The organism is Bacillus cereus group sp. TH152-1LC (genome assembly GCF_027710505.1).
Lineage (GTDB): Bacteria > Bacillota > Bacilli > Bacillales > Bacillaceae_G > Bacillus_A > Bacillus_A mobilis.
Genome location: NZ_JAQFNK010000019.1, coordinates 1 through 99,777 on the forward strand (window position 1 = coordinate 1; position 99,777 = coordinate 99,777).

A 99,777-nucleotide genomic window follows, 5' to 3' on the forward strand; every position below is an offset into this window, starting at 1 on the left:
AAATGCGAATGTCTCTTCATTTATTACATAGCCATTCGGCGCTATTGTTTCTTTATACGTGTACTTTCCGTATGGTAGTTTAAATTTCGCTACACCTTTTTCATCCGTTTTCCCTTTTACTACTTCTTTCCCTTGTTCGTTGTAGATTGTAAATTCTGCATTTGGCAGTTTCGTATTCCCATCCGCTATATCTACTTTCGTTATTTCTAATTCACCTTCTACTTTCTTATCTTGAACGATATGTTTAATAATTTCTCCATTCTCTTTAATTTCAAATGCGAATGTCTCTTCATTTATTACATAGCCATTCGGCGCTATTGTTTCTTTATACGTGTACTTTCCGTATGGTAATTTGAATTTCGCTATACCTTTTTCATCCGTTTTCCCTTTTACTACTTCTTTCCCTTGTTCGTTGTAGATTGTAAATTCTGCGTTTGGCAGCTTCGTATTTCCATCCGCTATATCTACTTTCGTTATTTCTAATTCACCTTTTATATTTTCATTTTTCCACTCTAAAAGAGCAGTTTCACCAGTTTTCACTTCAATTTTTTTAACACTTTCGTCTAACACATATCCAGCTGGCGCTTGAATTTCTTTGACGTTATATATACCGATTGAAAGATTCCCTAGCTCCGCAATCCCTTTATCATTAGTCGTAACATTTTGTTTAAAGTTTTCATTAGAAACTTCAAACACAGCCCCTTTTAATAATTCCTTTTTTTCTCCTAATTTCATAATCTTTAAAGAGCCTACTGATTCCCAATTTACAACTAAATCTGTACTGATTTTCTCACTATTTCTTTGTAACAATACTGTTGTATTTTGAACTTTTTCCGAGCCTTTAAAAGCTATTGCTTGTAAATTTGTTAGAGTAGACTTCACTTTCATTTTAAAATTACCACTACCCGTATCTTTCGGGACTAAAATTTTGAATTTTTCATTAATTGATAATGTACTTTTCTCTTCTCCATTTTCATTTACAATTCGAAGCCCTTTAGGAGCGTTTTCAGGAAGAATCGTATAAGAGCCAGAAACCGCATTTGTTTGCACTGCATAAAATCCTGTTTCTAAATAATCACCTTTTTGTGTAGCAGTTTGTGGATCTACAGGATTAACTTTAAAAAATACATCTTGTGATCCAGTTTCTTTTTTTGAAGCCTCTACTAAACGCTTCATAAGATTATGTACTCGTTCATTTTTTGCAACTAAATCTTCTACCGTTAATTCATTTGCTGCAATCCATACCGCTAATTGTGTAGCATAATGCGCTTCCTCTACTGTCGCTACACCTAATTCAGATGGACCTTTTTGAGGATATCCATTTAGTAAAACACGATATACGGCATCAGATGTTTTCCCCATTTCAGGCAAATCATCTCCATTTGGAGAACGCAAATCAGGCGTTAAACAATACGCAATACTACCCGAAGCCGTTTTAATTATTTCTGTTTTTATTTCACGATGTTTCGAATTACTATAACTCCAATCCATTTTATATGTTTCTCTGTTCATTACTTCTGCCTTTACTTGCGGCATTGCAATTCCTAATAAAATAATAAGAGCACTTAAAAAACTAAACCATTTCCCTGCCATCTTTCGTTTCATTCTCCCCACCACCATATATAAATTTCTACATGAAGCAATCTTACTGTTTCATTGTACTTATAGTGAAAAAAAGAGAATAGGTGGTTTTTTTGTATTATCTTGTCGAATTGTTGAGAAAGTTTCAAAGTAATAAGCAACATTACAATTGTTTGTTCTCCTCCTGCTATTGACAAATGAATGTTACATATTTAAAATTTTTAAAAATAATAAAAAGGCACTTTATAAGTGCCTTTTTTACTTACCAGAAACAAATTTCAAACAAATACATGTTACTTATCTTTTTCTTTTATCTCCGTCAACAGCTCAATAATTTTCTCATTTTGCTCCACTTGTTTCTCAGAATTTTGATAGATGAAACGAACCCATCTAAGTGCAAGAATAATAAGGAACACCGGAAGCATTGAAATTAGAAAGCCAAAAATCGAAAAATCCGTATACATATACATCACCTCGCTATATACGACTTTCTCCATACATCTACTAAAACATGAAAAATTTTACAAATAAAAGAAGAATCTATCAAACGATAGATTCTTCTTTTTCAAACTGAGTAGAACGTCCTCTCGTAATTGAGAAGATTGCACAAAGCAGCGCTAGTATAATAAAGCCGCCTCCTACCCAAGCGTTATATATAACAGATGATTTTTCAATAACAACTCCGCCCACTGTTGAACCGAGCGCAATTCCTAAGTGAAGCGCAGAGTTATTTAAACTTTGCTGAATACCAGCTGATTCTGGTGCAATTTCAATTAAATAATTTTGTTGTGCTGGCGAAATAGCCCAGCTCAGCATACTCCAAAGTCCCATCATAATAATGAAGAGTGGGAATGAGAATGTCATCATTGGCAACATAAAGATCGCACATGCAAATACGATAATGATGGAAATAATACTTTTCTTCGACCCCCATTTATCAGCAAGCAAGCCCCCAAGGCCGCCTCCAAGTACCGCTGCAATTCCAAAAATGAAGTAAAATACACTAATCCAATTCGCTTCTACGTGCATCACATCTTTTAAAAATGGTGTTAAATATGCATATAGCGTTAAATGACCTGTTAAAAATAAAAATGATGTTAACTGTGCACTGACGATTTTTTTATCTTTTAACGTAGCAATTTGTTCTCTTATTGATAACACTGATGTCGGTGGTACTTTCGTTAAGAATAATGAAATACAAGCGATTGCTATAACTGTTAATACCGAAATTAATACAAACGGTGCACGCCATCCATATGCATTTCCGAGTACAAGGCCGAGCGGTACTCCAAGTACAAGTGAGCCACTAATCCCCATAAAAATGATCCCAATTGCACGCGCACGAAAATGCGGTTCTACAACGCTAGAAGCAAGTGTTACTGACAGTGCAATAATAAGTGAACCACTCGCCGCACAAACAACCCTTGAGAACATTAACATCCCGTAATTCACACTAAATGCTGAAATAATATTTCCGATTAAGAAAATTGACAATGCCCCAATATACAATTTCTTTCTTTCAAACTTCCCTGTTAATGCTAATAAAACCGGACCTGATAAAGCAAATACTACTGAAAATATTGTTATAAGCTGACCAGCTGCACTAATAGATACTCCTAAATCATTGGCAACTAAATCGAGCGTTCCTCCTATAATTAGCTCAACCGTTCCGACTACAAAAGCCGCGATAGCTAAAATATACACACGAAAATTCAAGTCTTTCCCCACGCTTTCTATTTTGGTTACTACGACTATAGTAACTAAAATAGAAATTGAATACAAGTACAATTTTTTTACAATAAAAAACAGGCGTATGATACGCCTGCCTTCTAATTATTAAACACTAGTTTTATTCTTCTTATTTAAATACCAATACACCGGTAGTCCAGTAAAGACAATTCCAATTGATAAGAAACAACTTACTGGATCATTGATAATTGCACTACCAATTACAAAGAACGAACCTAAAATCGCGACGATTGGTACGATTGGGAATAACGGTACACTGTATGCACGCTCTTTATTCTTATTACGCTTTCTTAAAATGAAGACACCAATAAACGTCATTACATAGAAAATATAAATAATGAATACGGAAATCTCAGATAGCTTATTCGGATCACTAATAATCATTAAAATAATTCCTAAAATGATTTCAACAGTAATCGCATTTGCTGGTGTTTTAAATCTTGGGCTTTCCTTTGCAATAAACTTAGCAAACGGAAGTTGTCCACGTTCTGCCATCGACATCGGGATACGCGGGAACGTTAAAATCTTTCCATTTAAACAACCGAAAATAGAAACGATAATACCGATACTAATAATTTTCCCGCCATATTCTCCAAGTAGCATGCCCGCAGCTGTCGCTGTTGCATTTTCTCCAAGGTCTACAATTTTCGCTGCTGGTAATACATTTAATAATGCCAAGTTAATTAATACGTAAGCAGCTGTTACAATTAAAATCCCAACTGTCATTGCTTTCGGTAATAACTTTGTTGGGTTTTTCATTTCTCCGCCAATTGAAGCAAGTAGAATCCAGCCGTCATAAGCAAATAACGTTGCTAAAATTGCCATACCGATACTTTGATTTTCTGATATCGGCACAACTACGTTAAAGATATCGCTATTCCCTTTCCAAAAACCTAACACAACAATTAAAACGATCGGAATCATCTTCCCAATTGTCGTAACCGTTTGGACGATACCTCCATATTTTGTTCCCATACTATTTACAACGCCAAGGAACACAACTGTTCCAATTGCAATTGGTAAATTCCATACTTTATCTAAATAGAAAAAATTAATCATTAAAGAACTAAAGTACAACCCTAATGTTCCAATAATAGCTGGTCCATAAACAATCGTTTGCATCCAGCCTGATAAATATCCCCAAAAACTTCCGTAAATCTCCTCTAAATACGTATACAACCCACCATTTTTCGGGATTTGCGCTCCAATTTCAGCTACTGTTAAACCACTTGCTAGCGTCAACAGACCACCAATTACCCAAGCAAGAATCGCCATATTAGAACTCCCCGAGTAATCTAATACGCTCCCTGGTTTCATAAACACACCAGATCCAATAATCGTTCCTACCACAATAGAAAGTGCTACTGTTAAGCCAATTTTGTTCTTCTCATCATGATGCATGCTGCGTATCCTCCTTCCAATCCTAGTGTGATGCAAAAATGAAATAAAAAAACACTCCTCCCTAAAAAAGGGACGAGTGTTGTATTCGTGGTTCCACCCTTGTTTCAATTAGCAAAGTGACACACTTCACCAATTTCTCAAGTCTAAATAACGGTTTTTGCCGGCAAGCAATTACTAGATGTTCGTTCACTGCTGCAGTTCAGAGGTGGTAATCCATTTTTTCGTATTAGGAAGCTCACAGCCAAAGGCTTCCCTCTCTGAGAATCGTAAAAAATTGATCATGTCCTCATCATCACTTCTTGATGTCGAATTTTGTAGTTATTGTTCATTATATTGAATTGTTAGAAAAAATCAATATATTTTTTTATATAACATACGAAATATTTCTGTTCTTATATTATAACAGAAGTTACAACACTTCTCTAATTCCCTAAAAATGGTATACTCCATATAGGAGGTGCACGAATAATGATTGCTGTTTTTTGTATTATCGCTACATTTCTTTCGGCTCTATTCGCTATCATGTACAGGCACAAATATCCTGGTTATAGCATTTTAGCAGTAGCTCTTATACCAGCTGCTTCCTTCTACGTATTAGGTACATATCAATTTACGGAAGTATTTATCGGTTTTGCAATCTTCTACTGCGTCTTTGGATACATACTAACAATGAAAAAAATTTTATTAAATCATTAAAAGGGACCGATTTCTGCTTACAGAAATCGGTCCTCTCACGTACCTTTCGGTTGCCCACACGAAAGATACGACTTCGCTCAATTATTTCTCATCTTTTTTCATAAAAAACTTATGGTGCGGTAGATCCACATTCAACGCCTCTAATTGTTTCTTTTCATTGTCTAAAATCGCTTTTGCTTTTGTTTTTGTTTCCTCATCTAATCCTGCAAAGATGTCTTCATGTTTCTCTCTCTCTGGAAGTTTCACACCTAGTTTTGTTAATTCTTCTTTTGCTTGCTCATGTGTTAATTTCCCGGATTTCTCTTGCTCTAAAATTGACTTCGCTTTTTCTTTCGCCTGTTCATCTAAGTTAGCAAACATGTCTTTATGCTTACCCTTTTCCGGGAACTTAACGCCTAGTTTTGTTAACTCTTCTTTTGCTTGTTCACGTGTTAATTTCCCAGATTTCTCTTGCTCTAAAATCGATTTCGCTTTTTCTTTCGCCTGTTCATCTAAGTTAGCAAACATGTCTTTATGCTTACCCTTCTCCGGCATTTTCACGCCTAGTTTTGTTAACTCTTCTTTTGCTTGTTCACGTGTTAATTTTCCGGATTTCTCTTGCTCTAAAATCGATTTCGCTTTTTCTTTTGTTACTTCATCTAAGTTAGCAAACATGTCTTTACGCTTTTCTTTCTCTGGAAGGTTTACACCTAGCTCTTTCAACTGTTTCTTTGTATCGTCCATAATCGTTTTTACTTTTTGTTTTGTAGCGTCATCTAAATCTTTTTTCGCCGTTTTTGTAGATTGCTCAGCTGCTGGAGTATTCGTTGCCGCAAATGCTGGTATGCCAGCTCCTCCAATGATTCCGAATGATAAAGCACCTGCAATTGCTAAATACCCAACTGTTTTCTTCTTCATAGGAAATTTCCTCCTTCATATTTCTAAAGCATGTACACTTTCGTATACAATGCCTATAGTAATGTCGGTTTCTTAACATTTCCTTAACGACTTAACAAAAAAAACACCGCTCATCCCGAGCGGCGTTGTTCTAAGCTTTTTGTAATTGTAATTCTTCACGTTCCATTATTCTTCTTAATACAATTGTTTGTGTCATTGTAAATAAGTTACCTGTTATCCAGTACAACACAAGTCCTGATGGCGCCGCAAATCCCATAAATAGAATCATTGCCGGCATCATAATTTGCTGCACCTTCATCATCTGTACTTGTTCTCCAGGTGTAACGTTAGATTGGAAAACTTTCATCTGAATGAATGTCGTTAACGCTGCGATAATCGGTAATATATGATAAGGATCTGCATGTCCTAAGTTCACCCATAAAAATGAAGATGTGCGAATCTCTTCTGTTCGGCTAATCGCATAATACAAAGCAGAAAAAATCGGCATTTGTATAAAGATTGGCCAGCAACCAGCAAGTGGATTCCAACCGCCTGATTTCATTAGTTCTGACATTTCTTTTTGATACTGCTTTTGTTTTTCAAGATCTTTACTTACATCACCGTATTTTTTCTTTAGCTTCTGCAATTCAGGTTGCATTTTTTTCATTTTTGCTTGGCTACGATATTGTGAAACAGCTAATGGAATCATTGCTGAACGAATAACGAGCGTCATAATAATGATAGCAATCCCGAAGCTAGCTCCCGGTATATGATGAGCAACAAATTGAATCATAAACGAGATTGGATATACGAAATAATGATCCCAAATTCCCGTACTATGTGCATCAATTGGGGCCGCATTACTGCAACCAGATAAAACAAAAACAAGTAATAATGATAAACTAACGAGCACAGCTCGGTATGATTTTAACATGTTTATTCCTCCAATGTTTCGTAATTATTTAGCGAAACATTGGTGTATACGGACCGACCTCGTCATTCTCTTCACTTGATTCTTGTCTGCGTACAGAACGAATCATTCCATACTTATAAAAAATTGAAAATAGCGGTACATTTCCCGCACTCTCTTCACATGTATCAGCTAATGCAAAAGCTCTTTGTCTACCATTTGATGCTTGCTGACGCACAAAGCGAGAAACATTAGCAAGGAAGAAAACTTCTAATAAACAAAGTGCTGTCGTTACAAACGATATATATAGAATTGCATCCTGCAATAAAAATTCCATCGCTTCACATCCTTAATAAAGTCATTTTAGCACATTCGCCAAATATTCTCTATTTCCTTTTATCGTCAAAAAAAGTATTTTGCATATTTTCTCAAGAAAACAATAATTAAGAAACGTTGTATTCGCTTTCTTTAGTATATTCACACACATCAATGAATAGGCTTGATTTATTAGAAATTTATAAAATTTTTGCATTATAATAAAACTATTGCCAGTTTTTGAAAAAACCTTTATTCTCTTCTTGTAATCAAAAATGAATATGGAGATGAAACATACTATGGGTCAACTAGGAGACGCCGATTACGTTCCCGACACCGCCTTTTTATCCTTCCCAGCAGCTAAAACATTTCACTTAGAATTCATCATACAGTTGGTTGTTATTTTCATAGCCTCTATTTTGTATGCAATTTCTATGAATATGTTCTTTATCCCACATAACATGATTAGCGGTGGCTTCGCTGGTGTAGGGATGATTATCAGTTATTTAATGCACTACAATATCGGTGCACTTATCTTTTTACTAAACATTCCTCTTCTTATTTTAAGTCACTTTTACTTAGGCAAGAAGACAACCTTTTTAACAGCGTACTTTGTAGCTGTATCATCATTAGCGATGAACATTATCCCTGTACACCAAGTTTCAGATGATATTCTACTATCTTCTGTATTCGGCGGTGTAATCTGCGGAGCAGCTTCTGGAATCATATTCCGATTTGCTTCTTCAACAGGTGGTTTTGATGTCGTTGGATTGATTGTAGCGAAACATCGAGATATTTCGATTGGAGCAATCATCTTTGGATTCAACTTAATCTTACTTGTTGCAGCTGGATTTATTTTCGGATGGGATATTACGCTTTATACGTTAATTAGCCGGTTTGTAGTCAGCAAAGTTATCGATGCTGTGCATACGAAACATATTAAATTAACGATAATGACAGTTACAGAAAAAGGCGAGGAAATAAAAAGCGCACTATTGCATCACGGCATACGCGGGGTGACAATGGTAGATGCTGTCGGCGGCTATACAAACCATAAGAAAAAAATGATTTACACTGTCGTGACTCGCTATGAGTTAGGCGAAATGAAACGTATTATCCGTCAAGTGGATAACAAAGCATTCATGAACATTACTGAAACAGTTGAAATTGTCGGCCGTTTCAAACGCATATAAAAAGGTTAATACATGAAAGGGCATAACATATAATATGTTATGCCCTTTGTTATTCAACTAACGCACCCTTTAGCATAATAAAACCACGAAGTTTATTACTACAAATCGGAGGATAGCATTCCATATACAAAACTATCTGTCCATTCATTTTTATTCCAAAAATCTTGTATGAAATGTGCTTCCTTTCTCATGCCTATGCGTTCACACAATTTTTTTGAAGCTGTATTACGTGCATCAAGATTAGCTTGTATACGATGTACATTACATTCATTAAATAATTTAAATACCAAGCTATTTACTGCTTCTGTTGCCAAACCTCTCCCAGCTACTTCATTTGAAAAACTATAACCAATCTCAACAGTATCTTTCATATTTGTGTACCATACGGATAAATCACCAACTACTTTAGCCTTGTATATAACTGCCAAACTTAATATTGAATCTCTAGTAAGTACATTGTTTGCTAGCTTCTTATTAAATCTTTTCTGCATGTCTTCATGAGTCCACTTATTATGTAATAGGAACTTACATGTATCATCATTATTATAAATAGTAAATACATCCTGTAAATCAGTACTCTTAAAAGGTCTAATTATTAATCTTTCTGTTGTGATCTCCAAGTTAGCTCTCCTCCCTTTCATTCATACTACAAAACATTTTTATAGTATTTAAGTCCCCTTTTTATATCCCACCTTGATTACATATTTGATCATAATAAATTAAAATCCTTCTTCCACTAAGCGGCATTGTTAATGGCATTTCATTGCGATTTTTATTTTTTACACTTATTACAAAATCAGATAATTCTATTATTGTGGCCCTAAATGTGTTATAATGAAAGCAGACTCACAAAAAAAGAGTATATAGACTTGGAAGTTTCTCTTATTTTACAAGCAAAAAGAAACGAGCAGTCGGGTATATTTCAAACACCATACACGTAACGGTTTAAAAAACCGATCATCTTAGTTATTCTTCCATGATCTTTTTATAAAAAAAGATACGTACAACTAAAATTCACTTCAATATACTATACCTACCTTTTTGACTTCCAAATCATCTTATTACATAGGGAGATGAACATATGAATCAATATATCAGATATACAATAGCTGTCCTGTTTGCTATTATCGGCGGAACAATCTGCTTCTGGACAAACACTCAGCTTGGAGAGAATATCATTTTTAATGGAATCGAAACCCTTGTAAGCGCTTCAATTTTAGGTGGATACATTTACTTCCTCTTCAATCCAGAAGAAAATGCACAAAAAACAATGTTATTAACAATGATCGGAATCGTTGGCGGATGTATTTCCTACTCAATGACTAACTATACATTACCACTTCAATTAAGCTCAGCTTTCTTCCACGGTCTATGGACTTGGTTCATTGCATTCTGCCTAGCAGACGTATTCAACCTTTTACAAGACAATGAAGAAGAAAACGGTCGCCAAATTGAAAGTAACTCGTAAGCTGGAAGATATTCTTCCAACTTTTTTTGTTTGTTATTCTTTCCTGCTCATACCCATCATCAAAATAAAAAGAAGCTACCCTCACGGCAACTTCTTTTCTACATACCCCACTTAATATTCACTATAATATATCGATCATTTCTCCACTTATATCAACGTTCCAATACAGGTTATCGATTTACCGAAACCCTAAAAGCACAACATACCCTATCCCCCAAGCAATTTACTGCCGAACTCTACGATTAAAAAGATAACTAATAAGATCGCGAGTATCTTTAATGCTACATATGCTACTTTAAAAACAGCATAAATGAGCAAAACTATTAAAATAATCGTTAAAATTTCCATCTAGAATTCCTCCAAGCTTTGCTCTTCTTATCTTATTTTACTCGCCCCAGACTTTTTATGGAACGGCATAAGACGACATAGAAAAAAGAGGATACCTTATCCATCGTAAGATACCCTCTCTTTCAACTGCTCAAACCATTCTCTCTCTAATTGTAAATATCCCAATTCATTCTTTTCAGCATTCTTTAATTCTTTATCAGCTTTCTTCATATACATACGTGAAGCTTCTAGATCATTCTCTACATATTTCACAATTCCTTGTGTGCGATAATATCCATGTAAGTCTATTTTTGTAATGGCCTTCCCATACTCCTTCGCTTCTTGCAGAGAAAGACTATCCATCTCATAAAGAGCTTTATACAAAAGATACCAACTATGAAAACTGCCAACAAAAAATTTATTTTCCTTTGTTACAGGTAGTTGAACAATTGATTCTATATACGATATTGCTCTTTCCATCCCCTTTTGATCAGCTCGAGCATAAAAAACGAGCATAAGTCCGCTCATTATATCTCTTATACTTTTATCCTCTTTTAATTTTTCCTCGCTAAGTTCTATTAATCTCTTATCCCAATCTCTCGGCCTTTTATAACTAAATAACTCACTCGATACTTGAATATTATATAAATGCTGCTTCGCTTTTTCATCATCTTTAATTAAAATGAGAAATTGCATACCATCACTCAAAAATGTTCCTTTTATCGGTACGACTGTAGCTGCAAAAATCACAAAGTGTAACACAGAAAAATATAAAAGATATTGATAATAACTCACCATGTATATGTAACCAAAAGTCATACCGAATAGTAAACTTGTAATCGGTCCACCTAAAGTCATCCATGCCCACTTTTTCGAAAGGTTCGGTGTCTCTATGGAAGGAGGCACTAACATCGCCACGCCTCCGAAGTACGCCCATAATTTATTTTCTCGAATGCGTACTTTCCCCTTCTCTTTTTGAAAAGTAATTGGTCCTACTGTCATAAATTTAAAATTTAAACCACCTATTAAACCAAACACTACATGTCCTAGCTCATGAATAGCTAGCACTAATAAAAAAATTCCAAATAATGCCCATATATCCAACATTACTTCTAATTTCTTAGTTCGGATTACTACGTATAAAATGGACAAAACTAACGCCGCCGTCATAGAACCAGCTGGCCTTCTTAAAATATCCACCTTTTTCTCCCCTTAATAAATCATTTTTCTCTGCATTTCGTACATGAACTTTCCGAGATGCAATATCCAAATAAATGAGATTAAGCCAATTAATACAAAGTTGATATCACTAATTGCTGTATATATAACGGCAGCCCACCACACATATGCCAATATTGTATTCGTAAATTCATACGCTTTATATCCAGCTTCATGCACAATATGTTTCAAGCCTTCATCTGCGTTTTTAGTCCACATTTTCATAGATTCCATATATGTTACACCTTGTTCAGGATATAGCTTATTATAACGATTTTTTGTTATGAGCCCACTAATCACTACAATAGTTAAACAAACGATAGAAGCTACTAAATTCCACACTGCAAATGAAACATTTATATCCTGCAACAGTGCACGTCTACATGTAATAACTGCATATACAAACCATGCCTGCGTAACTATATCACCTACACGTAAATATATACTTATAATGCCTAATTTTCTGCCTTGTACGCTCTCTTCTTCATCGCGCGCCTCCGCTAACATACGTGTATTCTTCCAAGTGTAGTACATCATTAAGATTCCAAAAATAGTACATACACCTATAAATGTATTAGATGATAATTTTCTCGGTTCATCCGAGAGTAAATTTAAAGCTATATAAGATGTTAAAAAGCCACCAATCATACTTAATGCTATTTTCCCCACAAAATCAAATTGTTTTTTTCGTTTACTCTTCATCATCCTCTTCCCCCTCCACTAACGTAAATATTTCCTCCACTGTTACATTGAAAATGTGTGCGATTTTTAACGACAATACGATAGATGGCGCATAATCCCCGCGCTCAATTAAACTAATCGTTTGCCGTGATGATCCTATTGCTTTCCCTAAATCCCCTTGTGATAAACGATGCTTTGCTCGCAATTCCCTCACTCGATTTTGAAGCTTCATGTCTTCCCTCTTTTTCATTTATTTAAATAGAATTGTAAATAATATCCTTATTTTTATCAATTATAATTGTCATTACGACTATAATAATTGACAAAAATAAAGATGTATTATGATGAAAATAACTTATATAATGAATGTGAAATATTAAACAAAGGAGGTTCCATATGAAAAAAACATCTACCTTTTCTTACATTCTTACTAAGCTTACAGCAGCTTTCTTGTTATTATTACTTATTAGCACGCTTCTCTTAACAACTAGTCAACCAACACTATATAGTTTCTTAACTGGATTACGAGAACTACTATATGTTCCCTTCGTTCCTATTCTTGCTGCATATGCAATTTTTTGTTCTATTTGCATCGATAAATTAAAATTAAAAACACATACAAGACTGAAGACATTATTCCTTTATATTTTTTGCGGCTATTTATTTTTTCTTCCCTTCCTAATATTTAAAGAAGCGGATCTAAGACAGTTCTTGTTCCTTGGATCAATTGGAGCAATATGTTCTCTTTTTTTCTATTTATATACAGTTATAGCAACAAAATTTAAGTGGATACAATATGTCTTGCCAGGCATTATGCTTATTATATTTATCACAATCAACTTAATAGATATAGAGAAGTTTGGAACATCAAAAGAACAATGGGTCGAAACAAAAACAGATAACTCTTTCGAAGCATCTTTTCAACATTTTAGTGGTAAACATAAAGTCCCCATTGAACTAAAACGAGGGGACATATTAGAATTCACGATTGAATCACGAGCTGAAAATCCAAATGGCTACATGGGGGATATCAAAATGGCTAGTGAATTTCAAGAGGAAGAAAATTATTTAGCTTCAAACGGTCCTAATACATACCATTTCGCTGCAATTAAGACCGGAACGTATTACATTATAGTTAGTGGAAACCAGTTAAAAGGAACGTTGAAAATAAATTGGAACATAAAATAAAAAAGGCAGTGCGTCTGCACTGCCTTCCTAAATTTTGACATAGAATGGATTTCATATTAACTTGCGTTTTGTAAAAATACTCGTTTTAACTGTTTACGGAAACGAACTCCTAACGTAATTGCTACAATCACAATCACTCCAAAAATGATTTTACCGATGTGACCTTCTAACGCTCCAAAAATATCATGTAAGTTGCCACCTAACCAGTAACCACCGATTAAGAAGAACGATACCCAAAATAGAGCACCTGAGTAAATTGTAATGGCAAAGCGACGGAATGGTAAGTTAATAATTCCTGCAAAGTATCCTGTAAAATGACGCACACCAGGAATAAAGAAACCGATAAAAATAAGGAAGTATCCATACTTATCAAACCACATTCTTGTTAAGTCGATTTTTTTTTGTGTTAAAAATACGTATTTCCCATACTTTTGAATAAAGGGCATACCTAGTTTATTTCCTAAAAAGTATTGAATTGTCATTCCTACACTTGTCCCAATAAAAGATAGGATAATTAAAATCGGTAAACTTAAATCGCCCTTCTGTGCTAAAAATCCCGCATATGCTAATGTTGGCTCTCCCGGAAACGGAAGTGCAATATATTCTAACAGCAAACCAACGAGTACAACATAGTACCCGTACTGCTGAAATAATTCATGAACCCATTCCATGTCATCTCTCCTTTCAATCACGTACAACTTCTTACTATTATTGTATAAAAAAATTGTCGAAATAACTATCACAATAGCTTACATTTTTATTACATTTTTGTAAGACTCACACTAAAGTTTTCCGTTCATTATTTGCTGCTATCTATTAACATTTTAAAATGAGCTAACAACTATATATCGTACGAAGCAAAGGAATTAATATACATTTTTTATCCAGTTTTTAACACCTAAAAATCACCCTATTTTGTTCTTAATAAAAAACCACTACAAACTCATACAAACTTCATATTAGCTTCATATACGTATTGTAAGATTATATCGGAATTTGTTGAAAAATTTAACCAATAAATGACTAAGCATTAATTTGAATAAATATGAATAGCTTTTCGAAATTGAAAAAAGGGTGAATCAGAAATGGAAGCTTATAAAATGCACGATTTTATTAATACAAATGTTGAATCTCATCAAAATGAAACCGTTTTTAATTTACACATATGTGAAACAAGTGAATTTGACGTAAGTTTAACAAAATCTACTACACTATCTTTTATCGTTTCAAAAAAGAACATTAAAATTGTCACGAAAAAATGGATTAATTCAAATCAAGAAAGCATGATTGGCAAAAGCTATATCATTCCAACGAAAGCTTTTCACTACTTCTTACCGATCATTTCTGAAACTGAAGATGAATTAAATATTCAAGTTCAAAGTTTTGGACTACATGGTGAACTTTTACTAAATGAAAGATTACTTATTGATAAAAACAACAAACAAAATCCAAAGATTACTACCTTCTTTGAAACATTAGATGAAAATGTAAATAAAGTATTACGAGGATTACAAATTCATTGTATGTAAGACTATTACAATAGTAAAAAGGAGAATATAATGAAAAAACTATTATTAAGCGCACTATTATCATTAGGATTTTTAACTATTCCATTCACAAATGCTGAGGCAGCTACAACGAATGATCAACTGATTGTAAACACGCAGTTAAATAAAATGGATTATTATCAAAACGGACAATTTATAAAGAGTTTTACTGTCGCTACTGGAAAAGCAGGTACACCTACACCTAAAGGTACTTTTCAAATCGTTAATAAAATTAAAACCGTCCTTACTATACAGGAAACATTAAAGGCGGCGACCCACGTAATCCACTTGGTGACCGTTGGCTAGGATTAAATATGGCTGGAACTTATGGAACAACTTATGCGATTCATGGTACGAACAATAATCAGGCAATCGGCAAATGGACAACACTAGGTTGTATTCGTATGTATAACAATGATATACACTGGTTATTTGAGCGTATTCCCCAGCAGGCTACTGTCACTGTAAAATAACCTAAGAACACGATTTACGTGTAGCCAAGAATTTTATGTCTTGGCTTATTTTATTTCTTCATTTACAGTAGCTAAACAACTGTATTTACATATATAATGAAAATAGATTGTGTCAAATGACATTAAAACATTGATAAACATGGATATTAAAATTATACAGTTATAATATTTTATAAATTCTACAATACATACTATAATAGAACTACTGTAATTCTGAAATATTCAGTTTCGCTAAACAACTCCCCTTGCTACTTTCATGATTATTTTATAGCGGGGGCTTATTATATGTATAAACAATCTGAGTCATTCAAAAATGATGAATTCGAATATTGCAGTGAAAAGCGTTATTTAGGAGGTGTTACTATGACGCATATACTGGTGATTGAAGACAACCCAGATATACAAGAACTGATTCGTGAATTTCTATTGGCACAAAACTTTACCGTTGATGTCGTTGGCGCTGGAACAGAAGGTATACTTCTTTTCCAAAAAAATTCATACGATCTTGTCCTCCTTGATGTGATGTTACCAGATATAGATGGCTATAGTATTTGTAAAATTATGCGAGGACAATCTGATGTACCAATCATTATGTTGACAGGCTTACATAATGAAGAAAGTGAAATTAAAGGATTTGAATTAGGTATTGATGACTATATTACAAAACCGTTCCATTACACCGTATTTATTAAACGTGTAGAAGCTGTATTAAGAAGAGCAGCAACGAAGGAAGCAGAAACTGCAACTATACTACAATTCCATGAATTAATGTTAAATTCTACAGCATATGCCGCTTATGTTCATGGTAATCAAATTGAATTGACAACAAAGGAATTTGAAATTATTTATACTTTACTGCAAAATCGGGGAAAAGTATTATCAAGAAGTGATTTGCTGAATAAGGTATGGGGCTATGAACATTATGGTGATGTAAGAGTTATAGATACACATATTAAAAACTTAAGAAAAAAATTAGGGATTCCTTATATTAAAACGGTGAAAGGCATTGGCTACAAAATCGAATCGTAGCACCGACAACATCACCAAAAATATTTTCATCAAAACCTTATTATTTTGTATTCTTTTATCACTTTGTCTTTATCAAATTATTTACTTCCTAGCTTCAAATTACGATAAAGAACGTTTTGCGAAAGAAAATGGAGCGCTGACGACAGAACAAGCGGATTCAGACAAACAAAACGACCAAAGTAAAACGAATCAAAGTAAGGCTGTTTCAGAGGGTATAATTCCTAATTTTCAATCTTCTATTATAGATTATAAAACACTCTCTACAGCCATAAATCACCTTTTGCAGCCTAGCCAAACTGCAAAAGCAAAAGAACATACTCAAAATATTACGGAAAAAAATAGTACTTCTGTTCCACCTATAGAAACGGAAAAGCAAGTCGCTACTAATGATGCCTTACATAAACAAAATGCAGCAAGTAAAACAACTGATGCTCAAGATCATCCAAAATTAGCAGATGCACTGCAGCAATTAGCTCCACATATTGGCGCGACAATGCTTGCATTATCTTTACTTGGATCCTTAATTTATACAAAACTAATTGCCAAACCTTTTCAATATATGAGCGATGCTTTAAAAGATATTATGAATATTGATTTCTCAGATAAAAAAGCACTTAACACAAATACAGATCAAACAGATTTTAATTTACAAGTAGCTGCTTCACAGGTCCCAAATATTGTGAAGAATTTACATGCGAGCAATCAAGATTTAAAAAGTGAGCTCAAAAAGGAACAACAGTTAGAACAATCTCGGAAAGAATTTATGTCTATGGTATCCCATGAATTAAAAACCCCCATCGCGGCAGTTATGGGACAACTCGATGGCATGATTCACGGAATTGGTGCTTATAAAGATAGAGATAAATATTTAAAACGCTCCTATGAGATGATGCAAGATATCAACATATTAACGGAAAAGATGTCAGAATTATCCAAAATACAAAACCCTCAATTTAAACCGAATTTAGAAGTTATTTCATTAACTTCTATTATTGAGGATGTTATGAAAAAAGTAGATTACTTTGTATCTGTAAAGCAATTAAATGTTCAATCTAACATTAAACAAGATGTACAAATTTTAGCTGATCCTAAATTTATTCAAACTGCTATTTTTAACATTATTTCAAATGCAATTCATTACACAATTGATCATCAGCATGTCTATATAAAACTTTATGAAAAGCCAAACGGGTACGCATTAGAAGTATTAAATACAGGTTCACAAATCGATGAGGATAAACTTGCCCATTTATTTGAGCCATTCTATCGCGCAAACCCTGGCAAACATGGATTAGTACAAGGTAGCGGCCTTGGGCTATATATTGTAAAGCAAATATTAGATAAACATCAGTTTCCTTATGGAATACAAAACACAGCTCAAGGTGTAAAATGTTCTATTGTATTCCCAAAAGCAATGTAACAACCTACTACAATTTCATACCCCAAATTCATACTTCGTATGAGTGGCGGAATTTTGTAGAGTATCTTACTCTGTTTCGTTCGCCCGTTATCCTAATTTGGATAGCGGGCGTTTTTTATTATGTAAAAGGAGGATTTTCATGGAAAAATTTAAGTATTCATTACTCGTTTTATTCGGAGCTTGTAGCTACGGCGTACTTTCAACTATTTTTAAACTCGGATTTATTGATGGATTTTCAGCACATCAACTATTAGGAGGACAATATGTCTTCGGATGGATTGGGCTTCTTTTGCTCGTTCTTTTCGCTTCACGTCATAAAGTAACAAAAAAGCAATTCTTTTCCTTACTAACAGTTGGCACAACAATGAGTATGACTGGTATTTTCTACGCTATCTCTGTAGAAGAACTACCAGCATCTATCGCTGTCGTCTTACTCTTTCAGTTCACATGGATTGGTGTAGTCATTGAAGCAATTGCAAATCGAACATTTCCAAGCCTTGAGAAAGTTATATCTATCATTATTTTATTTACTGGTACATTGTTTGCAGGCGGTGTCTTTGAAGGACTCGGACAAAGCTTTTCCACGAAAGGTATTATCTTTGGTTTATTAGCCGCTGTCTCTTTTTCATTCTATGTGTTTGCAAGCGGGCGTGTTGCTACAGAAGTACCGCCTTATACGAAAAGTTTTCTTATGACAACAAGCGCTACTCTTATCGTATGCCTATTCTTCCCGCCAACCTTTTTAACAGACGGTGCCCTGCAAGCAGGTCTTTGGAAATACGCTTTCTTCCTCGGATTGTTCGGCGTTGTCGTACCTGTCATTTGTTTTTCAATTGGTGTACCGAAAGTAGGAACAGGACTTAGTACAATACTAGGAGCAGCTGAATTACCAACAGCCATTATCGCTTCTATTACACTTGTACATGAAGTCGTAACCTTCATGCAGTGGATTGGGATACTCTTTATACTACTTGGAATTTTTACTCCTCAGCTGCTTACAGCCAGGAAAGCAAAGAAACATAGAAGCGTGCATAGTGCATGAAAATAATAATTTGTATATAAATGTAAATACAGTTACAATGTGGTATAATTTCAAATCTATTTGGAGGTATAAATGACTATTTTAAGTGTAGCCTTTTTTGCCATTATGTGTATCTTCTTCTTAATAAGATATATGAAAGAAAAGAAATTTTACGATTTGCTCCTCATTCCCATTTACATATATGCTGGGGCAGTCAAAACCCCTTTAGTAGAGTACTTAAACTTTAATACTACTTTCAAAATAACATATGATATTGCAGCTATTATTCTCGTAATCCTTGCTGTACTTTTCTTCTTAAAGGATAAGAAAGAGAATCCTACTGCATAACAAAAAGACCTTTCATGTATTTGAAAGGTCTTTTTCTCTATCTCACTTTACCGCTCCATATAACTTTTCTACCTCATGCTCAATTTGTTTTACATCAATTCGTTCAAATAGCGGCTGCACACTATCAATTCTATTCGGCAACGTGTTTTGAGGCCCCCAATTTCGTTTCACAATCGATAATGTATTTCTAACTCTTTCACTTGAAAATGGTAAAAATGGTTCAAGGAGATTTGCAAAATTAGCGATAAGATACACACAATTATAAATCGTTTCTTCGCATGCAACTGGATCATCTTCTCGTTGTTTCCACGGCTGCCTCTCATCAAAGTATTTATTTGCAAAACGTACTGCCTCAAATATTGTTTCTAGCGCCACCTTAAATGTAGTTTGCTCAATCGCCTCTCCAACATTTTTATATAATCCTTCCACTTTATCTTTCAATTCTCCATCAATACTTCCCTTCGGCACAATACCACCATAATACTTTTCAATAAACTTTAATGTCCGGTTCACAAAGTTCCCGTATGCACCTAGCAATTCACTATTATGACTGTAAATGAATTCACGCCACGAAAAATCAGTATCACGATTTTCTGGTGCGTTTACTGTTAAAAAGTAACGAATAGAATCTGGATTGTAGCGTTCTAATATGTCAGGCACCCATACTGCCCAGTTTTTACTTGTAGATAACTTTCTTTTTTCAACTGTTAAATATTCATTCGAAACGATATGACGAGGAATTGCTCCTTCTCCTATTCCAAGCAATACCGCTGGCCAAATGATGGAATGAAACGGAATATTATCCTTTCCGTGCACATAATATGTTTTCGCTTCTTTATCCCAAAACTGTTGATCATCTTTCCCTGTTTCTTCAGCCCAATGTTTACTCGCTGAATAATAGCCTGTCACTGCTTCAATCCATACGTAAATTTTCTTGTCTTCATACCCTTCTACCGGAATTGATACCCCGATTGGTAAATCACGTGACACAGCCCTATCTAGTAACCCTTCCTTAACATATCTCTCTGTTAATTGAATCGCGTTGTCACGCCATGTTCCTGTTTGTTTTGCGGTTTCTACAGCCGTTTTGATTTGTTCCTGAAATGTATGCAATGCGAAATAGAAATGCTCTGTTTCCTGCACGGATGGTGTACTACCACATAACTTGCATGTCTTTTCTAACAAATCGAGTGGATCTAAAATAGCTGAACATGCATCGCATTGATCTCCTCTTGCTGCTTCATGGCAATGTGGACAAACACCTTCTACATAACGATCAGGTAAAAACTGTGTACACGTTTCACAATACGCTTGTTCCACTGTTTTTTTATAAATATAGCCTTCTTCTAATAAACGTAAAAAGACATTTTGAACAGTTTCATGATGGTGCTCACTATCTGTACGTGTATAGCAATCATAAGTAAAACCGAGGCTACGAAAACATCGCTCAAATTCTTCATGATACTTATCAGCAATTTCCTTCGCCGTCACACCTTCTTGTTTTGCCCTAATTGCAATTGGCGTTCCATTACAATCACTTCCCGAAACATACAACACATTCTCACCCTTTGCCCGGTAATAACGTGCTAATATATCCCCAGGTAACAAACTTGCAATATGCCCAAGATGTAACGAGCCATTTGCATACGGCCAAGCGCCTCCAATAAAAATACTCATCTTACATTCCTCCTTTTAAATATAAAAAAGCCCCGCCCTTATCTTAAAAAAGATAAGGGCGGGGCTGTATAAACAGTCGCGGTACCACCTTATTTCGCCAATTACTCACATAATTAGCCTTAACAAGTACGGAGCTATATGCTCTTATACTGTGGTTTTGATAACGAGTACCAACTCTCGTCGCCGCCTACTATTATCATTGGATAAGTTCAGGACGAAGCTCAAAGGCCATTGTTCAAATGAATATTCTTGCTTCTTCTCAGCTACCGAAGCTCTCTGGACAGAATGATTTCATTCTACTTTTCCTTTTCAACGCTTTTATATATAACATGTATTTTACGACTTACTCACAGAAAAATCAAACTTTTATTCAAAAAGAAAAGGAAATCCCATCTCCCCATAGAATAACTATAGGTTCACAAAAGGAGTGATACGATTGAATCAAAACCAACTAAGCATACGTAATGAAAAAAGTTGGAATGCAGCTGCTTATGAAGCTTGGACGAATCGCCACGGGGCGCCAGCCGATTACGCAAAAAAGCTTATGGCAGATCCCGTGCGCGAGGTAGATCACTATTTACCTTACATACAATCTCCAAAAGGAAAACGTATTATTAATTTACTCGGGTCAAAAGGAAATAAAGCCGTTGCTCTCGCTCTTTTAGGAGCTGACGTAACAGTTGTTGATATTTCAGCAAGTAATGCAAAATATGCAAATGAACTTGCTGAAGCAGCAGGTGTCTCTATCCAGTATGTCGTTTCTGATGTATTACATGTGCAGCTCTCCGAATCATTTGATATCGTATTGCTGGAACTTGGTGTACTCCATTACTTTTTAGATTTAAAACCGCTCTTTCAAAAAATTGCTACCTTACTTAAAGGAGATGGCATGCTTATCCTTCGTGACTATCATCCTGTTTACACGAAATTATTAGGAGTAGACCACCCATCATTTCGGGCCAATGGAAATTACTTCGATGAAGAATTAATTGAAGATAATGTTGCTTATAGCATCCTTCTTACAGAAGCGCAGAAAGAATTGTTACCTAAAACGCTCATCCGTCGCTGGACGCTAGGAGAAATTATTACAACACTTGCAGAAGAACATTTAAAAATTGAAAAACTAGTTGAAGAACACGGGTCTCATCAAAGGTGGGTCTTCCCTTCTACTGCACGGGAAGGAATTGAAGAACAAATACCCGGTTTATATACATTAATTGCGACAGCATGCAAAAAAGGATCCCTTCACGGATAGGATCCTTTTTGCATGCTCACGCATATAAGTTGAGGTTGGAGATTACCATAATTCTGTAGAATAGGACACAAGATATTTCAACATTTCGTCTCTGACTTACGTCGTCAAAAAGGGGTATGACCAACATAACGAAGAGTAATGTTTATAGTTGATAGTGATAATCGTTATCAACTAATTAGAAGTATACATGATGTAATTTCAAATTACAATAGTATTTCTCATTTTTATTTATGAATTTTTTGATATACAAATGTATACATTTTAAGAACATTTACTCATATGAATCTGTCTTCTTCCATTATCTGCTATAATTTTCATTGAACAGATTAATAACTTCATAATAATGTTTTTATTAATGTCGTTCTTAATATTTATAAATCACAATAAATAGTTTTTAAAAGGTAGGGGTAAAGATGAAATATGTTAGTATTCGAAAAAAACTACTGTTCACACTCTTAAGCATTTCTTCTTTATTTAGTATCGCTCTTATTGTTATTCTTTCATTCGCTATGCATCAAGCCAATGAAGTCGAAACATTAAAAAATGATGTGTCAAAAAGAGCAACGATTTTAAAAGAGCGTGGCGATTGGTTCCAAGCACAAGTTGCTGGTTTACAAGAATATTTACTATCACATGATCAAAAAGGACTGGATAAATTCAACCGAGAAGGAAAAAAACTAGCTGATACTAGAGAAAAAGTAACAAGTGATAAAAAACTCCCAGAAGGAATGAAAGAAGCGATTTTAATGGGAGGAAAATGGCGAAGCGTTATAGATAATGAAGTCCTCCCTCTCGCTCGCGAAGGAAAATGGGACGAAGCATCCAAAATTGCTTTAGCTCAAACCAATTATGTAAACGACCTTTTAAGTCGCTTTACTAAATATACAAATGAAGAAAATGATAAACGGGACGCATTAATTGCTGACGTAGAGTCTTCTTCATCTCTTATTCAATATATTATTTTCTTCTCACTCATTACATGCACATTAACGTCTATTTTATTAGCATGGTGGTTCTCTGGTAAACTTGTTAAACCGATACGACAAATTGATGAGAAATTAAAAGAATTAGCTTCTCAAGACGGCGATTTAACTGCTAGATTGCACGTAACGAGTAAAGATGAAATTGGTGATATCGCCAATTCCTTTAATCAAATGCTAGCTAATTTACAACGTATTATAAAACAAGTGCAACAAACATCTACAAGTGTCAAAGAAGCTTCTGAAAATGTATTTATCGAAACAACTATGTCTATGGAAAATACCGCAAAAACCGAAGAAACTATGAATGCCCTTGAACACAATATTCGTTCACAAGTTTCCAGCATCGAAGAGAGTTCAACTGCAATGGATGATATGACAACGAGTGTTCAGCGTATTGCTGAATCTGCCTCTTCTGTTACCAGTCTAGCTGTTACAGCTGCTGAAAAAGCAGATAGTGGGAATAAAGTCATTGAAAAATCTATTACACAAATGCATACCATTAACGAAGCTGTTAACGCTACATCACAAGTAGTAGAACGACTCATTACACATACGAATCATATTGATACTGCACTTCAATCCATTTCTAATATCGCAGAACAAACGAATTTACTCGCTTTAAATGCTTCGATTGAAGCAGCACGTGCTGGCGAACATGGAAAAGGATTCGCTGTTGTTGCCGATGAAGTACGAAAACTTGCTGAACAATCTCAGCTAGCAGCAACTGACATTAACCATTTACTTCATCAAATTCAAGCTGACACAAAAATAGCAAATGAAATGATGACACAAGGTCAGTCAGAAGCTTCTGAAGGAATTACAGTCATTCGTACCGCTGGATCTTCATTCTCGGAAATTGTTAACCACATTAACAACGTCTCTTCACAAATGCAAGAAATGTCTGCAACTGCTGAAGAAATGGCCGCAAGTTCAGAAGAAATGAATGCAGCTTTAAATAACATCGCTTCTATTTCAAATGAAGTTGCCGCCGAAACATCACAAACAGCAACTTCAGCTGGTGACCAAGTAAACAAAATGAGTGTCGTTGCTAAAAAAGCTTCTGAAATGAAAACGACCGTACAAGAACTTGAAGTTCTCGTTTCTCATTTCAAAACAAACATTTAACGCGAAACTTTCATTTATACTTTTATAAGCTTCAAATTATTAAAAAGAGAGATTTACAGTCTCTCTTTTTCCACCTTAAAATATCTCTTTCTATCTCTCATTCCGTCTGCTATAATTCCTAAAGGAAAGAAGAAAGCTTTATTCCCGACGGAGTAAAGCTTTCTTTCAATTTTTTACATTTATTAATTCTAATACTAAGATTTCACAAGGAGGCTTTTTATCATATGAATTTTATTAGCATTCGAAAAAAACTAATGTTCATGATGGGAACGATTTGCGCTTTATTTGGCATCGCCTTAGCTTTTATTTTATTTTTTGCTATCGACCAATCCCGTAAAGCTGAAACATTACAAAAAGAAATTTCCCCTCTGGCAACACAATTAAAAGAGCGTGGGGACGCTTATCAAGTACAGCTCTCTGCTTTAAGAGGTTATTTATTACAACGTGATCAAGTTGAATTAGACAAGTTTAATGAAATGAGTAAACTTCTTGAAGATAAGAAAGGTGAGCTTCTTTCAAATCCTAACATTTCTCAATCTGTGAAAAACACAATGGAATCAGGATCGACTTGGAGAAAATTTATTGAAGAAAAAGTTTTCACTCTTGCAAAAGAACAAAAGTGGGAAGAGGCTTTACAAGTAGCTTATGCGGAAAACGGTACTGTGTATAAAGTAATTGGGGACTTCACAAATTACAGTAATGAACAAGCTAAGTTACGTGATCAATCTATCGAAAAAATTGATCAATCTTCACTACAAATTGAATATGTTGTCTTCTTATCACTTGTTATTTGTATTATCGTAGCTATCATTCTTGCATGGTGGTTCTCTGGTAAACTTGTAAAACCAATTCAACAAATTGATAGTAAACTAAAAGAATTATCATCTCAAGAAGGTGACTTAACAGCCCGCCTACAGGTAAATAGTAATGATGAAATTGGTACGATTGCAACATCATTTAATAAAATGTTAGAAAACCTACAACATATTATCAATCGTGTTCAAAAAACATCCGTAGAAGTACAAAACGCTTCTGAAAATATGCTAGAAAAGACGAATATATCACGCGAGGCAACAATAAGAGTTCAAAGCTCGATGTCTAGCTTAAATGCAAATATTCAATCGCAAGCCTCTAGTATGGAAGAAAGCTCAACTGCAATGGACGATATGACAGTAAGCGTTCAGCGTATTGCTGAATCTGCTTCATCTGTAACTGAACTTGCTGTAACTACATCTGAACAGGCTAACGATGGAAGTTCAGTTATTCAAAAATCCGTTTCACAAATGACAACGATACACGATGCGGTAAATGCTACGTCAGAAGTGGTCGAACGTCTAATCACACACACGAAATATATTGATACAGCTGTACAATCTATTTCTAATATCGCGGAACAAACAAACTTACTTGCTTTAAATGCATCTATCGAAGCGGCTCGTGCTGGCGAACAAGGTAAAGGGTTCGCTGTCGTAGCTGATGAAGTTCGAAAACTTGCTGAACAATCTAAAACAGCGGCAACAGATATTAACCAATTACTACATCAAATTCAACAAGACACTGAAACTGCGAGTTCGATGATGTCACAAGGTCGTTCTGAAGCATTTGAAGGCATTCATGTCATTCGTGAAGCCGGCAATTCTTTCACAACAATTGTAGAACAAGTAAATAAAGTATCTACTCAAATGCAAGATATCTCAGCAACTGCTGAGGAAATGGCTGCAAGCGCTGAAGAAATGAACGCTTCACTGAATAACATCGCTTCTATTTCGACTGAAGTATCTAGTGAAACAGCGGCAACTGCACAATCTGCTGAGAAAAAAGTCATTACGATGAATGAGATGACACAAACTGCTAAACAAATGAAACAAACAGTTGAAGAATTAGATCAACTCGTATCTCATTTCAAAACTGAATAGCTCAAAAAAATATTCCTCTTTCAAGAGGAATATTTTTTTGAGCTCATTCCCTGCATATTATATATATATCCGTTATAATGAGAATCGATATCATTAATATGTAGGGGGTGCTACACATGTCACAACAAGCATTTGAAGAAAAGTTATATGCAAACTTAGAAGCTGTTATTGACCCTGAACTAGGTGTTGATATTATCAATCTTGGATTAGTTTATGACGTTACAGCAGATGAAAATAATAATGCTGTCATTACAATGACGATGACTTCTATCGGTTGTCCAATGGCTGGGCAAATTGTATCAGACGTTAAAAAAGTATTATCAACAAACGTACCTGAAGTCAATGAAATAGAAGTAAATGTCGTTTGGAATCCACCCTGGTCTAAAGAACGCATGTCACGTATGGCGAAAATTGCATTAGGTATTCGCGACTAAATAAAGTGAAACTTTAATCAGTGGGGGGTTCTTCATCCCCCACTGATTATTAGCCCTCACCAATCGGACTTTTATGGGCAGCCCGACCCCCACCTAACTTCTTTGCTTTCGCTGAATTTTGAGGTGGGGTCTTACTGCCCATTAAAGCGGGATAAAGAAAGACCTGACATCCTAGTCAGGTCTTTTTCTCTTATTATTTTACCCCTACTGCATCATAAGCTTTCGTAACAGCTTGTACAGCTTTAGAGTTTTTACCATATAAATCTTCAGCTGATTGAAGTGCCGCTTGACGCATCATCTTAAAGTCAGAGTTTGCAGTTAAATATTTCGTAAGAGCACGGTAATAAATTTTTTCTGTCGCTTCACGGCCTACTCCAGTTACTTTCACGCCATAATGCGTGCCGCCATCAGATACTAAATACGCAGCTTTATTGTTAATACTACTGTTAATATGAACGCCGCCATTATCAGCTGTTCCAGTGTAGCGTTTATTGTAATGATCTGGGTAACCTTCACCTGGTTTTAATGGATTCGGAATAGATGCTGGATCTTTCAGAGAACGAAGTGCATCACCAGGTTTTCCAGGTGTATAAATGTCAGCACCTAAATCCCAGCTCTTCTTCTCAACCATGACACCCATAATATCAGATAACGATTCATTTAACGCACCTGACTCATTTTTATAAACAAGATTTGCTGTATGTTCAGTTACAGCATGCGTTAATTCGTGACCGATAACATCTAGTCCAGCAGATAATGGAATGAATGTTTTACCATCGCCATCACCATACATCATTTGCACACCGTTCCAAGCTGCGTTATTCCAGCTTTCTCCAACGTGAACAGTAGAAATAAGCTTCGCACCTTGATCATCGAATGAGTTACGATTAAATGTCTTTTTGTAGTAATCATATACTTTTCCTGCATTTACATGCGCATCAACTGCCGCTTTATCTTCGAAGAACTTAGATTTACTCTTCACTTCTTCTCCAGTATATCCAAGAATTTGCGAGAATAAATTAAACCAGTTTTCGTCCATATTCTCCGCATCAAATGTATGAACACCTTGTCCTCGTTTACCGTCAAATAAGTTGAATTCTCCTGTTTTCGTATCTTGAGCAATTTCAAATGATTGTCTACCACCTAATACTCCGTAACCAAATCCTGTAATGTTGTCTACAGCATTATATTTCTCAATGACATTTCCATTTGTCGCATCAACAAAATAATGCCAATAGCCTGGAGCTGGTTTTGAAGTCGATGCCTTAACTAAATAGGCAAGATAGTAGTTTCCATCTTTTTCATACACAAATAAATCCTTTTTCACACCATCATAATTCTTTACTTTACCAATTTCTTTCTCAATATCTGCCTTTGCAATCGTTTCTGCTTGCTCTGCGCTAATATTTGCAAACGCAGGAATATTTTTATCATCTAAATTCGGAATAACTTGTCCGAAGAATGCTTTTACATTATTTTCTTTATCAAGTGTAACAGTTTGATCTGAACCATACACAGGAATGTTATTATGCTTCTCAACTAACTTCACGTGTGTTGTGCCAGATTCAGCGTCTTTTTCTTCCCCAACGACATTGAAATGTTTATCAATATTACCTGCTAATTTAAACATATCTTTCTTACTCTCTAAATATTGAAAGACCGTTTCTTTTTTATCTAGTCCTTCCGGTGCTTTCCATTCTTCACCTATGTATGCAGGTGTTTTAAACTCTTGATGATATTGAATTTTTTGTTCTTCCGCTTTCGTTGTCGTTGCTCCAAATGTTCCAAATCCCCCGGCTATAACAGTTAACGCTAATGCTGATGAAATGACTTTCTTTTTCACTATAACATTCCCCATTCCCATAAAGATTTTTGACACTTTTATACAATTCTTGTTTTTCAAGTCGATACCTTTACCGAAAATTTGAGAAAGTTTTTTCTGACAATTTCACTACCTCAAAAAAAGAGAACATCTAATCGATGTCCCCCTTTTCCATCAACATTCTATTGTCTTTTCAACTCAATCGCTAAATAGTGTGACGGCTCTTTCGCTTCAATATGGATATCTTCTTCTATCGCTTCTGCTGCATCACGCATAACAAGCGTTTCACCATTTATTACACTACTTCCTTCAATTTGAACAAGATACAATTGACGGCCTTCTCGCACAGGAAAATGAATTTCTTTTCCAGCATCTAACGATAAAGAATATAAATTTGCATCTTGGTGAATTTGAATTGGTGCCTCTCCTTCTACTGGAGATACCATATGGAACCATTCGTTTTCACGCTTGCTCCAATCAAATTTAAACTCACCATAGTTTGGTTTATGATCCGCACGATCTGGTAAAATCCAAATTTGTAATAAACGTAGTGTTTCATTTCCTAAATTATGCTCGCTATGAAATACACCTGTGCCAGCACTCATATATTGAACATGTCCTCGCTCAATTGTTCCGCGGTTCCCCATGCTATCCCCATGTGTTAAAGCACCATCTACAACGTACGAAATGATTTCCATATCGCGGTGCGGATGCATATCAAAACCAGTTTGTGCCGCTACTAGGTCATCATTAATTACACGCAATGCTCCGAAATTCATGTTATTAGGATTATAATAATTCGCAAATGAAAAATGAAAATGTGTATTTAGCCAACCGTGATTTGCTCTTCCCATATTTTTATGATCAACTTTTCTAAACATACCCTTCACCTCATATTATCTCGAATTCAAGATTTATTACAAAAAATTTTCTCACTGTAATTTTTTTAGTAATTGTAATAATTGATGTTGTTCTTCTACATTTAAATTTTGAAACTGCTCCGCTTGGAATGTTTCTTGAGGCGGGACGATTTCTTCGTATAAAACTTTTCCCTTTTCTGTTAACGAAATATATTTTGTAGTACCTTCTTGTTCACGATGAATCCACTCTAGCTGCTCCATTTTATTTAAAAGCTGCGTGATATTTCCCTTCGTAACAAATAGTTTATTTCCAAGCTCTTGCTGTGTTAGACGATTATGCCCTCCAACTTGAGCTAGTACATCAAACTGAGCGGCAGATACATTCCATTCTTTCAAATGCTGATTCGTCTCACGAATACTTTTGTTATAAAAACGTGATAAACGAAACCATAATAGTAATCCGAGTCTATCTTCTGTTTTCATTCTATCACCTCGCTCGTTTCATATTATTAGTTTAGAACTAAACTTTATAAAAGTCAATCGCTTACTTTTAGTAACCACCAAAGAAAGCACAGTGCCATTTCTCCACTATGCTTTACATTAACTTTCTATTTTTATATTCATCTAACTTCCTCTCTGCGAAATTCCTCGCATCTTTCTCAATCCATCTATCTTCGTACAATTCACTTCCAACATACAATACTTCTCTCTTATGCTGCATCGCATGGCGAAATTCATGCAGTAGTGTTTTGAGCACTTGCTCATACTCTTCCCATATGCAAACAAAAATTAATTGTTTTTCTTTATGATAAAAACCACCTACTGGGAATAAGAATTCCTCTTCTTCTTCCCCTAATGATAGAAGCACATGATTCGCATCACACGTATCACAAAAAATAACTGGCGTTTTACATACTTCAATCAATGAAAACAAATCATCTCTAAGCCTTTTGACGTCCCAAGGAAGCTCCGAATCCAACACATACCAATTCTCCACCTGTTGATATACATTTTGAAACTGGAGTTCCATTTTTCTTTATTCCCCTTTCCAAGCACCCTTTTTCTATATGTATGCCACAATATGGTAAATATTAAACATATTCTTTCATCCTTGAAAAAATGCCAATAAAAAAGGAATCTATGCCAACATAGATTCCTTTTCCGTAATCACTTTTTTTTCATCATTTTTTTTAATATAAAGTAACCAATTGCACAAACAATAGCAGCAAGTGCAAAGTATTTCACATATGGCCCAGCTACTTTATTAATGCTTTCCCACTCTGTTCCTAATTTAAAACCTAAATATACAAATACAATTGACCACGGAATAACAGCTAATGTAGTTAGCGTAATAAACTTAGCATGTGACATTTTCGCAATACCCGCTGGTATCGAAATAGCATGACGCACAACAGGAATAAAACGCGCTGTAAAAATAACACCAGTTCCATAACGATTAAACCACGCTTCAGCATAATCAATATGTTTCTTCTGAATTAAAATATATTTTCCATATCGCTCAAGAACAGGCCTTCCTCCGTATCGACCGATCCAATAAATAAATAGTTGTGCGATTACACCACCAATTGTACCGAACGCGACAGCGCCCCAAAATGTAATGCTTCCTGTTGATACTAAATAACCTGCATAAGATAATACGATTTCACTCGGAATAACCTCTAGCATTAATCCAAGCATAATTCCCCAATAACCAAGTCCTTCTAGAAACACTAAAACGGAATGAATCAACTCTCCTAACATCATGTACCTCTCTTTACTGTTTTCATTGCAAAAAATAAAAGTACAAGCAGAAAATATCTTGTACTTTTATTTTTTTAATTTAGTTAGCCTTCGTATCCCACTTAAAGATTTTATTTAAAAATTTATATACATTCTTTGACTCTTTCGTCAGAAGTGGACCTAAGATGGATAGTATCAGCACGTATAGTGCTGAGAATGGCTTTAGTACTGACATTAAACCACCGGCTATGCCGATATTAGCCATAATAATAGAGAACTCTCCTCTTGAAACGATTGTTAATCCAATATTTGTTGACGCTTTATGAGATAATCCAGCTTGTCGTCCTGCAATCATCCCTGCAACAAAGTTTCCGATGATTGTAAGAAGGACAGCACCTAACGTTAACCATATCGCTCCGCCCAATGAGAACGGATCAATACTTAATCCAAAACTGAAGAAGAAAATAGCTCCGAAGAAGTCTCTAAATGGAACAACAAGATGTTCAATTCTGTCACTATGCTCTGTCTCAGAGAAAACTAAACCTAAAAGAAGTGCTCCAATTGCTTCGGCAACGTGAATTGTTTCCGAGAAACCTGCAATAAAGAATAACGAAGCAAATACTACAATAATGAAAATTTCATCTGAACTAATATTGAGCAATTTATTTAATAACGGCGTCGCCTTTCTAGCTACAATAAAGAATAGAAGCATGTATCCTAAAGCAATTCCAATTGAAGTAAGAGCACCTAGGAAGGAAGCATGATCTCCTAAAACTAAACCAGATACAACTGATAAATATACAGCAAGGAATATATCTTCGAACATAATAATCCCTAAAATTAATTCGGTTTCATTATTACCAGTTCTTCTTAAATCCACTAACACTTTAGCAACGATAGCACTAGAAGAAATCGTAATAATACCCGCAATAATTAAGATTTCTAGTAAAGGGAATCCCATTATAAATCCGTATAATAACCCGAGTGAAAAGTTAATTAAAATATAAATTGTTCCGCCAATCGCAATAGAACGTCCAGATTTAATTAGTTTTTTCATCGAAAATTCTAGTCCTAGATAGAACAGAAGGAACAGAACCCCGATCCGTCCAAGGAAGGAAATGACACTTGCACTTTCAATAAACTTGAAATCGATAACACCTATTGTCGGCGCATGTGGTCCCACTAACATCCCAAGAACAATTAGAAACGGAATTACTGAGAATTTAAACTTTCCAGCAATTACTGCCGCAATTGCAACTAATACTAACGCTGTACCAACTTCAAAAATTAAAGTATCCATCTAGTCAGTCCCCCTATTCGAAAGTAACTCATTAATAATTTTTTTAATCTCTTCTCTCTCACCAGAAACGACAAGCATATCTCCTTCTTCAATTGCTGTTTCTGGCCCCGGATTAAATAGCTTTTTCATATTCTTTTTCATAACTGCAATGATTGTTACGCTATATGTTTTTCTTATTTCCAGATCACCGATTGTTTTTCCGATTGCTGGAGCTGCATTCTCCACTTTGAACCACTCAATCGCTAAACCTTCAAAGACCATCTCAACATTTTCTAATGCTCTAGGCTTATATACCATTCCGCCTAATATTGCTGCAATTTGTCTTGCCTCTGAGTCACGTAATGAAATACTTGAGATACTTTCTTCATGGTCTGAATCAAAATGATACATTTCTCTACGCCCGTCATCATGAATGACAATCACCATCTTTTCGTTACCTTTCGTAACGATTTGAAACTTATAACCAATACCCGGAAGTTCACTTTCTCTAATATTCATATTTAGCTCCTCCATAACTTCTTTATTTTAATTTTCTGTTTTTCTGTCTTTTATTCATCCAATCAACTTTAGAAATTCTAACCATTCAGGATACATGTGAGTTGGAAATCTTTTATTGTAATAATAAGTGGCTCCTAAAAAGATACTTACAGATGTAATGATAAAAAATATATTACTTCTCATTTTCAAACTCTTAAGGGTTACTTTCAATAAAGTTTCTTCTTTCAAATTATCCCCTCTTTCTCGCTTTACATTTAGTTTTTTAAAATGTAAATAATTCTAAAAATATTACGATGTAACATAATCATAACACAAAATACGTTTATGTAACATAATTTTTTAGAAAAATTGATTCTCATATATTTTTTGCATATAATTTTCTTATTACGGAAAAAAGGAAGTGTATTATATGGTTGATATCTTTAGCAGATTCCTTGAGGTAACGAATAATATTTTATGGTCATATATTCTTATTGCAATGCTAATCGGCTTCGGTCTTTATTTCTCTTTCAAATTAAAATTTGTCCAAATTACTCATTTTGGTGAGATGGTCAGTTTAATTAGTAAAGGGTTTAATCGAAAAGAAAAAAAGAAAGATAGCATCTCTCCATTCCAAGCATTTTGCTTAAGTGCAGCAGCACGTATCGGTATTGGAAACTTAGCTGGTGTAGCATTAGCCATTTCAATGGGTGGACCTGGTGCAATATTTTGGATGTGGTTTATCGCAATTATCGGAGCAGCTACTAGTTTCGTAGAATGTACGCTCGCGCAAATTTATAAAGTAAAAGATGGCAGCAGGTTCCGTGGTGGGCCAGCATATTACATGGAAAAAGGATTAAACAAACGCTGGATGGGTGTTTGGTTTTCACTTCTTATTACAGTTGCGTACGGATTAATTTTCAATTCTGTACAAGCAAATACAGTAACAATAGCGTTTGAAAATGCTTTTGGACTAGAGCGAACTCTCGTAGGAGCTCTATTAGCTTTATTAGTTGCAGTTATTATTTTTGGTGGTATCAAGAGCATTTCACGTATTACAGAAATGATTGTTCCTCCAATGGCAATCATTTATATCGGTGTGGCTATTTTTGTCGTAATTAACAACTTCAATATGTTACCAAGCATTTTTACAGAAATATTTAACAGTGCATTTGGTTTAGACCAAGCTATCGCTGGTGGTATTGGAGCAGCAATCAAATTCGGAATTCAGCGCGGTTTATTCGCGACAGAAGCAGGTATGGGTAGCTCCCCTAACGCAGCAGCAACATCAGATGTATCTCACCCTGTAAAACAAGGACTTGTTCAAGCATTAGGAGTGTTCGTAGACACATTCTTAGTATGTACATCAACAGCGTTTATCGTATTATGTTCTGGACTTTACAAAGGATCGAATTTAGAAGGTATTGAATTAACACAACAAGCATTAAGTTCACAAATAGGACCGTGGGCAAGCACTTTCTTAGCGATTATTATTTTCCTATTCGCATTCAGTTCTTTACTAGGAAACTACTATTATGGTGAAACAAATATCGCATTCATTAAAGAAAGCAAAACATGGTTAATGATTTATCGCGTTGCAGTTGTCGGAATGGTATTCTTCGGATCAATCGCTGCCCTTAAAACAGTTTGGAGCTTAGCTGATTTATTCATGGGACTAATGGTATTCACAAACTTAATTGCCATCTCATTCCTTAGCAAATTCGCCTACGCAGCATTAGTAGACTATATGAAGCAAAAGAAACAAGGAAAAGATCCTGTTTTCGTTGCAAGTTCTATCCCTGGCTTACAGAATACAGAGTGCTGGGATGGACAGGATGTAGAAGAGAAGCAAAAGGCTGTATAATAATTAAAAGCAGAAGCTATATATCAAACAAAATCCCTATTACTCAACAGTAATAGGGATTTTCATTTATAACAGTTCATAATTTGTTCAAATTAATTCCAGCAAAAGGGTTGATTTATACGAATTACTAGATTATAATAATTATAAATTAGTAATTGATATAAAATAATAACTCAAAAGGAGATTGATCATAATGAACAAACAAGTAATTGAAGTATTAAACAAACAAGTAGCAGACTGGAGCGTTTTATTCACAAAACTACACAACTTCCATTGGTACGTAAAAGGACCTCAATTCTTCACATTACATGAGAAATTCGAAGAACTATACACAGAATCAGCTACTCACATCGACGAAATTGCAGAACGTATTTTAGCAATTGGTGGTAAACCAGTAGCGACAATGAAAGAATACCTAGAAATCTCTACTATTCAAGAAGCAGCTTACGGAGAAACTGCAGAAGGAATGGTTGAAGCAATCATGAAAGACTACGAAATGATGTTAGTCGAACTGAAAAAAGGCATGGAAATCGCTCAAAACTCTGACGACGAAATGACATCTGACCTACTACTAGGCATCTACACAGAACTAGAAAAACACGCTTGGATGCTACGTGCGTTCTTGAATCAATAATAGATTTTAAAGCGGAAGCGGCTCGTTCAGAACAGGAGGGTGTTGGAACTCCTGATTACGAGGCGCTTTTTGCCTCGAATGAAGGAGTGAAACAACCGACTGTTCTAGCCGCTGGAGCTGGATATCACGTAAAAGCGGAGGTGACTTGCTCAGAACAAAAGGGCATTGGAGCTCCTGACGAAGAGGCGCTTTTTGCCTCACAGGAAGGCGCGAAATGACCGACTGTTCTAGTCACCGGAGCTGGATAATACTTAAAGCGGAAGCAGCTCGTTCAGAGCCGCTTTTTTCTATGGGGTGGTCGCACGTGCTGATACATGAAATTATATCAACGATTCGACACAGGGTATGGACTTACCGACAAATCACGACAATATCAGTGCCTCTCCCCTCTACTTTTATCAATATATTACAATCTCTTTTATGTTAAAATATAGGTAACACCTTTTAGTAAAATAGATCCAAAAGCTTTTCCATATTCATCATTTACTACTTAAATGGCGGGAGTGGTTCAGTTGAAAGACTACTTAATTAGAGCATTTTTTGCGTTAATAACAGTTGGGATTGTCTTACTTATAGCTAATATTTTCAATATACGTATCGAGGTGAAAGACTATGCTTTCCTCGTTGTTGTAGCAATTGGTGGCGGCTGGGGTGGCTGGTACCTGTATAAAAAACAAAGTAATCAAAGTGATAAAGGCATTCCAAAGTAATACGGAATGCCTTCTTTTATTGCCGTCTATAATAAATAATAAAATTCAAACTGCTAATACAGCCAATCGCAATAAACATGCTAAAACTCTGCACATCTCCAGCTAGATTATACTCATCCACGATAAAGCCAATCATAAAAAGTGTTATCGCCGAAACACCAATACACAATATTGAAATAAAACAAAGCGAAAATTCATTAATTAGCTCTTTCTTCTGTGTTGAAACAATTAGCATAACAAGAATAGATGCTGCTAATATACTTTTAAAAACAGGACGTAAATACACAAACTCCTCCATCTGTTTCTCCTTTTCCCAAAACATCACATCTCAACATTAACATATTTAACCAAATTAAAAACACATGCCTTTTCAAGATAAAGTGAAACTTTAATCAGTGGGGGTTTTCTTCATCCCCCACTGATTATTAGTTGAACCAATCGGACTTTTATGGGCAGTTGATCCCCACCTAACTTCTTTGCTTTCGCTGAATTTTGAGTTGGGGGGGCTTACTACCCATTAAAGCGGGATAAAATGACATGTGTTTCCAAAAACCTCTATAAATTTGTATTATGACAACTGTTTCCACTTCGTTCCTAAAACAGGACGCTCGTAATTTTTGATCTCATGAATTAGTTTATCTGCCGTCTCAGCTGAAACGATCAAATCTTTATTCGATGGGTTCATAAACCCTTCTTCTGCTGCACGTTCAACCATTTGCAGGATTGGTCCGTAAAAATCTTTTATATTCAATAAACCAACCGGCTTATTATGTATACCAATTTGTGACCAACATACAACTTCAAATAGCTCTTCAAACGTTCCGTATCCGCCTGGTAATGCAATAAAAGCATCCGCAAGTTCTGCCATTTTCGCTTTACGTTCGTGCATCGTTTCTACTTCAATTAGTTCCGTTAACCCTGTATGTACAATTTCTCCTCGGAATAGACCGCGCGGCATAACACCTGTTACACGTCCACCTAAACGAAGAACTTCATTTGCTACTTCTCCCATTAATCCAACGCATGAACCACCGTATACGAGCTCATAATCGTTCTCAACAAACATTTTTCCTAACGCTATTGCCTGCTCTTTAAATTCTGCTCTCTCCCCTAAGTTGGAACCTGCAAACACACAAATCTTTCTCATTCCTACACCCCGAAACTATATATTGTTATGATACAATGAACATTGCACAACATATTGAAGGGATGAGGAAGAAATGGATATTGTCGCATTTCAAAGATGGGTGGAGGAATTTTACGAAAAAAGAAGCTGGTCACAATATAATGCCTTTATTCGCTTAAATTTCTTAACTGAGGAAGTTGGGGAAGTTTCACGTGTTGTTCGCGCCATTGAAATTGGCCGTGATCGCCCTGATGAAGAAGTGAAAACAGAAGAAGTGCTAAAACAGGAACTAAAAGAAGAACTGGGTGATGTACTATCTAATCTTATTATTCTTTCACAAAAATATGATTTAGATTTACAAGACATTATGGAGGCTCACGTCACAAAGCTTTCGAAAAGGTTCGAGACATCCAAATGAGAATATTATCAATTATGGTATAATATTCTTGTCACAATACTAAGGGGGATTTTATGTTATCTAAAAAATTGCACGACGCATTAAACGATCAAATGAACTTTGAATTTTACTCTGCCCACGCTTATATGGCAATGGCTGCTTACTGTACATCTGAGAGCTATGATGGATTCGCTAACTTTTTCCTTGTACAAGCTGAGGAAGAACGTTTCCACGCAATGAAGCTTTATAACTACATTAACGACCGCGGTGAGCGCGCTATTGTTACCGGATTTGATAATCCGAATAACGAATATGAATCTGTACTGAACGCTTTTGAAGTGGCACTTGAGCACGAGCGTGAAGTAACGAAGCGTATTTACAACTTATCTGATATCGCTTGGGATGAGCGTGAGCACGCAACAATTACCTTCTTAAAATGGTTCGTCGATGAGCAAGTAGAAGAAGAAGCTTCATTCGATAGCATCATTCAAAAATTAAAACGTATTACAAGCGATTCAAACGCATTATTTATGCTAGATGCTGAATTAGAGAAACGTACATTTACGCCTCCAGCTGAGTAGTATTTCAATCACCTTAATAAATGTATTAAGGTGATTTTTTTATTTCTTCTCTCGGCTTAATAAGCTTAGCTAAATCCTTCTTATCAAGACCTGAAACCTTTTCAACAAAATCACTATGAGTAAGCGTCCCATCCGCTTCTTTCACCCTAATTCCCCCCTCTCTATATTATTTATCATACCAAAATAAAAAAGCCGTTCATCCCTCTAGGCGAGAGATAAACGACTTCGCTTGTTTTTATTAAAGCATAACCCCAACGATAATCGCTGATAATATACTTACTAACGTTGCACCGTATACAAGTTTTAATCCGAATGAAGATACAACGTTTGCTTGTTTGCCATCGATACTCTTCGTTGCACCTGCGATAATTCCGATTGATGAGAAGTTCGCAAATGATACAAGGAAGATAGATAAAATACCTACTGTACGAGTTGATAAATCGCCAGCTACTTTTCCAAGGTCAAGCATTGCAACGAATTCGTTCGTTACTAATTTCGTTGCCATAATTTGTCCTGCTGCTAGCATCTCTGATGTTGGAATACCCATTACGAATGCTAATGGTGAGAAGACATATCCTAAAATGCTTTGGAATGTGATTCCGAAAATTGAATCGAATACACCGTTAATTGCTGTAATTAATGCTACGAAACCGATTAACATCGCCGCTACTGTTACAGCGATAGAGAAACCAAGCATAATATATTCGCCTAACATTTCAAAGAATGTTTGTTTTTTATCTTCTTGTAATTCTAAAATATCGTCTTCTTCTTTCACGTCATATGGATTAATAATATGAACGATAATGAATCCGCTAAATAAGTTTAATACAAGTGCTGTTACTACATATTTTGGATCAATCATTTTCATATAAGAACCGACGATTGACATCGATACTGTTGACATAGAAGATGCACAAAGTGTGTATAAACGATTTTTCGGTAATTTGCTTAGTTGATCTTTTACTGTAATGAATACTTCCCCTTGACCAACGATTGCAGCTGCTACTGCATTATATGATTCTAGTTTTCCTAAGCCGTTAATTTTACTTAATAGGAAACCAACTGCACGAATGATAACCGGTAATACTTTAATGTGTTGTAAAATCCCAATTAGTACTGCTAAGAAAATAATTGGTAATAATACTGTTAAGAAGAATGGTGCTTGTCCATCATTTGCTAGACCACCAAATACGAAATTAACCCCTGCTTCCGCAAACTTTAAAATAGCGCCAAACCCATCTGCAATCCCTTTTACTAATACAAATCCGACCTTTGTATTTAGTAAGAAATACGCAAGTACCAATTGAATGACAAGCATAAGTGCAATTGGTTTATATTTAATTTTCTTACGATCTGAACTGATAAGGAAACCTAGTACAAATACTACAAGTAAACCGACTAGAAACATTACTATTTTCATATGTGAATCCTCCACTTCTCCCACGAGTTATCGGTCGTATAACGTATAACGAATGACGTCTGACCATTGATGTTAAAAAAATTTAAAACCCCTAAATACTATTCAACTGTTATCTAAAATCAGTAAGCGTTTACATAAATTGCAATTTATAAAAGGTAGCTTCTTCTCTCCTACCATACTTGAAAGTCTGAAATTGATACCACCTACAAATCAAATTGTAAGCGTTATCTACCCGAAATGCAATATAAATTTTAAAAGATTTTTATATGTTAATATATTCCTAAATAATTGGTTTTTTCATGCAAATTTACCATAAAAAATAGTCCTAGCTATAAGCTAGGACCATCTCTTTTTTTATAACATAACACCAACGATAATCGCTGATAGAATACTTACTAATGTCGCACCGTACACAAGGCGTAGACCGAATGATGATACAACATTTGATTGGTTTTCATCGATACCTTTCGTTGCACCTGCGATAATTCCGATTGATGAGAAGTTCGCAAATGATACAAGGAATACAGAAAGAATACCAACTGTACGAGCTGATAAATCACCAGCTACTTTTCCAAGATCAAGCATCGCAACAAACTCGTTTGATACTAATTTTGTTGCCATAATTTGTCCCGCTGTTACCATCTCTGCTTGCGGGATACCCATTACGAATGCTAATGGTGAGAAAATGTATCCTAAAATAGCTTGGAATGTAATACCGAACATGGAATCAAACAAGCTGTTGATTGCTGTAATTAATGCTACGAAACCAAGTAACATTGCCGCTACTGTGATCGCGATTGTGAAACCAAGCATAATATATTCACTTAGCATTTCAAAGAATGACTGTTTTTTCTTATTTTCTAATTTCAGTGTATCTTCTTCTTCTGTAATGTCGTACGGGTTAATAATATGAATAATAATGAAACCACTAAATAAATTTAATACAAGTGCTGTTACTACATATTTCGGTTCAATCATTTTCATATAAGAACCCACGATTGACATTGATACTGTCGACATTGAAGATGCACATAATGTATATAAACGATGTTTTGGGATTTTACTTAATTGATCTTTTACTGTAATAAATACTTCCGCTTGCCCAACAATGGCAGCTGCTACTGCGTTATATGATTCTAGTTTTCCTAGACCATTTACTTTACTTAGCGCAGTACCAATAGCACGAATAAATATCGGTAAAATTTTAAAGTGTTGCAGAATTCCGATTAAAACGGCAAAGAATACGATTGGTAATAACGCTGTTAAGAAGAATGAAACCTCTCCTTTATTAACAAGACCGCCAAATACGAAAACGATTCCAGCTTCCGCATATCCAAGAAGCGCGCCAAATCCATCTGAAATTCCTTTTACTAAAATATAACCAACTTGCGTATTTAATAAGAAATAACTTAACGCTAGCTGAATAACAAGCATAATTGCGATTGGTTTATACTTAATCTTCTTTCGATCGGCACTTATAAGAAAACCGAGTACGAATACAACGAGCAATCCTACAAGAAACATAACAAACTTCATTAATAAAATCCTCCATTTAACTCTTCATTAACGTTGAACGTCCGACCATTCAAAATAAGAAATAATCCGAACTTTCCATTTCTCCTCTAAAACCTTCAATCGGATAGGAAAGATCATAAAACCTCTTGTTTCAAAGGCATTTTCCATTCTAACACAAATCACAACCCATATCCGCACTTTTCTTAAAAAAATACATTTTATTATAAAACATTCATGAACGTTCGTCTTTTACTACCCACAAATATCTTTATAAAACAAAAAAATGAGCATCAAGTTTCACTTGATGCTCACCTCATTAGACTGCTTTTTCTTTATCAGCTACTGCTGGCTTATCCCAGCACTCTGTATTGTTCAAACCAGGAATAGACTCCGCATAGAACACTGGATCTTTTCCTTGTTTCTTTTGCTTAATGTAATCTGTTAATGCCGCGAAAGCATACTTAGAAAGGAATACGATCGCAACTAAGTTAATGATTGCCATAATACCCATGAATAAATCTGCTAAATCCCAAACGATTTGAATTGTTGCTACAGATCCTAACATAACCATACCAAGTACAGCAATTCGATAAGCATTTAGTAAAACTTTACTTCCATTTAAGAACTCAATATTTGTTTCACCATAGTAGTAGTTACCTACTAATGAACTAAATGCAAACAAGAAGATTGCAACCGCTACAAATATAGACGCCCACGGTCCGATATGTTGACTTAATGCTTGCTGCGTTAATTGAATACCATTTAAATCAGCTGCATTATGCACATCTGATAAAAGAATAATAAATGCTGTACAACTACAAATTAATAATGTATCTGTAAATACCCCTAAAGTTTGAATGAAACCTTGTTTAACTGGGTGCGTTACGTTTGCAGTCGCAGCTGCGTTCGGCGCACTACCCATACCTGCTTCATTTGAGAATAATCCGCGTTTTACCCCTAGTAAAATCGCAGCTCCTAATCCCCCGCCCACTACTTCTTTAATTCCAAATGCATGTAAGAAAATCTCTTTAAATACATACGGAATTGCCGTAATGTTTGTCACAACAACGAATAACGCTACTGCTACATAAATAATTGCCATTACTGGAACAATCATTTCAACCGCACGTGCAATACGTTTTACTCCGCCAAAGATAATGATCGCAAGTAAACCAGCCATAAACAGACCCACAAACTTACCATCTGTGTTAAATGCTCCATCAAAAGCTGCCGCTACTGTGTTTGACTGCACGGCATTGAAAATTAATCCGAAACTTACTGTTATTAGAACAGAGAACACAACACCTAACCAGCGTTTCTTTAAACCCTTTTCCATATAATACGCTGGGCCCCCACGGAATGCATTCCCATCTTTTACTTTATAAATTTGCGCTAATGTGCTCTCTACAAATGCAGAAGCACCCCCAATTACCGCAATTAACCACATCCAAAATACTGCTCCTGGTCCACCTGCTGAAATTGCAATAGCTACACCAGCTAAGTTACCAGTACCTACACGAGAAGCTGTACTCATACAAAATGCTTGGAATGATGATACGCCGCTCTTCTCTTTTTGCGCTTTCCTCGTTTTCGAGCTTGCTCCATCCCCAAGCAAACGAATCATTTCACCGAAGTAACGAACTTGGACAAATTTCACACGGAATGAAAAGTAGAGCCCTAACCCAATTAACATCGCAATAATGACATATGACCAAAGGACATTATTTATATCCCCAATTACCTTAGCTAAAAAATCCATAATTGTATTGCCCCCTCTTCCTAACAATAAGAAAATTATATTCTAAAAACTTTTAGTAATCAAGAATTTTCGACAAATTCATGTTAGTTTTTATGACATGACGGCGTTACGTTATGTTACATACAGATTTTTTCATAAAATAAAACTGTACTTAACTAGTGCATTTACCTAATACCCAACCACATATTTTCTACAAATCACAGAAAAAAAGATCAAAAAAACGAGCATCGAATTCATCTCGATGCTCGTTTTTTCATTATACCGCTTTTTCTTTATCCGTTACCGCTGACTTATCCCAACACTCTGTATTCGTTAAACCTGGAATCGAATCTGCACTGAAGACTGGATCTTTTCCTTGTTTCTTTTGCCTTACATAGTCTGCCAAAGCAGCATATGCAAATCGCCCAAGAAGTGTAATCGCAATTAAGTTTGTAATTACCATTAGACCCATGAATAAATCTGCCATACTCCATACGACTTGAAGCGTCGCAATAGAACCGAATAACACCATTGCAACTACCGCAATACGGTAAATTGTTAACCAAGTTTTACTTTGTTTAATGAATTCAATATTCGTTTCACCATAATAGTAATTTCCTAAAAGTGAACTGAATGCAAATAAGAAAATAATAATCGCTAAGAAACTGCTCGCCCACGGGCCAATTTGTGAACTTAATGCATTTTGCGTTAATTCAATACCTTCTAAATTTGTCGCTTTATATGCACCAGAACATAGTACGATAAATGCTGTTGATGTACATACTAAGAATGTATCTACTAAAACACCAATCGTTTGAATAAAACCTTGTTTCGCTGGATGCGTTACATCAGCTGTTGCTGCCGCGTTCGGCGCACTCCCCATACCTGCTTCGTTCGCGAATAATCCGCGCTGAATACCATATTTCATTGCAGCACCGATACCACCACCTACAGCTGAATCTAAACCGAATGCACCTTTAAAGATTTCCGTAAACACATCTGGTATTAAATAGAAGTTTTTAATGACAACAAAAATAGCTACCGCAATATAAATAAGCGCCATTGGCGGAACAATCATTTCCGACATACGTGCGATACTTTTTACACCACCAAAAATAATAACCGCAACTAATGCAGCTAATGCAATCCCAACAATATAACGCTCAATACCAAAAGCATTTTTAAATGCTAATGTAACTGTATTTGCTTGTACTGAGTTAAAAATTAAACCATAACTAATTGTAATAAGGATAGAGAACCAAATTCCCATCCAACGTTTATTTAAACCTTTTTCCATATAATAAGCAGGACCACCACGGAAGCCACTGCCATCTTTTATTTTATAAATTTGTGCAAGCGTACTTTCTACGAAACTTGAAGAAGCTCCGATAATCGCAATAACCCACATCCAAAATACTGCGCCAGGTCCTCCCATAGAAATAGCTAACGCTACACCAGCTAAATTACCGATACCAATACGAGCTGCCGAACTCATACAGAACGCTTGGAAAGAAGATACACTACCTTTTTTACGCGTCTTTCCAGTTAATCCATCACTCATTAGTCGAACCATTTCCCCTAAATGAGTAATTTGTACGAATTTCAATTTAATAGAAAAATAAAGACCTAAACCAATTAACATTGCAATAAGAATATATGACCAAAGAATTGTATTCGTTGATGAAATAAATTGCTCTAAAATATTCATACAATTAACCCCTCCTTTTCTCCATAAAACGAATTATATTTAAAAAACATTCAAAAATCAACATTTTTCGACAATTTGCAATTTCCAAATATTAGCCAGGCACGAAGTAACAATATCCTTATGACTCTCTTCCCTCTAACTGTGCATACTAAAACAAAAAATAAATCTACAAACTACCCCATTGACAAAAGTATCAACCTGTAACTATAATGATTACATCAGGTTGTAACAAACCTAATTACAACAAATTCATTTACTTTCAGATATACACTTTAACAAAACACTTTGGAGGGATTTATTATGAAAATCGGAATCATCGGAGCAACTGGTAAAGCAGGAAGTCGTATTTTAAAAGAAGCATTAGATCGCGGACATGAAGTAACTGCAATCGTAAGAAACGCTGCAAAAATTACAGAAGAAAACGTAAAAGTTTTAGAGAAAGATGTATTCTCTCTTACATCTAATGACCTACAAGCATTTGATGTAGTTGTAAATGCATTCGGTGCTCCAGCAGGCGAAGAACACCTTCACGTAGATGCAGGAAACGTACTTATTGAAGCGATGAAAGGTGCACCTAACACAAAATTACTTGTAGTTGGCGGCGCTGGAAGCTTATTTGTAGACGAAGAGAAAACAACACGTGTATTTGATACACCAGGTTTCCCAAATGAATACCTTGCAACAGCTCAAAACCAAGGAAAAAACTTAGAAATTCTGCAACAAACTAACGATATTACTTGGACATTCATCAGCCCTTCTGCACTATTTGCATTAGGAAAACGCACAGGCTCTTATACAGCTGGCAAAGACAACCTTCTTGTTAACGCAAAAGGTGATAGCTACGTAAGTTACGAAGACTTCGCAGTTGCAGCACTTGATGAAATCGAAAATCCAAAACACGTAAACGAACGCTTCACAGTTGTTTCTGAAGCTGAATAATAAAAAAAGCTCGTAAACATAATGTTTACGAGCTTTTTTTATTATTGTACTTGCTCTAAACCATTCGGAGTAATCTTAAAGGAAATTTCTTTAAACTTTTTCGCATCTCCTTTTCCAACTAACTCACTCTTTTTATACCAATTCAAGCGATCTGATTCAGCATGATATACTTTCACTACATCCCCATACTGGAATGAGGTGCCATTTACTTGCTCAGCAAAATTCTTCGAAGTTTCTTGTCCTTCTGCTGTTACATATTTTTTCTCAATCCCATTTTGATCATATAGCGTAATTCCCATGTATAATTCATTTTTAAAATAACTATGAATTTGTTCATTTGTATACGTTACATGTAATTTCTGCCCTTCATGATTTAACGTTACTATTGAAGTAATATCATTGTAAAGACCTTGATAAACAAGACTGTCTCCATACGTTACTTCGAAAGCTACTTCTGTTACTTTCTTGCTTCCAAAACGATCTTTCGTTTCTACTTTCACTGTTTGTTTGCCAATATTTGTTGTGTCCGGCTTTTCTACAAAACCTACCACTTCTCCATTATTCACTTCAACAAACTTCTTCGCATCTAACTTTTCGCTATTTGTTCCGATTACTACTTTTTGTGGTACCACTTTTACTTCTTGTAGCGTCTCCATTCTTTCAAAGCCTTGCTCTGTAACTTTAAAGAATACTTCATGAACGCCATACTCCTTATCCACGAATTCATTCTTTTTGTACACTTTAAATCTATCAAACTCTTTTTGATATACTTTTACTACATCACCATACTCAAAAGTCATTCCATTAAATTGTTCTGCGAATGCTTTTGTATTTTCAGATGCTTTTACAGATAATGCTTTCTTCTCTTTTCCAGCTTTATCGTATACAGTCATTTCCATATATTTTTCATCTGCAAATGAAGTATGCATTGGACCTTCTGAATTTGTTGTACTAAATTTCTTTTCGTCATGGTTTAATGTCACAATCGATTTAATATTCGTTCCACCATGCCATGTACCAAAGAACATAATGCTATCTCCGTAAATCACTTCTACTGGGACTTCTGTCACTTGCTTATTTCCGAAAATATCTTTCGTTTCTACTTTTACTTTTTGTTCACCAATTTTTGTTGTATTTGGTTTCTCTACAAAACCTACCACTTCTCCGCCTTTTACTTCAACGAATTTCTTCGCGTCTAATGTTTCACTATTTGTTCCAATTACTAATTTTTGCGGCACAGCTTTTACTTCTTGTAACATATCCATTTTCTCAAAGCCTTTTTCTGTCACTTTGAAGAATAGTTCTTTTGCCCCTTTTTTCTCTCCTTGACCAGCAAGGTTATTATTTTGATACCATTTCAAGCGATCTGGTTCTGCATGGAATACTTTCACTACATCTCCATACTCAAACGACAGTCCATTCACTTGCTCTGCAAAATTCTGTGAAGTTTCTTGTCCTTCTGCTGTTACATGTTTTTTCTCAGTTCCATTTCCCGCATATAACGTGATTCCCATGTATAGCTCTTTATTAAAATACTTATGGATTTGACTATCCATATCAGTCACATGTAATTTCTTCTCTTCATGCTTTAACGTTACAACTGAAGCAATTTCATTGTCGAATCCTACATATGCAATACTATCTCCATACGTCACTTCTAACAGTACTTCTGTCACTTGCTTATTTCCGAAACGATCTTTCGTTTCTACTTTTACTTTTTGTTCACCGATTTTTGTTGTAATTGGTTTCTCTACAAATCCAATTACTTCTCCATCTTTCACTTCAACAAAGTTTTTCGCATCTAACTTTTCGCTATTTGTTCCAATTACTACTTTTTGTGGCACGGCTTTTACTTCTTGTAAAGTCTTCATTCTTTCAAAGCCTTTTTCTGTCACTTTGAAGAGTAACTCTTTTTCTACTTTCGACTTACCTTGACCGGCAAAGTTATTATTTTGATACCAATTAAAGCGATCCGCTTCAGCGTGATATATTTTTACTACATCACCGTATTCAAACTCTAAGCCATTAATCGTTTTTGCAAACTCTTCCGTGTTTTCAACACCTTTTACAGTTGCTTTCTTTTTCTTTTTACCAGTTGCATCTAGCAATGCGAATTCAAAATACGTTTCTTCCTTGAAATTCCCATGTGCTTTATTGTGATGATCTGTCGCACTAAACTTCTTCTTATCATGTTGTAATGTTACAACTGATTTGATATCGCCATCACCTGTATACTCAATCCCTTTAAAGACTAAGCTATCTCCATACGTTACTTCTAACGATACTTCTGTCACTTGCTTATTTCCGAAAATATCTTTTGTTTCTACTTTTACTTTTTGTTCACCTAGTTTTGTTGTATTTGGTTTCTCTACAAATCCAATTACTTCTCCAGCTTTTACTTCAACAAAGTTTTTCGCATCTAATTTTTCAACATCTGTTCCTACTACTACTTGTTGAGGTTTCGCTGTTACCTCTTGCGACATATCCATTTTCTCAAAGCCTTTTTCTGTCACTTTGAAGAATAATTCTTTTGCCCCTTTTTTCTCGCCTTGACCAGTAAGGGTATTATTTTGATACCATTTCAAACGATCCGGTTCTGCGTGGAATACTTTCACAACATCTCCATACTCAAACTGCACTCCATTTACTTGCTCTGCAAAGTTCTTTGAAGTTTCTTGCCCTTCTGCTGTTACATGTTTTTTCACTGTTCCATTTTGATCATATAAAGTGATTCCCATATATTGTTCTTTATCAAAATATTTATGAATTTGTTTATTCATATCAGTCGCATGTAATTTCTGCTCTTCATGCTTTAACGTTACAACTGAAGCAATTTCATTATTGTATCCTACATACGCAATACTATCTCCATAAATTACTTCTAAAGACACGTCCGTCACTTGCTTATTTCCGAAACGATCTTTCGTTTCTACTTTTACTTGTTGTTCACCAATTTTTGTTGTATTTGGTTTTTCTACAAAACCTACTACTTCACCGTCTTTTACTTCAACAAAAGCTTTTGGATCTAGCTTTTCAATGTTGGTTCCGACTACTACTTGCTGTGGTTTCGCCGTTACTTCTTGTAAACTATCTTTTAATTCAAATCCTTGCGGAGTAATCTTAAAGAATTTTCCTTTTTTATTTTTAGCTTCCCCTTGATCTGCAAGTTTATTATTTTGGTACCATTTCAGACGGCTTGGTTCTGCGTGGAATACTTTTACTACATCACCATATTCAAAATCCACTCCATTTAGTTCCAGCGCGAATCGTTTTCCAGTTTCTTGTCCTTCTGCTAATACACTTTTCTTTTCAATCCCATTTCGATCATATAGCTTTAAGCCCATATATTCTTCATTTTCAAAACGGTAATGTATTTTATTATTAGTAAAGTTTGCATTTAATTTTTTTTCATTGTGATGAAGCATCACCGTCGACATTACATCATTTGAAAGTCCTTGAAAAATGATACTGTCGCCATAAATCCCATTGACTTGGACAGGAATTAAATTTTTATTTCCTTTCTCATCCTCAATTTCTACTAACACTTCCTGTTTCCCATTCTCTAATTTAGGCCATATAATATTACCTGTTACTTTTACATTCTCACCTAACTTTTGAACAAGCTTACTTGCTTCATTTTCATCAAAATCTGTACCAACTAAAAGATTTCTCATCTCATTAGATGGTTCACCATATGGAACTTCGTATGCTTCAACTTGCTTCTCGCGAATATCATTACTATCTGTAGCTTTCCAAATTTCCTTTTCTAATTTAGGTAAATTTAATTTTTCTATTTTCTCTCTAATATCATCATTTGGCGTTAATCCCCATTCCTCAAAGAAAGGAATTAAATTTTGCCCTGCCACTTTTGATGTCATATAAACAAACATTTGCTTTTTCTCTTCATCAGACGCAGGCATTTCACTCTGTGGTAACAAACGATAAGCTTGATGTAACCTAGGATAGAAATGTTCCCCATACACTACATTTAATTGCCAAAACATCGTAAGCGGATTAATTTCATCAATTACTCTTTCCTCAATAGGTCTTTGTAAATACTCAAATGATTTTTCATAATGTTCTTCCATGTCTAGTTTATTCCCTAATGCTTTTTGTACTGCTAAAGAATAAATGTTGACTGTTACTTCTCCAACAGCATCCCAGTCCCAAGCCCTTTGTTGATGTAAATGTCCAACTTCATGCCATGGTCCCCAGCCATCCTTTTCAAGCACTTCTATATCTAAAACTCTATTCATTGCGCTTGGAATATATCCTGTATGATAATTTGTTGCAAACATGAAGTCATCTTCATCCGGATTCCGTTTTTCAACAAACTGAACGTAATGATTTGGAGATTTTACGACTCCAATACCGTCCTCAGATAATCCTGCTACTGCATTTTCCAAACGAATAATCTTATCATGTAATTTCATTAACTTTGTTGGATCTGTATCGTTCATATGATCTTGAACAGCACTATAACTCGCAGTAATTAAACTTCTCTCACCTTTTAATTCCACTGCATAAGGATCTTTATATTTCTTCAACATTTCATCAAAATCTTTTTTCGTATGCTTACCTAAAATAAACAAAGGAAAGTGACTTCCACCATTCGTAACAGAAGCCGTTACCTCACCTTCGTCATTCATATTATAAAAATACAAAATACCACCATTTGATGATGAAATAACATTTTTACCAGGTTTTAAATCAAACTTTTCAGGATCCTTTTCATCATATGATCTTGTTCCTATAAAAGCTTGAATAGACTGATTTCCTTTTATTTCAATTGTAATCTTTTCATTTGGCGCTGCATAAATTCCAGTCGGTTCGTTAACCGAAAGGTGAAAAGTTACTTTTAAGCGTTCTGTTTCCTTTTCTATATCACCTTTTCCAGGTACATGAAACGTCCTCTGCTCAAATTTATTCTCTTTAACCTCTTCTAATTTACCACCTTTATTTTCTTCCAAAGGTGCCGCATATCCTTTCGATGCTTCGAAAGCTACTGGCGATAATAATGTAGATATACATATTCCAGCCACTAATACCCTACTCGTCTTTTTCTTCGACATAATCTGTGTCCCCTGTTCCTTTATTTAGAAAAACCTTCCTATGTAAATATTCATTTAATAAGACATCCTATTATTTTTATAAAAACATTTAACGAATAGACTAACACCTCGCGCACCTGTATCAATTACTACCGCATTCCTCTCAATGTATTCACTTTCTTACATTATAAAAATTTTTATGTAACGTATCCTCCTCACTTCCCTCTACTTGTGATGAGTTCTCTCTACATAAAAAAGAGAATAGTAAAAGATATATTTCAGTATTGTCATCTATACATCTAAAGTTGTGAATAATAATAGAAACTTACATTTTCTTCATATATGACCATCTATAGGTAGTTTTTCCAACTGAATTTTACACGCTTTCTACACTGTTTGATAGCCTTTCCAATCAGAATAATGTTACAATTTCGTGAATACAATCTATTAATTGTAACGTTTGAATTTTAATATATCTATATTATTTCTAAATAGAGTTTAAACTGTATAAACAGTAATTTTATCCCACATTTAATTTTCCTAATATAATTTTATCATTCGTATAAAAAAGCATTGGCACACAGCCAATGCTTTTTCATTATCTCTTTTGATTCGGTTTATGTGGTTCATTTGGTGTATAGGGTTTATTTGGTTTATTATCATGACCATTTGTTGTTTTCCAACTTACCGATAACTCCGGACTTGTTTTTTCTTCACTGCGCTCAAGTAATACGACTGCATTTTGAATTGTTGGTGTGCCCTTATGCGCGATACCTTGTAGCTTCGTTAATTTTCCTATTACTTTAAAGCTAAATCCACCAGCTGGTGTTTGTTTTGGAATTAAGATGCGGAACTTTTCTCCCACATTAAATTCCGTTTTTGCTTCGCCCTTTTCATTTACAAACTTCGCTCCCGCTGGTGCACCTGTTGCTTGTACTTTATACGTTCCGCTTTTCGCGTTTGTTTCTACTGTATATAAACCTGTTTCAAAGAAATCATTTTTCAACACTGCTTGTTGTTCTTCTGATGGTACGACGCTCATCGTAATTTCTTGTAATTCTTCACTAGCATTTGCTTTTGCAACGATGTCTTTCGTTACCTTTTCTACATTTTTATTTCGGAAATCTAAATCATTAATATCGATTTGTTTTAAAGTATTCCATACTGCAAGCTGCGTTGCATAATGCGCTTCTCTCCAATCAGAAACACCTAATTCTTGTGGGCTCTTTTGTGGATATCCGTTTAATAATACACGGTACACATTAATATCCACTTTCCCCATTTCCGGTAAATCTTGACCGCTTGGAGATTTCAAATCTACATTTAAGCAAAAAGCAATCTTACCATCTGCCGTTTTTATAAGCTCTGTTCGAATTGGTTTCTTCTTTGACCTACTATAACTCCAATCCATTTCATACTTTGTATGATCCATAACTTCCGCGAATGCTTTTTGAAGTGGAAATAATAAGTTCGCAAATACAAATAAAACACTCAAAAAAGCGGCCATTAGCTTGAACGATCTTTTTATATTCATGTTTACAACCCCTTATGAAATAACAAATTTTCTTCTGTTTATTATTTAGTTAGAATTTTTTTTATACATAAGCAAAACAAAAAAAGAGTGCAAACTGTTTGCACTCTTTCTCTCCACTATAAGTTTAGAAATCAAAGTTATCAGGATCTGGACCAACGCGATGATTTTCGTTTAACGCATCGATTTTCTCCATATCTTCTTTCGTTAATTCAAAATTAAATATATCAGCGTTTGCAATAATGCGGTGTTCTTTCGTTGATTTCGGAATTGTTACAACTTCATTTTGAAGATCCCAGCGTAAAATGATTTGAGCTGTCGTTTTACCATACTTATCAGCAATTTCTTGCAATGTTTCGTTATCTAACAATTGACCTTGCATAAGTGGTGACCATGCTTCCATTTGAATACCCTGCTCTTTACAGAAAGCTTGTAATTCTTTTTGTGTTAAGCGAGGGTGATATTCCACTTGGTTAATCATCGGTTTCATTTCTGCACCTGCTAGTACGTCTTGCAGATGATGGATTTGGAAGTTACTTACGCCAATTGCACGTACGCGTTCTTCTTTATAAAGTGTTTCTAACGCTCTCCACGACTCTTTGTATTTTCCTTCTACAGGCCAATGAACAAGATATAAATCTAAATAATCTAGCTCTAATTTTTTTAAACTTTCTTCATATGCAGCAAGTGTCGTTTCATACCCTTGATCCGAATTCCACACTTTTGAAGTAATGAATAAATCTTCTCGAGAAATCCCTGCTTCTTTTATGCCAGCGCGAATTCCTTCTCCTACTGCTTTCTCATTTCCATAAATCGCAGCTGTATCGATACTGCGATATCCTGCTTTAATCGCTGATTTCACAGCTTCTACAAGTTCTGGTCCATCCTCGACTTTAAATACACCTAAACCGAACCAAGGCATTTCTACACCGTTATGCAATGTTGTTGTACTTTGTAAATGTTTCATTATATTTTCTCTCCCTTATTTTACTTGATCTCTTTTTTCTAACGTCATACTCCACGCTGTTAACATAACAGCACCTACTACCATAATTCCGCCTACCCAAGCTGTATGAATTAACCCTAACGAGTTCGTTACAATGCCGCCTAAGTAAGCACCAAGAGCGATCCCTGCGTTAAACGCTGCAATGTTAATCGCGGATGCTACATCCACAGCACTTGGAACAAACCTCTCAGCCAATATAACGACATACACTTGTAACCCTGGAACATTCATAAATGCGAATAGTCCCATGAAAATAATTGTGATGAATCCAGCGACTTTAAACTGCGCTGTAAATGTTAAAACAAATAATACAATTGCTTGAATAAAGAACATGTAAAATAATGCTCGAATCGGATTATGATTTGATAATTTTCCGCCGACCATATTCCCAATCGCAATTGCGATTCCGTACACTAACAAAATAATTGTAACGGTACTTGCTTTAAATCCTGTTACTTCTTGTAATAACGGAGATAAATACGTAAATGTTACGAATGTTCCCCCGTATCCTAATGCAGTAATAATAAATACAAGTAATAGTCTTCCATTCGTAATCAGCTTACATTGATCACGAAATGATACAGGCGTACCTTTTTTTAAGTTAGAAGGAATTAGCATACTATTGGCGATTAAGGCAACGATTCCAATTGCCACAATTACAATAAACGATGCTCTCCAGCCAAATTGTTGACCGATAAACGTTCCAATTGGTACACCTGTAATGGTCGCAACGGTTAAACCAGTAAACATAAATGCAATTGCGCTCGCACGTTTATTCTCTGGTACAAGTGCAGCCGCAATGGTGGAACCTATCGACATAAAAACGCCGTGCGCAAACGCAGATACAACCCTCGCGATAAGTAACACAGTAAAACTTGTTGCCACCGCCGCAATTCCATTTCCTATAATAAAAATAATCATAATCCACATTAATAACGTCTTTCGCGACATACTAGCTGTTAATGACGTTAATACTGGGGCACCAAACGCTACTCCTAATGCATATAAAGAAACGGTTAAACCCGCTGTTGTAACAGAAACATGTAAATCCTCTGAAATAGATGGTAATAAACCGACACTAATAAATTCGGTTGTACCAATTCCAAACGCACTAATGGCTAGTGCTAATAAAGCAAACATACTTCTCCGATTCGTCTGTACTGCCGAAGAAGATACTGTATATGAATTCAATTGAACTCCTCCTTAATGCGAGAAATCCAATCATAATAGTATGAAAAAAGGCCTTTTTTCTTCTACAAAAATAAATTTACTGCTCATATATGCTATTATGAATGGCTTCACTCTTTTTTTGAAGAACGCACTTAAAAGTACGATAGGTACCCAAAAGTAACATAGGCACTTTTTGGTACCGTACTACTCATTTCCCTCTTACATATGCTATTATGGAACATATTCAACAGGATAAAAAGTACGTACTTTAAAGTGCTATAGGTACTTTTTAGTAACATTTAAATTATTTAGCTTCTTTTGTTGGAGAACTGAAATCTACATTCATCAAAGGAGATTTTTATATGAAGAAATATAACATTCCCGTTGAAGCGACTTTAGAGGTTATCGGCGGAAAATGGAAAGTCGTTATTCTTTGCCACTTAACGAAAGGTACAAAGAGAACGAGTGAATTAAAACGTCTCATGCCTGGTATTACACAGAAAATGTTAACGCAGCAATTACGCGAATTAGAAGAAGATGGCGTTATTCAAAGAAAGGTATACAATCAAGTACCACCGAAAGTAGAATATTCCCTTACAGACTACGGTTGGTCTTTAGAATCCATTCTTGATTCCCTTTGTACTTGGGGCGAATGCCATCTTGAAAAAAGCGGTAACACATCGATGCTAATAACAGAAGATGAACAATAAAAAAGGAAAAAATGAACATGAATTTGTCCATTTTTTCCTTTTTTTATTTATATATACGTACATTTCTTAGCTTAACAAAATAATTTATGCGCTTTCACACCTTGTCAGTACTACGTTATACACTTAATATCAAATAATTAGGAATCATTTTTATGTTAACATAGGTGTATATAGTATATAATATAGGATATATATTATATACACTTTCCGATAAAGGAACTTTCCATTATGCGGACAAGCCAAGTATCGGACAGTTCATAAATAATAGGTAGGACATTATGGTTTTGGATTTATGATTTCAGCTTACTTGCTGGCATAAATTTAAAGGCATTTTATTGTGCTTTGTGAAACTTTGTATAAAGTTTCGCAAGCGTTTACTATCTTACCTATAAAAAATAAGAGTATTGCTATCGTAAAGGAGAATTGGAGATGCCAGAAACTATGACTCAAACAAAGCCAGAACAAGAAACTGTACAAATTTCTGCTAGCCAAGGACAACTTGATGTACTTGATCAGTTGTTAAAACCTGAGGTACAAGAATCATTAACTACACTAGTAGAACAGCTTCCAAAATTAACTGAGCTTGTTAATATTTTAACTAAGTCTTATGACTTCGCTCAAACTGTTGCTACTGATGAAGTATTAAAAAGCGACACTGTTAGTGCAATCACAGAGCTTGTAGAACCTGTAAAAGATACAGTGAAAGGCATGGCTGCTACTGCTATCGAAGCGAAAGATCGTGCTGACGAAAGCAACGAAGTTATCGGCCTATTCGGTCTATTAAAATTACTAAAAGACCCACAAGCACAAAAAATGTTCCGCTTTGTGAACGCATACCTTCAAATTAGTGCAGAACGTAACAATAAATAATTTAACTTATAACAACAATTAGTAAAGACGGGGGATATCATACTATGTCAAAACAAATTGTCATCTTAGGCGCTGGTTATGGCGGTCTTCTTGCCGCTTTAAACGTACGTAAATATTACAGCAAATCAGAAGCACAAGTTACAGTGATTAATCAATACCCAACACACCAAATCATCACTGAATTACACCGCCTTGCAGCTGGTAACGTTGCTGAGCAAGCAATTGCAATGCCACTTACAAAGCTTTTCAAAGGTAAAGATATCGATCTTAAAATCGCAACAGTTGAGTCATTCTCAGTTGATAGCAAAGAAATCAAACTAGCTGGCGGCACTACTTTATCTTACGATGCACTTGTAGTTGCTTTAGGAAGTAAAACTGCTTACTTCGGTATTCCAGGACTAGAAGAAAACAGCATGGTATTAAAATCTGCTGCTGATGCAAACAAAATCTACAAACACGTTGAAGACCGTATTCGTGAATACGCGAAAACGAAAAACGAAGCTGATGCTACAATCGTAATTGGTGGTGGCGGATTAACTGGCGTTGAGCTAGTTGGTGAGCTTGCTGACATTATGCCTAAACTTGCAAAAAGCCACGGCGTAAATCCAAAAGAAGTTAAACTTCTTCTTGTTGAAGCAGGTCCAAAAATCCTTCCAGTATTACCAGACCACTTAATCGAACGTGCAACTACTAGCCTAGAAGCACGCGGTGTTACATTCTTAACAGGTCTTCCTGTAACAAACGTTGCTGGCAATGAAATCGACTTAAAAGACGGTCAAAAACTTGTTGCTAACACATTCGCTTGGACAGGTGGCGTACAAGGTAACCCATTAATCGGTGAATCAGGTCTTGAAGTAAACCGTGGTCGTGCAACAGTTGATGCATACCTACAATCTACTTCTCACAAAGACGTATTCGTTGCTGGAGACAGCGCTGTTGTCTTCGCTCCAGACGGACGTCCATACCCACCAACTGCACAAATCGCTTGGCAAATGGGTGAGTTAATTGGATACAACTTATACGCAGCACTAGAAGGCAAAGCATTCGAAGAGTTCGCACCTGTAAACTCTGGAACACTTGCTAGTCTAGGACGTAAAGATGCTGTTGCTACAATCGGAGCAAGCAATACTCCACTTAAAGGCTTACCAGCATCATTAATGAAAGAAGCAAGTAACGTTCGTTACTTATCACACATTAAAGGTCTATTCAGCTTAGCTTACTAATCTGAACATAAGCCCGAATCATGCCCTGCATGATTCGGGCTATTTTTATCCGTAATTTTCTCTAACTTATTTATTCGGCAGAAAAGTCATATAACCCTTTAAATTATCTAAATTTACTGATTATTTCATGTCTAAATTGTGTATATGAAAGAATGGAAGTATTCTTCCTACTCCCATCCTTTCACACAAATTATTATCCTAATTTAACTAGGCTGTAGTTCTTCTTCCCTTTACGAATAATAATAAATCGTCCATCAAATGAATTTTCTACAGTAACATCTGTACCCACATCTGTTACCTTTTCGCCATTCATCGAAATAGCTCCATTATTAATATCCTCACGTGCTTGTCGTCTAGATGGTTCAATTCCTAAATCAACTAGCCATTCTACGATGTTTTTCGTCTCTTTTGAAGACTCGAATGTTGGCATCTCTTTAAAACCTTGTTCAATTTCATCAGCTGTTAACGATTTAATATCTCCGCTAAATAATGCTGCTGTAATTTTCACAGCTTGTAGGAGCGCCTCTTCGCTATGAACGAATTTCGTCATTTCTTCCGCTAATACTTTTTGTGCTTCACGTTTATGAGGCTCTGTTTCTACCTTCACTGCCAATTCATCGATGCGCTCTTTCGTTAAGAACGTAAAGTATTTCAAGTATTTCACTACATCACGGTCATCTGTATTCACCCAGAACTGGTAAAATTCAAACGGTGTTGTTTTTTCAGGATCAAGCCAAACCGCACCACCTGCAGATTTACCAAACTTCGTACCATCAGATTTCAATAATAACGGAATTGTTAGTCCGAATACTTTCGCTTCGTGCCCTTCTAACTTACGAATTAAATCTAAACCACTCGTAATATTTCCCCATTGGTCACTACCACCAATTTGCAGTTGAACATCTTCTTTCGTGTATAAATGATGGAAGTCCATCGCTTGCAAAATTTGGTACGTAAATTCTGTGAAAGAAATTCCTGTATCTAAACGACTCGCTACAATGTCCTTCGCTAACATACTATTAATGCTAAAGTTTTTCCCGTAATCACGTAAAAACTCAATAATATTTATTTCATGTGTCCAGTCGTAGTTATTTACCATCTTCACTTCGCTATTTCCGCCAAAATCAAATAGCTTTTTCATTTGTGCTGTTAACGCATCCACATTATGCTGAACGACTTCTAACGTTTGAAGTTGACGTTCTGATTGACGTCCGCTCGGATCACCAATTGTTCCTGTTGCCCCGCCAATTAAAATAACTGGATGATGGCCAGCTAACTGGAATCTCTTCATCATCATAAACGGAATCAAATGGCCAATATGCATACTGTCACCAGTCGGATCAACTCCGCAGTATAGTGAAATCTGTTTCTCTTCTACTAGCTTACGTAAACCTTCTTCGTCCGTCTGTTGATTAATAGCGCCACGCCATTCTAATTCATCAATAATATTCATCTTTTGTCATCCCCTCTATTTTTTGAAAACAAAAAGTCCCTATGTCTATGACATAGGGACGATTATTCACCGTGTTACCACCCAGTTTGTATAAATAGCATAGCTACTCATACCACTCTTAGCAATAATATCGATTGCCAATCCGCTTAGCATTACCTAAGATACTCCAGAGTGTAATTCGCAAGTTTGTTTGTGCTAGGTTCCAGCAACCCCTAGCTCTCTCATTAACAGTGACAAACTGCTACTGGGCTCTTTCAACGTATATTATTTGTTAAATTATTAGCCATTATATTGAATTGAAAACAAATTGTCAACAATACCCAAATGTTATTTTAAAATAATTCACATTTTCATACGTATTTCGTTACTCTTTATCTTCTCCAATAATCCTTACTTCTCGCTCTAACTTCACGCCAAATTTCTCTTCAACAGTCTTTTGTACAAAGTGAATTAAATCAATGTAATCTTGTGCTGTGCCGTTATCCACATTAACCATAAATCCAGCGTGTTTTAAAGAAACTTCCACTCCGCCAATTCGCTTACCTTGTAGTCCTGATTCTTGAATCAATTTACCCGCAAAGTTATTGGGTGGGCGCTTAAATACGCTACCACATGAAGGGTATTCTAGAGGCTGTTTTGATTCACGTTTAAACGTTAAATCATCCATTTTTGCTTTAATTTCTTCATGCACACCTTCTTCAAGTTCAAATCTCGCTTCAAGAATAATATAATGGTTGTTCGCAAATACACTCTTACGATATCCAAATTCAAATGCTTCTTTCGTCAAAGTACGTAGCTCTCCATCACCTGTCATCACAACAGCTTCTGTTAACACAAACGATACTTCACCGCCGTAAGCACCAGCATTCATATATAATGCTCCGCCAACTGAACCTGGAATACCACAAGCAAACTCAAGACCCGTTAAATTATGATTTAATGCAATACGTGATACATCAATAATTGCTGCACCGCACTGTGCTACAATCGTAGTTCCTGTTACAGTCACACCTGTAATGTGAATTAAACTTACTATAATCCCGCGAATTCCACCGTCTTTAATAATGACATTCGATCCATTTCCTAAAAACGTAACTGGAATATTATATTCGTTAGCATATTTAATAACTTCTTGAATTTCATCATAATTTGTCGGTGCAACGAACACATCTGCTTTTCCGCCAACTTTAATATGCGTATGATTCTTTAACATTTCATCTTGTTTCACATGACCTTCAGGCAATACCGTACTTAAATATTCATAAACCTCTTGCATATTCATTTTACGATTCCTCTATTTCTATATTCTTTTTATCCCGTTATACGGGCCCATAATATCCCCACATACATGAACGAACCTAAAGTGGTGGATACAGTGTACCCAAAATCAATTCGAGACACCTATAAACCTCTTAATTTATAAGAGGTTCCACTCATATTAAAATATATATTGCATAATAAAGCAACCCAAATGAGCTACTAAACTTGACATGTCATCAGAAAGACAACAATTTGTAAAATATATTACTTTTTCAAAACACTATCCTTCAGTATCTTACTATATCACACGAAAATAAAGTGGTATTTTTTTGTAATCTTTACTTTATTTTCATCACTTATTATAAATTACTTTTCGTTCTCTTCTTTTTCCTTATCAAACCATAATAGTTCGTCATCATCAACTTCACCATTATAGTTGATTAAAATTTCTTCTCCCGCTTTTATATCCTTATAAGCGAAGAAGTTAAACGTATGATTCTCAAAGACAATTTCATACGTTGCATTCGGATTATATGCATGATTAAATAACATGCCGTATCCTAACAGGAATGCCGTATGATTTACCCCATACTCAAATGCGTAGTCAGCAAGTAACGTTTTCTCAATGTGTTCATGCTGTTCATTCGGATAAGAGATAACTGGTGCTGAGTGAATCAACTCACCCTTTTTAATATCACGAGTTGCAAATACACCTCTATTAAATTCTCCATCACTAAGTTCAGAAGTCTTAACTTCAATCATATGCGTCACCTATATAATTCTTTCTTTGAAGTATTTTATCCCGCTATTTGCGAGGTTCAACTAATAATCAGTAGGTATTAGTCTCACTTTATCTCCTTAAGCTTGGCAGAAAACGCGCAGAAAAGCAATTAAATTACTATCAAGTATTCATTTAAATGAAAAAAGAGCACACATGGTGTGCCCATTTTAAGGGATATTACTTTTCTAAAATATCTTCTAGCAACTTCACTTGCTCGCTAACCGTATGTAACGTCTTCACTGATGTATCATTGCGATGTTTTTCTTCTTCCACACTTGCCAATACTTCTTCCGTAGCAGCAGAAGTTTGCTGAATTACATGAGAAGCATGTGTAACATCCTTTACGATATTCGTCGTTTTAACTTGGAAACTTTCTTGATGATCAACAATCTCTCTCATTACATCATTAATTACATCAATAAACTTCCCTAAATCCGTTACATTTGTTAAAACACTTGCTAACATTCCGTTACATTCTTCTTGTACTCTTTCTGATTTCTCTACCTGTACTTCCACTTTACTTGCTTGATTACTAAACTCCTTTAAAATCCCTTGAATTCTCCCCGCAGAACGATTTGATTCTTCAGCAAGCTTTAATACTTCATTCGCTACAATAGCAAATCCTTTTCCATGCTCTCCTGCTCTTGCAGCTTCTATATTTGCATTTAAAGCTAGCAAACTCGTCTGACTTGAAATATTCGTTATTACATCTACAATTTCATTAATTTGCTTCGACTGCATCATTAAATCTCTAAATATAATTCCTGATTGTGAAACAACATCGTTTAAACTTCTCATATTCACTTCAAAATTTCGTAAAGTATGCACACTGCCCTTTGAAATTTCTAAACTTTCATCCATACGAAGTGACGCATTTCTTACTTGAGAAATGATTTGTTCAATATTTCCTTCCATATCATTCAATACTTCTACCGAACGATGCATCATCTCTGATTGTGATTGGGTACCAACTGCCACTTCTTCAAAAGCGAAATTAATTTCACTCATCGACTCCATCGATGTATTCATATTTTGTCTTAAATGATTGAAATTACTATCTAACTTTACAACCGTTTCCTCAATAAGTCTTTGCGTTTCTTCTAGCTCCTGAGCTTTCCTCATTACTTCTTGCTTCTCATCACTTAAGCGAGCTAGCAGATTAGAACCAATCTTCGTTACGCCCCACATAGCGATCGTTACGATTGCTAACAAGCTTGCGAAGTTTGCAGCTTCAGATGCCGCTGTATAAGCAAAAAATTGCTCCGGCCAATAACTACAAAGAATAAATGTAATAACAACCGCCACTCCGCCGAGAATGATAACGAGACGTTCACTTAAATAAATAAGTGAAACTGCTAATGTAAAGTAGACCATTTGAAATACAGCCGGACTTTCATTAAAAGCTTGTACCATAATGAAAGACATAATAAGCAGCATAAATGTCATAATATATTTATACATCGCTTCCATGCTTTCTATAAAAGTAAGAAGCGTTCCAAATACAACAACTGAAATACCGCAAACCCAAAACGCTATTGCTCTCTCTGTAAAAATATATCCGTAATACCCAATCGCGATGATTCCAAGGAAGAAACTACAAATCGTGATAAACAACAATAAATGATTTTTCTGTGATTCTTTCTCCAGGTTAGAAAAACAAGTTTTCTTTAACCACTCCATGTATAAAATCCCACTTTCTACACTTAATTACTTCAACTTAAAGACCGCACTCACTGGGTTATGATCACTATTTTCAAACTTTAAATCTTTTCCTTGCACATTTACAATCTCAACATTCGGTGAAACGATAAAGCCATCAATAATCGTGACAAAGTTTTCACCTTCCACATACTTCTTCACATCATCTCTCACCGTCATAACAGACGGATCTACAGCCCACTTAAAGCCACCATTAGTAAAGTCCTTCGGCAACTCTACTAACCATTCTGGACGTTCTTTCACAAACTTCGGATCACTTAACTGAACATCAGAAAGTAATTGATTCCAATCTCCGCCCATTATTACGTAATCACCATTTTTATAATGCTTGTTCATATATTTTTTTAAATACTCTACTTGCTGCTTTCTAATTTGTCCGCCTTCATCATACGCAGACAAATGTAAATTTACGAGTCTAACAAACTTCCCATTACTAACAGGGATTTTATGCTCAACAATCGCTCGATCTAAATCAAACAAACGCTTTGGCCAAGGTTCCACTCCAGGAAGCTGGAACCTCTCCGCTGTTTGCACTTTATATTTAGAAAACGTACTTAATCCAGCCTCCGCATATCCCATTGGACTTGTAATTGGGACAGGGACCCATTTTGTATCATAGTTCTTTCCAAATGAAGAAGCATAATCAGATAGTCCCTTTTTCAAAAACTCATGCCCATTTACATCAAAAGAGCGCAGTGATTTTATATCAACTTCTTGTAATAACGCAAAATCACTATTCTCATTTTGTAAAAACGAAAGCATATTCTTTAAATTCGTTTCCGTTTGCTCTTTACTACTTGAACCAGATCCCTTTCCGCCATCCATGAAGAAATCTTGATCCTTATCTAATCCAGCATATCCAATATTAAATGTTGTAACTTTAAAATCATTGTCAGGCGCTAATACGCGCTCCTTATTATTTTCCACCTTTAAACTTATAACATCAGCAGGCTGTTCTTTTGTAAGTGTCATATACGCTAAAAAACCACCTACAACTCCCACCCCTACTAAAATACATATAAGTACTATTTTTAATATTTTTTTCAAATAAACGCCCCTTTTCTAAAACACACGGTTTAATTTTCTTTATTTTCAGTTAACTAAAACTGAATGACAGACATAAGAAATATTTTATCACATCGAAAACTCTGTATCACTATATTTAGTTTATAAGTAATTATTCTCACTCTTAAATTATCAAAAATACAAAATACCCCGACTCCTTCACTGGAAATCCAACAAAATGTTTAGTACACTATATGTAATAATCATAGGCGATGGAGTTCGCCATAACTGCTGCTTAGCTAATGACTCCTACCAGTATAACTACTGGTAGGAGTCTATTTTTTTGAGCAAGCTATTTAAAGAGGTGAAGAAATTGATTTATATTATTGTTGGCATAGCCGGTATATTAGGAGCCCTTTCTCGCTATTATTTAGGTCTTACTATTCATACTTCATGGCATCATTCATTTCCACTAGCCACGTTGCTCATTAACTTAATCGGCTGCTTTTTATTAGCATGGCTAACTACGTATATTGCTTGGCGAAACATCTTACCTTCAGAAATGATCACAGGCATCGGGACTGGGTTCATCGGTTCCTTTACGACGTTTTCAACGTTCAGTGTAGAAACCGTACAATTAATCAATCTTTCTGAATGGGGTACGGCTTTCTTATATGTATCATGCAGTATACTTGGTGGCCTCATTATGTCTGGCTTTGGCTATACACTAGGTGATTCCTTAATAAAGAAACAACTTGCGGAAGGTGATCACTTATGATGGAAGCTTTATTAGTAGCGACTGGAGGTTTCTTCGGTGCAATTACACGATTTGCAATTAGCAATTGGTTTAAAAAAATAAATAAAACTTCCTTTCCAATTGCTACATTTCTCATCAATATAACAGGAGCGTTTCTACTTGGATATATAATTGGCAACGATGTCACTACAAGTTGGCAATTATTATTAGGGACTGGATTTATGGGTGCCTTCACGACATTTTCGACGTTTAAATTAGAATCTATTCAGCTTTTCAACCGCAAAAACTTTGGCATACTATTTCTATATTTAAGTGCCACTTATATGATTGGTATCCTTTTTGCATTCCTTGGCATGAAACTAGGCGGAATATAAAAAAAAGAAAGCGACTCTAATCAGTCGCTTTCTTTCATAAGAAGTATGTCCCGCCATACGGAATGGAAAATAAACCCGCTGGATGCACATCGTAATGTACAATTTGCATTGGAGGCTGTGAGTAAGGCATATACTGCCCTTGCATCATTTGTGCAAAATATGCTTGTTGCTGCATTTGAATCGCTTGATTCACAGCATGAATTGTCCCCTGTGCTCCTGCCAGTGTAATAGCTGCTCCCACTTGTCTACCACTATAAAAATAATGATTCATCATGATTCAGCTCACTTAATATTTTTCTTCCATATAGTATGTTCCTATTTTATAGTGAGTATTTTGTCCTGATTAATTGATCCCTCACTACTTAAACTTCATTTTATCTATTATTTTTTTTCAGCTTTGAAGTAACAAATCCAAATAGTAATACACCAATACCACTCAAGAACAATACATAACTTATTGGTACTAGGAAAAAGAAAGGTTCTTCAAGGAATCCATTCGCTCCCACTTTACTGTTTGAAGCATGTATAGCTAAAGAAATGATCGCTAAAATCATGAAAGAAATAGCTACTACGTATTTATTTATCATTTCACATTCTCCTCTATTCATATCATTACCCTTAGATTATTAACATCATATTACCTAAAATAAAATCATTCGTCAATAATTTTTTATCGTTTTACAATAAATAATTATTGATTAGCATAAGTCGAAAAAGGTTTATAAAGCACCTTAAATTGCCTCACAAACCTTTTCAAACATAAATATTTACACTTCAAACCTCTTGCTTACTACAGCATAAATCGCACACAATAGCACGAATATCCCAGCATAAATTAACAAAATTTCTACACTAAACATATCAGCCAATGGACCAAATATTATCATTCCTAAAGGAAGCGCGCATGAATTAGCTATTTGTACAAGACTAAACATTCTTCCGTGCATAGAAGGTTCTACTTTTTCCTGCAATAACACGGTAACCGGTGTATTGAAGCACGGCATTGTTATACCAATTAAAAAGTTAAATACTAAATACACAATAAATACCGGAGCAATCCCTAGTCCAATCATAAGCAGTCCATACAACGCACAAGCTAGCGCTGTTGTATGCATACGATTACGGAAACCACCCCATGCCGCAATCAATACGCCACCAGCTGCCGCCCCCGCACTAAAAGTCATTTCACTAGCAGTAAGTCTCCACATTTCTGCACCGAAAGAACGAGTTACCATTAAAGGTGTTAAAAAGGCGGCTGGACTTATTAAAATCATGACAATAATTAATAAAAAGAGTAGCCTTTTAATAAATACATTTTCTTTTAAGTAAGCAAAGCCTTCTTTTATACCTTGTAGATTAGATTTTTGCTTACTCTCTGTATTCACATGTCTCTCCACTTGAATGATAAACATAATACTAATTCCAATCATAGCCGTAATAACATCAATAAAAAATGTCGTTTCAATGCTAGCAATAGAAAGAATTGCAGCACTTGCTGCTGGAGAAAGAAACATAATTAAAGATGTAATACTGCTATTTATCCCATTCACTTTCATAAGATGATCTTTCGGAACGATTTGTGGGATTAATGCATTCACAGCTGGCGTTTGTACCCCTGTCCCAGCTGAACGAATGAGTAGTACTATAAAAAGTAACCAAATACTTTTATATCCTGTTACAAATAGAACTGCTAAAACTAACGTAGCAATTGCTATAACCCCGTCCGATAACATAATCATTTTTTTACGCTCGTAACGATCAATCCACACACCTGCAAATAAAGAAATCACGATTTGTGGTAGGAAACCGCAAACAGTTGAAATGGTCAACATTAACCCTGACGATGTCGTTAAGGTGATATACCATATAATCGCGTACTGTACGAGAGATGAACCGAATAACGAAATCGTTTGAGCGGTCAAAAATAATATAATTTTTGTTTTCCAATTGTTTTCAATCATATGTTTCACACCCCCTTAACTAATCCTGTCTCTATATTAAAAATACTATCTGCCCAATCAAGATAAAAACTTGCCTCATGAGATACGAGTATAACGCTCCCCTTAAACTGTATTAACGCCTTTTGCAAAGCTTCCTTTGCTTCTGCATCTAGATGATTCGTCGGTTCATCTAAGATTAAGAAATTACAAGGTGATAATAACAATCCGCATAATTTAACCTTTGATTGTTCACCACCACTCAACGTACGCATTTCTTGGGAAACATGAGTATCCTTCACACCACACGCAGCTAAATGATGACGTATTTCCTTCACGCTTAGTTTAGGAAACTGCTCCGAAATAATTTGAAGCGGCGTTAAAGAATCATTATTCCAATTTAAATCTTGCTCATAATATCCAATCTTTATTTGCTCTGAGAAGTAAAACTCTCCAGAAATACTAGTAATATTTCCAACGATTGTTTTTAATAAAGTAGATTTCCCTACCCCATTGAACCCTGTAATAACAAGTTTTTCCCCACCCATTACTGAAAAATTCAATTTTGGTAAGAGAGCAAAATCGTAACCAACTTCAAGGTTATTTACTTCCAGAACTGTCTGAACTGAAATGGGAAGCTCCTGAAAATGAATAAACGGTTTATGAGTAAAACTTGGCGGTGCAATTCTTTCCATACGTTGCAACTGCTTTCTACGTCCTTGTGCTATTTTTGAATTCACTCCGGCAATATTTCTACGAATATACTCTTCCGTTTTTTCAATTTTCTTTTGTTGTGCATAATATTGGCGCATATAATCTTTTCGCAAATGCTCCTTTTGTCTTACAAAATCTGAGTATTTTCCGTAATACTTCTTCACCGTTCCAAACTCTACATCACATATGCAAGAAGTCACTTTTTCTAGAAAATCAAAATCATGTGATACGACAATAAATGCTCCTTCAAAATTCATTAAATAATTAGCAAGCCATTCAACATGCTCTTTATCAAGAAAATTCGTCGGTTCATCTAGTAATAAAATAGTAGGCTCTTCTAATAAAAGCTTTGCCAAAATTACCTTTGCCCGTTGTCCACCGCTTAATTCCCCAATCACACGATCCATCCCAATAGCATCAATACCTAAACCTGCTGCCACCTTATTTATTACGCTGTCTACTAAATAGAAATCACGAGTCTCAAGCTGCCCTTGTATTTCAGCTGCTTTCAATAGTTGATTTTCATCTCCATTTATCGCACTTTCTTCATATATTTTATTCATTCTCTTTTCCATTTCAAACAAATCATAAAAGGCCCGCTTTACATATTGTGAAATGGTATAGCTCCCATCAATTTCTGCATATTGATCAAGATGTCCAATTTGAATATTAGGTTGCCACTTAATGCTCCCCTTATCAGCAATAATTTCCCCCACCAATATTTTCATTAACGTACTTTTTCCTGCACCATTCTGTCCAACAATCCCCATATGTTCTCCTTTATGCAAATCAAAAGAAGCATTTTCGTATAATACTTTGTCTATAAAACTATGTGATAAACTTTCAACTTTAAGTAAACTCATTTTTATTCCTCTTTTCCTGAAATTAAAAAAAGCAGAGAGATAGCGTCATTCGACACTAGCCCTCTGCTTCGTGGTTTTCCCATACTACTCCAATTTATAGTAAAAGCTCATTGGAATAATATACACAAAGGGCCATAGACAAAGCATTGTCTATGGCCCCTTAATCTATTTTATACATCAGCTGAAAAACCATAATCAAATAAGCATAGATAAACTATACTTTTTTCAAAAAGTTATTCAGCCGATGAATATAGGGGATTTATACCCCTTGATTAAGCTCCGTACAACGCTTCACCGTATACATTTGTGCGGAGCAAAGTTTTCTAATGAGTTTTACAAATTTTATATAAAGCATGTTCTGCACCTTCCTTAATACTTAAAAGGGATTTTAGCACACGGTTTTATGAAGCGTCAACATTACTTCCAAATCATTCAACTATTTGCTTTCAAAATATTCCTTCTGGAACATACACATTCTTATCGCATTATGATAGTTACCATCAACGAAAAACTCGTCTAAAAGCTCGCCTTCCACTATAAATCCAACCTTTTTATACACATGGACTGCTTTCTCATTCTCTTTATCCACAACTAAATAAATCTTATGCATATTTAATACAGAAAAAGCGTAATCCATCGCTAAACGCGTCGCCTCTGCTACATAACCATGTCCTTGATAATTTGGATCAATAATAATTTGGAATTCTGTTCTACGATGAATATAATCGATTTCCACTAACTCGACCAATCCAACCATCTCATTATCTTTCTCAACGATAAATCGGCGTTCACTTTGATCATGTATATGTTTATCGTATAAATCCTGTAGCTCTACAAATGCCTCATACGGCTCTTCAAACCAATACGACATAATATGAGCATTATTATTAAGTTCGTGTACAAACTTTAGATCTTCCCGTTCTAAAGGACGTAACTTCAATTCCTGATTCATTATTATAACCTCCAAGTAAAAGAAACCTCTTCACTTAATTTCTCAATTTTTTTCAATTTCAAACGCCCTATTTACATTGTAAACTTTCAAGTAACTTGAAGGTCAAGACATAAAAAAGTAGTGCAAACTTATGTCTGCACTACTACTCTTTTCTCAAATCTCTCATATTTGATATGTATAAAGCAATGACTAAAACAAGAATAGATCCCGCATATAACAACGTCTCCATCGGTTCCTCATGAGATACGATAATTAAACGAATTAACGCCGTAATTCCGATATAAATAAAATAACGTAACGGGAAATGATAATTCGACTTAAAATACTTAATAATCAATGCGATGAACTCAAAGTATAAGAAATAAACGATGATGCTCTCAACCAATTTATACGACGTATATTCCTTTGTTGAAAATATGTATTGAATAAATGTGATTGTCTCATTTATTAAAAAGATCGATAAAACAATGGACAATATAATTAACGCTATATTTAATATCCACTGTAAAACGCTAGCTATATAATGATCGATATTAAACTTCATTTCACACTCTCCTTCACGTAAATACTTATTTATTATAGCAAAATTATGATTGAAACGAAGTTAAATCATATATTCGTCCTTTGTTGTCACCTGTGTGGGAGATGTTCATTGTTTGGAAGAGTCTTTTAACAGCAGAGCTAGATTGCATATTAAGAAAATCCCTCAATTTTCTATTAGTAGTTATCATTTCAAATAGAAGTGTGTAATCTTGTAAAGCGCGTAAATGAGCGTGTTTAGTCACACTATTACAACTCGAACACTGTCATCCTTTTTTCATCTTAACAGATGAATATTTTTTTCGTACATAATAAAAAATAAAAATTTTTGTCACAAAACCCGTTATTCCGGGTTCTCTATAATACAGGCATCAAATGAGAGTGAGGTTTTAACTGACATGTTAAAAATAAAAAAGGAAGACAGCCCTTTTTCGGATGTGACATTTGAAGATTTGTTTAAACAAAACTATGTTTACGTTGTGAAACAAATCGTATGGATTGTCAAAAATCAGACTATCGCTGAAGAATTAGCCCAAGAAGTCTTTTTACAGCTATATCGCAACGATTGGAAGAGAATTGAACACTTACCCGGATGGCTAATAAAATCTTCTACTTATGTAGCGTATAAATATCTACGATCTGAAAAACGACATCAGGCAAGAGTAAATAAAACCATACAATATCATGAAGTACAACATATTTCATCATTAGATGATGACTGGATTAGACAAGAAGAAATTACAAAGGTACAAATGATCCTCAGTAACATGGATGAACGGGATCGAACCATTTTATTGATGAAATTTTCTGGTTTTCAGTATAAGGAAATTGCCGAAGTGCTTCAAATCGACATATCTTCTATTGGAACATTATTGGTCCGAGCCAAACAAAAGTTTCGTAAGATTTATAAACAATTAGAGGAGGCTTAATAAATGAATTGTTATGATGTGGGATTTATTCAAGCATATATGGATGGGGAATTACCTTATGAGACAAGAAAAGAATTCACAAAACATTTAGATACGTGTAACGTATGCCAAGACTTATTACTAGAAATTAGTAAATTAAATCAATGGGAAAATGTCATGTTAGAGGAAGAAATAGTACATTCATCAAAGGAAATCAAAATTGATGTAGACCAAGCGTGGAAAGCATTTGAAAATCGCGCAAAATTAGAAGATATTTCTTATATCAATCAAAAACCTGAACAGAAGAAGGGATTATTTACAAATATGAATAAAAAATCAAAACGTTTCATGTATACTGCAGTAGCCGTAGTAGGGCTTTTTGCTACAGCCATGATTCCACAAGTTCGAGTTGCAGCTACAGATGTAGCCTCTTATTTTTCCAATGCAATTTCAAATGATAGGATTATTGAAGAAGGAAGAGATGTTACGAAAGGTCAATTTATTCCTATTGATGAAAAGATTACAGATCAAGGTGTTACAGTACATCTGAAAGAATTATATATAGCGGATGCACGTATATCCGTTCATTACAAAATTGAAAAAGAAGATGGAAATGTAGTACCGTTTGAATTTGATACAACAGGGTTAGAACTTGAAGATGACGGAAAAGTAAACGGTCAACAAGAAAATAACCCCGAGTATAAGAAAAATGGGTACTTCGGACAATTAGCATTTATTCAAGGAGCAAATGATGGGCCATTCGAACTAAAGGCATCAGGTGTAGCATTAAAGGAAATTGGTATTCGTTTTAAGGATAGACCTGAAGGCGTCATCACATTTATCGAAGGTCCTAAAGGAAAAGATTCTTTCAAACAACCGCTTACATTAGATGTAAATATAAGCAGGATTGGAAAATTATCTGGTTCTTGGAAAGGTCAACTTCAAATTGATCCTACCAAATTGAAAAAATAAAGTAAATTTAAATGAAAAAAAGAATAGAACGATGTATATCCAATACCATGCTTATATTCTTCCTTGTGTTACTTACATTTATTTCATACATGATTTCTACTCTATCATTTTTAATTTCATAAACATAAAAAGGTAGTATAGAAAGTAGCCGGTTCCTTAACATACAGGGAATCGGCTACTTTTTGTCCAAACGCACAATTTTCTTTTTTCGTATGGTGCCCCTACATGCAAAACTTACATAAAATCTAGATGAACTCCAAATAAACTCCAGATACTTGTTTTATGCTAAATGTAATCTTAAACAAGGAGGTAGTGGAAAATGCTTAAAACATTATTAGCGGATGATGCAGTAGATACAGAAGATATGAAAACGAACAAACTAGAATCGAATAAAAAAATAGAATAGAGACAAACAAATAAAAGTGAAAAAGAATTCGCAAAAAAGATGGACAAAGGTACAAAAATTGATCAAAATCAACCAATGTCAGTTACAACAAGTGTAGATGGAACAACAACTTCTTTGCCAATCCATAATTCACCTGAAGACGCATTGCCAGCAATTCCTAACGAAGATTTGAAATCTAACCATAATCAAACCTTTGAAATGCCTGAGGACACTAAATCAAAACCTATACATGATTCTTCAAAATAAGCTATAAGATGAAATAGGATTATACCGTCAGGTAAGTAATAATAGAATCCCTGTTGCATACAGCGCAGGAGTTTTGATATTAAAAAAAGTTCCCTTCACTAGTCAAAAGCAAATAATGAAAAAAGAAAAATCAGATGTAAAATAATCAATAATTATTTGTTGAGACATGTCTTAGCCACAAGTAAAAAGAACCATAAACTTGCAAAAAGTTTATTTTAACTTTCCTATTGATAAGTTAACACGATAATTCCCGTATTTTAATAGTCGTCCTAGAAAGTTATCTAAGTCTTCATTGGACGCAAAATGTGTTTTTAATAAATAACACCCCTCACCACTTATACGATGCACTTCAGAAATCCCTTCTTCTCCTTGAAAGAAATTCATAAACTCTTGGTGATTAGCTGTTGTTACGAACAAAGTAACAAATGCAGTCACTACTTGTCCTAATTTGATTCGGTTTATTGCGATTGTGTATTGCTCAATAATCCCTAAATCCTCTAACCTTCGAATTCGATTTCCTACAGCCTGCCCCGTCATATGTATTTTTTGACCAAGTTCTTTCCATTGTATTCTTGAGTTTTCTCCTAATAATTTCAGTATCTCAAAATCTGTTTGATCAATGATATAAACCAATCCTTTCACCGTGAAAGTAGAAAGCCCGAAAGTGTTTCGCCAACTTATTCTGCTTATCGATACAATTCACTATACTTAGTTTATCCTCTTACATCACATTATTTATCAGTTATATTTACTTATAACACAGAGGACGCAACAAAAAAATACATCTAGATTTAAAGGAGGTTACAAATATGTTATTACAAGAAATTCTATCGTTCAATGAACAATTTGTAGAAAATAAGGAATACGCTCCTCGTGAAGCGACAAAAATGCCTAAAAAACGTATGGTTGTTGTTTCTTGCAGGGATGCTCGTTTAATTGAGCTACTCCCAAAAGCTTTAGATATACACGATGGTGATGCAAAAGTCATCAGAAATGCAGGTGGTAAAATCGCTTCTGCTTTCGATAGTGTTATGCAAAGTGTTGTCGCGTCAGTATACGATTTAAATGCAGATGAAATCTTCCTTATTGGACACCATAGATGCGGTGCGAGCCAAACGAATCCAAAAGGATCACTTCAAAAAATATTAGATCGCGGAGTAGCTTCACCAGAAATTTTATCAGCGATTGAATATGCTGGTGTTGACCTTAAAAAATGGTTATTTGGATTCGATGATGTCTGCGATTCAACTCAAGCTAATGTTGATTTAGTAAGAAATCATCCACTTATTCCAAAAGATGTTCCTGTGCATGGTTTAGTTATCGATCCTCACACAGGTAAATTAGATGTAGTGGTTGATGGATATAAAGCGTTAAATAGTGAAATAAAATAATAATTATTACGTATATGAAGGGAAGTTATTAGATATGAAAAAACAAGTATTAGATATGAATAGACAAGAAGCTACGCAAAAAATTCTAGCGGCAAAAATTAAAAAAGGGTTAACTTGGGAAGAAATTGCAAAAGTAAGTGAAAACTCTGAGACTTGGGTTGTAACAGCGTTATTAGGACAAGCTACAATGACACGTCCAGAAGCAGAAAAAATCGGTAAACTATTAGAATTAGATGAAGAAGTAGTTCAAGCATTAACAGTAGTTCCACTTCGTGGCCAAGTAATGGAAATGCCTCCTACTGACCCGATTGCATATCGTTTATATGAAATGATGTTACAATATGCACCAACTATTAGAGAATTAATCTTAGAAAAAGCCGGCGACGGTGTAATGAGTGCAATTAACTTCAATCTAGGTGTGGACACACAAGAAGATCCAAAAGGTGGCGACCCTCGTATCGTGATTACACTTAACGGGAAATTCTTACCATTCCGTACATGGTAATTAATTAAAAATCTATCTATATAATTAAAATAATTTTATAGATTTACAAAATCCATCCTTTTTAATCTAACTGTGTAGAAAGGATGGATTTTTACTATGAAATTCTTTTTCGGCAAAAGGAGAATAATATGAATAAAAAACACTTTGATACGAGCTTCAGTATTCTACAGTGGTTTGTGTTTTTATTAGCAAATGCAATTGCATTACCTATCATTATTGGTGGTATATTCCATTTACCAATAGAAGATATCTCAACATTAATGCAGCGAACTTTTTTAGTAGTAGGAGTAAGCTCATTTATACAAGCATGGTTTGGGCATCGCTATCCTATTGCGGATGGACCAGCCGGTTCATGGGTAAGTATATTTGTCATATTGGGACAAGTCGCTATGCATCAAGGACAGAGTGCAAAAGATGTATTACAACTTTTAGAAGGTGGTTTAATTATTGCAGGTATATTACTCTTCGTTCTTGGTATAACAGGGCTTGTTCATCGAATCTTACGTTTATTTACCCCTTTAGTTACAGGAACTTTTCTTTTAATCTTAGCACTTCAGCTTAGTGGTGTGTTACTAAAAGGCATGATGGGATTACAAGGATCTGCAACTCATCCTGACTATACAACAGCTACTATTGCGCTCTTTGTTTTTGCCCTTATTACGTTCTTATCAATTAAAGGGAAAGGATGGATGAAAAGTTACGCTGTATTACTTGGAATTTCATGCGGTTGGCTTTTGTATGCAGTATTAGGAAAATCATCTCATATACCTTCGCACACAACGCTAGTTAAATTACCAGAGATATTTGCTTGGGGCACACCTAGATTTGATATCGGAATGACTCTAACTGCAACTTTATTTACCTTTCTTTTAGTTGCAAATACAATCGCTGCTATTTCGGCTGTAAAACAAGTAGCTCCGTTATCGAAAGAAAGTGAAAAGCGAACACTGAACCGTGGTGTATGGGTCGGAGGTATATCACATATTATCTCATCATTGTTCTCTACCATTGGAATTGTACCATTACCTGCATCGGCAGGATTTATTCAACTAACAGGACAAAGAAAAGTGAAGTCGTTCCTTATAGCAAGTCTTATATTAGCAGGTATTTCTTTTATCCCCTCAATTGTAAGCTTTATATCCTTGCTACCAGGACCTATTGCTAATGCTGCACTTTTAGCAACATTTGTCCAAGTAATAGGCATTTCATTTCAATCCATTTTACGTGAAGAATTAAATCAACGCCGATTCACTATATTAGGAATTTCATTATTAATCAGTTTGGGTATAATGTTTCTTCCAGAAAGTGCATTTAGCGGAGTTCCTTCTTCCTTACAATATGTTTTAAGTAACGGATTACTTGTAGGTACTATGATCGTTATTTTGCTAGAACAGTTTTGGAAAGAGTAAAATTTGTGACTAAGTAAAAAAGCGCCCTGCTTACAGGGCGCTTTTTTATACCTAATGACTAATACTAGCCGTTGGGTATAATGTTGTTCCTCCAATTGAAACTTTTATTTCATTTGTTAATGGAACATTTTGTTCATTAATAATTGTTCTCCACCATTCCCATGCAAGACCAGTACATTCTCTAGCTACGATTTTTATATTTTTTGAATTTGGCGGAAGAGGGATAACTGTAGAGTAATGAGCTGTTTTGTCTCTGCCGCTACCATCCCATGTTTTATGTGTTAGTACTTCTTTCCCATTTTGATCAAATGTGAATTCATCCCAAGATACATCAAATTGAGCAACGTAAGCACCGTAATGATCAAGTGTCATCTTAGCACTTGAATATTCTGTAGTTGTCGTCTCAATATAATCTGTATTGTTATGAACAGCAGCAGTTGCATTATCTTTTAAGAAAGTGCTTGTATATGAAATTGGGTATGCCGGATTTTTAAGACTTAATTCAGCATTATCTTTAATGATATTTCGGATTTCATTGAAATCTTTAGTAACAACCTTGTTATGCTCTTTCGCATCTCCGCCTAATACTACAGCAGTAAAGGTACTTTCTTCAAAAATATCTTTATACTGTCCACTCGTTTCGACGCTGTTATTCTTAAGTAAAGCTTTAAAAGCAGCTTGTACATCTTTACTCTTAGATGTTGTTTCTAATTTTACATAAACAGTTCTACCATAAGCTACATTTGAAACCATAACAGGTGGAGCCGAATTACTTACACCTTTACGAGTTAACTCACCAAAAGTAACACTATTATCAAAAAGATCGGATGGATTGTTAGGTAGTTCAGCACTTACGGTATAAAATATTTGCTTATATGCCGCTACCATCACTTTCTTCTCTCCATTTGCAACCGCATTAAAATCGATGTTTAGACTGTTATCGAGATATTTAGCGTTAACGTTAAGGGCACTTGCGATTTGTGATTTACTATAAACCATAGATTCTGTATACTGCATTCTTGCAGGTAACGTATGTGTTTTAGAATACTTTTCATTCCAAGTAGATACTAAATCATCTACTGCTCCAGCCACATTACCATATGTCGGATTTTGGACAGTAATTGTATTTTCTTTTCTCATGCCAGGTAAGTCTATACTAATATTCAAAGGCTTTCTCTTAGCCACTAATAAACTCGGTTGATTGTCTGCAAAAGCTTTATTTGCAAGTTGTACCGCCCCTGGATACGTACGATTCACCACAGAATCAATAATCGAAATATCGACTGGTGAAGTTGTAAGTGATTTTTTCTCGCGTTCCACTACTACAAATTTACCATTTGAATTGATACTTTCTTTCGGAACAAAGCTCTCTACCTTATCACCATTTACAGCTAAAACCTCTTGATTATTATATTTAAGGCTTGCTATACCAGTATCAATGCCACTAGCATTTTTGATTACATCAGTTGCATTACCTACTTGTGTTTCTGCGAAGGAAATAGATGAATAATTAATAGTGCATAGACTAACTAATAAACATGCAAGGAACTTTCTTCTTTTAGTGTTTTTCTTAATATTCAGAAAAATCACCCCGTTCTTTTTTTAGTAAGATATGATAATGATTGATAAATGATAGCTAACTAATAAACCTACATAAATGCTTTTAAAAGTTCTTGAATTAACGGGATTACGCCACCTACAAATTTTAAACTGCCATTGCGATTTCCATATTATTTCCTCCTTTTTTATTGCTACGAAAATGTGATTTATCTTTATGCCCTCATTATAGTGACCCCTTACACTTTTATCAATACACTCTCATATGCAATATTACATACTAAGAACCAAGCTGACTCCTTATAAAAGGTTATACAGAAATAAATTTTCCGTTTGGTAGATACTTGAAAAATCGAAGCATTCCTTTGCATTTTATGGGTAATTTACAAGTTTATTGTCGGAATCATCGCAGGACCGGGAGTAATGAAATACTTGTGGGACAGAGCTATCATCGGCAATCGCATAAAAAAAGCTGCTGCCTATAAAATATAAACAGTAGCTTTTTTCATACTCATTTTGTAATTAATAAACAGCGATTGGACCATAAGGACCATCGAGAATTTCTATTTTTGTTTCAAAAATATCTGTCAAAATTTTTGGGTCCATAACCTCTTCTACTGTTCCAAAAGCAGCAATTTGTCCATCTTTCATAGCACAAATTTTATCAGAGTATTTTGCTGCAAAATTTATGTCATGCATAACAGTCAAAATTGTTCTTCCGAATTCATTAGCTGCACGTCTCAAATGTTCCATCATTTGAACAGAACGAGCAACATCCAGATTGTTCAGAGGTTCGTCTAAAAGTACATACTCAGTCTCTTGGCACAATACCATCGCTACATATGCCCTTTGTCTTTGACCACCAGAAAGCTCATCTAAATATCTATTCTCTAAACTAGTTAAATCTAAGAAATCGATATATTTAGAAATGATAACCTCATCTTCTTTAGTTAATCTTCCCTTTGAATAAGGAAAGCGCCCAAATCCAACTAATTGTCTAACAGTAAGCCTCGTCACAAAATGATTTTCTTGTCGCAATATAGTCAAAATTTTTGCTAAGTCTTTTGATTTGGATTCAGAAACATCCATATTCGCTACTTGAATTTGACCTTCATCCATATCTAAAAGTCTTCCAATCATCAAAAGTGTCGTAGACTTTCCAGCGCCATTTGGTCCAATTAAAGAAGTAAAGCCTGCTTTTGGTATTTCAATATCCAAAGGTCCTATTTTCACCTTATCAGTATAGAACTTTTTAACATTATCGATTTTTATCATAAAGCCCTCTTCCTTAAAACTATAGTTAAGAATATGATTCCACCAAATAATTCAATAATAACTGAAACTACACCTTGAGCATGGAATACATGATACATTAAAAAGTATGCACTCGTCATTATTAAAAATCCTATAGCAAACGCCATTGGGAAAATATATCTATGATCATAAGTTGACGCCGCCTGATAACTCAAAGTTGCTACTAAAAAGCCGTAGAACGTAAGTGGCCCAATTAGAGCTGTTGAGATAGACATCAAAATAGCAACTAACACAAGCGTATAAATTACACTAGGTTGATATTTAACCCCAAAAGAAGTAGCAACATCCTTTCCTAATGACAAAACATTCAACTTCTTAGAATGAGTAAAAATTAATACCGCTACAATTATGATCATAGGAATTACAACAGGAAAATATGCAGGGTCTGCATGATTAACAGAACCAAATAATCTCGCTTGTAAAATATCAAATTCTGAAGGCGCAAGTAGTTTTCTCATAAAAGTTGACACAGAGTTTAGCCCAGTACCAATAATAATTCCAACTAAAAGCATAAGTTGTAAATTCCCGTATTTACCGGAAAGTAACCATCCATAAAGTATCAAACTCATCAAGACCATCACAACAACTTGAAATAAAAATGAGCCAATTCCATTAAAGTTTATTAATGCACTAGCACCAAAGAAGAATATTGTACTCGTTTGAATTGCTGAATACAGTGATTCGAAACCTAAAAGTGAAGGAGTAATAATCTTATTATTCGTAATGGATTGGAAAGCAACTGTCGATAAGCTATGGCAAACTGCAGCAATAATCATCGCAACAATAGCTACTATTCTTCTCTTAACAACTGGGATAAAAGAAGGTGAATCTATCGGAACTGGATTGTTATAAACTAAAAGTCCATATGAAGAAAGGAGACCTAAAGCAATCAATGTTGTCAGTACAATCCAATAACGTCTTGCTTCCTTCTTAGAACGAAAAGCACTAGCTGATCTACTTTCATTATGAAGGCTAGAATCGACTTCGACATTTTCTTTATTTCTATAATCTAATGTGATCATCGCAGCCTCCTTGGTTTTCTTCGTCTCAATAGAATAGTAATAAACACGACCGCTCCCACTGTTGCAAGTATTAAAGAAACAGGTAATTCAAACGGCTTTATAATTGTTCGAGAAATGATGTCACAGGCAGTTATTGTCCCCATTCCGATCACACATACCCAAGGTAAATTACTCCTAAGATCATCGCCTCTAAACATGGAAACAATGTTTGGAACAATTAATCCTAAGAAAGGTAAATTTCCAATAACAGCTGCAACAATTCCAACAGCAACAGAGATAAGACCAGTCCCAAAAAGAACAATTCTATTGTAATTAACGCCAAGGCTTGTTGCGACATCTTCCCCTAGTCCAGCTAAAGTCAATCTATTAGCATACATAAAAATAAACAAAGTAACGATAACAATCAGCCATAAATATTCATATCTTCCTACCTGAACAGTAGCAAATGAACCTACGAACCAAGTTTCAATACTTTGCGTCATTTGAAAAAGAAGTCCCATAAACGTAGACACTGCAGAAATAACTGCTCCAAGCATCAATCCAATAATCGGGACAATTAAAGAAGAACGAAGTTTAACTCTTCTTAAAAATAAAAAGAAAATCATAGTTCCTATAAAAGAAAAAATGATTGCGCCAGTCATTCTTTGAACTAAAGTTGGGGCAGGAAATAATAAATATACAAAAAGCAGGCCTAAGCCTGACCATTCAATCGTTCCCGTTGTAGTAGGTTCAACAAAGCGATTCTGTGTAATGAGTTGCATTACGAGTCCTGCCATCGCCATTGCAGCTCCAGTAAGCATTAATGCAACCGTTCTCGGAACACGAGTAATGAAAAACATCTCCATTCCGTCCTCTTGCCCACGAATATCATAAACTCCGGTAAACAGTGATATAACCCCTAAAATTATAACAACTATAACCGCTATTATAAAAGGTTTTGTCCATATTTTATTGTGATTATAAAACTGGGGTTGAGAAATATTCTCAACCCTAGAAATCATATTTTTTGACACTGTTTCGTACCCCTTTACACTACTTAGCTAAAGTTTTTGCAATATTTCCAAATAACTCTACATAAGTCTGAATTGATTCATTTGTGTAAGTATCTGCTGGTGCATAAATAACTTGTTTTTTAGAAACAGCAGTTGTATTTTGAAGAGCTGGTGATTTAGAAATAACATCCTGAGCAGGAGCTGACTTAGCTGCATCAGATGTTGCAGCATCACGATCTAATACGAAAAGCCAATCAGGATTTGTTTGTGCGATAGCTTCAACAGAAACGTCATCACCTTTATGACCTGCAGTAGAATTCGAAACTTCTAATGCTGGAGTCCAACCGAAAATTTCATACATTGGTCCCCAAACACGACCAGAATGTGGAGCAGCAAAACCAATATTCCCACCAGTAACGATAACACTCATAACTTTATCTTTTCCGTTATAAGCAGATTTTGCTTTTTCAATAGATTTATCAAAATCAGCTACTAATTGTTTAGCTTCTTTATCTTTAGCAAAGATTTTCCCTAAAGTAGTTGTAGAATCTTTAAGTCCTTTTACTAAGTTTTCTCCAGGCTTAGTAGCCTTCTCAGAAACATCAAAATTAAGATCAATAACAGCTGCTTTTGGCACTAATTTTTTGATTTCTTCGTAATGATCAGCAAATCTTTGACCAACGATTACAAGTTCAGGGTTTGCCGCTGCAATAATTTCAAGATTTGGTTCGCGGTGATTCCCGATATTTTTAACTGAATCATCTTTTTTATATGCTGAATCCGCAGGCATGATATCCTTTGGAGCAGCCGCTAATTTAATTCCCCAATCAGCTAAAGTTTCAAAAGTTCTATTATCTAAAGCAACTACATTCTTTGGATTTACAGGGACTTTAACAGTTCCATGAGCATCAGTGATTTCAACCGTTTTTGGCTTATCACTACTATCACCTTTATTAGCTTTCGAAGTTTCCTTACCTGAATCTGAGCAAGCTACTAACATTAAAGTGAAAATTGCTAGAATACTTACTAATTTTAAAAGCATAGTTTTTTTCATACGTATACTCCTTATTATGTAATTTAGTTCGAAAATGATGACGTCCATAGATTGAATTAGATAATAAATTTCATGTATCTAAATTGCTATTGATAATCATTTTCATTTGAACATCCTGTAAATAAGTATAGTCATTAATTCTGTGAAAATCTTGTGAATGGTGTGAGTTAATAAAATTAAAAACAAATTAGATACGGTCTCAACTAATGCACACCAGATTCATCTCCCACACGTACTAACCAATAGATTAGCACCTTATAAACCATGGTTTCTACTGCAAAAAAATGCCCATTTCCTGATAGCAATCTTCTTTTTAGAGTTTCCTTCTTTTCATATTTCACAGAAACTATTTTATTATCTTATTTTTATCAATCAACCATTGAATAGCCTCTGCCATGTATTGTTTGAATATATCTGTCTTTCTTCTCGCACTTTAACTTTTTTCTTACATACCCAATATATAAGTCTACTACATTTGGATTTACTACTACGTTATATCCCCAAACCTGATTCAAAAGCATTTCACGACTCAATATTGTATTTTTATTCTTGATTAAAAATACAAGTAAATCGTACTCACGCTTCGTAAGCGAGAGATTTTTACCATCTTTTTTCACAATATTGCTAGATGCATCAACAAAGAGATCTTTAAACTGAAAAAAGTTTATCTCATTTTGCTGATTATAGTCACTTCTTCTTAAAATAGCTTGAACTCTTGCTACTAATTCTTCTTTCACAAATGGTTTTCTAATATAATCATCTGCTCCTGCCTGTAACCCCGCTATGCAATCCTTGCTAGAAATGTTATCAGTCACAATAATGATTGGTGTCGTTTTAACAAGTCGTATTTGTCTACAAATTTCTGGTCCGGATACACTTAATGAATCCCAATCTAATATGATAATATCCCAATATTGTTCATATACTATATTTAAACCTTGGTTTTCATTGTGAAGTTTTAAAATAAAACAGCCTTCTTTCTTTAAACCGCTTACGATTTTCTTCGCTAAAGACCGTTCATTCTTAATTACTAACACCTGCCTCACCGATGGTTCACCTCTACTTCAATATAACTTAGTTAGATAAAAAATTATCTCGAAAAAATATTTCGAAATTTATAAATATGGAATCCCTAAAAAAGCCATTATAACAGCTTATTAGGAGAACTCTATATAATCTTACAATAGATATGAATAGAAACACAAAAGATATGAAGATTTAAATACATATTATTTAATTATTAAGAGCAGCTATAGTATCTACCTACTTATCAGTAATAACTATTCCTTCAGTTTAAGTTTCAAGGGTACCGCCCCATCAACTTAAGTATTTTATAAAACTACAAAACAAAAAGAACCATAACCTCGCCAATCTGGCAAAGTTATGGTTCATATCATACAAAATAAAAAACCACCAAACAGTTATGTATTGGTGGAGACGGTGGGAGTCGAACCCACGTCCAAAAATATCGGCACTTAAGCTTCTACGAGTGTAGTCGATATATTAGCATTTCGCGAACTCTTCGGCCTATCGACAGGCTTCCAAGTTGCTAGTCTGATTGTTCTCTTCCTTCGCCCTCAGACGGCGAACTCCGGCGTAGTCCACTTAGTTTGAGTCCCTTACCCTACCACATGGACGATGGAGGGAGGAACCTTTAGTGCAATTAAGCAGCTAAAGAAAGATTGTTTTGTTTGCCAATTATAGGCTTTGACGTTTTAACGAGGCCGATCCCCTCGACTCGCAACCTAAGCTCGAACTATCCCTGTCGAATCCGTAACGTCCCCATGATAAAAATGGAGCATACGAAGAAATTTCGTGATAGCTACTAAGAGCTGTTTTTCAATGTGCAACAATCTTACATAAGTTATTATATCATACGCGCGCCGTTTTACAAATGTAAATATCTGTATTACATCTTTTGACGATCACGGAACGCGCGTGCAATTTCACGTTTTGCTTCTTTCTCTTTTAAATCGTTACGCTTATCATATTGCTTTTTACCTTTCGCTAAACCAAGTGCCATTTTCGCGAATCCGTTTTTCAAATAAATTCTAACTGGAACTAATGCATAGCCTGTTTCTTTTGAAGCACCCGTTAACTTCTCAATTTCTTTTTTATGAAGAAGTAACTTTCTCGTACGAAGTGGATCATGGTTGAAACGATTCCCTTGCTCATATGTACTAATATGCATATTATGAACCCATACTTCACCATTATGTACACGAGCAAATGCATCTTTCAAGTTCACGCGTCCAGCACGAATCGACTTAATTTCCGTTCCTTGAAGGACAAGCCCTGCTTCGTATGTTTCTTCGATGAAATAATCATGAAAAGCTTTTTTATTTTGTGCAATAACCTTACCTGTACCCTTTGGCATATAACGTCCCTCCTCTATTTTTACTATTGTAACAAATGTTATAAAAAAGCGAAAGTGGCTCACTCAGAATCTTTGGACATTGGAACTCCCGACAGAGAAGCGCTTTTTGCTTCGTCCGAGGGCGTGAAATGGCCAATGGATTCTAGCCACTGTAGCTGGATTACATTAAAAAGCGAAAGTGGCTCGCTCAGAATGTGAGGTGGATGGAGCTTCTGACCTTGAGGCGCTCTTTGCCTCCCTTGGAAGAAACGAAGCCGCCGAACATTCTAGCCACTGTAGCTAGATTACATGAAAAGCGAAAGTGGCTCGCTCTCAAGCCACTAATAAAAAAAAAAAAAGCCTCGCTTTTCGTAAAAGCGAAGCTTTCCTTTTCTTACTTACGCTTTTTCTTTTTCTTCTTGAATCCTGGTACGTTTTCGAAGAATGCTTTTTTCTTCTTGCCGTTACCATCTTTTTTCCCTGGTTGGCTAGCGGATGCTGACGCAGAAGCGGATCCTCTTCCTCTTCCTTTTCCTTTTCCTGTGCCTGTTCCTTTTCCTTTGCCACCACGGTCAAATTTTCTACCTGTGCCACGTTCGCCGCCGCGCTCATTACTGCGCTCGCTACGTCCACCGCGTTTCTTTCTGCCTGTTCTTGGCTGTTCGATAACGACTGGGCGATCTTTGAACTTACGACGAGGTGTACCTTTCATGCCAACGATTTCAAAGTCGATTGCACGCTCGTCTTTGTTTACGTTAATAACACGAATTGTAATTTCGTCTCCGATGCGGAATACGTTACCTGTACGTTCTCCGATCATTGCGAAATGTTTCTCGTCATAACGGTAGTAATCATCCGTTAAGTAGCTAACGTGTACAAGACCTTCAATTGTATTTGGAAGCTCTACGAATAAACCGAAGTTTGTTACAGAGCTAATCATACCGTCATACTCTTCGCCGACCTTATCAACCATATACTCTGCTTTTTTCATTTCGTCTGTTTCACGTTCTGCTTCAACAGCACGGCGTTCCATATTAGAAGAATGCTCTGCAATCTCAGGTAAGTTTTCGCGCCATTTTGCTTGTGTTTCATGGTCGACTTTACCGTTAATGATGTATTCACGAATTAATCTATGAACGATCGTATCTGGGTAACGACGAATTGGTGATGTGAAATGTGTGTAGAACTCAGTTGATAAACCGAAATGTCCTAAGCTATCCGCATCGTAACGTGCTTGCTTCATTGAACGAAGCATTACTGTTGAAATAACTACTTCTTCCGGCTGTCCTTGAACCATTTCAAGAATTTGTTGGAGCGCACGAGGATGTATTTCATTCGCACGTCCTTTCACTGCATATCCGAAGTTCGTTACAAACTCGAAGAAACGTTCCAGCTTATCTTCTTTCGGATCTTCATGGACACGGTACATGAATGGTACGTTCATCCAGTGGAAGTGCTCTGCTACTGTTTCGTTCGCAACAAGCATAAATTCTTCAATTAACTTCTCTGATACAGAACGATCACGCATGACAACATCTGTCGGTTTTCCTTCTTCATCTACTAATACTTTCGCTTCTTTAAAGTCAAAGTCGATTGCACCGCGGCGCATACGTTTTTCGCGTAGAATTTGCGCTAATTGCCCCATCTCTTTAAACATCGGTACGAGCGGCTCATAGCGTTTGATTAAATCTTCGTCCTCATCTTCTAAAATGCTTCTTACGTCAGCATACGTCATACGCTCTGTCGTTTTAATCACACTTTGGAAAATCTCGTGCTTTACAACGTCACCTAAGTTGTTGATTTCCATTTCACAAGATAACGTCAGACGGTCTACTTTCGGGTTTAACGAACAAATACCGTTAGATAGACGATGCGGAATCATCGGAATTACACGGTCAACAAGATATACACTCGTCGCTCTTTCCGCTGCTTCTACATCAATTGGCGAACCTTCTTGAACGTAATGACTTACATCCGCAATATGAACGCCAAGCTTGTAATTACCGTTCTCAAGCTTCGTTACTGTAACAGCGTCATCTAAATCTTTCGCGTCTGCACCGTCAATCGTTACGATCATTTGGTCACGCAGGTCACGACGATCTTTTAAATCTTCTTCTGAAATCGTTTCTGGTACACTGTTCGCATGCTCCATCACTTCTTCAGGGAATGCTAAAGGTAAATGATGTTTATGAATGACAGATAAAATATCTACTCCTGGATCATTTTTATGACCTAGAATTTGAATTACTTCACCTTCTGCACTTAAACGGTTCTCTGGATAGCTCGTAATTTTTACAACTACTTTATGGCCTTCTACAGCTCCCATTGATGCACTTTTCAAGATAAAGATATCACTCGTCCAGCGCTTATTGTCAGGTATAACAAATCCAAAGTTTTTCGATTCTGTGTATGTACCAACTAGTTCTTTCGTGCCGCGCTCTAAAATACGTACAATTGAACCTTCTTGGCGTGATCCACTTGATTGTGCGCTAACACGTGCTAATACTGTATCGCCATGAAGTGCACCGTTTAACTCTGTAGGCGGGATAAAAAGATCATCGTCTCCCGTTTTCTTCTCGTCTGGTACAACGAATGCAAAGCCACGTGCATGACCAATTAACTTACCACGTACTAAATTCATCTTTTCAGGAAGACCGTAACGGTTGCTACGTGTACGAATAACAAGTCCCTTCTCTTCCATCGTTACAAGTGCCTTTACAAAATCTTTAAAGCCCTCAGAACCTTCAATTCCAAATGCCTCTTCTAACTCTTGTATCGTTAGCGGTTTATACGCTTCTTCTCTCATAAATAATAACAACTTATCAATATGTTCTTGTATGATTTCTTCCAAGCAGAAATACCTCCTTTAAACCCTTATATTATTTAGTGTATCCGAAAGATGGGGGATGTATAAAGCGAAACTTCAATCATCTCCCAATGATTTTTTTACAGCTTCCATAAAAAATTCCCTTATGAAAAAAAGAGGCAACTAGATCTTACCAATCTAGTTGCTCCAAGAAGTTATATACATCCTCATGTAGCTCGTCACGTTGCTTATCAAGTGTAATGACATGCGTAGAGTCTTCATACCATTTAATTTCTTTTAACGTAGATTCTACACCGTTATAAATAATGTTAGCACTATCTGTATTAATCATTTCATCATGACGTGCTTGTACAACAAATGTTGGTGCATAAATCATATCCACATTGTTACGTACGTCAGCAATTAATTGTTGTAATGCTTTTAATGTATTCATCGGTGTCTGTTGGAATTCCAACATTTCTTGTTCGATTTGCTCTGGTGATTTTTGCTCACGTTTTTTATATTCGCGGGCGTATGCCAATATACCTTGGTACATCGTTTCTTCACTCTTAATATACATTGGTGCACACATTGGTACTACACCTAAAACCGGTACTGTATAACCTAATTTTAAAGAAAATACGCCGCCAAGTGATAGTCCAGCAACAGCAATTTTCTCAAAGCCTTTATCTTTTAAAAGCTGATATGCCTCCATTACGTCTTGCCACCAATCTTCAGGACCTGTATGAACAAGCTCTTCTGGTGGTACACCGTGCCCTTTAAAAATTGGTGCATGACAAGTGTAGCCTTTCTTTTCTAAGAAACGCCCTAACATACGTACATCAGCTGAGTTTCCTGTGAAACCATGTAGTAATAAAACAGCGCGGTCTCCACCCTCAAATGTAAATGGTTTCGGAGATGCTAATTTCATCATGTACTTCTCCTCTTTCTCTTCTGTAATCTAGTCGTATTCTTTCTATATCTTAGTGTACCATATTTATATTTCTATAATCTAATTAGAAACATCTTTCAAATGGCAAAATAAAAAAAGAAGAACCATTAGTACAACTTACTAACGCTTCTTCTTTCAATTCTATAAATTTAAGTACGTAACAGCAATTGTTAATACGAAGAATAGAACGGCTAAAACAATTGTAATACGGTTTAATACTGCTTCAATTCCACGTGCTTTTTGCTTACCAAATAATTGCTCTGCACCGCCTGAAATTGCACCTGAAAGGCCTGAGCTATTACTAGACTGCATAAGTACCATAACAATCATTAAAATCGATACAATAATAAGTAAAACGGATAATAACGTATGCACTTGGCGTACCTCCTACAAAGATTCAGTTATTTTAACTGTAGCATAAATTCTATAGAAAAGCGAGAGCTATAGAGTCGCTCTCGCTTTTCTTCTATTACATAAACATCATTGCAAATAACGGCCCGAGCAAACATGTCAAAATTGCTGTTAATGTCATTGTTACCGATCCAATAACACCTTCATGTTCATTATTTTTCATCGCTCTCATGACACCCATAATATGAGAAGCACATCCAAATCCGATACCTTTACCAACTGAGTTTGTAACGCGGCTCCATTTTAATAAAAGCGGGCCGGTAATCGTTCCAGTAATACCTGCGATAACAACAAAAGCTGCTGTTAATGACGGTACACCACCAACTTGCTCTGAAACACTCATTGCAACTGGCATTGTCACCGATTTTGGTAAAGAAGATAAAATTAAGCTTTTATCCGTTCCCATAAGTGTTGCAATGGCAAAATCACTCGCAATGGCAACTGTTGTACCTACTAATACGCCACCAGCAATCGGTACAACATACTTTTGAAGAACGTGACGTTGTTTATAAAGAGGAATTGCAAATGCTACAACACCGGGTCCGAGCAGTTTGGCAATCCAGCCGCCACCACTTTCCATATAATGTTGATATGGTATATCAAGCATGATAAATAAGAAAGCCATTAATCCTGTTGCTACAAGCATTGGAATGGTGAATGGTGTTGGAAATAATTTATAGATTTTTTTAGATAATTGGTATAATAGCACCGTAAAAAGAACCCAACCAATTCCGATTAATATTTGGCTCATCGCGACTCTCTTTCCTTTCTATTCGCAAGATATTGTCCTGTATGTCCTGCGACAATAATAATTAAAAATGTACTCGCTACAATTGTAATGAAAAGAGAAATTCCTTTACTCATAAAAAAAGCACCGTAATTCATTAGGCCAAGCGTTGGCGGAATTAATAAAAACGGCATAATAGCAACGAGTGTTTCTGCTCCTAAATCGAACCATTTCACTGGAAGAACTTTTAGGCTAAGTAAAACAAGTAAGAGGAACATCCCAATCAAACTTCCTGGAATGGGGATATTTAACATTTCTTGCACCCAAGTTCCAACCATATAAAAGACGTAAAGAGCAGCAATTTGGACAAGAATCTTTGTAAATTTCATGTTCATCATCCCTCATGTTTATACGATCTTCTCTTAATATCTTTATCATAGTATAAATTGTAAAAAGCTGCAATTTATCACCTTGACAGCAAAAACAGCCTATGTTAGACGCTTACAACCTTGATATGACTGGATTTCTGCGTAGAAATTAAGTCAAAAACCTTGACCTAATATAAAAAGTTTTTATTTTCTGAATTTATAAGGTTGTTATTTCAATAAAATAATCTTTTTATCCTTAAGCTTACATATATATGAATAAGATAGGTGGTGAACATATGCCCAAAAAAGTTCTTATTTTTTGTGATCCTGGGATTGATGATGCGATGGCCCTCCTCTTAGCATTCTTTATCAATGAAATAGAAATCATCGGCATTGTTGCTGATTACGGCAATGTTCCAAAAGAAATGGCCGTACAAAATGCTCATTTTCTTAAGCACGAAACAAAAAATAGAAATATTAAAGTATTTGGTGGTTCAGAACAACCGCTTACTGGTGCCCCTCCTGCTTTCTTTACGAATGTACACGGGAAACAAGGGCTCGGGCCAATTATTCCAAAGGAGAATGTCACTAACGGAGAAATGGAGAATTTTTTTGAAGTTATCCCTCTTATTGAGCAACATAAAGATGAATTAATCATTGTAAGTTTAGGAAGACTTACCTCACTCGCCATTTTATTCATCCTATGTAAACAGCTAATGAAGCAAATTAAATCTTACTATGTAATGGGCGGTGCCTTTTTACATCCTGGTAATGTTACACCTATTTCCGAAGCAAACTTTTATGGCGATCCTACTGCCGCTAATATAGTCCTTCAATCCACAGCTAACATGTATATATACCCGTTAAACGTCACTCAATATTCCGTCATTACACCAGAAATGGCTGAATACATCGAAGCAAAAGGAAAAGCCCCACTTGTCAAACCGTTATTTGATCATTATTACTACGGATATTATAAAAATGCCTTACCAGATTTAAAAGGAAGCCCCTTTCATGACACAATGCCAATACTCGCTTTACTTGATAACTCTATGTTTACGTATCACAAATCACCTATCGTTGTCATGACGGAATCCTATGCACAAGGAGCAAGCATTGGAGAATTTCGCTCTTTAGGAGAATCTAAACCATTTACCGATTGGCCGAGTCATCAAATTGCAATTGATTTTGATTATAACCGTTTCTTTAAACATTTCATGTCACTTATGACGGATGAGCAATTTTAAGCATAAAAAAACAGACCGTGATTTCTCACGGTCTGTCGTTATTTTCTACAATTATCGTTTGATGTTGTAGAAAGATTTGATACCATCGTAAACAGCGATTTCGCCTAGTTCGTCTTCGATGCGTAATAATTGGTTGTACTTAGCAATACGGTCAGTACGGCTCATAGAACCAGTTTTGATTTGGCCAGCGTTAGTTGCAACTGCGATGTCAGCGATTGTAGCATCTTCAGTTTCACCAGAACGGTGAGATACAACTGCTGTGTAACCAGCACGTTTAGCCATTTCGATAGCTTCGAAAGTCTCAGTTAAAGTACCGATTTGGTTAACTTTAATTAAGATTGAGTTAGAGATACCTTTTTCGATACCTTCAGCAAGTTTTTGTGTGTTAGTTACGAATAAGTCGTCACCAACTAATTGTACTTTATCACCGATACGCTCAGTTAATAATTTGTGACCATCCCAGTCGTTTTCGTCTAAACCATCTTCGATAGAGATGATTGGGAAGTCTTTGCAAAGCTCTTCGTAGAAATCAACCATTTCTGCAGAAGTTAAGCCAGTACGGCCTTCGCCTGCAAGGTCATATTTACCAGTTTCTTTGTTGTAGAACTCAGAAGAAGCAACGTCCATTCCTAAGAATACGTTCTCGCCAGCTTTGTAACCAGCTTTTTCGATAGCTTCGATGATTACTTCTAATGCTTCACGGTTAGAACCAAGGTTTGGAGCGAATCCACCTTCGTCACCTACTGCAGTGTTAAGACCTTTGTCATGTAATACAGCTTTAAGTGCATGGAATACTTCAGCACCCATACGGATTGATTCTTTGAATGTTGGAGCACCAACTGGTAAGATCATGAACTCTTGGAAGTCTACGTTGTTATCAGCGTGAGAACCACCGTTGATGATGTTCATCATTGGAGTTGGTAATTGTTTTGCATTGAATCCACCAAGGTAACGGTATAATGGAAGACCTACGAAGTCAGCTGCTGCGTGAGCTACTGCCATAGATACACCAAGGATAGCGTTAGCGCCTAGTTTACCTTTGTTTGGAGTGCCATCTAATTCGATCATAGCACGGTCGATACCAGCTTGGTCAGTTACATCGAAACCAACGATTTCTGGAGCGATTGCTTCGTTAACGTTGTTTACTGCGTTAATAACACCTTTACCAAGGTAACGAGATTTGTCACCGTCACGTAATTCTACTGCTTCGTGCTCACCAGTAGATGCACCACTTGGTACGATAGCGCGTCCGAAAGCGCCGCTTTCTGTGTAAACTTCTACTTCTACAGTTGGGTTACCACGAGAGTCAAGGACTTCGCGAGCATAAACATCAATAATTGTTGACATAATAAATTCTCTCCTTTTTATATAAGCAAATTATTTAATAATTGTTTTACCTGTCATTTCTTTCGGTTGTTCCACATTTAAAAGTGTAAGCATTGTTGGGGCAATATCTCCTAAAATACCACCTTCACGAAGCTCTACGTCATTTTTTGTAACGATGAAAGGAACCGGGTTAGTTGTATGAGCTGTCATTGGTCCACCATCAGCAGTTAACTCCTGATCAGCATTACCATGGTCAGCAGTAATAAGTGCTACACCATCTTTTGCAAGAATCGCTTCTACAACTTTTCCTAAACATTCGTCAGTTGCTTCTACTGCTTTAATTGTTGGTTCCATCATCCCAGAATGGCCAACCATATCACAGTTCGCAAAGTTAAGAATGATAACATCATGTTTATCATTTTCGATTTCATTTACTAAAGCGTCCGTTACTTCGTAAATGCTCATTTCAGGTTTCAAGTCATACGTTGCAACCTTCGGTGAGTTAATTAAGATACGCTCTTCTCCTGGGAATTCAGCCTCACGACCACCGCTAAAGAAGAATGTAACGTGCGGATACTTTTCAGTTTCCGCGATGCGAAGTTGCTTTAATCCCGCTTGCGCAACAACTTCACCTAATGTGTTATCAAGGTTCATTGGCTTGAATGCCACGTAACCATCTACAGTTTCACTGAAATGTGTCATACAAACGAATTCAGGAATGCGAGGTACTTTTTCACCACGATCGAACTCACGGAAGTCTTCGTTTGTAAATACACGAGCAATTTGAATTGCACGGTCTGGACGGAAGTTATAGAAGATAACTGCATCATCATCATTGATTGTTGCAACTGGCGTGTTATCTTCGTTAACAATTACAGACGGCAATACGAATTCATCGTAGATACCATTTGCATAAGAGTCTTCTACACACTCTTCTGCTGATTTATAAGTAGGGCCTTCACCATTCACCATAGCACTGTAACATTTTTCTACGCGATCCCAACGCTTGTCACGGTCCATAGAGTAATAACGACCAGAGATAGTCGCGAATTGTCCTACTCCTGTTTCTTTAATCACTTCATTTGTTGCATCGATATAACCTTTTGCTGTTTGTGGTCCAACATCGCGGCCATCTAGGAATGCATGGATATAAACTTTCTCCACGCCTTCTTTTGCTGCTAAGCGAAGAAGAGCAAACATATGGTTCATGTGACTGTGCACACCACCATCAGAAAGTAAACCGAATAAATGAAGAGCAGTACCTTTTTCTTTTACGCTTTTAATTGCATTTTGGAACGTTTCGTTCTGATCGAACTCGCCTTCACGAATTGCAACGTTTACGCGTGTTAAGCTTTGATATACAATGCGGCCAGCACCGATATTTAAGTGACCAACCTCAGAGTTACCCATTTGACCTTCTGGAAGACCCACTTCCTCGCCACAAGCTGTAAGCGTTGTGTGAGGGAATTTGTTCCAGTAACCATCAAAATTAGGTTTCTTAGCTTGTGCTACAGCATTCCCGTGAGTTTCTTCACGTAGTCCGAAACCATCAAGAATGATTAAAGCTGTTGGCTTTCTCATTTTACCGCCCCCAGAAGACCTAAGAACGAAGCAGGCTCTAAGCTAGCACCGCCAACTAAAGCGCCGTCGATGTCAGATTGTGCCATATACTCTTTAATGTTTTCTGGTTTTACGCTACCGCCGTATTGAATACGAACAGCTTCTGCAGCTTCTGGAGAAACAGCTTCTGCAACAACTTTACGGATGTGCGCACATACTTCGTTTGCATCTGCAGAAGAAGAAGATTTACCTGTACCGATAGCCCAGATTGGCTCATAAGCGATAACAGTTGCTTTAACTTGCTCTTCTGTTAAACCTGCAAGTGCTTTTGTCACTTGACCTGCTACTAGATCAAATGTTTTTCCGCTTTCGCGCTCTTCTAAAGTCTCACCACAACATACGATTGGTGTTAAACCATGTTCAAATGCTGCAAGAGTCTTTTTGTTTACTGACTCGTCTGTTTCAGCAAACATTTCACGACGCTCAGAGTGGCCAAGTACTACGTAGCCTACTTTTAAGTCGCTAAGTGCTACTGGGCTAATTTCGCCAGTGAATGCACCATTTTTTTCGAAGTGCATATTTTGTGCACCTACTTGTAAGTCAGTTCCTTCAGTCGCTGCTACTAAACGCTCTAAGAATAGAGCTGGAGAGCAAACTACTGCATCAACAGCTGAAGCTGCTGGGATTTGACCTTTAACTTCCTCTACGAAGCTAACTGCTTCAGATAGAGTTTTATTCATTTTCCAGTTACCTGCGATAATTGGTTTACGCATGCTTTGCACCGTCCTTTTTCTTTGGCTGCTACTTATTTGTCGTTAAGACAAACTACACCTGGAAGCTCTTTACCTTCCATGAATTCTAATGACGCACCGCCGCCAGTAGAAATGTGGCTCATTTTATCAGCCATACCGAATTTTTCAACAGCTGCTGCAGAGTCACCACCGCCGATAACAGAGTATGTATCTTCTGCATCTGCTAATGCTTGTCCTACTGCTTTTGTACCTTCTGCGAATGGAGTCATTTCGAATACACCCATTGGTCCATTCCATACAACAAGCTTAGAATTTTTAATTACATCTGCATAAATTTCACGTGTTTTAGGACCGATGTCCACGCCTTCCCAAGTAGAAGGGATAGAGTCGATACCTACGATTTGAGTTGTTGCAGTTTCAGAGAATTCCTCTGTGATTACAACATCAACTGGCATGTAGAAGTTTACGCCTTTTTCTTTTGCAAGTTGCATAAATTCTTTAGCTAGTTCGATCTTGTCGTCTTCACATAGAGATAGACCAATTTCATGACCTAAAGCTTTAACGAATGTGTAAGCAAGTCCGCCACCGATGATTAAGTTATCTACTTTGTCTAATAGATGACGAATTACACCGATTTTATCTTTTACTTTCGCACCACCGATGATAGCTGTGAATGGACGTTCTGGATTAGAAAGTGCTTTTCCAAGTACATCTAACTCTTTTTCCATTAATAGACCAGATACTGCTGGTAGGTAGTCTGCGATTCCTGCTGTAGAAGCGTGAGCACGGTGAGCTGCACCGAATGCATCGTTTACGAAGATATCAGCAAGTGCTGCAAATTCTTTCGCAAGTTCTGCATCGTTCTTTTCTTCGCCCGCATAGAAACGTACGTTTTCAAGAACTAATACGTCGCCTTCGTTCATTGCTGCAACCATTTCTTGTGCAACTGGTCCGAATGCTTCGTCTGCTTTTTTAACATCTTTACCAAGAAGCTCGCCTAAACGTGCTGCTACTGGAGTAAGACGTAATTCTTCTACTGCTTGACCTTTTGGACGGCCTAAATGACTTGCTAAAATAACTTTCGCACCTTGCTCTACTAAATATTGAATTGTAGGAAGAGCTGCACGGATACGAGTTTCATCTGTAATTTTGCCTTCTTTCATAGGTACGTTGAAATCAACGCGGCAAAATACACGCTTACCTTTTAAATCTACGTCACGAATTGATTTTTTGTTCATTGGATTTCCCTCCGACTACTAGTTAGGATTGACAAAACCCACTCAAAAGCTTAACACATTTGCTTTTAAAACGAAAGAAGAGAGAGAGGGAACAAACCCTCTCCCTCGTTTTGTCATTTATTACTTATATAATTAAGAATTAAAGACCTTTAGAAGTCATGTATGCTGCTAGGTCTACTACGCGGTTAGAGTAACCAGTTTCGTTATCGTACCAAGAAAGTACTTTAACCATGTTACCTTCCATTACCATTGTAGATAATGCATCGATTGTAGAAGAAGCAGTACATCCGTTATAGTCGATAGATACTAATGGCTCTTCGCTGTATCCAAGGATACCTTTTAATTCGCCTTCAGCTGCTGCTTTGAATGCTGCGTTTACATCTTCAACTGTTACTTCTTTGTCAAGTTCAACAACTAAGTCAACAAGAGAAACGTTAGCAGTTGGAACACGTACAGCGCCACCGTTTAATTTACCTTTAAGTTCTGGTAATACTAATGCTACAGCTTTAGCTGCACCAGTAGAAGTTGGGATCATGTTTTCAGCTGCTGCACGAGCACGACGTAAATCTTTGTGTGGTAAGTCTAAGATTTGTTGGTCGTTAGTGTAAGAGTGAATTGTTGTCATCATTCCGCGTTTTACGCCGAATTTTTCGTTTAATACTTTAGCGAATGGAGCTAGACAGTTTGTAGTACAAGAAGCATTAGATACTACGTTGTGGTTAGCTGCATCGTATTGTTCGTGGTTAACACCCATAACTACAGTGATATCTTCGTCAGAAGCTGGAGCTGAGATGATAACTTTCTTAACTGATCCACCTAAGTGTTTTTCAGCGTCTGATTTTTTAGTGAAACGGCCAGTAGATTCTACTACTACTTCTACTCCGTAGTCGCTCCATGGTAATTGAGCTGGGTCGCGCTCAGCGATAACTTTAATTTCTTTACCGTTAACAACGATGCTGTTTTCGTTAGCAGATACTTCTGCATTTAAAGTTCCGTGAACTGTGTCATATTTTAAAAGGTGAGCTAATGTTTTAGCATCTGTTAAGTCGTTGATTGCTACTACTTCTACCTCAGAGTTGTTAAGAGCTGCGCGGAATACGTTACGTCCGATACGTCCAAATCCATTAATACCAATTTTAGTCATTTGAATTTCCTCCTTGGGGGATTATATTAAAGGGTAATACCCTTTGTTAACTGTTTTGCTGCACCTTCATCTGTAATTAGAATTGAAGTGTGCCCTTGTTTAATTACAGCCTGTATTGCCTTTGCCTTTGAAGAACCTCCAGCGACTGCAACAACGTGAGATACATGTTGTAAATCCTCAAGTTGCATACCAACTGTTCTTACTTTATGAACAACATTTCCTTGTTCATTAAAGTAGTAACCGAAAGCTTCGCCTACTGCTTCGCTTGCTTGAATCTTTAACCAATCTGCTTCTGAAGTATTTCTGCGACGTGCCATTGTTAACGCATCACCTATTCCATGAATGACGATATTGGAAGATCGAATCAACTCAAGAACTTCTTTCACGGAAGGCTCTGTCACAATAGACGCATATGCTTCGCTACTAACATGGTCTGGAACATACAATAAGCGATAATTACTCATCGTATTTTGCGCCATCTTGGCACAAATGGTATTGGCTTCTAATTCGACGCCTTCTCCAATTCCACCACGTGCTGGGACAAATAGCATATGTAAATCTTTGCAATCAAGCTGCATCATGTCCGCAGCAGCAGCTAGCGTAGTTCCTCCAGCCACAGCAACGATATTATTCGCTGTCAGACGGTCTTTTATACAAGTCACACAAGCACGGCCCATCTCCAGTTTGACCCAAGGCGATTCATCACTATCACCAGGGACAACGAAAACTTCATCCAAGTCTAATGTTTCCTTAAGTTGCTTTTCTAAAACCTTTAACCCGGAAATTTCTTTCATAAAGTCTTCCAAAGCAAGAACTAAAGCTGTTCCTTCTTCTGTCAAAGTCATTCCAGAAGAAGCGACGTGAACTAAGTTTTGTTCTTTCAAAACTTGAACTTCACTTCGCAATACTCGTTCTGTCATACCGAGACTCGCTGACAAGTTTCTTCTTCCAATCGGCTGCATGAGCCTAATGTATTGAAGAATTTGCATTCTCGTTTGCATAACAGGTAGCAGATCAGGTAATAATTTTTTTGTGTTCTGAATCCATGAGCGCATATCTTTTCTCCTCACTACATTGGTTCATTTTTCCTCGTGGTCACTTTACGTCCCGTAGTGACATTTTGTGTCCCACATAGGTTAAAAAAATAATCCCTGCTACGTGTATTATTGTAACAGGAGATAGAAACTTATTCAACTCTTAACTGCATTCTTTATATAGTTTATTATGACACCTTTGTGAATGTTACCATATTCCACCTGTTTTCCGCCTATTTCTACAACCGGAATCATTAGATGATATTTTTCTAAAAGGTCATTATCTTCATATATATCTATTTCCTCAATTTGAAAAGAATATTCACATTGCACTTCCTGCAAAACTTGTTTCGCCTGCACGCAAAGGCCGCAATCTTTTTTTGTATACAGTACAACTTCCATCTTCTTCACCTATCCGATCGTTTTTCGTAATGACGACGCTGGAATATGCATTTGTTCTCTATACTTCGCCACTGTTCTTCTAGAAATAACGATTTCATGCTCTTCTTCTAATAATTTTGAAATCTTTTGATCTGAAAGTGGCTTTTTCTTATTTTCCGCTTCAACAAGCGTTTGAATAAACCGTTTCACACGCTTTGTAGAAACTGCTTCATCTTCAGTAGTAGAAACAGCATTACTAAAGAACGATTTCATCTCAAATAAACCGTGTGGTGTTTGCACATATTTATTTCGCGTTGCACGACTAATTGTAGACTCATGCACACTTAACTCTTCCGCTACCTCTTTTAAAGCAAGTGGCTTTAAATGTTCTGGACCGTCCCAGAAGAAATCATGTTGTTTTTCCATAATAATGGTCATCACTTGCAGAAGCGTTTGTTTTCTCTGTTTTAAACTGCGCATAATCCACTGCACATGCTGATACTTTTCTGATACGTAAGATGCTACTTCACTTTCACTATCATTCAGAAGTGCACTATACTCAGAATGAATTTCAATTCTCGGCATATTTCTCTCATTCATTTGTAAAACGAGACGATCACCATCTTTTTTCACCGCCATATCAGGCACAATGTAAAGTGGTTTATCAGAAGAAAACGCAAGACCTGGTTTCGGCTGCAGGGACGTAATACAGTTCACCGCCGATTGCAATTCTTCATTACTACACTTCAACACTTGAACGAGCTTTCGCCAATCCTTCTTCACGAAATAAGCGAAGTGATCCTCTATAACCTCTTCCGCTAATCCATTCCGTCTTTGTAAGCGCTTCAATTGTAAGGTTAGACATTCCTGAATATTACGTGCTCCTACCCCTGCTGGCTCGAGCGATTGGACAAGCTCTACAGAGCGGTCGACTACATGAATCGGTGCGGAAAGGAGATCCGCTAACTCTTCGTTCGTTTCTTGTAAATACCCATTTCCATCCATGTTCATAATAATGAAAGAAGCTACTTTTCGCTCTTCTTCATCTATTTTATAATACTGTATTTGATTTAATAAATGTTGCTGAATCGTTGTAGAATCCACACTGTAGATCTCCATCTGATTCTCGACTTGTTTGCTGGTACTTTTACTGTTGTTAGAGCTCTTTTTCTTCTCCCTCTCAAAACCACCTAACTCAATAAGGGGATTCTCTAACGATTGCTCATACAAAAACTCCGATAATTCTTGTACATTATACTGGAGCATTGTAATCGCTTGCCTTAACTCTTGTGTCATTGCCAAACGTAAGCTTTGTTCTTGTAAAAGACTTGCCTTCAAACTAATCTCCCCCTTGTTTCTATTGTACAATAAGTTTGGTAAAAGGAGAATCCTCACGCAGACACCCATTCCAAAATATTATTAACTTATATGTATTAATGAGATTTACAACTTACAACCGAAATTTGAATAATATTGAAAGAAAATAATAAGCCGAAAAATTATTATCAAGTACTAATAGTAAATCTTATTATCAGATATAACAAGAGGGAAATAAAAAAAGTCCTAACCTACAAAACGTAAGTTAGGACTTTTTGACGCGCCCAGAGGGATTTGAACTAATAGTAAAATACCCCTTTTATATCAAGGCTCCTTTAGATTTTTAGAAGTAATCGTGCAAAATTCATGCAAAATTATTTCAGCGTGCAAAATCTACAAAAACAAAAGAGCACAGCGTGTATATAAAGTGCTACGAACACTCTATATACCGTCCACCTGAGCTGACCAGGTAAACACTTGCTATACTCTCATGAGTTATTTTACATCATGTAGGGTCTATTAAGCAACGTTTACCAAATTGGTGACGTTGCTTTTTTGTTTCCAAAAAGGAGACAAACCGTTATGGAAAAGAAACAAGGAATTACAATTATTGCAAGTAATGAAACATACGAAAACCTAGCAACATTTAGAACAGTCGATGAATTAAACAAGACTGTTCGTGCATACAAAGAAAAATTCGTAGATCAGTTAAATAAAACTCAATTGACTGTATTAAATAAATTACACAACTATTCTTCTAAGTTCTTTGGTGTATCATTCAGAACAAAAAAACACATCGCTGAA

General features: G+C 35.8%; 95 protein-coding genes, 1 other RNA gene, 3 pseudogenes, 1 riboswitch and 3 other annotated features. Of the genes and pseudogenes, 34 read left to right on the plus strand and 65 right to left on the minus strand.

The genetic code is table 11. The features are described from left to right. The 4 genes from PDL00_RS27210 to PDL00_RS27225 form a co-directional block, all read right to left on the minus strand. The coding region (locus PDL00_RS27210) for a SpaA isopeptide-forming pilin-related protein (protein WP_270732476.1) at positions 1–1,605 on the minus strand (1,605 nt) is incomplete at its 3' end. Between the two features lie 269 nt (positions 1,606–1,874). Next, positions 1,875–2,045 (minus strand): hypothetical protein, encoded by a 171-nt coding sequence (locus tag PDL00_RS27215; RefSeq protein ID WP_242257410.1) that lies wholly within the window; start codon positions 2,043–2,045, stop codon positions 1,875–1,877. Between the two features lie 79 nt (positions 2,046–2,124). Next, on the minus strand, positions 2,125–3,309 hold the full coding sequence (locus tag PDL00_RS27220) for an MFS transporter (protein WP_270732555.1): 1,185 nt from the start codon (positions 3,307–3,309) through the stop codon (positions 2,125–2,127). A gap of 108 nt (positions 3,310–3,417) precedes the next feature. After that, complete coding sequence (locus PDL00_RS27225) at positions 3,418–4,731, minus strand: APC family permease (protein ID WP_242257412.1); 1,314 nt, start codon at positions 4,729–4,731, stop codon at positions 3,418–3,420. A 65-nt stretch (positions 4,732–4,796) separates the two neighbouring features. Next, positions 4,797–5,033, minus strand: a binding site (T-box leader). A gap of 166 nt (positions 5,034–5,199) precedes the next feature. Here PDL00_RS27225 and PDL00_RS27230 point away from each other — a divergent pair. Further along, entirely contained in the window at positions 5,200–5,427 is a 228-nt protein-coding gene (locus tag PDL00_RS27230; protein WP_270732479.1) for a hypothetical protein, read from the plus strand. An 81-nt stretch (positions 5,428–5,508) separates the two neighbouring features. Here PDL00_RS27230 and PDL00_RS27235 read toward each other — a convergent pair whose 3' ends face one another. The 3 genes from PDL00_RS27235 to PDL00_RS27245 form a co-directional block, all read right to left on the minus strand. After that, positions 5,509–6,324 (minus strand): hypothetical protein, encoded by an 816-nt coding sequence (locus PDL00_RS27235; protein ID WP_270732480.1) that lies wholly within the window; start codon positions 6,322–6,324, stop codon positions 5,509–5,511. A gap of 130 nt (positions 6,325–6,454) precedes the next feature. Beyond that, complete coding sequence (yidC, locus tag PDL00_RS27240; protein WP_270732483.1) at positions 6,455–7,237, minus strand: membrane protein insertase YidC; 783 nt, start codon at positions 7,235–7,237, stop codon at positions 6,455–6,457. A 28-nt stretch (positions 7,238–7,265) separates the two neighbouring features. After that, positions 7,266–7,550 (minus strand): hypothetical protein, encoded by a 285-nt coding sequence (locus PDL00_RS27245; RefSeq protein ID WP_270732486.1) that lies wholly within the window; start codon positions 7,548–7,550, stop codon positions 7,266–7,268. A 277-nt stretch (positions 7,551–7,827) separates the two neighbouring features. Between PDL00_RS27245 and PDL00_RS27250 the strand changes: the two genes are divergently transcribed. Beyond that, on the plus strand, positions 7,828–8,721 hold the full coding sequence (locus PDL00_RS27250; RefSeq protein WP_270732489.1) for a YitT family protein: 894 nt from the start codon (positions 7,828–7,830) through the stop codon (positions 8,719–8,721). A 98-nt stretch (positions 8,722–8,819) separates the two neighbouring features. Here the strand turns inward: PDL00_RS27250 and PDL00_RS27255 are convergent, their stop codons facing one another. Beyond that, positions 8,820–9,341, minus strand: a complete 522-nt coding sequence (locus PDL00_RS27255; RefSeq protein ID WP_242256481.1) for a GNAT family N-acetyltransferase — start codon at positions 9,339–9,341, stop codon at positions 8,820–8,822. Between the two features lie 461 nt (positions 9,342–9,802). On the opposite strand from PDL00_RS27255, the gene PDL00_RS27260 reads away from it, so the two are divergent. Then, complete coding sequence (locus PDL00_RS27260) at positions 9,803–10,189, plus strand: DUF3938 domain-containing protein (RefSeq protein ID WP_001077775.1); 387 nt, start codon at positions 9,803–9,805, stop codon at positions 10,187–10,189. Positions 10,190–10,396: 207 nt separating this feature from the next. Here the strand turns inward: PDL00_RS27260 and PDL00_RS27265 are convergent, their stop codons facing one another. The 4 genes from PDL00_RS27265 to PDL00_RS27280 all read right to left on the minus strand — a co-directional run bounded on the left by PDL00_RS27265 (position 10,397) and on the right by PDL00_RS27280 (position 12,647). After that, a complete protein-coding gene (locus PDL00_RS27265) occupies positions 10,397–10,537 on the minus strand; it encodes a DUF3985 family protein (protein WP_000404783.1) in 141 nt (46 codons plus the stop codon). Positions 10,538–10,633: 96 nt separating this feature from the next. Continuing rightward, complete coding sequence (locus PDL00_RS27270; RefSeq protein WP_270732557.1) at positions 10,634–11,686, minus strand: site-2 protease family protein; 1,053 nt, start codon at positions 11,684–11,686, stop codon at positions 10,634–10,636. A 42-nt stretch (positions 11,687–11,728) separates the two neighbouring features. Beyond that, complete coding sequence (locus tag PDL00_RS27275) at positions 11,729–12,436, minus strand: DUF3169 family protein (protein WP_242256483.1); 708 nt, start codon at positions 12,434–12,436, stop codon at positions 11,729–11,731. Then, positions 12,426–12,647: a helix-turn-helix transcriptional regulator gene (locus tag PDL00_RS27280; protein WP_097817415.1), complete on the minus strand. Its 222-nt coding sequence runs from the start codon at positions 12,645–12,647 to the stop codon at positions 12,426–12,428. The genes PDL00_RS27275 and PDL00_RS27280 overlap by 11 nt, the downstream gene beginning before the upstream one ends. A 164-nt stretch (positions 12,648–12,811) precedes the next feature. Between PDL00_RS27280 and PDL00_RS27285 the strand changes: the two genes are divergently transcribed. Continuing rightward, entirely contained in the window at positions 12,812–13,603 is a 792-nt protein-coding gene (locus PDL00_RS27285; protein ID WP_270732493.1) for a hypothetical protein, read from the plus strand. 56 nt (positions 13,604–13,659) lie between these two features. Here the strand turns inward: PDL00_RS27285 and PDL00_RS27290 are convergent, their stop codons facing one another. Beyond that, entirely contained in the window at positions 13,660–14,274 is a 615-nt protein-coding gene (locus PDL00_RS27290) for a DedA family protein (protein ID WP_071724514.1), read from the minus strand. 414 nt (positions 14,275–14,688) lie between these two features. Between PDL00_RS27290 and PDL00_RS27295 the strand changes: the two genes are divergently transcribed. The 6 genes and pseudogenes from PDL00_RS27295 to PDL00_RS27320 all read left to right on the plus strand — a co-directional run bounded on the left by PDL00_RS27295 (position 14,689) and on the right by PDL00_RS27320 (position 19,441). Continuing rightward, the gene (locus PDL00_RS27295) at positions 14,689–15,132 is read left to right on the plus strand and encodes a DUF3978 family protein (RefSeq protein ID WP_000388758.1); all 444 of its coding nucleotides are present in this window, start codon (positions 14,689–14,691) and stop codon (positions 15,130–15,132) included. A gap of 30 nt (positions 15,133–15,162) precedes the next feature. After that, positions 15,163–15,623 (plus strand): annotated as a pseudogene (locus PDL00_RS27300) (L,D-transpeptidase). A gap of 363 nt (positions 15,624–15,986) precedes the next feature. Then, positions 15,987–16,652 carry a response regulator transcription factor gene (locus PDL00_RS27305; protein ID WP_242256517.1) on the plus strand — a complete coding sequence of 222 codons (666 nt, stop codon included), beginning with the start codon at positions 15,987–15,989 and terminating at the stop codon, positions 16,650–16,652. Continuing rightward, entirely contained in the window at positions 16,630–18,072 is a 1,443-nt protein-coding gene (locus PDL00_RS27310; RefSeq protein ID WP_242256492.1) for a sensor histidine kinase, read from the plus strand. Before PDL00_RS27305 ends, PDL00_RS27310 begins: the two co-directional genes overlap by 23 nt. A 139-nt stretch (positions 18,073–18,211) precedes the next feature. Further along, complete coding sequence (locus PDL00_RS27315) at positions 18,212–19,114, plus strand: EamA family transporter (protein ID WP_270732497.1); 903 nt, start codon at positions 18,212–18,214, stop codon at positions 19,112–19,114. 72 nt (positions 19,115–19,186) lie between these two features. Next, on the plus strand, positions 19,187–19,441 hold the full coding sequence (locus PDL00_RS27320) for a hypothetical protein (RefSeq protein WP_270732499.1): 255 nt from the start codon (positions 19,187–19,189) through the stop codon (positions 19,439–19,441). A gap of 42 nt (positions 19,442–19,483) precedes the next feature. Here PDL00_RS27320 and metG read toward each other — a convergent pair whose 3' ends face one another. Further along, entirely contained in the window at positions 19,484–21,118 is a 1,635-nt protein-coding gene (gene metG / locus PDL00_RS27325) for a methionine--tRNA ligase (protein WP_270732501.1), read from the minus strand. 51 nt (positions 21,119–21,169) lie between these two features. After that, positions 21,170–21,440 (minus strand) — a binding site (T-box leader). A 114-nt stretch (positions 21,441–21,554) separates the two neighbouring features. Here metG and PDL00_RS27330 point away from each other — a divergent pair. The 4 genes from PDL00_RS27330 (at position 21,555) to PDL00_RS27345 (ending at position 26,831) form a co-directional block, all read left to right on the plus strand. Then, complete coding sequence (locus PDL00_RS27330) at positions 21,555–22,373, plus strand: class I SAM-dependent methyltransferase (protein ID WP_242256496.1); 819 nt, start codon at positions 21,555–21,557, stop codon at positions 22,371–22,373. 413 nt (positions 22,374–22,786) lie between these two features. Next, positions 22,787–24,481, plus strand: coding sequence for a methyl-accepting chemotaxis protein (locus PDL00_RS27335; RefSeq protein ID WP_270732503.1), 1,695 nt, complete (start codon positions 22,787–22,789; stop codon positions 24,479–24,481). 224 nt (positions 24,482–24,705) lie between these two features. Further along, positions 24,706–26,397: a methyl-accepting chemotaxis protein gene (locus PDL00_RS27340; protein WP_270732505.1), complete on the plus strand. Its 1,692-nt coding sequence runs from the start codon at positions 24,706–24,708 to the stop codon at positions 26,395–26,397. 116 nt (positions 26,398–26,513) lie between these two features. Then, complete coding sequence (locus tag PDL00_RS27345) at positions 26,514–26,831, plus strand: metal-sulfur cluster assembly factor (RefSeq protein WP_000082521.1); 318 nt, start codon at positions 26,514–26,516, stop codon at positions 26,829–26,831. 193 nt (positions 26,832–27,024) lie between these two features. On the opposite strand, the gene nprB is transcribed toward PDL00_RS27345, so the two are convergent. From nprB to PDL00_RS27380, 7 genes are all read right to left on the minus strand, one after another. After that, on the minus strand, positions 27,025–28,674 hold the full coding sequence (nprB, locus tag PDL00_RS27350) for a neutral protease NprB (protein WP_242256503.1): 1,650 nt from the start codon (positions 28,672–28,674) through the stop codon (positions 27,025–27,027). Between the two features lie 161 nt (positions 28,675–28,835). Beyond that, positions 28,836–29,534, minus strand: a complete 699-nt coding sequence (locus PDL00_RS27355) for a pirin family protein (RefSeq protein ID WP_270732507.1) — start codon at positions 29,532–29,534, stop codon at positions 28,836–28,838. A 51-nt stretch (positions 29,535–29,585) separates the two neighbouring features. Beyond that, entirely contained in the window at positions 29,586–29,996 is a 411-nt protein-coding gene (locus PDL00_RS27360) for a MarR family winged helix-turn-helix transcriptional regulator (protein ID WP_000845461.1), read from the minus strand. Between the two features lie 112 nt (positions 29,997–30,108). Further along, positions 30,109–30,543: a DUF3920 family protein gene (locus PDL00_RS27365; protein ID WP_242256509.1), complete on the minus strand. Its 435-nt coding sequence runs from the start codon at positions 30,541–30,543 to the stop codon at positions 30,109–30,111. A gap of 137 nt (positions 30,544–30,680) precedes the next feature. Then, complete coding sequence (locus tag PDL00_RS27370) at positions 30,681–31,274, minus strand: DedA family protein (protein WP_002068116.1); 594 nt, start codon at positions 31,272–31,274, stop codon at positions 30,681–30,683. 79 nt (positions 31,275–31,353) lie between these two features. Next, complete coding sequence (locus PDL00_RS27375) at positions 31,354–32,553, minus strand: cation:proton antiporter (RefSeq protein ID WP_000380217.1); 1,200 nt, start codon at positions 32,551–32,553, stop codon at positions 31,354–31,356. Then, positions 32,554–33,051, minus strand: a complete 498-nt coding sequence (locus PDL00_RS27380) for a cation:proton antiporter regulatory subunit (protein ID WP_048528229.1) — start codon at positions 33,049–33,051, stop codon at positions 32,554–32,556. It abuts the gene before it with no gap. A 409-nt stretch (positions 33,052–33,460) separates the two neighbouring features. On the opposite strand from PDL00_RS27380, the gene PDL00_RS27385 reads away from it, so the two are divergent. The 4 genes from PDL00_RS27385 (at position 33,461) to PDL00_RS27400 (ending at position 36,238) form a co-directional block, all read left to right on the plus strand. Further along, positions 33,461–34,894 (plus strand): alanine/glycine:cation symporter family protein, encoded by a 1,434-nt coding sequence (locus PDL00_RS27385; protein ID WP_270732512.1) that lies wholly within the window; start codon positions 33,461–33,463, stop codon positions 34,892–34,894. A 193-nt stretch (positions 34,895–35,087) separates the two neighbouring features. After that, positions 35,088–35,528 (plus strand): Dps family protein, encoded by a 441-nt coding sequence (locus PDL00_RS27390; RefSeq protein WP_001041892.1) that lies wholly within the window; start codon positions 35,088–35,090, stop codon positions 35,526–35,528. Continuing rightward, positions 35,498–35,746 carry a hypothetical protein gene (locus PDL00_RS27395; protein WP_242256513.1) on the plus strand — a complete coding sequence of 83 codons (249 nt, stop codon included), beginning with the start codon at positions 35,498–35,500 and terminating at the stop codon, positions 35,744–35,746. Before PDL00_RS27390 ends, PDL00_RS27395 begins: the two co-directional genes overlap by 31 nt. Positions 35,747–36,040: 294 nt before the next feature. Then, positions 36,041–36,238: a hypothetical protein gene (locus PDL00_RS27400; RefSeq protein ID WP_000656323.1), complete on the plus strand. Its 198-nt coding sequence runs from the start codon at positions 36,041–36,043 to the stop codon at positions 36,236–36,238. Positions 36,239–36,254: 16 nt separating this feature from the next. Here the strand turns inward: PDL00_RS27400 and PDL00_RS27405 are convergent, their stop codons facing one another. Together PDL00_RS27405 and PDL00_RS27410 are read right to left on the minus strand one after the other, a co-directional pair. Then, the gene (locus tag PDL00_RS27405; protein WP_242257372.1) at positions 36,255–36,536 is read right to left on the minus strand and encodes a hypothetical protein; all 282 of its coding nucleotides are present in this window, start codon (positions 36,534–36,536) and stop codon (positions 36,255–36,257) included. Positions 36,537–36,806: 270 nt separating this feature from the next. After that, positions 36,807–37,370, minus strand: coding sequence for a TIGR00730 family Rossman fold protein (locus tag PDL00_RS27410; RefSeq protein WP_242257376.1), 564 nt, complete (start codon positions 37,368–37,370; stop codon positions 36,807–36,809). A gap of 88 nt (positions 37,371–37,458) precedes the next feature. Between PDL00_RS27410 and PDL00_RS27415 the strand changes: the two genes are divergently transcribed. Next, entirely contained in the window at positions 37,459–37,782 is a 324-nt protein-coding gene (locus PDL00_RS27415; protein ID WP_242257373.1) for a MazG-like family protein, read from the plus strand. Between the two features lie 53 nt (positions 37,783–37,835). Continuing rightward, positions 37,836–38,342, plus strand: coding sequence for a ferritin (locus PDL00_RS27420; RefSeq protein ID WP_061678977.1), 507 nt, complete (start codon positions 37,836–37,838; stop codon positions 38,340–38,342). A 238-nt stretch (positions 38,343–38,580) separates the two neighbouring features. On the opposite strand, the gene PDL00_RS27425 is transcribed toward PDL00_RS27420, so the two are convergent. The 4 genes from PDL00_RS27425 to PDL00_RS27440 form a co-directional block, all read right to left on the minus strand. Then, positions 38,581–39,762 (minus strand): NupC/NupG family nucleoside CNT transporter, encoded by a 1,182-nt coding sequence (locus tag PDL00_RS27425; RefSeq protein ID WP_242257374.1) that lies wholly within the window; start codon positions 39,760–39,762, stop codon positions 38,581–38,583. A 354-nt stretch (positions 39,763–40,116) separates the two neighbouring features. Continuing rightward, positions 40,117–41,298 carry a NupC/NupG family nucleoside CNT transporter gene (locus PDL00_RS27430; RefSeq protein ID WP_000673848.1) on the minus strand — a complete coding sequence of 394 codons (1,182 nt, stop codon included), beginning with the start codon at positions 41,296–41,298 and terminating at the stop codon, positions 40,117–40,119. 295 nt (positions 41,299–41,593) lie between these two features. Next, the gene (locus PDL00_RS27435; RefSeq protein WP_270732516.1) at positions 41,594–43,036 is read right to left on the minus strand and encodes an alanine/glycine:cation symporter family protein; all 1,443 of its coding nucleotides are present in this window, start codon (positions 43,034–43,036) and stop codon (positions 41,594–41,596) included. 256 nt (positions 43,037–43,292) lie between these two features. Beyond that, positions 43,293–44,723 carry an alanine/glycine:cation symporter family protein gene (locus PDL00_RS27440; RefSeq protein WP_270732518.1) on the minus strand — a complete coding sequence of 477 codons (1,431 nt, stop codon included), beginning with the start codon at positions 44,721–44,723 and terminating at the stop codon, positions 43,293–43,295. A 300-nt stretch (positions 44,724–45,023) separates the two neighbouring features. On the opposite strand from PDL00_RS27440, the gene PDL00_RS27445 reads away from it, so the two are divergent. Further along, positions 45,024–45,662 carry an NAD(P)-dependent oxidoreductase gene (locus PDL00_RS27445; protein WP_000689893.1) on the plus strand — a complete coding sequence of 213 codons (639 nt, stop codon included), beginning with the start codon at positions 45,024–45,026 and terminating at the stop codon, positions 45,660–45,662. Between the two features lie 41 nt (positions 45,663–45,703). Here PDL00_RS27445 and PDL00_RS27450 read toward each other — a convergent pair whose 3' ends face one another. The 4 genes from PDL00_RS27450 to PDL00_RS27465 all read right to left on the minus strand — a co-directional run bounded on the left by PDL00_RS27450 (position 45,704) and on the right by PDL00_RS27465 (position 54,390). Further along, positions 45,704–50,734, minus strand: a complete 5,031-nt coding sequence (locus tag PDL00_RS27450; RefSeq protein ID WP_270732521.1) for a putative mucin/carbohydrate-binding domain-containing protein — start codon at positions 50,732–50,734, stop codon at positions 45,704–45,706. A gap of 577 nt (positions 50,735–51,311) precedes the next feature. Beyond that, positions 51,312–52,247 carry a thioester domain-containing protein gene (locus tag PDL00_RS27455; protein WP_270732523.1) on the minus strand — a complete coding sequence of 312 codons (936 nt, stop codon included), beginning with the start codon at positions 52,245–52,247 and terminating at the stop codon, positions 51,312–51,314. A gap of 124 nt (positions 52,248–52,371) precedes the next feature. Further along, a complete protein-coding gene (locus PDL00_RS27460) occupies positions 52,372–53,214 on the minus strand; it encodes an aldo/keto reductase (protein ID WP_242254682.1) in 843 nt (280 codons plus the stop codon). Between the two features lie 12 nt (positions 53,215–53,226). Beyond that, positions 53,227–54,390, minus strand: coding sequence for an MFS transporter (locus tag PDL00_RS27465; protein WP_242254684.1), 1,164 nt, complete (start codon positions 54,388–54,390; stop codon positions 53,227–53,229). 392 nt (positions 54,391–54,782) lie between these two features. Here PDL00_RS27465 and PDL00_RS27470 point away from each other — a divergent pair, with 392 nt between their 5' ends. The 3 genes from PDL00_RS27470 (at position 54,783) to PDL00_RS27480 (ending at position 57,223) form a co-directional block, all read left to right on the plus strand. After that, entirely contained in the window at positions 54,783–55,130 is a 348-nt protein-coding gene (locus tag PDL00_RS27470) for a winged helix-turn-helix transcriptional regulator (RefSeq protein ID WP_061679266.1), read from the plus strand. Positions 55,131–55,559: 429 nt separating this feature from the next. After that, positions 55,560–56,000, plus strand: coding sequence for a DUF1641 domain-containing protein (locus tag PDL00_RS27475; protein ID WP_001115312.1), 441 nt, complete (start codon positions 55,560–55,562; stop codon positions 55,998–56,000). 44 nt (positions 56,001–56,044) lie between these two features. Next, complete coding sequence (locus tag PDL00_RS27480; RefSeq protein ID WP_270732525.1) at positions 56,045–57,223, plus strand: NAD(P)/FAD-dependent oxidoreductase; 1,179 nt, start codon at positions 56,045–56,047, stop codon at positions 57,221–57,223. 193 nt (positions 57,224–57,416) lie between these two features. Here PDL00_RS27480 and tyrS read toward each other — a convergent pair whose 3' ends face one another. The 5 genes from tyrS to PDL00_RS27505 form a co-directional block, all read right to left on the minus strand. Then, positions 57,417–58,676 (minus strand): tyrosine--tRNA ligase, encoded by a 1,260-nt coding sequence (gene tyrS, locus PDL00_RS27485; RefSeq protein WP_242254624.1) that lies wholly within the window; start codon positions 58,674–58,676, stop codon positions 57,417–57,419. 51 nt (positions 58,677–58,727) lie between these two features. Next, positions 58,728–58,943, minus strand: a binding site (T-box leader). Between the two features lie 97 nt (positions 58,944–59,040). Beyond that, positions 59,041–59,958, minus strand: a complete 918-nt coding sequence (gene murB / locus PDL00_RS27490) for a UDP-N-acetylmuramate dehydrogenase (RefSeq protein WP_242254626.1) — start codon at positions 59,956–59,958, stop codon at positions 59,041–59,043. Between the two features lie 344 nt (positions 59,959–60,302). After that, positions 60,303–60,698 carry an SET domain-containing protein gene (locus PDL00_RS27495; RefSeq protein WP_000573651.1) on the minus strand — a complete coding sequence of 132 codons (396 nt, stop codon included), beginning with the start codon at positions 60,696–60,698 and terminating at the stop codon, positions 60,303–60,305. A gap of 196 nt (positions 60,699–60,894) precedes the next feature. Continuing rightward, positions 60,895–62,397, minus strand: a complete 1,503-nt coding sequence (locus tag PDL00_RS27500) for a DUF4077 domain-containing protein (RefSeq protein WP_242254628.1) — start codon at positions 62,395–62,397, stop codon at positions 60,895–60,897. A gap of 27 nt (positions 62,398–62,424) precedes the next feature. Next, the gene (locus PDL00_RS27505; RefSeq protein ID WP_242254630.1) at positions 62,425–63,483 is read right to left on the minus strand and encodes an endonuclease/exonuclease/phosphatase family protein; all 1,059 of its coding nucleotides are present in this window, start codon (positions 63,481–63,483) and stop codon (positions 62,425–62,427) included. Positions 63,484–63,700: 217 nt separating this feature from the next. Next, positions 63,701–63,760, plus strand: a riboswitch (Fluoride riboswitch). A gap of 54 nt (positions 63,761–63,814) precedes the next feature. On the opposite strand from PDL00_RS27505, the gene crcB (PDL00_RS27510) reads away from it, so the two are divergent. Beyond that, the gene (crcB, locus tag PDL00_RS27510; RefSeq protein ID WP_242254686.1) at positions 63,815–64,219 is read left to right on the plus strand and encodes a fluoride efflux transporter CrcB; all 405 of its coding nucleotides are present in this window, start codon (positions 63,815–63,817) and stop codon (positions 64,217–64,219) included. Beyond that, on the plus strand, positions 64,216–64,572 hold the full coding sequence (crcB, locus tag PDL00_RS27515) for a fluoride efflux transporter CrcB (RefSeq protein ID WP_242254632.1): 357 nt from the start codon (positions 64,216–64,218) through the stop codon (positions 64,570–64,572). Before crcB (PDL00_RS27510) ends, crcB (PDL00_RS27515) begins: the two co-directional genes overlap by 4 nt. Before the next feature lie 34 nt (positions 64,573–64,606). On the opposite strand, the gene PDL00_RS27520 is transcribed toward crcB (PDL00_RS27515), so the two are convergent. The 7 genes and pseudogenes from PDL00_RS27520 to PDL00_RS27550 form a co-directional block, all read right to left on the minus strand. Continuing rightward, entirely contained in the window at positions 64,607–64,846 is a 240-nt protein-coding gene (locus PDL00_RS27520) for a DUF3947 family protein (RefSeq protein WP_000980963.1), read from the minus strand. Between the two features lie 100 nt (positions 64,847–64,946). Further along, on the minus strand, positions 64,947–65,180 hold the full coding sequence (locus PDL00_RS27525; protein ID WP_081110345.1) for a DUF3955 domain-containing protein: 234 nt from the start codon (positions 65,178–65,180) through the stop codon (positions 64,947–64,949). A gap of 159 nt (positions 65,181–65,339) precedes the next feature. Then, on the minus strand, positions 65,340–66,533 hold the full coding sequence (locus tag PDL00_RS27530; protein WP_242254634.1) for an MFS transporter: 1,194 nt from the start codon (positions 66,531–66,533) through the stop codon (positions 65,340–65,342). Between the two features lie 5 nt (positions 66,534–66,538). Next, positions 66,539–68,086 (minus strand): ABC-F family ATP-binding cassette domain-containing protein, encoded by a 1,548-nt coding sequence (locus PDL00_RS27535; RefSeq protein WP_242254636.1) that lies wholly within the window; start codon positions 68,084–68,086, stop codon positions 66,539–66,541. 436 nt (positions 68,087–68,522) lie between these two features. Beyond that, positions 68,523–69,038, minus strand: a complete 516-nt coding sequence (gene speG, locus PDL00_RS27540) for a spermidine N1-acetyltransferase (RefSeq protein ID WP_270732530.1) — start codon at positions 69,036–69,038, stop codon at positions 68,523–68,525. Between the two features lie 142 nt (positions 69,039–69,180). Then, entirely contained in the window at positions 69,181–69,582 is a 402-nt protein-coding gene (gene psiE / locus PDL00_RS27545) for a phosphate-starvation-inducible protein PsiE (protein WP_000671178.1), read from the minus strand. Between the two features lie 43 nt (positions 69,583–69,625). Next, positions 69,626–69,844 (minus strand): annotated as a pseudogene (locus tag PDL00_RS27550) (nuclease-related domain-containing protein); the annotation flags it as partial. A gap of 132 nt (positions 69,845–69,976) precedes the next feature. On the opposite strand from PDL00_RS27550, the gene PDL00_RS27555 reads away from it, so the two are divergent. From PDL00_RS27555 to PDL00_RS27565, 3 genes are all read left to right on the plus strand, one after another. Further along, positions 69,977–70,507, plus strand: a complete 531-nt coding sequence (locus PDL00_RS27555) for an RNA polymerase sigma factor SigX (protein ID WP_242254640.1) — start codon at positions 69,977–69,979, stop codon at positions 70,505–70,507. 3 nt (positions 70,508–70,510) lie between these two features. Then, a complete protein-coding gene (locus PDL00_RS27560) occupies positions 70,511–71,458 on the plus strand; it encodes a DUF4179 domain-containing protein (RefSeq protein ID WP_242254642.1) in 948 nt (315 codons plus the stop codon). Positions 71,459–71,903: 445 nt separating this feature from the next. Then, entirely contained in the window at positions 71,904–72,110 is a 207-nt protein-coding gene (locus tag PDL00_RS27565; protein ID WP_242254644.1) for a hypothetical protein, read from the plus strand. A gap of 210 nt (positions 72,111–72,320) precedes the next feature. On the opposite strand, the gene PDL00_RS27570 is transcribed toward PDL00_RS27565, so the two are convergent. Then, on the minus strand, positions 72,321–72,752 hold the full coding sequence (locus PDL00_RS27570; protein WP_002008929.1) for an Lrp/AsnC family transcriptional regulator: 432 nt from the start codon (positions 72,750–72,752) through the stop codon (positions 72,321–72,323). A 167-nt stretch (positions 72,753–72,919) separates the two neighbouring features. Here PDL00_RS27570 and PDL00_RS27575 point away from each other — a divergent pair, with 167 nt between their 5' ends. The 3 genes from PDL00_RS27575 to PDL00_RS27585 all read left to right on the plus strand — a co-directional run bounded on the left by PDL00_RS27575 (position 72,920) and on the right by PDL00_RS27585 (position 75,415). Beyond that, positions 72,920–73,501, plus strand: a complete 582-nt coding sequence (locus tag PDL00_RS27575) for a beta-class carbonic anhydrase (protein WP_270732534.1) — start codon at positions 72,920–72,922, stop codon at positions 73,499–73,501. A gap of 55 nt (positions 73,502–73,556) precedes the next feature. Then, positions 73,557–74,006: a cyanase gene (gene cynS / locus PDL00_RS27580; RefSeq protein WP_270732565.1), complete on the plus strand. Its 450-nt coding sequence runs from the start codon at positions 73,557–73,559 to the stop codon at positions 74,004–74,006. A 128-nt stretch (positions 74,007–74,134) separates the two neighbouring features. Beyond that, complete coding sequence (locus PDL00_RS27585) at positions 74,135–75,415, plus strand: purine/pyrimidine permease (protein WP_270732536.1); 1,281 nt, start codon at positions 74,135–74,137, stop codon at positions 75,413–75,415. Positions 75,416–75,466: 51 nt separating this feature from the next. Here PDL00_RS27585 and alo read toward each other — a convergent pair whose 3' ends face one another. From alo to PDL00_RS27650, 13 genes are all read right to left on the minus strand, one after another. Further along, positions 75,467–77,005, minus strand: a complete 1,539-nt coding sequence (gene alo / locus PDL00_RS27590) for an anthrolysin O/cereolysin O family cholesterol-dependent cytolysin Alo (protein ID WP_270732538.1) — start codon at positions 77,003–77,005, stop codon at positions 75,467–75,469. A gap of 489 nt (positions 77,006–77,494) precedes the next feature. Beyond that, complete coding sequence (locus PDL00_RS27595) at positions 77,495–78,247, minus strand: iron ABC transporter ATP-binding protein (RefSeq protein ID WP_016130831.1); 753 nt, start codon at positions 78,245–78,247, stop codon at positions 77,495–77,497. Next, the gene (locus tag PDL00_RS27600; protein ID WP_242254650.1) at positions 78,244–79,308 is read right to left on the minus strand and encodes an iron chelate uptake ABC transporter family permease subunit; all 1,065 of its coding nucleotides are present in this window, start codon (positions 79,306–79,308) and stop codon (positions 78,244–78,246) included. The genes PDL00_RS27595 and PDL00_RS27600 overlap by 4 nt, the downstream gene beginning before the upstream one ends. Further along, on the minus strand, positions 79,305–80,321 hold the full coding sequence (locus PDL00_RS27605; RefSeq protein ID WP_097809432.1) for an ABC transporter permease: 1,017 nt from the start codon (positions 80,319–80,321) through the stop codon (positions 79,305–79,307). The genes PDL00_RS27600 and PDL00_RS27605 overlap by 4 nt, the downstream gene beginning before the upstream one ends. A gap of 19 nt (positions 80,322–80,340) precedes the next feature. Further along, positions 80,341–81,354 carry a siderophore ABC transporter substrate-binding protein gene (locus PDL00_RS27610; protein ID WP_242254653.1) on the minus strand — a complete coding sequence of 338 codons (1,014 nt, stop codon included), beginning with the start codon at positions 81,352–81,354 and terminating at the stop codon, positions 80,341–80,343. A 368-nt stretch (positions 81,355–81,722) separates the two neighbouring features. Beyond that, complete coding sequence (locus PDL00_RS27615; protein WP_270732543.1) at positions 81,723–82,400, minus strand: response regulator transcription factor; 678 nt, start codon at positions 82,398–82,400, stop codon at positions 81,723–81,725. 383 nt (positions 82,401–82,783) lie between these two features. Continuing rightward, positions 82,784–83,138: a transfer-messenger RNA gene (gene ssrA, locus PDL00_RS27620) on the minus strand. Positions 83,139–83,263: 125 nt separating this feature from the next. Beyond that, complete coding sequence (gene smpB, locus PDL00_RS27625; RefSeq protein WP_001123922.1) at positions 83,264–83,731, minus strand: SsrA-binding protein; 468 nt, start codon at positions 83,729–83,731, stop codon at positions 83,264–83,266. Positions 83,732–84,104: 373 nt separating this feature from the next. After that, positions 84,105–86,561: a ribonuclease R gene (gene rnr, locus PDL00_RS27630; protein ID WP_270732545.1), complete on the minus strand. Its 2,457-nt coding sequence runs from the start codon at positions 86,559–86,561 to the stop codon at positions 84,105–84,107. A gap of 145 nt (positions 86,562–86,706) precedes the next feature. Beyond that, the gene (gene estA, locus PDL00_RS27635; protein ID WP_170956838.1) at positions 86,707–87,447 is read right to left on the minus strand and encodes a carboxylesterase; all 741 of its coding nucleotides are present in this window, start codon (positions 87,445–87,447) and stop codon (positions 86,707–86,709) included. A 162-nt stretch (positions 87,448–87,609) separates the two neighbouring features. Further along, positions 87,610–87,843, minus strand: coding sequence for a preprotein translocase subunit SecG (secG, locus tag PDL00_RS27640; protein ID WP_000557263.1), 234 nt, complete (start codon positions 87,841–87,843; stop codon positions 87,610–87,612). A gap of 94 nt (positions 87,844–87,937) precedes the next feature. After that, on the minus strand, positions 87,938–88,630 hold the full coding sequence (locus PDL00_RS27645) for an LrgB family protein (protein WP_097817368.1): 693 nt from the start codon (positions 88,628–88,630) through the stop codon (positions 87,938–87,940). After that, on the minus strand, positions 88,627–88,995 hold the full coding sequence (locus tag PDL00_RS27650; protein WP_000673220.1) for a CidA/LrgA family holin-like protein: 369 nt from the start codon (positions 88,993–88,995) through the stop codon (positions 88,627–88,629). The genes PDL00_RS27645 and PDL00_RS27650 overlap by 4 nt, the downstream gene beginning before the upstream one ends. Before the next feature lie 275 nt (positions 88,996–89,270). Here PDL00_RS27650 and PDL00_RS27655 point away from each other — a divergent pair, with 275 nt between their 5' ends. Beyond that, positions 89,271–90,221, plus strand: a complete 951-nt coding sequence (locus PDL00_RS27655) for a nucleoside hydrolase (RefSeq protein WP_242254674.1) — start codon at positions 89,271–89,273, stop codon at positions 90,219–90,221. A gap of 51 nt (positions 90,222–90,272) precedes the next feature. On the opposite strand, the gene eno is transcribed toward PDL00_RS27655, so the two are convergent. The 8 genes from eno to rpoN all read right to left on the minus strand — a co-directional run bounded on the left by eno (position 90,273) and on the right by rpoN (position 98,994). Further along, entirely contained in the window at positions 90,273–91,568 is a 1,296-nt protein-coding gene (gene eno / locus PDL00_RS27660; RefSeq protein WP_242254676.1) for a phosphopyruvate hydratase, read from the minus strand. A 30-nt stretch (positions 91,569–91,598) separates the two neighbouring features. Continuing rightward, positions 91,599–93,128 carry a 2,3-bisphosphoglycerate-independent phosphoglycerate mutase gene (gpmI, locus tag PDL00_RS27665; protein WP_242254678.1) on the minus strand — a complete coding sequence of 510 codons (1,530 nt, stop codon included), beginning with the start codon at positions 93,126–93,128 and terminating at the stop codon, positions 91,599–91,601. Then, positions 93,125–93,880 (minus strand): triose-phosphate isomerase, encoded by a 756-nt coding sequence (tpiA, locus tag PDL00_RS27670; protein WP_001231042.1) that lies wholly within the window; start codon positions 93,878–93,880, stop codon positions 93,125–93,127. The genes gpmI and tpiA overlap by 4 nt, the downstream gene beginning before the upstream one ends. 32 nt (positions 93,881–93,912) lie before the next feature. Continuing rightward, positions 93,913–95,097: a phosphoglycerate kinase gene (locus PDL00_RS27675; protein ID WP_001036333.1), complete on the minus strand. Its 1,185-nt coding sequence runs from the start codon at positions 95,095–95,097 to the stop codon at positions 93,913–93,915. Positions 95,098–95,236: 139 nt separating this feature from the next. Then, the gene (gene gap / locus PDL00_RS27680) at positions 95,237–96,241 is read right to left on the minus strand and encodes a type I glyceraldehyde-3-phosphate dehydrogenase (protein WP_000161234.1); all 1,005 of its coding nucleotides are present in this window, start codon (positions 96,239–96,241) and stop codon (positions 95,237–95,239) included. Between the two features lie 26 nt (positions 96,242–96,267). Beyond that, positions 96,268–97,296, minus strand: coding sequence for a gapA transcriptional regulator CggR (gene cggR / locus PDL00_RS27685; RefSeq protein ID WP_001258183.1), 1,029 nt, complete (start codon positions 97,294–97,296; stop codon positions 96,268–96,270). Between the two features lie 135 nt (positions 97,297–97,431). Beyond that, on the minus strand, positions 97,432–97,677 hold the full coding sequence (locus PDL00_RS27690) for a glutaredoxin family protein (RefSeq protein ID WP_063263114.1): 246 nt from the start codon (positions 97,675–97,677) through the stop codon (positions 97,432–97,434). A gap of 9 nt (positions 97,678–97,686) precedes the next feature. Continuing rightward, the gene (gene rpoN / locus PDL00_RS27695) at positions 97,687–98,994 is read right to left on the minus strand and encodes an RNA polymerase factor sigma-54 (protein ID WP_242255307.1); all 1,308 of its coding nucleotides are present in this window, start codon (positions 98,992–98,994) and stop codon (positions 97,687–97,689) included. Positions 98,995–99,555: 561 nt separating this feature from the next. Here rpoN and PDL00_RS27700 point away from each other — a divergent pair. Next, a pseudogene (locus PDL00_RS27700) lies at positions 99,556–99,777 on the plus strand (helix-turn-helix domain-containing protein); the annotation flags it as partial.

Bases quoted from the DNA above. Each gene is read 5' to 3' on its own strand.
- PDL00_RS27535 (WP_242254636.1), bottom strand. From the start codon at position 68,086: ATGAGTTTACTTAAAGTTGAAAGTTTATCACATAGTTTTATAGACAAA.
- PDL00_RS27230 (WP_270732479.1), top strand. From the start codon at position 5,200: ATGATTGCTGTTTTTTGTATTATCGCTACATTTCTTTCGGCTCTATTC.
- PDL00_RS27420 (WP_061678977.1), top strand. From the start codon at position 37,836: ATGTTATCTAAAAAATTGCACGACGCATTAAACGATCAAATGAACTTT.
- PDL00_RS27450 (WP_270732521.1), bottom strand. From the start codon at position 50,734: ATGTCGAAGAAAAAGACGAGTAGGGTATTAGTGGCTGGAATATGTATA.
- PDL00_RS27565 (WP_242254644.1), top strand. From the start codon at position 71,904: ATGGACAAAGGTACAAAAATTGATCAAAATCAACCAATGTCAGTTACA.
- PDL00_RS27585 (WP_270732536.1), top strand. From the start codon at position 74,135: ATGAATAAAAAACACTTTGATACGAGCTTCAGTATTCTACAGTGGTTT.
- PDL00_RS27475 (WP_001115312.1), top strand. From the start codon at position 55,560: ATGCCAGAAACTATGACTCAAACAAAGCCAGAACAAGAAACTGTACAA.
- tpiA (WP_001231042.1), bottom strand. From the start codon at position 93,880: ATGCGTAAACCAATTATCGCAGGTAACTGGAAAATGAATAAAACTCTA.
- PDL00_RS27495 (WP_000573651.1), bottom strand. From the start codon at position 60,698: ATGATTGAAGTTAAGACTTCTGAACTTAGTGATGGAGAATTTAATAGA.
- PDL00_RS27435 (WP_270732516.1), bottom strand. From the start codon at position 43,036: ATGGATTTTTTAGCTAAGGTAATTGGGGATATAAATAATGTCCTTTGG.
- PDL00_RS27295 (WP_000388758.1), top strand. From the start codon at position 14,689: ATGGAAGCTTATAAAATGCACGATTTTATTAATACAAATGTTGAATCT.
- PDL00_RS27690 (WP_063263114.1), bottom strand. From the start codon at position 97,677: ATGGAAGTTGTACTGTATACAAAAAAAGATTGCGGCCTTTGCGTGCAG.
- PDL00_RS27235 (WP_270732480.1), bottom strand. From the start codon at position 6,324: ATGAAGAAGAAAACAGTTGGGTATTTAGCAATTGCAGGTGCTTTATCA.
- PDL00_RS27645 (WP_097817368.1), bottom strand. From the start codon at position 88,630: ATGAGCCAAATATTAATCGGAATTGGTTGGGTTCTTTTTACGGTGCTA.
- estA (WP_170956838.1), bottom strand. From the start codon at position 87,447: ATGAAATTAGCATCTCCGAAACCATTTACATTTGAGGGTGGAGACCGC.
- PDL00_RS27555 (WP_242254640.1), top strand. From the start codon at position 69,977: ATGTTAAAAATAAAAAAGGAAGACAGCCCTTTTTCGGATGTGACATTT.
- yidC (WP_270732483.1), bottom strand. From the start codon at position 7,237: ATGTTAAAATCATACCGAGCTGTGCTCGTTAGTTTATCATTATTACTT.
- eno (WP_242254676.1), bottom strand. From the start codon at position 91,568: ATGTCAACAATTATTGATGTTTATGCTCGCGAAGTCCTTGACTCTCGT.
- PDL00_RS27245 (WP_270732486.1), bottom strand. From the start codon at position 7,550: ATGGAATTTTTATTGCAGGATGCAATTCTATATATATCGTTTGTAACG.
- PDL00_RS27445 (WP_000689893.1), top strand. From the start codon at position 45,024: ATGAAAATCGGAATCATCGGAGCAACTGGTAAAGCAGGAAGTCGTATT.
- PDL00_RS27260 (WP_001077775.1), top strand. From the start codon at position 9,803: ATGAATCAATATATCAGATATACAATAGCTGTCCTGTTTGCTATTATC.
- PDL00_RS27575 (WP_270732534.1), top strand. From the start codon at position 72,920: ATGTTATTACAAGAAATTCTATCGTTCAATGAACAATTTGTAGAAAAT.
- PDL00_RS27270 (WP_270732557.1), bottom strand. From the start codon at position 11,686: ATGACGGCGGCGTTAGTTTTGTCCATTTTATACGTAGTAATCCGAACT.
- PDL00_RS27525 (WP_081110345.1), bottom strand. From the start codon at position 65,180: ATGAATAGAGGAGAATGTGAAATGATAAATAAATACGTAGTAGCTATT.
- PDL00_RS27335 (WP_270732503.1), top strand. From the start codon at position 22,787: ATGAAATATGTTAGTATTCGAAAAAAACTACTGTTCACACTCTTAAGC.
- PDL00_RS27320 (WP_270732499.1), top strand. From the start codon at position 19,187: ATGACTATTTTAAGTGTAGCCTTTTTTGCCATTATGTGTATCTTCTTC.
- PDL00_RS27655 (WP_242254674.1), top strand. From the start codon at position 89,271: ATGCCCAAAAAAGTTCTTATTTTTTGTGATCCTGGGATTGATGATGCG.
- PDL00_RS27600 (WP_242254650.1), bottom strand. From the start codon at position 79,308: ATGATCACATTAGATTATAGAAATAAAGAAAATGTCGAAGTCGATTCT.
- PDL00_RS27370 (WP_002068116.1), bottom strand. From the start codon at position 31,274: ATGTTAGGAGAGTTGATTCATTCCGTTTTAGTGTTTCTAGAAGGACTT.
- PDL00_RS27530 (WP_242254634.1), bottom strand. From the start codon at position 66,533: ATGATTGAAAACAATTGGAAAACAAAAATTATATTATTTTTGACCGCT.
- PDL00_RS27430 (WP_000673848.1), bottom strand. From the start codon at position 41,298: ATGAAGTTTGTTATGTTTCTTGTAGGATTGCTCGTTGTATTCGTACTC.
- PDL00_RS27265 (WP_000404783.1), bottom strand. From the start codon at position 10,537: ATGGAAATTTTAACGATTATTTTAATAGTTTTGCTCATTTATGCTGTT.
- crcB (WP_242254632.1), top strand. From the start codon at position 64,216: ATGATGGAAGCTTTATTAGTAGCGACTGGAGGTTTCTTCGGTGCAATT.
- PDL00_RS27595 (WP_016130831.1), bottom strand. From the start codon at position 78,247: ATGATAAAAATCGATAATGTTAAAAAGTTCTATACTGATAAGGTGAAA.
- PDL00_RS27355 (WP_270732507.1), bottom strand. From the start codon at position 29,534: ATGTTTAGAAAAGTTGATCATAAAAATATGGGAAGAGCAAATCACGGT.
- PDL00_RS27375 (WP_000380217.1), bottom strand. From the start codon at position 32,553: ATGGATACTTTAATTTTTGAAGTTGGTACAGCGTTAGTATTAGTTGCA.
- PDL00_RS27480 (WP_270732525.1), top strand. From the start codon at position 56,045: ATGTCAAAACAAATTGTCATCTTAGGCGCTGGTTATGGCGGTCTTCTT.
- PDL00_RS27455 (WP_270732523.1), bottom strand. From the start codon at position 52,247: ATGAATATAAAAAGATCGTTCAAGCTAATGGCCGCTTTTTTGAGTGTT.
- PDL00_RS27465 (WP_242254684.1), bottom strand. From the start codon at position 54,390: ATGTTTGCTTTATTAGCACTAGCCATTAGTGCGTTTGGAATTGGTACA.
- metG (WP_270732501.1), bottom strand. From the start codon at position 21,118: ATGAGTATTTTTATTGGAGGCGCTTGGCCGTATGCAAATGGCTCGTTA.
- PDL00_RS27675 (WP_001036333.1), bottom strand. From the start codon at position 95,097: ATGAACAAAAAATCAATTCGTGACGTAGATTTAAAAGGTAAGCGTGTA.
- smpB (WP_001123922.1), bottom strand. From the start codon at position 83,731: ATGCCAAAGGGTACAGGTAAGGTTATTGCACAAAATAAAAAAGCTTTT.
- PDL00_RS27500 (WP_242254628.1), bottom strand. From the start codon at position 62,397: ATGGAGTGGTTAAAGAAAACTTGTTTTTCTAACCTGGAGAAAGAATCA.
- PDL00_RS27280 (WP_097817415.1), bottom strand. From the start codon at position 12,647: ATGAAGCTTCAAAATCGAGTGAGGGAATTGCGAGCAAAGCATCGTTTA.
- tyrS (WP_242254624.1), bottom strand. From the start codon at position 58,676: ATGAATATTATTGATGAATTAGAATGGCGTGGCGCTATTAATCAACAG.
- PDL00_RS27290 (WP_071724514.1), bottom strand. From the start codon at position 14,274: ATGGAATGGGTTCATGAATTATTTCAGCAGTACGGGTACTATGTTGTA.
- PDL00_RS27285 (WP_270732493.1), top strand. From the start codon at position 12,812: ATGAAAAAAACATCTACCTTTTCTTACATTCTTACTAAGCTTACAGCA.
- PDL00_RS27560 (WP_242254642.1), top strand. From the start codon at position 70,511: ATGAATTGTTATGATGTGGGATTTATTCAAGCATATATGGATGGGGAA.
- PDL00_RS27315 (WP_270732497.1), top strand. From the start codon at position 18,212: ATGGAAAAATTTAAGTATTCATTACTCGTTTTATTCGGAGCTTGTAGC.
- PDL00_RS27405 (WP_242257372.1), bottom strand. From the start codon at position 36,536: ATGGAGGAGTTTGTGTATTTACGTCCTGTTTTTAAAAGTATATTAGCA.
- PDL00_RS27390 (WP_001041892.1), top strand. From the start codon at position 35,088: ATGAACAAACAAGTAATTGAAGTATTAAACAAACAAGTAGCAGACTGG.
- PDL00_RS27470 (WP_061679266.1), top strand. From the start codon at position 54,783: ATGAAGAAATATAACATTCCCGTTGAAGCGACTTTAGAGGTTATCGGC.
- PDL00_RS27340 (WP_270732505.1), top strand. From the start codon at position 24,706: ATGAATTTTATTAGCATTCGAAAAAAACTAATGTTCATGATGGGAACG.
- PDL00_RS27650 (WP_000673220.1), bottom strand. From the start codon at position 88,995: ATGAAATTTACAAAGATTCTTGTCCAAATTGCTGCTCTTTACGTCTTT.
- PDL00_RS27345 (WP_000082521.1), top strand. From the start codon at position 26,514: ATGTCACAACAAGCATTTGAAGAAAAGTTATATGCAAACTTAGAAGCT.
- PDL00_RS27610 (WP_242254653.1), bottom strand. From the start codon at position 81,354: ATGAAAAAAACTATGCTTTTAAAATTAGTAAGTATTCTAGCAATTTTC.
- speG (WP_270732530.1), bottom strand. From the start codon at position 69,038: ATGAATCAGGAATTGAAGTTACGTCCTTTAGAACGGGAAGATCTAAAG.
- PDL00_RS27360 (WP_000845461.1), bottom strand. From the start codon at position 29,996: ATGAAAACAGAAGATAGACTCGGATTACTATTATGGTTTCGTTTATCA.
- PDL00_RS27365 (WP_242256509.1), bottom strand. From the start codon at position 30,543: ATGGAACTCCAGTTTCAAAATGTATATCAACAGGTGGAGAATTGGTAT.
- PDL00_RS27305 (WP_242256517.1), top strand. From the start codon at position 15,987: ATGACGCATATACTGGTGATTGAAGACAACCCAGATATACAAGAACTG.
- cggR (WP_001258183.1), bottom strand. From the start codon at position 97,296: ATGCGCTCATGGATTCAGAACACAAAAAAATTATTACCTGATCTGCTA.
- PDL00_RS27275 (WP_242256483.1), bottom strand. From the start codon at position 12,436: ATGAAGAGTAAACGAAAAAAACAATTTGATTTTGTGGGGAAAATAGCA.
- PDL00_RS27385 (WP_270732512.1), top strand. From the start codon at position 33,461: ATGGTTGATATCTTTAGCAGATTCCTTGAGGTAACGAATAATATTTTA.
- PDL00_RS27520 (WP_000980963.1), bottom strand. From the start codon at position 64,846: ATGATGAATCATTATTTTTATAGTGGTAGACAAGTGGGAGCAGCTATT.
- murB (WP_242254626.1), bottom strand. From the start codon at position 59,958: ATGAATATGCAAGAGGTTTATGAATATTTAAGTACGGTATTGCCTGAA.
- psiE (WP_000671178.1), bottom strand. From the start codon at position 69,582: ATGAAGTTTAATATCGATCATTATATAGCTAGCGTTTTACAGTGGATA.
- gap (WP_000161234.1), bottom strand. From the start codon at position 96,241: ATGACTAAAATTGGTATTAATGGATTTGGACGTATCGGACGTAACGTA.
- PDL00_RS27215 (WP_242257410.1), bottom strand. From the start codon at position 2,045: ATGTATACGGATTTTTCGATTTTTGGCTTTCTAATTTCAATGCTTCCG.
- gpmI (WP_242254678.1), bottom strand. From the start codon at position 93,128: ATGAGAAAGCCAACAGCTTTAATCATTCTTGATGGTTTCGGACTACGT.
- cynS (WP_270732565.1), top strand. From the start codon at position 73,557: ATGAATAGACAAGAAGCTACGCAAAAAATTCTAGCGGCAAAAATTAAA.
- PDL00_RS27425 (WP_242257374.1), bottom strand. From the start codon at position 39,762: ATGAAAATAGTAATGTTTCTAGTCGGTTTACTTGTAGTATTTGTACTA.
- PDL00_RS27380 (WP_048528229.1), bottom strand. From the start codon at position 33,051: ATGAATATTAGAGAAAGTGAACTTCCGGGTATTGGTTATAAGTTTCAA.
- PDL00_RS27415 (WP_242257373.1), top strand. From the start codon at position 37,459: ATGGATATTGTCGCATTTCAAAGATGGGTGGAGGAATTTTACGAAAAA.
- PDL00_RS27225 (WP_242257412.1), bottom strand. From the start codon at position 4,731: ATGCATCATGATGAGAAGAACAAAATTGGCTTAACAGTAGCACTTTCT.
- PDL00_RS27440 (WP_270732518.1), bottom strand. From the start codon at position 44,723: ATGAATATTTTAGAGCAATTTATTTCATCAACGAATACAATTCTTTGG.
- PDL00_RS27250 (WP_270732489.1), top strand. From the start codon at position 7,828: ATGGGTCAACTAGGAGACGCCGATTACGTTCCCGACACCGCCTTTTTA.